Source organism: Patescibacteria group bacterium, assembly GCA_023473585.1.
In the GTDB taxonomy this organism is placed as follows: domain Bacteria; phylum Patescibacteriota; class Microgenomatia; order JAMCYU01; family JAMCYU01; genus JAMCYU01.
In genome coordinates, this window is record JAMCYU010000001.1 from 1 (window position 1) to 115,343 (window position 115,343).

Annotated in this window: 101 protein-coding genes and 1 pseudogene (1 of these 102 running past the window's edge); 7 read left to right on the forward strand and 95 right to left on the reverse strand. The window is 38.5% G+C overall.

Annotated elements, in window-relative coordinates; genetic code table 11:
- Window positions 1–134 precede the first annotated feature (134 nt).
- The 39 genes from ftsA to M1575_00195 all read right to left on the reverse strand — a co-directional run bounded on the left by ftsA (window position 135) and on the right by M1575_00195 (window position 39,333).
- Window positions 135–1,427: a cell division protein FtsA gene (gene ftsA / locus M1575_00005; protein MCL5095108.1), complete on the reverse strand. Its 1,293-nt coding sequence runs from the start codon at window positions 1,425–1,427 to the stop codon at window positions 135–137.
- A 5-nt stretch (window positions 1,428–1,432) separates the two neighbouring features.
- Entirely contained in the window at window positions 1,433–2,140 is a 708-nt protein-coding gene (locus tag M1575_00010) for an FtsQ-type POTRA domain-containing protein (GenBank protein ID MCL5095109.1), read from the reverse strand.
- Complete coding sequence (locus tag M1575_00015; GenBank protein MCL5095110.1) at window positions 2,130–3,260, reverse strand: UDP-N-acetylglucosamine--N-acetylmuramyl-(pentapeptide) pyrophosphoryl-undecaprenol N-acetylglucosamine transferase; 1,131 nt, start codon at window positions 3,258–3,260, stop codon at window positions 2,130–2,132. Before M1575_00015 ends, M1575_00010 begins: the two co-directional genes overlap by 11 nt.
- Window positions 3,233–4,369, reverse strand: a complete 1,137-nt coding sequence (gene ftsW, locus M1575_00020) for a putative lipid II flippase FtsW (protein MCL5095111.1) — start codon at window positions 4,367–4,369, stop codon at window positions 3,233–3,235. Before ftsW ends, M1575_00015 begins: the two co-directional genes overlap by 28 nt.
- Window positions 4,350–5,672 carry a UDP-N-acetylmuramoyl-L-alanine--D-glutamate ligase gene (gene murD, locus M1575_00025; protein MCL5095112.1) on the reverse strand — a complete coding sequence of 441 codons (1,323 nt, stop codon included), beginning with the start codon at window positions 5,670–5,672 and terminating at the stop codon, window positions 4,350–4,352. Before murD ends, ftsW begins: the two co-directional genes overlap by 20 nt.
- A gap of 68 nt (window positions 5,673–5,740) precedes the next feature.
- Entirely contained in the window at window positions 5,741–6,775 is a 1,035-nt protein-coding gene (locus tag M1575_00030; protein ID MCL5095113.1) for a phospho-N-acetylmuramoyl-pentapeptide-transferase, read from the reverse strand.
- Window positions 6,760–7,143 (reverse strand): diacylglycerol kinase family protein, encoded by a 384-nt coding sequence (locus tag M1575_00035; protein ID MCL5095114.1) that lies wholly within the window; start codon window positions 7,141–7,143, stop codon window positions 6,760–6,762. The genes M1575_00030 and M1575_00035 overlap by 16 nt, the downstream gene beginning before the upstream one ends.
- Before the next feature lie 7 nt (window positions 7,144–7,150).
- Window positions 7,151–8,389, reverse strand: coding sequence for a UDP-N-acetylmuramoyl-tripeptide--D-alanyl-D-alanine ligase (locus M1575_00040; GenBank protein MCL5095115.1), 1,239 nt, complete (start codon window positions 8,387–8,389; stop codon window positions 7,151–7,153).
- Window positions 8,390–8,408: 19 nt separating this feature from the next.
- A complete protein-coding gene (locus M1575_00045; protein MCL5095116.1) occupies window positions 8,409–9,443 on the reverse strand; it encodes a D-alanine--D-alanine ligase in 1,035 nt (344 codons plus the stop codon).
- Between the two features lie 17 nt (window positions 9,444–9,460).
- A complete protein-coding gene (locus tag M1575_00050) occupies window positions 9,461–10,708 on the reverse strand; it encodes an NDP-sugar synthase (GenBank protein ID MCL5095117.1) in 1,248 nt (415 codons plus the stop codon).
- A gap of 2 nt (window positions 10,709–10,710) precedes the next feature.
- On the reverse strand, window positions 10,711–12,036 hold the full coding sequence (gene murA / locus M1575_00055; protein MCL5095118.1) for a UDP-N-acetylglucosamine 1-carboxyvinyltransferase: 1,326 nt from the start codon (window positions 12,034–12,036) through the stop codon (window positions 10,711–10,713).
- Window positions 12,037–12,954 (reverse strand): FAD-binding protein, encoded by a 918-nt coding sequence (locus M1575_00060; GenBank protein MCL5095119.1) that lies wholly within the window; start codon window positions 12,952–12,954, stop codon window positions 12,037–12,039. It abuts the gene before it with no gap.
- Window positions 12,951–14,348: a UDP-N-acetylmuramate--L-alanine ligase gene (gene murC / locus M1575_00065; protein ID MCL5095120.1), complete on the reverse strand. Its 1,398-nt coding sequence runs from the start codon at window positions 14,346–14,348 to the stop codon at window positions 12,951–12,953. Before murC ends, M1575_00060 begins: the two co-directional genes overlap by 4 nt.
- On the reverse strand, window positions 14,345–14,974 hold the full coding sequence (gene pgeF / locus M1575_00070; protein ID MCL5095121.1) for a peptidoglycan editing factor PgeF: 630 nt from the start codon (window positions 14,972–14,974) through the stop codon (window positions 14,345–14,347). Before pgeF ends, murC begins: the two co-directional genes overlap by 4 nt.
- The gene (locus M1575_00075) at window positions 14,971–16,167 is read right to left on the reverse strand and encodes a UDP-N-acetylmuramoyl-L-alanyl-D-glutamate--2,6-diaminopimelate ligase (GenBank protein MCL5095122.1); all 1,197 of its coding nucleotides are present in this window, start codon (window positions 16,165–16,167) and stop codon (window positions 14,971–14,973) included. The genes pgeF and M1575_00075 overlap by 4 nt, the downstream gene beginning before the upstream one ends.
- Window positions 16,168–16,225: 58 nt before the next feature.
- The gene (locus tag M1575_00080; protein MCL5095123.1) at window positions 16,226–17,899 is read right to left on the reverse strand and encodes a penicillin-binding protein 2; all 1,674 of its coding nucleotides are present in this window, start codon (window positions 17,897–17,899) and stop codon (window positions 16,226–16,228) included.
- Window positions 17,883–18,182, reverse strand: coding sequence for a hypothetical protein (locus M1575_00085; protein ID MCL5095124.1), 300 nt, complete (start codon window positions 18,180–18,182; stop codon window positions 17,883–17,885). The genes M1575_00080 and M1575_00085 overlap by 17 nt, the downstream gene beginning before the upstream one ends.
- On the reverse strand, window positions 18,175–19,074 hold the full coding sequence (gene rsmH / locus M1575_00090; protein ID MCL5095125.1) for a 16S rRNA (cytosine(1402)-N(4))-methyltransferase RsmH: 900 nt from the start codon (window positions 19,072–19,074) through the stop codon (window positions 18,175–18,177). The genes M1575_00085 and rsmH overlap by 8 nt, the downstream gene beginning before the upstream one ends.
- Before the next feature lie 43 nt (window positions 19,075–19,117).
- The gene (locus M1575_00095) at window positions 19,118–19,513 is read right to left on the reverse strand and encodes a hypothetical protein (protein ID MCL5095126.1); all 396 of its coding nucleotides are present in this window, start codon (window positions 19,511–19,513) and stop codon (window positions 19,118–19,120) included.
- Between the two features lie 164 nt (window positions 19,514–19,677).
- Window positions 19,678–20,145, reverse strand: coding sequence for a hypothetical protein (locus tag M1575_00100; protein ID MCL5095127.1), 468 nt, complete (start codon window positions 20,143–20,145; stop codon window positions 19,678–19,680).
- Between the two features lie 4 nt (window positions 20,146–20,149).
- Window positions 20,150–21,502: a glycine--tRNA ligase gene (locus M1575_00105; GenBank protein MCL5095128.1), complete on the reverse strand. Its 1,353-nt coding sequence runs from the start codon at window positions 21,500–21,502 to the stop codon at window positions 20,150–20,152.
- 14 nt (window positions 21,503–21,516) lie between these two features.
- The gene (recO, locus tag M1575_00110; GenBank protein MCL5095129.1) at window positions 21,517–22,062 is read right to left on the reverse strand and encodes a DNA repair protein RecO; all 546 of its coding nucleotides are present in this window, start codon (window positions 22,060–22,062) and stop codon (window positions 21,517–21,519) included.
- A gap of 13 nt (window positions 22,063–22,075) precedes the next feature.
- Window positions 22,076–24,007 (reverse strand): DUF4012 domain-containing protein, encoded by a 1,932-nt coding sequence (locus tag M1575_00115; protein MCL5095130.1) that lies wholly within the window; start codon window positions 24,005–24,007, stop codon window positions 22,076–22,078.
- A gap of 45 nt (window positions 24,008–24,052) precedes the next feature.
- The gene (locus tag M1575_00120) at window positions 24,053–24,691 is read right to left on the reverse strand and encodes a sugar transferase (protein MCL5095131.1); all 639 of its coding nucleotides are present in this window, start codon (window positions 24,689–24,691) and stop codon (window positions 24,053–24,055) included.
- 6 nt (window positions 24,692–24,697) lie between these two features.
- Entirely contained in the window at window positions 24,698–25,780 is a 1,083-nt protein-coding gene (locus M1575_00125; protein MCL5095132.1) for a sugar phosphate nucleotidyltransferase, read from the reverse strand.
- Window positions 25,777–26,859, reverse strand: a complete 1,083-nt coding sequence (locus M1575_00130) for a glycosyltransferase (protein ID MCL5095133.1) — start codon at window positions 26,857–26,859, stop codon at window positions 25,777–25,779. Before M1575_00130 ends, M1575_00125 begins: the two co-directional genes overlap by 4 nt.
- A gap of 28 nt (window positions 26,860–26,887) precedes the next feature.
- A complete protein-coding gene (locus M1575_00135; protein ID MCL5095134.1) occupies window positions 26,888–27,346 on the reverse strand; it encodes a DUF192 domain-containing protein in 459 nt (152 codons plus the stop codon).
- Window positions 27,343–27,939, reverse strand: coding sequence for a glycosyltransferase family 4 protein (locus tag M1575_00140; GenBank protein ID MCL5095135.1), 597 nt, complete (start codon window positions 27,937–27,939; stop codon window positions 27,343–27,345). The genes M1575_00135 and M1575_00140 overlap by 4 nt, the downstream gene beginning before the upstream one ends.
- A complete protein-coding gene (locus tag M1575_00145) occupies window positions 27,926–28,450 on the reverse strand; it encodes a glycosyltransferase (protein ID MCL5095136.1) in 525 nt (174 codons plus the stop codon). Before M1575_00145 ends, M1575_00140 begins: the two co-directional genes overlap by 14 nt.
- A gap of 12 nt (window positions 28,451–28,462) precedes the next feature.
- A complete protein-coding gene (locus M1575_00150; GenBank protein ID MCL5095137.1) occupies window positions 28,463–29,377 on the reverse strand; it encodes a glycosyltransferase family 2 protein in 915 nt (304 codons plus the stop codon).
- Window positions 29,328–30,488, reverse strand: a complete 1,161-nt coding sequence (locus M1575_00155) for a glycosyltransferase family 4 protein (protein MCL5095138.1) — start codon at window positions 30,486–30,488, stop codon at window positions 29,328–29,330. The genes M1575_00150 and M1575_00155 overlap by 50 nt, the downstream gene beginning before the upstream one ends.
- Window positions 30,485–31,882, reverse strand: coding sequence for a glycosyltransferase family 39 protein (locus tag M1575_00160; protein MCL5095139.1), 1,398 nt, complete (start codon window positions 31,880–31,882; stop codon window positions 30,485–30,487). The genes M1575_00155 and M1575_00160 overlap by 4 nt, the downstream gene beginning before the upstream one ends.
- Window positions 31,879–34,872 carry an O-antigen ligase family protein gene (locus M1575_00165; protein ID MCL5095140.1) on the reverse strand — a complete coding sequence of 998 codons (2,994 nt, stop codon included), beginning with the start codon at window positions 34,870–34,872 and terminating at the stop codon, window positions 31,879–31,881. The genes M1575_00160 and M1575_00165 overlap by 4 nt, the downstream gene beginning before the upstream one ends.
- Window positions 34,847–35,740 (reverse strand): glycosyltransferase family 2 protein, encoded by an 894-nt coding sequence (locus M1575_00170; protein ID MCL5095141.1) that lies wholly within the window; start codon window positions 35,738–35,740, stop codon window positions 34,847–34,849. The genes M1575_00165 and M1575_00170 overlap by 26 nt, the downstream gene beginning before the upstream one ends.
- A gap of 1 nt (window position 35,741) precedes the next feature.
- Window positions 35,742–36,338 (reverse strand): acyltransferase, encoded by a 597-nt coding sequence (locus M1575_00175; GenBank protein MCL5095142.1) that lies wholly within the window; start codon window positions 36,336–36,338, stop codon window positions 35,742–35,744.
- Window positions 36,331–37,485, reverse strand: a complete 1,155-nt coding sequence (locus M1575_00180) for a glycosyltransferase family 4 protein (protein MCL5095143.1) — start codon at window positions 37,483–37,485, stop codon at window positions 36,331–36,333. Before M1575_00180 ends, M1575_00175 begins: the two co-directional genes overlap by 8 nt.
- A gap of 77 nt (window positions 37,486–37,562) precedes the next feature.
- Window positions 37,563–38,114 (reverse strand): hypothetical protein, encoded by a 552-nt coding sequence (locus tag M1575_00185; protein ID MCL5095144.1) that lies wholly within the window; start codon window positions 38,112–38,114, stop codon window positions 37,563–37,565.
- Entirely contained in the window at window positions 38,111–39,109 is a 999-nt protein-coding gene (galE, locus tag M1575_00190) for a UDP-glucose 4-epimerase GalE (GenBank protein MCL5095145.1), read from the reverse strand. The genes M1575_00185 and galE overlap by 4 nt, the downstream gene beginning before the upstream one ends.
- Window positions 39,106–39,333: a hypothetical protein gene (locus tag M1575_00195; protein MCL5095146.1), complete on the reverse strand. Its 228-nt coding sequence runs from the start codon at window positions 39,331–39,333 to the stop codon at window positions 39,106–39,108. The genes galE and M1575_00195 overlap by 4 nt, the downstream gene beginning before the upstream one ends.
- A 25-nt stretch (window positions 39,334–39,358) precedes the next feature.
- On the opposite strand from M1575_00195, the gene M1575_00200 reads away from it, so the two are divergent.
- Window positions 39,359–40,759, forward strand: coding sequence for a DUF2079 domain-containing protein (locus M1575_00200; GenBank protein ID MCL5095147.1), 1,401 nt, complete (start codon window positions 39,359–39,361; stop codon window positions 40,757–40,759).
- Here M1575_00200 and M1575_00205 read toward each other — a convergent pair.
- The 14 genes and pseudogenes from M1575_00205 to rfbH form a co-directional block, all read right to left on the reverse strand.
- Window positions 40,756–41,916: a glycosyltransferase gene (locus tag M1575_00205; protein ID MCL5095148.1), complete on the reverse strand. Its 1,161-nt coding sequence runs from the start codon at window positions 41,914–41,916 to the stop codon at window positions 40,756–40,758. The genes M1575_00200 and M1575_00205 overlap by 4 nt on opposite strands.
- Entirely contained in the window at window positions 41,913–43,364 is a 1,452-nt protein-coding gene (locus M1575_00210; GenBank protein MCL5095149.1) for a B12-binding domain-containing radical SAM protein, read from the reverse strand. Before M1575_00210 ends, M1575_00205 begins: the two co-directional genes overlap by 4 nt.
- Complete coding sequence (locus tag M1575_00215) at window positions 43,348–45,408, reverse strand: hypothetical protein (protein ID MCL5095150.1); 2,061 nt, start codon at window positions 45,406–45,408, stop codon at window positions 43,348–43,350. Before M1575_00215 ends, M1575_00210 begins: the two co-directional genes overlap by 17 nt.
- On the reverse strand, window positions 45,405–45,752 hold the full coding sequence (locus M1575_00220) for a hypothetical protein (GenBank protein MCL5095151.1): 348 nt from the start codon (window positions 45,750–45,752) through the stop codon (window positions 45,405–45,407). Before M1575_00220 ends, M1575_00215 begins: the two co-directional genes overlap by 4 nt.
- Window positions 45,749–49,126 (reverse strand): hypothetical protein, encoded by a 3,378-nt coding sequence (locus M1575_00225; protein MCL5095152.1) that lies wholly within the window; start codon window positions 49,124–49,126, stop codon window positions 45,749–45,751. Before M1575_00225 ends, M1575_00220 begins: the two co-directional genes overlap by 4 nt.
- Window positions 49,119–51,194 (reverse strand): YfhO family protein, encoded by a 2,076-nt coding sequence (locus tag M1575_00230; GenBank protein MCL5095153.1) that lies wholly within the window; start codon window positions 51,192–51,194, stop codon window positions 49,119–49,121. The genes M1575_00225 and M1575_00230 overlap by 8 nt, the downstream gene beginning before the upstream one ends.
- 5 nt (window positions 51,195–51,199) lie before the next feature.
- The gene (locus tag M1575_00235) at window positions 51,200–52,234 is read right to left on the reverse strand and encodes a glycosyltransferase (GenBank protein MCL5095154.1); all 1,035 of its coding nucleotides are present in this window, start codon (window positions 52,232–52,234) and stop codon (window positions 51,200–51,202) included.
- On the reverse strand, window positions 52,231–53,151 hold the full coding sequence (locus tag M1575_00240; GenBank protein MCL5095155.1) for an NAD-dependent epimerase/dehydratase family protein: 921 nt from the start codon (window positions 53,149–53,151) through the stop codon (window positions 52,231–52,233). Before M1575_00240 ends, M1575_00235 begins: the two co-directional genes overlap by 4 nt.
- A gap of 5 nt (window positions 53,152–53,156) precedes the next feature.
- A complete protein-coding gene (locus M1575_00245) occupies window positions 53,157–54,293 on the reverse strand; it encodes a glycosyltransferase (protein ID MCL5095156.1) in 1,137 nt (378 codons plus the stop codon).
- Window positions 54,287–55,450, reverse strand: coding sequence for a glycosyltransferase family 4 protein (locus M1575_00250; protein ID MCL5095157.1), 1,164 nt, complete (start codon window positions 55,448–55,450; stop codon window positions 54,287–54,289). The genes M1575_00245 and M1575_00250 overlap by 7 nt, the downstream gene beginning before the upstream one ends.
- Window positions 55,426–56,103 carry a class I SAM-dependent methyltransferase gene (locus M1575_00255; GenBank protein MCL5095158.1) on the reverse strand — a complete coding sequence of 226 codons (678 nt, stop codon included), beginning with the start codon at window positions 56,101–56,103 and terminating at the stop codon, window positions 55,426–55,428. The genes M1575_00250 and M1575_00255 overlap by 25 nt, the downstream gene beginning before the upstream one ends.
- A pseudogene (locus M1575_00260) lies at window positions 56,075–56,227 on the reverse strand (acyltransferase). The gene M1575_00255 and the pseudogene M1575_00260 overlap by 29 nt, the downstream one beginning before the upstream one ends.
- Window positions 56,228–56,670: 443 nt before the next feature.
- The gene (locus tag M1575_00265) at window positions 56,671–57,699 is read right to left on the reverse strand and encodes a glycosyltransferase family 2 protein (GenBank protein ID MCL5095159.1); all 1,029 of its coding nucleotides are present in this window, start codon (window positions 57,697–57,699) and stop codon (window positions 56,671–56,673) included.
- A complete protein-coding gene (gene rfbH, locus M1575_00270) occupies window positions 57,692–58,939 on the reverse strand; it encodes a lipopolysaccharide biosynthesis protein RfbH (GenBank protein MCL5095160.1) in 1,248 nt (415 codons plus the stop codon). Before rfbH ends, M1575_00265 begins: the two co-directional genes overlap by 8 nt.
- 63 nt (window positions 58,940–59,002) lie before the next feature.
- Here rfbH and M1575_00275 point away from each other — a divergent pair, with 63 nt between their 5' ends.
- Window positions 59,003–60,043: an NAD-dependent epimerase/dehydratase family protein gene (locus M1575_00275; protein MCL5095161.1), complete on the forward strand. Its 1,041-nt coding sequence runs from the start codon at window positions 59,003–59,005 to the stop codon at window positions 60,041–60,043.
- A 6-nt stretch (window positions 60,044–60,049) separates the two neighbouring features.
- On the opposite strand, the gene M1575_00280 is transcribed toward M1575_00275, so the two are convergent.
- The 5 genes from M1575_00280 to M1575_00300 are packed head-to-tail and all read right to left on the reverse strand — an operon-like array spanning window position 60,050 to window position 65,828.
- Window positions 60,050–61,849 (reverse strand): thiamine pyrophosphate-binding protein, encoded by a 1,800-nt coding sequence (locus M1575_00280; GenBank protein ID MCL5095162.1) that lies wholly within the window; start codon window positions 61,847–61,849, stop codon window positions 60,050–60,052.
- A 3-nt stretch (window positions 61,850–61,852) separates the two neighbouring features.
- Window positions 61,853–63,028, reverse strand: coding sequence for a pyridoxal phosphate-dependent aminotransferase (locus M1575_00285; GenBank protein MCL5095163.1), 1,176 nt, complete (start codon window positions 63,026–63,028; stop codon window positions 61,853–61,855).
- Window positions 63,025–64,005 carry an SDR family NAD(P)-dependent oxidoreductase gene (locus M1575_00290; GenBank protein MCL5095164.1) on the reverse strand — a complete coding sequence of 327 codons (981 nt, stop codon included), beginning with the start codon at window positions 64,003–64,005 and terminating at the stop codon, window positions 63,025–63,027. Before M1575_00290 ends, M1575_00285 begins: the two co-directional genes overlap by 4 nt.
- 6 nt (window positions 64,006–64,011) lie before the next feature.
- The gene (locus tag M1575_00295; protein ID MCL5095165.1) at window positions 64,012–64,791 is read right to left on the reverse strand and encodes a sugar phosphate nucleotidyltransferase; all 780 of its coding nucleotides are present in this window, start codon (window positions 64,789–64,791) and stop codon (window positions 64,012–64,014) included.
- The gene (locus tag M1575_00300) at window positions 64,788–65,828 is read right to left on the reverse strand and encodes a glycosyltransferase family 2 protein (protein MCL5095166.1); all 1,041 of its coding nucleotides are present in this window, start codon (window positions 65,826–65,828) and stop codon (window positions 64,788–64,790) included. The genes M1575_00295 and M1575_00300 overlap by 4 nt, the downstream gene beginning before the upstream one ends.
- A gap of 55 nt (window positions 65,829–65,883) precedes the next feature.
- Here M1575_00300 and M1575_00305 point away from each other — a divergent pair, with 55 nt between their 5' ends.
- From M1575_00305 to M1575_00315, 3 genes are read left to right on the forward strand one after another with little or no spacing between them, the layout of a single operon-like run.
- Window positions 65,884–67,041: a glycosyltransferase family 39 protein gene (locus M1575_00305; protein ID MCL5095167.1), complete on the forward strand. Its 1,158-nt coding sequence runs from the start codon at window positions 65,884–65,886 to the stop codon at window positions 67,039–67,041.
- Window positions 67,031–67,861, forward strand: coding sequence for a glycosyltransferase family 2 protein (locus tag M1575_00310; protein ID MCL5095168.1), 831 nt, complete (start codon window positions 67,031–67,033; stop codon window positions 67,859–67,861). Before M1575_00305 ends, M1575_00310 begins: the two co-directional genes overlap by 11 nt.
- 10 nt (window positions 67,862–67,871) lie before the next feature.
- Entirely contained in the window at window positions 67,872–68,786 is a 915-nt protein-coding gene (locus M1575_00315; GenBank protein MCL5095169.1) for an NAD(P)-dependent oxidoreductase, read from the forward strand.
- Here the strand turns inward: M1575_00315 and M1575_00320 are convergent.
- Window positions 68,746–69,603: an SDR family NAD(P)-dependent oxidoreductase gene (locus M1575_00320; GenBank protein ID MCL5095170.1), complete on the reverse strand. Its 858-nt coding sequence runs from the start codon at window positions 69,601–69,603 to the stop codon at window positions 68,746–68,748. The two genes, M1575_00315 and M1575_00320, sit on opposite strands and share 41 nt — an antisense overlap.
- A 1-nt stretch (window position 69,604) precedes the next feature.
- Window positions 69,605–71,104, reverse strand: a complete 1,500-nt coding sequence (locus M1575_00325; protein ID MCL5095171.1) for a B12-binding domain-containing radical SAM protein — start codon at window positions 71,102–71,104, stop codon at window positions 69,605–69,607.
- Window positions 71,105–71,186: 82 nt separating this feature from the next.
- Between M1575_00325 and M1575_00330 the strand changes: the two genes are divergently transcribed.
- A complete protein-coding gene (locus M1575_00330) occupies window positions 71,187–72,968 on the forward strand; it encodes a tetratricopeptide repeat protein (protein ID MCL5095172.1) in 1,782 nt (593 codons plus the stop codon).
- On the opposite strand, the gene M1575_00335 is transcribed toward M1575_00330, so the two are convergent.
- The 30 genes from M1575_00335 to M1575_00480 are packed head-to-tail and all read right to left on the reverse strand — an operon-like array spanning window position 72,969 to window position 109,677.
- The gene (locus tag M1575_00335) at window positions 72,969–73,943 is read right to left on the reverse strand and encodes a glycosyltransferase (protein ID MCL5095173.1); all 975 of its coding nucleotides are present in this window, start codon (window positions 73,941–73,943) and stop codon (window positions 72,969–72,971) included. It lies immediately after the preceding gene.
- Between the two features lie 49 nt (window positions 73,944–73,992).
- Window positions 73,993–74,796, reverse strand: a complete 804-nt coding sequence (locus M1575_00340; GenBank protein ID MCL5095174.1) for a glycosyltransferase — start codon at window positions 74,794–74,796, stop codon at window positions 73,993–73,995.
- A 50-nt stretch (window positions 74,797–74,846) separates the two neighbouring features.
- On the reverse strand, window positions 74,847–76,103 hold the full coding sequence (locus M1575_00345) for an oligosaccharide flippase family protein (protein ID MCL5095175.1): 1,257 nt from the start codon (window positions 76,101–76,103) through the stop codon (window positions 74,847–74,849).
- A 13-nt stretch (window positions 76,104–76,116) separates the two neighbouring features.
- A complete protein-coding gene (locus tag M1575_00350; protein ID MCL5095176.1) occupies window positions 76,117–77,211 on the reverse strand; it encodes a hypothetical protein in 1,095 nt (364 codons plus the stop codon).
- On the reverse strand, window positions 77,208–78,860 hold the full coding sequence (locus tag M1575_00355; protein MCL5095177.1) for a YfhO family protein: 1,653 nt from the start codon (window positions 78,858–78,860) through the stop codon (window positions 77,208–77,210). The genes M1575_00350 and M1575_00355 overlap by 4 nt, the downstream gene beginning before the upstream one ends.
- 21 nt (window positions 78,861–78,881) lie before the next feature.
- Complete coding sequence (locus M1575_00360) at window positions 78,882–79,622, reverse strand: glycosyltransferase family 2 protein (GenBank protein MCL5095178.1); 741 nt, start codon at window positions 79,620–79,622, stop codon at window positions 78,882–78,884.
- A complete protein-coding gene (locus M1575_00365; protein ID MCL5095179.1) occupies window positions 79,609–80,673 on the reverse strand; it encodes a glycosyltransferase family 4 protein in 1,065 nt (354 codons plus the stop codon). The genes M1575_00360 and M1575_00365 overlap by 14 nt, the downstream gene beginning before the upstream one ends.
- Entirely contained in the window at window positions 80,670–81,449 is a 780-nt protein-coding gene (locus tag M1575_00370) for a glycosyltransferase family 2 protein (GenBank protein MCL5095180.1), read from the reverse strand. Before M1575_00370 ends, M1575_00365 begins: the two co-directional genes overlap by 4 nt.
- A gap of 11 nt (window positions 81,450–81,460) precedes the next feature.
- Window positions 81,461–83,068: a glycosyltransferase family 39 protein gene (locus M1575_00375; GenBank protein ID MCL5095181.1), complete on the reverse strand. Its 1,608-nt coding sequence runs from the start codon at window positions 83,066–83,068 to the stop codon at window positions 81,461–81,463.
- On the reverse strand, window positions 83,058–84,695 hold the full coding sequence (locus tag M1575_00380) for a glycosyltransferase family 39 protein (GenBank protein ID MCL5095182.1): 1,638 nt from the start codon (window positions 84,693–84,695) through the stop codon (window positions 83,058–83,060). The genes M1575_00375 and M1575_00380 overlap by 11 nt, the downstream gene beginning before the upstream one ends.
- A complete protein-coding gene (locus M1575_00385) occupies window positions 84,692–86,230 on the reverse strand; it encodes a hypothetical protein (protein ID MCL5095183.1) in 1,539 nt (512 codons plus the stop codon). Before M1575_00385 ends, M1575_00380 begins: the two co-directional genes overlap by 4 nt.
- Window positions 86,223–87,143: a glycosyltransferase family 2 protein gene (locus M1575_00390; protein MCL5095184.1), complete on the reverse strand. Its 921-nt coding sequence runs from the start codon at window positions 87,141–87,143 to the stop codon at window positions 86,223–86,225. Before M1575_00390 ends, M1575_00385 begins: the two co-directional genes overlap by 8 nt.
- On the reverse strand, window positions 87,140–89,437 hold the full coding sequence (locus tag M1575_00395; GenBank protein MCL5095185.1) for a YfhO family protein: 2,298 nt from the start codon (window positions 89,435–89,437) through the stop codon (window positions 87,140–87,142). The genes M1575_00390 and M1575_00395 overlap by 4 nt, the downstream gene beginning before the upstream one ends.
- The gene (locus tag M1575_00400; protein MCL5095186.1) at window positions 89,418–90,473 is read right to left on the reverse strand and encodes a glycosyltransferase family 4 protein; all 1,056 of its coding nucleotides are present in this window, start codon (window positions 90,471–90,473) and stop codon (window positions 89,418–89,420) included. The genes M1575_00395 and M1575_00400 overlap by 20 nt, the downstream gene beginning before the upstream one ends.
- The gene (locus tag M1575_00405; GenBank protein ID MCL5095187.1) at window positions 90,454–91,212 is read right to left on the reverse strand and encodes a glycosyltransferase family 2 protein; all 759 of its coding nucleotides are present in this window, start codon (window positions 91,210–91,212) and stop codon (window positions 90,454–90,456) included. The genes M1575_00400 and M1575_00405 overlap by 20 nt, the downstream gene beginning before the upstream one ends.
- Window positions 91,209–93,143: a hypothetical protein gene (locus M1575_00410; GenBank protein MCL5095188.1), complete on the reverse strand. Its 1,935-nt coding sequence runs from the start codon at window positions 93,141–93,143 to the stop codon at window positions 91,209–91,211. The genes M1575_00405 and M1575_00410 overlap by 4 nt, the downstream gene beginning before the upstream one ends.
- Window positions 93,130–94,059: a glycosyltransferase family 2 protein gene (locus M1575_00415; protein ID MCL5095189.1), complete on the reverse strand. Its 930-nt coding sequence runs from the start codon at window positions 94,057–94,059 to the stop codon at window positions 93,130–93,132. Before M1575_00415 ends, M1575_00410 begins: the two co-directional genes overlap by 14 nt.
- Before the next feature lie 24 nt (window positions 94,060–94,083).
- On the reverse strand, window positions 94,084–94,722 hold the full coding sequence (locus tag M1575_00420; GenBank protein ID MCL5095190.1) for a hypothetical protein: 639 nt from the start codon (window positions 94,720–94,722) through the stop codon (window positions 94,084–94,086).
- 3 nt (window positions 94,723–94,725) lie between these two features.
- The gene (locus M1575_00425; protein MCL5095191.1) at window positions 94,726–95,640 is read right to left on the reverse strand and encodes a glycosyltransferase family 2 protein; all 915 of its coding nucleotides are present in this window, start codon (window positions 95,638–95,640) and stop codon (window positions 94,726–94,728) included.
- On the reverse strand, window positions 95,619–97,070 hold the full coding sequence (locus tag M1575_00430) for an oligosaccharide flippase family protein (GenBank protein MCL5095192.1): 1,452 nt from the start codon (window positions 97,068–97,070) through the stop codon (window positions 95,619–95,621). The genes M1575_00425 and M1575_00430 overlap by 22 nt, the downstream gene beginning before the upstream one ends.
- Before the next feature lie 24 nt (window positions 97,071–97,094).
- A complete protein-coding gene (locus M1575_00435; protein ID MCL5095193.1) occupies window positions 97,095–97,817 on the reverse strand; it encodes a glycosyltransferase in 723 nt (240 codons plus the stop codon).
- Window positions 97,801–99,504 (reverse strand): 6-pyruvoyl-tetrahydropterin synthase-related protein, encoded by a 1,704-nt coding sequence (locus M1575_00440; GenBank protein ID MCL5095194.1) that lies wholly within the window; start codon window positions 99,502–99,504, stop codon window positions 97,801–97,803. Before M1575_00440 ends, M1575_00435 begins: the two co-directional genes overlap by 17 nt.
- Entirely contained in the window at window positions 99,497–101,056 is a 1,560-nt protein-coding gene (locus tag M1575_00445; GenBank protein MCL5095195.1) for a 6-pyruvoyl-tetrahydropterin synthase-related protein, read from the reverse strand. Before M1575_00445 ends, M1575_00440 begins: the two co-directional genes overlap by 8 nt.
- A complete protein-coding gene (locus M1575_00450) occupies window positions 101,031–103,427 on the reverse strand; it encodes a YfhO family protein (protein MCL5095196.1) in 2,397 nt (798 codons plus the stop codon). The genes M1575_00445 and M1575_00450 overlap by 26 nt, the downstream gene beginning before the upstream one ends.
- Before the next feature lie 3 nt (window positions 103,428–103,430).
- Window positions 103,431–104,921: a glycosyltransferase family 39 protein gene (locus M1575_00455; GenBank protein MCL5095197.1), complete on the reverse strand. Its 1,491-nt coding sequence runs from the start codon at window positions 104,919–104,921 to the stop codon at window positions 103,431–103,433.
- A 9-nt stretch (window positions 104,922–104,930) separates the two neighbouring features.
- Window positions 104,931–106,022, reverse strand: coding sequence for a hypothetical protein (locus tag M1575_00460; protein MCL5095198.1), 1,092 nt, complete (start codon window positions 106,020–106,022; stop codon window positions 104,931–104,933).
- On the reverse strand, window positions 106,019–107,200 hold the full coding sequence (locus M1575_00465) for a hypothetical protein (protein MCL5095199.1): 1,182 nt from the start codon (window positions 107,198–107,200) through the stop codon (window positions 106,019–106,021). The genes M1575_00460 and M1575_00465 overlap by 4 nt, the downstream gene beginning before the upstream one ends.
- Window positions 107,193–107,948 carry a glycosyltransferase gene (locus tag M1575_00470; protein ID MCL5095200.1) on the reverse strand — a complete coding sequence of 252 codons (756 nt, stop codon included), beginning with the start codon at window positions 107,946–107,948 and terminating at the stop codon, window positions 107,193–107,195. The genes M1575_00465 and M1575_00470 overlap by 8 nt, the downstream gene beginning before the upstream one ends.
- Before the next feature lie 8 nt (window positions 107,949–107,956).
- The gene (locus M1575_00475) at window positions 107,957–108,748 is read right to left on the reverse strand and encodes an ABC transporter permease (protein ID MCL5095201.1); all 792 of its coding nucleotides are present in this window, start codon (window positions 108,746–108,748) and stop codon (window positions 107,957–107,959) included.
- Window positions 108,745–109,677 carry an ABC transporter ATP-binding protein gene (locus tag M1575_00480; GenBank protein MCL5095202.1) on the reverse strand — a complete coding sequence of 311 codons (933 nt, stop codon included), beginning with the start codon at window positions 109,675–109,677 and terminating at the stop codon, window positions 108,745–108,747. The genes M1575_00475 and M1575_00480 overlap by 4 nt, the downstream gene beginning before the upstream one ends.
- A 197-nt stretch (window positions 109,678–109,874) precedes the next feature.
- Between M1575_00480 and M1575_00485 the strand changes: the two genes are divergently transcribed.
- Complete coding sequence (locus tag M1575_00485; GenBank protein ID MCL5095203.1) at window positions 109,875–110,321, forward strand: Trp family transcriptional regulator; 447 nt, start codon at window positions 109,875–109,877, stop codon at window positions 110,319–110,321.
- Window positions 110,322–110,500: 179 nt separating this feature from the next.
- Here M1575_00485 and M1575_00490 read toward each other — a convergent pair whose 3' ends face one another.
- The 5 genes in view from M1575_00490 to M1575_00510 are tightly spaced (at most 10 nt apart) and all read right to left on the reverse strand, a layout consistent with a single transcriptional unit that may run on beyond the window.
- Entirely contained in the window at window positions 110,501–112,006 is a 1,506-nt protein-coding gene (locus M1575_00490) for a glycosyltransferase family 39 protein (protein MCL5095204.1), read from the reverse strand.
- 3 nt (window positions 112,007–112,009) lie between these two features.
- Window positions 112,010–113,137, reverse strand: coding sequence for a glycosyltransferase family 2 protein (locus M1575_00495; GenBank protein MCL5095205.1), 1,128 nt, complete (start codon window positions 113,135–113,137; stop codon window positions 112,010–112,012).
- The gene (locus M1575_00500) at window positions 113,134–114,090 is read right to left on the reverse strand and encodes an SDR family oxidoreductase (protein MCL5095206.1); all 957 of its coding nucleotides are present in this window, start codon (window positions 114,088–114,090) and stop codon (window positions 113,134–113,136) included. Before M1575_00500 ends, M1575_00495 begins: the two co-directional genes overlap by 4 nt.
- A 10-nt stretch (window positions 114,091–114,100) precedes the next feature.
- A complete protein-coding gene (locus M1575_00505) occupies window positions 114,101–115,054 on the reverse strand; it encodes a GDP-mannose 4,6-dehydratase (GenBank protein ID MCL5095207.1) in 954 nt (317 codons plus the stop codon).
- Window positions 115,051–115,343, reverse strand: partial view of a UDP-glucose/GDP-mannose dehydrogenase family protein gene (locus M1575_00510; protein ID MCL5095208.1) — the final stretch only. It continues 1,000 nt past the right edge of the window; only the last 293 of its 1,293 coding nucleotides appear in the window; its start codon lies off the right edge, out of view — the gene reads right to left on this strand; its stop codon occupies window positions 115,051–115,053. Before M1575_00510 ends, M1575_00505 begins: the two co-directional genes overlap by 4 nt.

Below are 115,343 nucleotides of genomic sequence, written 5' to 3' on the forward strand. Positions count from 1 at the left end.
CATCTTTGGATAATGAAGCTAGAGAAACATAAGACCCGGGAACGATTTTGTAGGCTCGCATATATGAGCCACTATAGCGACCATTCATTAGTTGTCAAACCGTTCTGGATCTATCGGAGCCTAGACACCTGCTATTAAGGCAGAAAGGATTTAATCAGATCCATAACCTTACCCGCCGCGCCTTTAACGGGGATTTTGTCAAAAATTCGCGTCATTGAGCTGAATTTCTTTTCTCCGCCTGTCGAATTTTTCGCACCATAATGTAATAAACCGATGCCGGTCGCAAAAGAAGAGATCATGATTTCGTCCACCAATCCCCGAACACCTGTCGGCACACCGACACGAACGGGCATCGCCAAATTCCGTTTGGCCGCCTCGACGACCCCAATCGTCTGGGCTCCGCCGCCGGCCAAAACAATACCGCCCGGAGTTAAACCCGCAAACCCGCTTTTTTTAATCTCCAAACTCACCATGGTAAAAATTTCGTTTAACCGCGGCTTGATAATTCCCTCAATCAACGTTTTTCTGGAGACACGACGCACATCTTCGGTCAAACCTAAAGAAGAAAGGTCAACTTCGTCTTCTTCTTTCCTTTCCTTATCCTCGACGGTGGTAATTTGTTTCGGTTTCTCTCCTAAAACTAATTTAATTTTTTCGGCTGACTCAAGAGAAACTCTTAAACCAATGGCTAAATCGTTGGTAATGTTTTTGGCGCCAATGGGAATAACTGAAGAATAGGCCAAAGAACCCTCAACGTAAAGACAAATATCCGTTGTCCCGCCACCGATATCAATCATCACAACGCCCAATTCTTTTTCCGTCTCGGTGACGACCGCCTCGGCGGCGGCCAGTCCTGCAAAAACTAAACTCTCAACATTAACTCCCACTTCAGAAACACATTTGGCTAAATTTCTTAAAGCCGTTGAACCGCCGGTAATAAGATGGGTATCAACCTCAAGCCGAACCCCGGTCATGCCAATCGGATCTTTAATGCCCTCTTGCGAATCAACCACAAACCCGCGCGGTAAAACATGAAGAATCTCTCTTGAGGAGGGTAAAGAGACGGCTTTGGCGGCCTCAACAACTCTGTCAATATCTTGAAAGGTGATCTCTTTGTCAGGTTCGGCGACCGCCACCACCCCATGCGAATTTTGTGAAGCAATGTGATTTCCTCCGACCGAAATAAAAGCCGTCGAAACCGAGTAGCCGGCCATTCTTTCTGCCGCCTCGAGACTTTCGGTAATCGCCTGGGTGGCTTCTTCAATATCTACAACCTGTCCCTTACGAAGTCCACGACTGGGAACAGTGGAAACGCCGATCACGTTAACGCCTGATTCGCCTTCCGAAGCTTGAGAAATTGATCCAATCAAGGTCGCTATTTTACTGGTCCCGATATCAATACCAACAATGACTCTGTCTCTAGCCATATTTTTTAAAAAGAAAAAACAGGTTTAGCAAATCTTAAGTCAATTTTTATTGGCCTCTTACCTTCTATTTTAAAACGAGTCAACATCATTTGTAAAGAATCAAGCTTCTCTTGAGTTTCATCTTTTCCGGGAAAAAGAACAGACAAACCTTCGGTTAATTGTAAAAAATAATAATCGGCCTCTTTGGTGATAAAAACAATTTCTTCTTTCCCTTTAAGGAAGGCAAGAATTTTAAAAACAATTTCTTCTTTCCCATCTATCCTACTACCAACCTTGGGGTTTTGCAAACCTAAATTAAGAGTAGGGATCGCTCCTGATTCTTTTCCATGTTCAAAAATCAATCCTTCTTTGTCGATAAAAAAATAACCGTCTTGAGTTTTAACGGCAGCCAAGGCCAAACGCGTTTGAATCTTAACGAAAAGCTTTCCCGGAAATTCTCGGCTGATTTTAACTTCCTCGATTTTTAAGTCCTGGGTTTTTATTTTTCCGGCGATTTCTTCAGGCTTGAGAAGAAAAAAATTTTGTTTTTGGGTTTTTTCTAAGATTTTAATGATTTCAGGATTCGCCTTAACGTTATAATCCGTCGTCACGATAACATTTTTTATCAGGAAAACTTCTGATTTTAAAAGAAAGAAAGAAAGGGCAATTACCAAAGACAGGAAAATTAAAAGGAAAAGAATTTTCCGAAGATATCTCGTTGATCTACGAAGCATGGAAAACCTCTTCAACAACGTCAACTAATTTATCGGCCGCATTAAAATTAATGATTTTTTGAGCGGCGCGAGCATTAATTCTATAATTGTCTAAATTTTTAGAAAATAGTTCTATCGCCTTATAAAAGTTTTCAGTTTTTAAATCTTTCTGGGGAAAAATAACGGCTGTCCCCGCTTTTTCTAATAAACGCGCGTTTTCCAGTTGTTCATTTTGACCGGCCCAGGGAAGAGGAATAAGAATCGCCGGTTTGCCCAAAGCGGCCAATTCCGTCACGATATTGGCTCCGGAACGAGAAATAACCCAATCGGCGCGGTTTAAAACCCAGCCGACATCTTTAACGTCAATATATTTTTTTAAGACATAACGCTTTTGTAAATGGGGCGGCAAAGAAGAAACAAAAGATAAGAGTTTTTCATAATCCTCGTAAGTCTTTGTTTCTCCGCACTGGTGAATAATCTGATATTTTTCCAGAAGTTTGGGTAAAATGGCGATCATGGCCTCGTTAAGAACATGAGCCCCTAAATTGCCGCCCGTGATATAAACAAGCGGCAGTTTTTCGTTAAACAGATTCTGAAAATTATCCGCTGTTGGCGTAAAAATTTCCTTTCTTAGCGGATTTCCGGTATAAACAACCTTTCCCGCCGGCAAACCGGTCGTTGTTTTTTCCCAAGAAAGGCAAATTTTGTCAGCGACCTTAGCAATCAAATCATTGGCTAACCCGGAGACCGCGCTTTGTTCATGAGTCACAATGGGAATTCGTAAAAACCAGCCGGCGAAAGCAACCGGTAAAGCTAAATAGCCGCCGAAAGAAAGGATAAGATTGGGCTTGTATTTTCTTAAATAATAAAAACTTTGGATTAAGCCTAGGGGAATTTTTAAAAGAGAGGAAAGAGTGTAACGCGAAAAATTTCTTTGTAATCTGCCGGTTGTCAGGGAAACAAAATCAATTCCCAATTCTTTAATGACCCGATACTCTGTTGATAAAGTTTTGTCCCCCTCAAGGGCATATTTTCGTCCCAAAAAAATTATCTGCCAGCCGTTTTCCCGCAACTTCGGCAAAACAGAGAGGGCCGGCGTCAGGTGACCTCCGGTTATGATGATTTTTTTTGTGCTAGACATTGTTTGCTTATGTTTAAAAGGATTCCCACACCTGTCAGCGTCACGACTAAATTTGAACCGCCATAAGAAACAAAAGGCAGCGGCACTCCGGTTAAAGGCAAAAGCGCGACCATTGATCCTAGGTTAATAATCGCCTGGGTACTTATCCAAAAAGAAATACCGTAAGCCAAAAGCTGGCCGAAACGATCGGGAGCCAAAAGAGCAATTTTAATCCCCCGCCAAAGAATAAAAACAAAAAGAGCAATGACTAAAATAGCTCCGATAAAACCTATCTCTTCGCCAATAATCGCAAAAATGGAATCGGTCATCGCTTCCGGCAGATACTCAAATTTTTGGCGTGATTTGCCTAAACCCAGACCCCAGAAACCGCCCGAACCAAAAGCCAAAAGAACCTGGCGGATATGATAGGAAGCTCCTAAAGGATCGTTGGCGGGATTAAAAAAAGTGACCAGGCGCCGAAGCCTGTAAGGCGAAACCACCGCCAAAGCCAAAATGCCGCCGAAGATTCCCGGAGCTAAAAGCCCAAAATGCCACCACGGAGCGCCAGACAGAAAATAAAGAATTACTGCCAGAACACAAATAACAATGGCGGTACCTAAATCAGGCTCAGCAATGACTAAACCAACGATCAAAGAACAAAGAGTCACAAAGGCGAAGAGTCTCTCCCGCTCTTTAGAGGAAAACCACGCTGATAAATAAATCACCAGAGCCAGTTTGGCCGCTTCCGCCGGCTGGAGAGTAAAAGCTCTAAAATCAAGCCAGCGATGAGCCCCCAAGGCTTTAAGGCCCAAACCGGGAAGGAAAACAGCCAATAAAAGAATAATCGTTATAAAAATAAGCGGCAAAGCTAAGGAATAAAGCCGGTGATAATCAAAAAAGGAGAAAAAAAACATTAAAGTCAGTCCCAAAAAAAGCCATTGGCTTTGATCTTTAAGATAATGGTATTTATCGCCGAAATCCCGAAAAGCCGAAACCGAAGAAGCTTCAAAAATAAAAACTAATCCCAAAAGGCAGGTTGTAAAAACCGCCAAAAAAAGCGGCAAGTCTATTCTTTTTTTTTGACTGTGCAAAGCCAAAGACATTCTTCTTTTAGATTGAAAAAACAACATGATTAAATTGTTCTCCTCGGTCAAATTCGTTTTTAAACATCCCAAAAGAAGCGCACCCCGGAGATAAGATAACATAATCGCCAGGTTCGGCTGTCATTTTGGCTTGGATGACGGCTTTTTGCAGATCATCAAATTTTCCCAAAATTTTTATTTTCGATTTTTGACGCTTAACTTCTGATAATAATTCATCGGTAGCCGTCCCTTCAAGAAAAATGACGGCCTTAGCTCTTCTACTGATTTCCCCAGCTAATTCCTTAAGATCAAGATTTTTACTTGAACCGCCAGCTAAGAGAATAATCTTTTTATCCTGGTAAGCTTTAAGAGCTTTAATGGTCGCGATTGGAGTCGTGCTGGTGGTATCGTTGACAAAAGTCACTCCTCCAAGCGAACGAATTTCTTCCAATCTAAAGGGAACGCCCGGAAAACCCATCAGGGCTTTCTCTGTTATCCTCTGGTCAATTTCTAAGACTTTCGCCACCTGATAGGCCGCCGCCACGTTTTCTAAATTGTGCTCGCCTTTTAATTTTAATTGAGAAACAAGTGATTTTGGCAGGTCGCTTTTTTTAAAAAACACTCTTTTTGACTTGGCTTCCCGAGCCAGATCAAGACATGTTTTGTTTTCAAAATTTAAAACCAGGAAATCATTTTCCTCTTGATATTTAAAAATGATTTTTTTGTCCTGAAGATATGCTTCCATGTTTTGGTAACGATTTAAGTGGTCGGGGTAAATATTAGTGAGAACGGCCAAGTGGGGGCTGATTTTATCTTCGTCTAAACCCTGAAGCTGCCATGAAGAAAGCTCCAAAACGACTTTGGTTTGAGGAGTCATTTTGTCTAGCAAGGAAAGAGTGGCGACGCCGCGAAGATTGCCTCCAAGCAGTGTTTTGTAACCCGAGGCTTCTAAAATTTTACCGATTAAATGAGTCGTCGTCGTTTTACCTCGTGTTCCGGTCACGCCGATGATGTTTTTCCGATGGGGACAGAGTTTAAAAAACAAGCTTTCGTCCATTTCGACGGGAACGTGGTGTTTTCTAGCGACGGCTAAGGAAGGAGAATCTTTAGAAACATCAGGATTACGAATGACAAGATCAGAATTGATAAAATCTTCTTCCCTGTGTTTGCCTAAGATATAAGTTATCGGTAAATCACGCAAAAGGTCAAGAGAGGTTTTTAATTCTTTGGCGGTTTTAAGATCCGTGACCTTAACTTTAGCCCCTTTTTCGGCAAAAAACCGCGCCACACCAACCCCGCCACCTTGAATTCCCAACCCCATCACTAAAATCCGTTGTCCAGAAAAATTCATAAACATCTTTATTTAGTTTGTTTTACTTATTATACTATTTTAAGAAGCTTCGGAGCAAAAAGAGCTTGTCAGGTCATGGCGGCAAGAAAAAGGCCAAAAACAGCCAAAACGATACCGGCTAACCAAAATCTCATGACCACCGTTGGCTCTTCCCAACCTTTTTCCTGAAACCAAAGATGAATAGGGGCCACGGAAAAAATTTTTTTGCCGAAGAATCTCTTGCTTAAAAGTTGCACAAGCGACGAAGTTACCTCGGCCACAAAGATGCCTCCGATAATAACCAGGGCGATCGGTTTGCCTAAAATAAGACCGATGACGGCCAGAGTGGCACCGAAAGGCAGGGCGCCGGTATCACCTAAAAAAATTCTGGCCGGATGAATATTAAAATACAAAAAGGCAATCAAACTCCCGATCCAAAGAGCAATAAAGATCGCCAGGGGAACGTCCAGGATGCCGGCGGAAATGACCCAGAAAGACGTCAGGCAAATAAGCAAAAGCCCCGAAGCTAAACCGTCAAGTCCGTCGGTGATATTAAAGGCATTGGCAAAAGCGGTGATGACGAAAGCGGCAAAGGGAATGTAAATCCAGTCTAGGGTCAGAAGCCCAAAAAAAGTAATATTAACGATTTTAATCTGTAATTCACTGTAGAGCCAAAAGGCCACGATGCCCGACAAGAGAAGCTCCAGGATTAATTTATGGCGGATTCTTAGTCCGAAAAAATTCTCCGAAGCACCGGGAAACGTTTTTTTAATATCATCAAAAAGACCTAAAAGGCCAAAAGAAAGAAAAGTTAAAAGAAGAATTCTTACCTCCGCCAACAAAGGATAGACCGAAGTGATAGGAACCCAAAAATAGGGCAACATAAAAATCGCGCCAAGAAAAAGCAGCGGCGTTAAAATTAAGGTTAACAAGCCTCCGCCTACCGGTATACCGGCTTTCCGGGCGTGAAGCTTATCAAAAATAGGGGTGAGTTTCCCGAAAATATCGCGAGTTTCCTGCTGTTGTCTTTGAAAACGAATTTTGTATAAAAGATTAATAAAGGGAACAAAAAGAAAACTATTAATAAGAAACGAGAAAATCAGTAAACCTAAAAGGATAGCCATGGAAGCCTTTCTAAGATTTTGGGTCCTAAGATAAGAAGGGCAATAATGGTTGCCCCGATCGCGGTTAAAAGCATCATGCCGGCGGCAACGTCTTTCGCGGTCTTTGCCGACTCCCGCCATTCGGTCGTCACCAAATCGGTGACTGATTCAATGGCCGTATTCATCATTTCCGTAGCCAAACCTATAAACGTCACCAAAACCAAAATCGTCATCTCGATAAAAGAAATCCCAAGAAAAAATCCCGATAAAATCGCCGCCGTGGCCAGAAAAACGTGGATTTTAAAATTTGGCTGGGAGGTTAAAGCGTAAGATAAACCGGCAAAAGCATTTTTAAAAGAAATATGATGTCGCTTCAAAGTTTCTACCATAGAAAAATTATACTCGTTTTTGCAACTCGGAGCAAGAAAGACAAGAATTATAATAATGACAGGAAATAACCTTACAGAAAACGGCTTTTTTTTCTAAAAGAAAAATTATCCTTTCTAAATGTTTCAGCAACGAACCCTTAAGATACCATAAGTCTTCCGGCCGAAGAAGATTTTCCAAGATTTCTGCGACTTCCTGAACGTCTTTGGCCCAAAAAATATGCGACTTTTCCATGCCTGTTTTCTTAGCCGCTTGAGTCGTCAGTTTCTGCAGAGGTCCGACGCCGACGAAAAAATCAATTTTAAGTCCGGCGATAAATTTGCCCAAGTTTTGATGTTCTTCCAAAGCATATTGCCCCAACTCTCCCATTTCCCCCAAGACGGCAATTTTTCTCCCCCGGCAGGGGAGAATCATTAGTGTTTCTAAACCTGCCCTGACCGAGGCCGGATTAGCTCTTAAATGATCATCCAGAATAATTGTTCCCAGCGGTCCTTTTTCTAAGCTTAATCTTCCTGAAAGAGGCTTAATCTCCCCTAGTCCCCTTTTTATTTGCTTCGTGGTTAATCCGTAAATTAAGCCCGCGGCGGCGGTGGCGAGTCCCTCGTGAACGGCATGTTGACCCAAAAGGCCTATCTTAAGGTCTAAATCGGTCACGCCAAATTGTCTGGCGTGAAGCTTAAAAGAAGTTCCCGTCAACCCCGCCTCAATTTCATCAGCCCAAAAGTCACAAGCCTTATCGGTCCCGTACCATAAAACTTTAGCCCTGGTTCTTTCGGCCATTTTTCTTACCAAGACGTCGTCAAAATTAAGAATTGCCCAACCATTAGAAGGCAAAGCTTTAAGCAGTTTTGCCTTCTCTTCCATGATCCCTTCAATCGAACCTAATAATTCCGGTTCGGAATGAACCGGCGAAATGCCGGTCAAAACGGCTATTTGGGGATTAAAAAGAGAAAGGTGTTTATCCATTTCGCCGCGGTGATCAACGCCGCACTCTAAAACCAAAACCTCGTGCCCGGGTCTAAGTTTAAGAAGCGTCATCGGCAGGTTATAGACCGTATCCAAATTAAGATCGGTCTGCAGGGTTTTATACTTCTGACTTAAAACGTAAGTGATGGCTCTTACCGTGTTCGTTTTGCCGAAAGAACCGGTGACAGCGATAATCTTCAGATGAGGAAAAAGTTTTAACCAGTTTTTAGCCAACTGGCGACGAAGAGAGTGAAATGGCTGTTTCCACGAGGTGTTTTCCATTAACGTAATTTTACCACATTTAGCTTTTTTGAAGGGCAAGCTCAATAAGTTTTTCCAGAAGTTTGGGGTATGACATTCGCACCCCCTTGGCTTCCTTGGGCACGATGGAAGCTGAGGTTAAACCGGGAAGGGTATTAATTTCCAAAGCGTAAGGTTTTTGGCCGACGAGGATAAATTCCACCCGCGCCACGCCCCTGGCCCCAATGGTTTTAAAGATCCTGACGGACAGACCCTGAAGCGTTTTTGTCATCTTTGACGAAAGCCTGGCCGGCACAATTTCTTCTGCTTTGCCCTTAATATATTTAGCCTCATAATCAAAAAACTCGTTTTTAGGCAAAATCTCCGCTAAAGGCAAAGCCTGAGGATTGGCGTTGCCCAAAACGGCACAGCTTATTTCCCTCCCCTTAAGATACTCTTCAACTAAGACCGGCTCGGAATAAGCAAAGGCCAAATCTAAAGCTTTCTTCAGTTCTTCCTTGCCATGAACGACTGAGGCTCCGACACTTGAACCCTGATTACAAGGTTTAACAAAAACCGGCGGCTTTTTAAAAAAACGCCAAATTAATTCCGGCGGATCATTTTTTCTGAAAACCAGGTATCGAGGAAAAGGAATTTTTTCAGAAGCCAGAACTTTTCTAAACATAATTTTGTCCATACCCAAAGCGCTAGCCAAAACGCCTGAGCCGGTATAGGGTATATTTAAAAGCTCAAGTAGTCCCTGAATAGTGCCATCTTCCCCGTAAGGACCATGCATGGCCAAAAAAGCGACATCAATTTTTTGTTCGTTAAGAATTGTCTGATTTTGAAGAGGAATTGTTTCCAAAGAAGATTGTTCTTTCTTTTGGTCAGGAAGGCGATGAACAATCGTGTCCAGTTCCAAAAACTTATTTAAAGGTAAAGGTTGCCATCTTTGACCGTCGCGGGAAATAACGACGGGCAAAACTTCAAACTTTTCCTTATTAAGATAAGCCACGACTTCTCTGCCTGTGGCCAAAGAAACGTCATACTCCGGCGTCCGGCCGCCCATCAAAACCGCAACTTTAATCTTTTTCATGAGTTAACTAGAAAAAATTATTTAACTTGTTTATTTTTAAATTCGGTAAAATATTTTGTCCCCGGCAAAACGTCATCAAAAACAAAAGTCCCGGGTCCGACGACGGCGTTTTTCCCGATGATCGTCCCAGGCATGGTTCCGACCCCGATACCGGTATAGACATTCTCGCCCAAAATAACGCCAAAATCGTCAAGTCCCGTCTCAACCTTTTTCCCTTTTATTTTAACTTTAATCACTTGTCTGTCAAAACGCCGGTTGGCCGTCGTAAAATTGTGAGCCAAACGACAACCCTCACCGATAATGGACGAGGCCACGAAACCGCTGCCAAGCGTGGCTCCGGGCAAGAAAACACTATTTTTAATTTCCGAAAAAGCTCCGACCCTGGCGTTTTCTTCCAGGACCGCTCCGTCCCTAATTAAGGAATTGTTGCCCACCAAAACGTTCTTGCCTAAATAAACAGGGCCTTTAATGACGGCATTTTCGTGAATCGTCACGCCGTCCTCAATCTTCATTTTTCCCACCAAAATAACCCCTTTGCCGATTTTGGCCCCCCGACTGATTTGATGGGGCATTTTTTCTAATAAATAATCCTTAACGGCCAAAAGATCCCAAGGATATTTTAAGGAAACCGGTTTCGCTTGCGTTTTGACAACTTTAACTTTTTTAAGTTTCATATATTGATCAAGAGCTGTCTCAAACTGATACTGATCTCTCGGAGTTTTTGCCAAAACAGGCAAGAAATCTTTCGTTAAAAGATAGATCCCGACAACGCAGGTTCGACTAGATTCCTGGCTTTTCGGCGGTTTTTCTATAAGTCTTAAGGCCTGATCGTCTTGAAGATCCAAAACCCCAAACTCCCAAAAATTTTCTTTTTCTTCGGCTAATAAGACGGCATCGGCTTCTCTTTTTTTCTCGATCATCAACTGGCTGAAATTATCAATATCCAAATGATGTGCGTTAAGCAAGAAAAATTCTTCCTGAAGATGATCCCTGGCTTTTAATAGAGCATCCCCCATACCCAGGGGCTTGTCTTGAGTCACGTAAGTTATGGCCACACCGAACTTTTTTCCGTCACCAAAATAATTTTTAATCTGGGGATCGCCGGTTTCAACCAGAATGATTTTTTTGATCGCCAATTTTGCCAAGGCTTCAATGGTCCAAGCCAAAATGGGTTTCCCCATTAAAGGAATCAGACATTTAGGCCTTCCTTCGGAAAGCGGATAAAAACGGGTTGAGGCTCCGGCCGCTAAAATCACGGCTTGCATAATTATTCCCTCCTTTGAATTTTAGCTCCAATTTTTGTCAGACGAGATTCAAAATTTTCGTATCCCCGGTCAATGTGCTCGACCCCTAATAAAATACTTTCACCCCGAGCGACTAAAGCTCCCAAAACAAGCGTGGCTCCGGCCCTTAAATCAGGAATTGACAAAACGGCATTATGAAGCGTCGTTGGTCCCGTTACTTTAATCGCGTGGAAATTTCCCGGCCTGTCGTCTTCCGGATTAAAGTTGTAAAAAGTTTCCCGATTCGGAACCGGAGGATTAAAAAAAGAAATTTTGGCTCCCATTTTAATCAGCTGCTCAACATATTGGAAGCGGCTTTCATAAACCGTTTCGTGAATAATGGCTTCTCCTTCTGCTTGGGTCATTAAAACCGCCCAGGGCGCCTGCCAGTCGGTCATAAACCCCGGATGAGGAGAAGAAACGACATGAGCGCTTTTTAAGGATTTTTGGTAGTAAAATTTTATTCCCTGTTCTTGTGGTTCCCAACCGGCTCCAATTTCGGTCAGTTTCTCAAGAAAGATTTTTAAGTTTTGGGGCGATGTTCCCTTAACCAAGACATGACCGCGGGTCACCAAGGCGGCAATCGCAAAGGTGACGGCTTCGTTGCGATCTGACATGATTTTATAATTTGTTCCCTTGAGTTTCTTAACCCCTTCGATCACAATTTTTCTTGGTTCTGTCCGCCTGATCTTGGCTCCCATCTTGTTTAAGAGGTTAATCAAGTCATCAACTTCAGGTTCGGCGGCCGCATTTTCCAAAATCGTGGTCCCGGCAGCCAAGACAGCGGCGAGAATCACCATTTCCGTTCCGGTATGGGTATTTTTGGCAAACTTAAACGTCTTGCCTTGAAATTTACTGACAACAGCGTGAAAATAACCATCAGTACTCTCATAGGTAATTTTGGCTCCTAATTGACATAAGGCTTCAATTGACCGCTCGATCGGTCTGGCCCCGATCCGGCAACCTCCCGGATTGGGGATTTCCGCTTCGCCAAAACGGGTTAAAAGAGGAACAAGCATCAGAAAAGAGGTCCGCAGTTTGGCGGCAATGTCTAAGGGAATCGGCCGGTTCTTAATTCTGGCCGCCGAAAGAGTGAGGGTATGATCGTTTTTAAGATTAACTTCAACGCCTAAACCCTTGGCCATCTCCAACATCAACGAGAGATCCGCAATGAGGGGGACATTTTCCAGTCTAACTTCCTCATCGGTTAAAAGCGCCGCCGCGATCGCCGGCAAAACCACGTTTTTGGCGCCAGAAATCTCCACCTCGCCCTGAAGAGCAAAACCACCGTTAATGGTGTATTCAGCCATTTAAAATTCCCCTATTTTGACAATTTCTTCTTCTAATTCCAAGTTAAATTTCTCTTTGACTTTTTCCTTAACTTCTTTTATTAAGTTTAACACATCTTTGGCTTTGGCACCACCTAAATTAATCATAAAATTAGCGTGCTGGGGTGAGATCTGCAAGTTTCCAAATTTTTCTCCCTTAAGGCCCGAAGCTTCAATCACAAATCCGGCCGAAGTCGTTAGGTCTGCCGTCCCGATTCTTAAGGCCTGACTTTTTTTAATATTTTTGAAGATACAACCGGCCGAGGCTCCTGTCGGTTGAGTTTTTTGCCGGTGCTCTATGGCCCAACGGGCTTTTTGCCAAAGAAAATCTGTATCTTCTTTTTGAAGTTGAAAAATAACCGAGAGAAGAATTTTTAGGTCGTGGGTTTTTTGGGAAAAGATAAATTGGCTAACGGTTTTATCCTGCCAATGGGCATTGCCGATGACCGCTCCGCCGACCGTCCCCGGCAACCCTAGAAATTCCTCCAAACCCCCAAGACCCTCGTCAATGGCAAAACGGACAAACTGATTAAAAGGCACGCCTGCCTCCACTTCGACCAGAACATCTTTAACGTTAAGTTTTACCCCATTTAAAGACGGGCCGATTTTCCCTCTGACCTTAACAATTTTAATGCCTTTGGTTTTATTTTTGACGACTAAGCCGCGGAAACCCTTATCGCCGATCAGCACATTTGACCCGCCGCCCAAAATCAGAAAAGGCAAACGCAAGTCTTTGGCCGCCTGATAAGCTTTAATTAATTCCTCATTCGTCTTGGCCTCAAAATAATAATCGGCCGGCCCGCCGATTTGGAAGGTGGTGTGCAAGACCAGGCTTTCCTTGACCTTTACTTTACCTAAGCCCAATTTGTCTTCTAATTTTTGCCAAAGATTGTCTGTCATATTTTAGAAATTAAATCATCATAAATTTTATAAACATCTCCCGCTCCCATCGTCAACATGATGTCGCCGGGAAGAAGAATTTTCGCTAAAAAATCACCGGCTTCGTTTAATTTGGCAAAATAATGAACATTTTTTTGGTTTTTTTTAATTTCTAACGCTAAAATTTTACTGCTAATTGTTTTATCAACTTTTTCTCGAGCCGAAGGAAAAATATCCACAATGACAACCTCATCGGCACCGCTAAAAGCCCGGCCAAAAGCCGAAAGAAGAGCTTTGGTTCGTGAGAAAGTGTGCGGCTGAAAAAGACAGATAATTCTTTTACCGGGGAACCAGGCTTTGGCTGCCGCCAGGGTACTTTTAATTTGGGCGGGATGATGAGCGTAATCGTCAAAAAACTTGATCTTCTTTTTTTCAGAGATTAACTCGAATCGTCTTTTGGTGCCGGAAAATCCGGGCAGAATTTCTTTAATTTTTTCCCAGGAAATACCTAAAAAATTGGCGACAATACAGGCCGCAACCGCATTCAAAACATTAAACTGACCGGGAATCTTTAACGTAAATTTACCCAAATCCGTATTTTTATATTTCAAGTTGAAGAAGGTTAGCGACGGACCAAAAGAAAGACGACTGATTTGGTAATCAGCCAAGGTAGAGAATCCGTAGGTTAAAACAGGCTTATGGAAAAAAGGTAAGATTTTTCTAACGTTTTCATCGTCAATGCCGGCCACAAGCAAACCGTCCGGGGGAATTTTTTGGGCAAAAGTCAGAAAGGCTTCCTTAATTTCCGCAAGGTTATCGTAAACATCAGGATGATCAAAATCAATATTGGTCAAAACGGCAATATCCGGCTTGAGCCAAAAAAACCTCGGCGTGGGATCCAAACCCGGGTCGGTCACGTACTCATCAGCCTCAACCACAAAATAGTCTCCCAAACCGGCGTGACCGGGTGTCCCTAAAGAAAAGATATCGCCGCAACCCACGGCAAAGGACGGATCAAGTCCGGCGTAAGTCAAAAGATGGGCAATTATAGCCGCGGTGGTGGTTTTCCCATGATTGCCGGAAACGGCAATGACTTTTTTTTCGGCCGAGATTTCCCCTAAAGCCTGGGCGTGCATCAAAACTTTTAAACCCCGTTTTTTCGCTTCTTGGGCCTCCGGATTAGAACTGCCGCCATGGGCTCCGGTCACGACGACCAAATCAGGCTTCCCCTTCAGGTTTTCTTTGGTAAAACCAACTCGAGGAGTAAGATGATATTTTGCCAAAACTTTATCGGTCGGAAACACCTCATCCACATCCGAGCCGGTGACTTTAGCTCCCATTTCAGAAACAAGAATCGCTAGGGGAGTCATGGCGGCTCCTTTAAGACCGATAAAATGAACGTGTTTAAATTTCATCTTAGGCCAATTACGGCAAAGATCATTTGGTCACGATCTTTCTTTCGGAATGAATAAAAAAGTTTATTTTGACAGGCCGTACAATAGGGCAAGATCTCGATATTTTTCTTCTGAAGACCTGCCGCCGTTAATTGTTGAAGATTAAGCTCTTTTAAGTCTAAATGAAATTGACCGTTAATTTTTTTGACTCCCCTTTTAAATAATTTGGCTCTTTCCGGAGAAATATCATAACAGGAGGCACAAATATGAGGACCGAAAACGGCCAGCGTCTGTTTTGGACGGCCTTTTAATTTTTCTATTTGCCTCACCATTTTTTTACTTATTTCTTTTAAGGTCCCTTGCCAGCCGGCATGAACGGCCGCGATAATTTTTCTTTTCGGTTCGTAAAAAAGAATCGGCAAACAATCGGCGGTCCTAACCGCAATCTTAACTTTTTCTGTCTTGCTTATCAAACCGTCAGCTCCGTTTTTTTTCTGACCCAGATCGCTTTTTTTAACCTGACTGATTTTATTACCGTGAACCTGTTGGGCCAAAACAAGATTTGCAACTTTTGGGTTGTCTTCACTTCGCGTCGTAAAACCATGAAAAAGATCGGTATATTTTGAAAACAATTTCGCGTAAATCATAAGGTTAAAAGCGCCTTCGCCACCGCCTCGTGTTCACTCCACGGATCTTCGGTTTGCCCCCGACATAAACTTTTTTCGTGTCCTTTACCGGTTAAAATAACCAAATCCTCAGGTTTGGCCATCTTGATAGCCTCTCTGATTGCTTCTTGCCGGTTGACGATTTTTCTGATTACCAAAGCTTGTTTTTCGGACCCCAAAACTTTCTTTGCCCCAAATTCTATGTCCGTCATTATCTTCTTGGGGTCTTCGGTCCGATAATCCTCCTCGGTCAGGATCATCACGTCGTCATACCTTGCCGCCGCCTCGCCCATCATTGGTCGCTTACTGGCATCTCTTAGTCCGGCCGAACCAAAAACATGAATCAATCTCCCCTTAACAAGAGGCTTAGTCGTTGCTAAAAGATTCTCCAAAGCGTTGGGTGTGTGGGCAAAATCCACCACCACTCTGAAATCCCGGTTGGTTTCGATAAATTCGAATCTGCCAAAAACACCTTTAAAATCAGCTAGCGTCTGGCGGATTTTTTCATCACTAATGCCTAAAACTTGAGCCGCCGCCATCGCGGCCAGGCAATTTTTTTGATTGTATTCCCCCGGCAGGGGAGTGGTAAATAAAAATTTGGCCGGCGTTATGTCCCCGTTATTAATTCCGTAACTGACAATCTTCGTTGCTTGATACTTGATACCTGATACTAAATACTCGTATGATCCGTCTTCCCGATTGAGAATCGCCCATTTAACGCCCCTAAACAATCTTGCTTTGGCCTTTAAATAGTTCTCATGAGTCTTATGGTAATCCAAGTGTTCATGGGTGACATTGGTCAAGACCCCGATTTGGAAATTGCAGCCGAAAACCCTGTTCTGATTAAGTCCGTGAGACGTCACCTCTAAAACCATATATTTCTCTCCCCTGTCAACGGCCAATCTTAAAAATCTCTGAAGTTTAAAAGAGGAAGGCGTGGTCACATGAAACGGCAGATCATAATCATGTCCGCCGATTTTGGCTCCCACCGAAGAAATCATGGTCACTTGTTTACCTGCCTTCTTAAGAATTTCGTAGATTAGATTGACTGTTGTTGTCTTGCCGTCGGTCCCCGTCACGCCGATAACGATCAAATTTTTGGCCGGATAGCGGAAAAAAATTGTGGCGAGGAGAGCCACAAAAAGGTGGTAGATATTCTTCAGTCCCTGAGGCATGAAGCTAATTATAGCATATTAAAGGTTATGGAAAAAACTTAAGATTTATCCTTCCTCATTATTCCGTAGGTGAAATACCGTAATAGGTAAAAAGCTCTTTTGAGATGTCAAAAAATAAAGGCGCCGCGGTTTCTGAACCCCACGGAGAACTTGTCGGCTCGGTTAAACGAACCAACATCACAAATTTAGGTTTGTCAGCCGGCGCAAAACCGACAAAAGAAGCAATGGTTCTTTTGTCATCGTAATGGCCGGCCACGGGAATTTGCGCGGTTCCGGTTTTGCCGGCGATACGAAAACCTTTAGGCTTAGCCCACTTCGCTTCGCCGTTATCCACAGCCGCCACCATCATTTCCCGTAAAGCTACGGTCGTTTCTTTTTTCAAAACTTGATCTAAAACTTTAGTTTTTATTTCGATCTTTCTGCCTTCTTTATCTTTGATTGAGGCCATAACATGAGGCTCTAAGAGTTTACCGCCATTGGCCAAAGAAGCGACGGCTTGAAGCATTTTAATGGGTGTTAGGGCAATCCCTTGTCCAAAAGAAGCCGTGGCCAAGTCGATTTCTTTCCATTCGCTTTTTGGCCTTAACGGCGATTCTTCCTCTTCTTCAAGATCAATGCCGGTCTTTTCTCCCAATCCAAACTTTTTGAAATAATCAACCATCTTGTCACGGCCAATTTTTCTTCCTAAAAAAACCATACCGGTATTACAGGAGCGTTCGAGAATTTGCGTCACGGTTTCGGCCCCGTGATATTTTTCATTCCAGGTCTTAATCGTGTAATCGCCGACAACCAACGGACCATTATCCTGAAAAATATCGGAAGGCCTAATCAGACCTTCATTAAGGGCTATCGCCATGGTGATCACCTTAAAAGTTGAACCCGGCTCATAAAGATCGGCGACAACCGGATTTTTAAAAAGCTCCGAAGAGAATAAATTATATTTAAAAGGATCATAAGCCGGAAAAGACGCCATCGCCAAAATTCCCCCCGTTTCCGGATCCATGATAACCACACTGCCCTGTTTCGCTCCGTATCTTTTGATGGCTTCATTAAGTTTTTTTTCCGCCACAAATTGGACTGTCCGATCAAGATGCAAGATTAAATCCCGACCGTCTTTAGCTTTTTCCTCACTGACCTCACCCAATAAAATCGGCGCTCCCCTGACGTCTTTTTCCTGACGTAAATTGCCTTCTTTACCACGAAGCTCACGATCATAAAAACCTTCTAAACCAAAATAACCCTTGTCCTTGCCATCGGTGTCACTGCCGACAAAACCCAAAAGATGAGCCGCCATTGAGGCCTCCGAATAAAAACGTCTCGGCTCAAAACTTAGGCCCAGACCGGCAAGTTTAAGATTTTTAATCTCCTCGGCTTTCTCCTGGGAAATTTTATGCCCCAAGGCAACCCAATAAAGATCGGGATTAAGCTTGGCGGAGAGAGAAGCGACCGGAACTTCTAAAACGTCCGCAATTTTTGAGGCAAAGTTGGAATCTTTAATTTTTTTAACTTCGGCAAAAAGGAGATAGGCTTTTTCGTTCGCAACCAACGGAAAACCTTCACCGGTTAGAATTTCCCCACGACTCGCAGGCAATTGTAAAACTTCGTAATATTGTTTTTCTGCCTGGATTTTTAAAGTTTCACCCGAAACAATTTGCCACCAAAACAAACGGCAGACAATTAGAAAAAAGGTTACCAAAAAAAAGAAAAAAAGCAGTTTACTTCGCCGCGACATTTAAATTCTCTAAGGCTACCGGGACTTCGGAAACAAGATAGTAAAGTTTTGGTTTAGTGTATCCCGCTTCAGCCGCTTTTTGCGAAACCGAAACTAAAGAAGAAAAAGAGGCAATTTTTCTCTCAAGAAACTCGTTTTCGTCTCTTAAAATCATAGTCTCATTCTCTGTTTGGCTCAAGGTTAATCCGGCCGTGGTTAAACGATTAGCCACGAAAACTTGTAAAAGCAGTAAAATGACATTTAAGACAAGAATTGTTTTTGTTAGTTTGGCTAGTTTATTCATATTTTTCGGCGATTCTTAATTTGGCACTCCGTGATCTGTGATTTCTTTTTCTTTCCGCATCGGTTGGCTCAATCGGTTTTTTGGTTAAAATTTTTAAAACACCCTGTTCTTCCTCTTCTTTGAAAAAATTTTTGACAATTCTATCTTCCAGAGAGTGAAAAGATAAAACGACTAATCTGCCTCCATTTTCTAAAAGATCTACGGCCTGCGGTAAGGCTCCTTTCAAATTATTAAGCTCGTCATTAACGACCATTCTCAAAGCCTGAAAAACCTTGGTGGCCGGATGAATTCGTTCGAATTTGTCTCTTCCTTTTGCTTTGACAAGAATATCGGCTAATTCATCACAAGTTGTAATCGGTTTTAAGGTACGGGCGCGAGAAACAGCGCGAGCAATTCTCCAAGAATCGTCTTCCTCAGCATATTTTTTAAAAAGTTCATAAAGTTCTCCTTCGGTTAAACCGTTAATTAAATCTTTTGCCGTAACCGAAAGTTGCGGATCCATACGCATGTCTAAAGTCGCCTCAGAATTAAACGAAAAACCGCGTCCTGGGGTTTCCAGTTGATGACTGGAAAGACCTAGGTCAAATAAAATACCGGCGACTTTATTAAAGTGATGTCTTTCAGCGATCTTTTTTAAATGTGCAAAGTTTTCTTTAACAAGGATTAAATTATTGAGACTTTCCCTGTCTAAACTTTTAACTTTTTCCCTAACTTCTTCCAGCGCCTCGGGATCACAATCTATGCCTAAAACAAGACCCTTGTTTCTAAGAATCTCTAGAGCGTGTCCTCCTCCTCCCAGTGTGGCATCGATATATTTCTTGCCTTTTCTTATGTTTAAACCCTTAGTGACTTCAGACAAAAGTACCGGTGTATGATAATTATTCGTTGCCATTTTTTGACTTATCCACGCTCTCGTCTTTTTCTCTTATCTCTTTTTATTTTAAATTCTTAGCGTATTCTTGCCACTTTTGACTATCCCAGATTTCAAAGTGATCGGCCGCGCCGATGATCGTTACTTTTTCTTTATTGACCCCGGCATATTTAGCCATCGTTTCCGGCATCACGAATCTTCCTAAAGTTGTTAAATCAATGATCTGGGCATTGTAGGACATTTTTCTTCTTAAGTTTCGGCTTTCCGGGTCGGAAAAAAAAGGACGCGTCAGCTCCGGCCTAACGACTTCTTCCCAATCTTTTTCCCTAAAACCAAAAATACATTCTTCAAAGCCGATCGTTAAAACAATTCGCTCACCTCTTATTTCATCACGAATTTTTGAAGGCATCGCCAAGCGGTTTTTCCCAATTAATTTTGCCTCGTAAGTTCCTAAAAACATCCTTCTTACTCCCTTTGTGCTACGTTTTATTCCTATTTATTCCATTTTGATACCTTTTTCACGGCTTGTCAAGAGGTAAAAAGAGGAAAAAGGTTATCGAGAAGACCACACTACGAATGGGGTTTTCCGAAGCATTAGCCCACTAACGGGAAATCCTTAAGTTTTCACAGTTGATATTCCTGGGTAAAACCCGTACTCTGACCGGCAATCCTCGTAAACTTTAAGGTTAAGGAAACCTTAGTCACGCCTTCATCATAGACGCAAACATTCTTCGAGCAGGTTCCCAACAAGATCTCTCTTAAGATCGTCGTCTGACCGCTCTTAACCTCAATTTTGCCCAAAACACCTCTGGGTAAGCCTCCTTTGGCCTCATAAGCCAGTTCGTACTCAATGACTGAAACCCCTTCGGGAATTTTGCTGATTTTTAAATTAACGGCTTTTTTATCAAAACGCGGGGCAAGGTCAATTTCCGCTTCTTTTTCCAAATTCTCCGGTAAGGTAAAGCTTTTTTTGGGAGCCGATTGGGGATTAGTTTGAGTAGTCGTAAGGGTCGACCGGACACGTAAAAAAACGAACAAACCGATAAGGATAACAACGATAGGAATAAAAACCAGGACAGCTTTTTTCGTCATTTTTTTACCCCTCCAATTTCTTTAAAAAATATTCTTTTAATAAATCAATTTTCACTCTTTCCTGTTTGGTCGTGTCTCTATCCCTCACCGTCACGGCCTGATCCTTAAGTGTTTCAAAATCGACGGTTACACACCAGGGGGTCCCGATTTCATCCTGAGCAAAATAACGCTTACCGATGTTGCCCCGATCGTCCCAAGCAACATAGAACTGGGTTCGGAGTTCAGAGTAGATATCACGGGCCGCTTTAATCAATTCGGGTTTATTGGCCAAAAGCGGGAAAACGGCAACCTTGTAAGGCGCCAGTTTGGGATTAATTTTTAAAACAACCCGGCCGTTATCCTCATGATAGGCGTCAATTAAAAGAAACAGCGTCGCCCGATCAACTCCGCCCGAAGTTTCGATAACCCAGGGCGTATACTCCTCCCCAGTCGTTTCGTCTTTATAGGTCAGTTTATGGTTACCCAAATCAAAATCGCCCCGGTGATGAATCCCCTCAAACTCACTCCACCCAAACGGCGCTTGGTATTCAATATCCTCGGCTTTTCGGGCGTAATGAGCCCGTTCGTCGGGAGCATGTTCCCGAAAACGCAGGTTTTCTTTTTTAATCCCCAGCGACAAATACCAGTTTAGTCTTTGTTCCTTCCAATAATTAAAAATTTGCTCGCCTTCTTTTTCTTCGGGCTTAATAAAATACTCAAGTTCCATCTGTTCAAATTCCCTGGAACGGAAAGTAAAGTTCCCTGGGGTGATTTCGTTTCTGAAGGCTTTACCGATTTGCGCAATCCCAAAGGGAATTTTAATTCTGGTTGAGGAAACGACGTTTTTAAAATTGACAAAAACGCCCTGGGTAATTTCTCCCCGCAGATAAGCTTTAGTTTTATCAACTACTCCAAAATAAGTTTCGACTAATAAATTAAAATCTCGTGGTTTATATTCTTTTTCTCCTTTGGACAAAATTCTAAGATAATCTCCCTCAAAATCATGTCCCCCACTCGGACAAGGAGTATTACTTGGAATTTTTATATATTCTTTATAAATTATTGCTCCTGGTATCTTATCGACCCTGAACCTTTTATTACATACTTTACACTCTATCATCATGTCTGAGAAATGTTTCGTATGCCCCGATGCTTCCCAAACCTGGGGATTCATAATAATGGCGGCATCCAAACCCACCATGTCATCCCTTTGGTAAACCATGCTCTTCCACCATTCCTTTTTAAGATTATTCTTAAGTTCGACTCCCAAAGGCCCATAGTCCCAAAAGCCGCCAAAACCGCCGTAAATTTCGCTGCCGGGAAAAATAAAACCCCGCCTTTTACAAAGAGCAGTAATTTTTTCCATTAAATCAGACATAAACTAAATATAACTTATTCCCCTATTTTTCTCAAGAGACGCTGGCTTTTGATTTTTCTCTCCAAAAGATTTTCAATAAAGCTTTCAAGATCGAAGCCTTCTAATCTTTTGTCTTTTGCCAAAAAGCCTAAATTCCACAAAAGCCGGCAGCTGAAATCATCTTTCAGATTATCGTCGCCGGCAATTTCTAATTTTTTAAACGCTTCTATTATTAAATTAAAAACTTCCTGATTTTCCTCTCTTTCGGCACAAAGACCATCAACCAATTCACAAAAATAATAAGCGAGGCTGATTTTTTTCAAATCTTTTCTGATTCCTTGAAAGGAATTGACCGTTTCTGCTTCGGTCACAATATCCAGATTTTTACCCGCAGCTAAAAAAAGATTGCTCAGATTAAAAAGTTCCAGATGGGCGGATTTCCGACTGATCGTTTTTCTTATCCCCGGAGCCCGAACGCGAATTTTGCCGTAATGTTTGGTAAATAAAATTAAAATCCGGTCTGCCTCCCCGAAATTTTTTCTGGCAAGAATAACGGCTTGGGTTTTATAAGTACGATCCATTTGGGTGGGCTGGTTATAGGGCGAATTTAAGTTCTTTATCGGTTTTAAGAGGGAATTTATCCTGTTCCTGACCGTTAACAAAGAGTGTGTATTCGTTGGCGTCCGTACCGGGTTGTTTTTGGATGAGAAGTTTTAAATCTTTGCTGTTTTTTTCCACCTTAAAAGGTAATTTATACTTGACAACAACCTGAGCCGTTCCTTGAGGTTTAATCGTTAAAAAGCCTTCAAAATAGGTTTTTCCGTAAGCCTCACTGACTACGGCCTTGTCTTCCGAACCCTTAAGGTCAATAAGTTCACTTCCTTTGGGAACATAAACCCGCAGCCAGTTAAGCATCGGCCCGTTTAAGCATAAACCGCCCCGTTCAAGATTACAACCCGGAGAATTGGCAGCGGGATTTTTGTAGGTGATCGTCACCGTCTTGACGAGGGAACCGTCGCCTTGTTTTTCATATTCCTGCTTAACCGACTGTTGGACAAACATATTTGACTTGGCTCCCCCTAAATTGGCATCGTTAACATAAAGATAGTCACCGTCAAAATCTCTGATTCTCCCGCCTAAATTAAAGGATTCAACGCCTTTTTGAGCCGTTTCGTCGTGCATGTAAACTAAAATATGTTTTTCCTGGATTTCCTGAAGTCCCATTTGGAATAATTTCCCCCAATACTGTCCCGGGGAAACACCCAGGGCTTTTTGCATAATCTGGTAAAGTAAAACGCCCAAGATGTCTTTTCTGTTTTCTCTGGTGTGGCCGACTCTTTGCCCGGCGTATTCTTCAAGCTCGTAAATGACATTGGGACAGCCGTCGCAGCGTTTGTCCGGCTCGACGGTAAAATTGGTATTATAGGCAGGGATCGGACCCAAAATTTTCATGGCCTCGACTAAAACATGGGTATCGACGGTAATGATACCGTCGTAATTTAATTTCCCGTAAATTGACTTATAGATATCCTCAAACTTTTGCATCGAAACGGAAAAATCAGGTTCAAAATTACTGTCTCTTAAGAAAAGTTTTGTGACTTTAAGATTCTCGGCAATTGGCTTTGGCGCGGGAAATTTACCGGGATTTAGGCTGTCAAGTTTATAAATATCGTCAGCGATTTCCGCTTTCATTTTCCCTTTTTCAATCTTGAAAAGAGCGTAGGCCGTAATAAAACCGCCCGTTGGCCGTAATTCTTTATCATTTTGGAAAAGAATTAAATACCTTTTCGCTTCCGGTTCTCCCAAAAGTCCCGGGGCAATTTCCAAAAGCGGCTTTGAAGTAATAAAAAGACTGGTGGTTTCTTTAATTAGACTTTTAAATTTGGCAATTTGGCTTTTAGGTGCAAATTTATTAAGCTTTTCAGGATATCTGTTTTCGTCAATTTCGGCGATTTCCCGATTAATAATTTCCAGTTTTTGGGAAAATTCGCCTAATTTCGGCGTTAACTTATCCATGGTCGCCACCGCCGTTTGAATCCGCTCGTCGGTTGACTTTGAAACAAAAGTCGAACCCCCTTTAAGACCTAAAAGGTCGGTATAGGGCAAAATCGCCTCAATCGCTATTTGTCCCGACTCAACCCCGGCCAAACCGGCCCTAATGAGGTGATCACCATCCCGCCAATAACTTCCCAAAAGGGGGAGATTTTTTGTCCAGGATAAAGCCTGGTATTTATTTTGAGTCAGTAGAAGTTCTGCGTGAGTACTTTTAAGTTTTCCTTTAGCCGCATCAATATCCTGATTTTTCAAAACATCGTAGGTTTCTCTGGCAACTTTGTAGGTCACCAATCCTTGATTGTAAACGGTTCTTAACGGTAAAACGACCGTAAAAAATATTACCAAACCTATAAGGACGAAGACGCCAAGAAAAGAAAATAGCTTCTTTTTAGAAAGTCTCAAGGAAAATCTCCCTTTGGGTTTTATCTTAACTTCGGTTTCTAAATTAATCTGGGGAATATTTTCGTCCATATTTCTATCTTAAAGGGTAAATTTAAAATTGTAAATTGGCAATTTTTAAATCGCCCCTCTTCCTGAAATCATCGCCCAGGGACTTTTAATTAAAATCAAAAGGTCGTCTAAAAGATTGCGTCTGTTCACGTATTCGGCATCCATACAGATTCTTTTGTCGAAATTGACTTCCGACCTGCCGGAAACCTGCCAGGCTCCCGTAATCCCAGGCTTGACGGAAAGAACAATCTTAACCAGTTTTTGCGTTTGGGGATATTTTTTTTGCTGGTCTTCCAGTTCATCAGGATAGTATGGTCTTGGCCCAACCAAACTCATGTCTCCTTTTAAAACATTAATTAATTGTGGGATTTCGTCCAAAGAATGCTTCCTGATAAATTTACCAACTCTGGTCACCCGGGGATCTTCTTTAAGTTTGTAACTTTCTTTCTTATATTGCTCGTAAAGATCTTTAAGTTGCGGATTGGTTCTTAAAAGTTTATGGGCATTAACAATCATGGAGCGGAACTTGTAAAGCTTAAAAAGCTTGCCGTTTTGACCAACCCGTTTGGGTGTGTCAGCCAGTATCGGACCAGGAGAATCCAATTTAATGGCGATAGCCGTCACCAAACAAATGGGGGAAAAAATAAGACCCAAAATAAGGGCGCCTAAAATATCAATCGTTCTTTTTAAAAAATCAAAAGACATATTAAACTAAGTTAAATGACTGTTTTCGGTGCCGGAAATCTCTTCGACTAATTTTTTAATTTTCGGAACCGAATTTTTATGACAGACCAAAACAACGTCATTGGTATTAATCACCAAATGCCCGTCAAGATCAATCGTGGTTACCAGCTGGTTAGTATAGTTATAAACCAAACAGTCCCGGCAGTCTTTTAAAAGCACTTTGCCAGAGGTCACGTTTTGCTCTGTTGAGGTTTGCAGAGCTTCTTTTAAAGCTTCCCAGGCGCCAACATCACTCCATTCTAAATTTTCAGAAATAACAAGGGCGGTTTTGGGATCTAGTTTTTCTAAAATCGCGTTGTCGAAGCTAATTTTTTCGATTTGCGGATAAATTTTATTGAGAATCGTTTTAAATTCCGCTGTTCCCCAGGCAGTTTGAATCAAAGATAGGTCATGAAACATTTTCGGAACCGAATTTTTATATTGATTCCATAAAAATCTCGGGGTGGTGACGAAATAACCCAAATTCCAGGAATGGCGTCCGCTTCTAAAATATTTTTCCGCCAAATCAAGTTCGGGACGGTAGCGAAAACTTTTAAATTTATAAATTTCAACGTCGTCTTCTTTGTCAATTCTTACGCCATGTTCAATCCAGCCTAAATTTTGACTGGCAAAACGGGGCTTTTGGCCAATAAAAATTATCTTTTGGGGATTTTTGATGATTCTTTTTTCCGCTGTTTTTAAGATTTTTCTAAAAAACTCTTCTTTTTTCACCAAGTGATCACTCCAAAGAATAACCATGGGAGTATCGGGTGATTCTTTGGCTAAAATAGCCGTCGCTAAACCGACGGCTGGACCAACATCACGCATTTGGGGTTCACCAATAATATTTTCTCGCGGTAGTTTTGGTAATTGCTGTTGAACTAATTTAATATAGTCGCTGCCGGTAGAAATATAAATGTCTTTCCATCCAAAGTCGGGAAATAAACGGTCAACTGCCAGCTGTAAGGTTGATTTTTCGCCGATGACTTTTTCAAACTGTTTAGGATATGATTTCCGCGATAAGGGCCAAAGCCTTGTTCCTACACCTCCGGCAAAAATAACCGCTTTCATTGACTGACTCCTTCCATAAATTTCTTAAAGTTTTTTTGGAAATTTTCTTTCGAAAATTTTTCCGCTTGTTTTCGACAAACCTCGGGACGGTATTTTTGCTCCGCAAAAACCCTCACGACTTTTTCTAAAGCTTGGGCTTCTTGCGGTGAAAAAAATTCTCCGGTCACGCCCGCAACAACTGTCTCTAAAGCTCCTCCGCCTTGATAGGCAATGACCGGTTTCCCACAAGCCAAAGCTTCGATTGGTACCAAACCAAAATCTTCTTCGCCGGGCAAGATAATTGCCCGACAATTTTGATAGTAAGATAAAAGTTGACTGTCTGTCAAATTTTGGCCTAAAAATTCAATGTTTCCCCTTGCCATTAGTTTTAATTTTTTTTCTTCAACGCCAGATCCGATAATTTTTAAGGGCAAGCCTAATTTATTGAAAGCCTCAATCGCAATGTCTATCCTTTTATAAGGAACTAGTCTTGAAACCACGAGGAAAAATTTTGACTTTTGTTCGTCAGCTGGCGGTTTGAACTTATTGATGTCTGCGGGTGGATAAATCACTTCTGCCTCCCGTCCATAATATTTTTTAAGACGCTTCGCCACGTTCTTTGAAATCACAAGGTAGATATCTGGTCTGGCACTGGCAATTTGATCCCAAATTCTTAGTTTCGTAACTAAAGGTTTCGTTACCATCCTCCATAAAGAATTCTTAAAGTAGTCCTCATACGATTGCCAAAGATACCGTGTCGGCGTTAGACAATAACAAAGATGTTCTGTTTTGGGCGTCGTGATAATACCCTTGGCGGCTTCAGAGGTCACCGAAATCACCAGATCATACTTATTAAAATCAAAGCTTTCAAAAGCCAAAGGCATTAAGGGAGCATAAAACTCGTGGTGTTTTTTGGCAAAGGGAAAATTTTGTAAAAATGAGGGGATAATTTTTGGGAAAACGCTGGCCCACGGCGCCCCTTCAGGATCATAAACAGAAGTATAAAGCGGCGCTTGGGGATAGATCTCGTGTAAAGCTAAAAGAAGTCTTTCGGCCCCGCCAATTTTGTTGACGCGGTCGTAAACTAAGGCAATCTCCATCACCCACTTATTTTAACAGATTTGCAGCTCAAAGAAAAAATTCGACCTTATCCCCAATCTCAATCTTAAGCTTTTTTATCAAACCCTGATTAACCTCTAAAACTTTATCAAAATTTTGTTTCGCCCTAATAATTTGCGGCTTTTCGTCTTTTTTCGGAAAAGACACGTTTTCGGAAAGATCAACCACGATGCCCTCATTAAGAAAGATAAAATCAAGATTAAATCGCATTTTGTCCATCCAAAAAGGATAATTACCGCTTGTTCCAAAAACAAACAACATTCCGGAGTCTTTGGCTAAACTCTCTCTGTCGGACAGTCCATGAGCAATCGCCAGGGGGTCTTTGGCCACTTCAACATAAATCGTTTCCTTCTTGATCATCACTTTTTGCCGCTTATCTTCGGAGATTATTAAAAATTTAAACCCGGCAACAAAGCCCAAAACAAGAGTCAGGAGAAAAAGAAAAATCAACCCTGAATTTTTCATCATAAATTACTTACCTCCTGATAGATTTTAAACGTTTCTCTGGCCAACTTATCCCAGGAATATTTTTTAACCTGCTCTTGCCCTTTTCTGATCATTTCTTCTTTGTTCTGTTGTTTTAAAACATTAGAACAAACCATCTTAAGCTTTTCTGCTATATCCTTGGGGTTCTGGGGATCAAAGTATAAAGCTCCTTCACCGTAGATCTCTCGAAAAACCGGAATATCCGAGCAAACAACTAAGCAGCTGCTGGCCATCGCTTCTAAGCCTGGCAAACCAAAACCCTCCATTAAGGAAGGAAAAACTAGGGCCAAAGCCTTTTGGTAAAGACTCGTTAATTCTTCCCTTTTGGCCGGCCCATAGAAACTCACCGACTCAGTTAATCCCATGACTTCAACTTTCTTCTTGAGCTGTTTGTAAAAATGGTCTTCTCCGCCGACAAGAATTAACTTAATACCCAATACTGAATACTTAATACTGGCGATTGCTTCAAGCAGGCGTTCAAGGTTTTTATGGGGATAGGCATTGCCTACATATAAAAAGTATTTGGTATTTAGTATTTGGTATTTAGTATTTGGTATTATATTAGGCTGCTTCATAAGTTACCGCTATTTTTTCCGAATTGAGATGATAGTGCTTTATAATTTCCCGTTTGGTTGTTTCCGAAACCGTGATGACCTTAACGGCCCGGTGAAGAGCAACCCACATGACCAGTTTATAACCCAACCTTTTAAGTTTATAGAGAAAAAGGGGCAAAGTCGAGGCTTTGCCGGTCTCAAAATGGTCCAGGATTAAATCATGAATGGTGACAATAAACTTTCCCGGATAAAAGATAGGCACGGAGAAATAGGGAAAATGGACAAGGTCCAATTTTTCCCGCCATAAAAGATAGGGCATGACTATTTGTTCTTTCAAGCTATGCCAGCGGATATCAATAATCATTTTTTCAAAGTTAGGTCCGGGAAGTTTAAATTCCTCAAACTCATTCTTGGCAAAGAACAAAAGATAATGGTTTTTTTGGTCAATTTTTGCCAAATTGCTTGTCAGTTCCTGAACGTAACGACCGACACCCGTTTGTTTCCATAATCTGGCATCAATTCCGATTTTCATACTAAAAACTTTCTAATTGTTACTTAGTGCTTTTTTTATTTCAATTCCCACCATCATTAAAAAGTTCAGTAAAGACGGATACTTTTTTAGATAGTGTTTCCGGTAAAAGATTTTCATCGTTTCGTAAAAATATTCTTTTGTTTCTCTTCTTATCTTATTCTCTTCACTGGCTCGGCCGCTTTGTTTTTTAAAATGGGTAATTTTTGCACCTGGATAATAAAAAATTTTAAAGCCGGCCTGTTTTATTCGGTATGACCAATCAAGATCTTCGCCGTACATAAAATAATCCTCGTCCAGAAACCCGACTTTCTCAATAACTTCTCTTCTTAAGAAATAAAAGGCGCCGGAAGGTGAATCAATTTCGTGAGGTTTATCAATCGGTAAGTAACCCAAATGATATTGGCCGAAAAGCCTGGATTTCGGAAAAAGTTTTTCCAGGCCCAAAAAATACGATAAAGAAGCCCACGGCGTGGGAAAACCCCGATGACACGCCGGATCAAGAGAGCCGTCGGGAAATTCCACCCGACAGGTGGCGACACCAATTTGAGGGTTTTCCTCCATAAATTTTAGCATCTTATGGATCGTATCTTTTTCCAAAAGCGTATCCGAATTTAAAAGTAAAATAAATTTTCCTGTTGCTTTTTTAAGACCAAGATTATTGCCTTTGGCAAACCCCAAATTCTTTCCATTTTCGATAATCTGTATTTTCTCGTCTTCAACCTTAATGCTTTCTACTGAATTATCCGTTGAGCCGTTATCCACCACGATAATCTCAACACTCTCTAGTCCTTTAACCGCTGCCTCAACCGATTGTAAGCAGCGAATGACTAAATCTTTGGTATTATAGCTAAGAACGATAATTGAGAGTTTGATCATTTCAACTTTTGAGAAAGTTCTCCAGCTTTTCGGCGATAATTTGCCAGTCATAATTTTCTTCAACCAGTTCTCTGGCTCGTTTAATCATCGCTTCGTATGTCTCCGGATGATTCATAAGATCAATCGTTACCTTGGCTAACTCATCGGTACTGTCACGAACAATCAGAGAATCCTGATCAAAGCCTTCCTGGCCAACGGGCGTCGTCACCACCGGAACACCACTGGCCATGGCCTCCAAAATTTTGTATTTTGTTCCGCCGCCGCTTTTTAAAGGCGCCAAAAGAACCGCGGCTTTTTGGTAGGCTTCTTTAATATCTTTGACCGTTTCGTCAATAAGAATATCTTTTTTTTCTAAACGTTTAAGCCAGGCCGGCGGATTTTGACCGACAATGAGAAGTTGTGCCTCGGGGACTCTTTTTTTAATTTGCGGAAAGATTTCCTTAACCAGCCACTCAACGGCCTGTAAATTTTGAAACCAGGAGAAATTGCCGATAAATAAAACATTTTTAATCCCCAAAGCTCGCTCCCTTAACATTTTAAAGCTTCCGGTGTCAACGCCGTTAGGAATGATTTCAACGTCTCCTCTTTCTGTTTTTTCTTCGATAATTTTTTTATCGGCTGCCGACATGACAGCGATTTTGGTCGCTTTTCGCCACATCCGTTTTTCCCAAATTTCCATTTTAAAAAGATCTATTTGCATCGGCAACCAAAGGATGATTTTTTGCCAAAAGGGCAAATTATCTCTGTATCGCTTATAGGCTAAATATTCGATATTTTGTTCGCTTAAGAATATCGGCAAAGAAAGTTCGGGAATTTTATCCATTAAATAAAAACACTCGCAATAAATGGCCTCTATTCCAAGAAAATAATCGGCTCGTAATTCTTTTGTCTTATAAAGATTCATGATTAAGGGTTTTGTGGAAAATAAGGTTTTGCCCAAAGCTTGAAGCGTCCAGGGTTTATATTGTCTTTTAATTAAATGAATCTCGTCGCAAATTTTTGTCAACTCGTCAAGATATTGTCTTTCGTTATCCTGACGGATATAAGAAACCAGCGTCACCCGATGATTTCGCTTTAGGGCTTGTAGAAGATGGTAGGCTCTTATCTGACCGCCGCTTAAGAGCGGCCATGGCAAAGTCGGCGTCAAAAAAAGAATTCTCATCTAAGTTTTACAATCACAAAACGATCGTTGGTGACAATGGGTGTCCATTTTTTGAGGACGTATTGAGTTTCCAAATCGGGGACATTGGTATTGACATAATAATCTGCTCCCAAAGTTATTTTTTTCTCGATCTCAAAACCCACTGGCCAACCTTGACGATTTGTCTGGTATAAAAAAGCCGTATCGCCCCCGTAGGGAGCAATAACTTTAGCGTCTTTGGGTATTAATTTATCCGTTGCCAAACCGGCCTCAACAATCGCCGGATTATTAATCCAGTAATAACTTCTTATCTCCCGCCAGGAGAGCAGGGTTCCTAAAAGAAAACAGAAAAGCACCATCGTCAAACTGGATAAACGCTGGAAATTGTTATTTTTGCTCAATAAAACCGCCATCCCCTGGCCCAAAAAAATGGCCAGGATCGGTAGCCATAAAATTTGGTAGTAATCATGCTGAACATTGCCGCGGGCAAAAACAAGCGCGTAGAGAACGGTTCCTGCCAAGAGGAACAGATTCGTTTTTTGAGAACCGGTTGATTTAGAGATTAAACCTATAACTAAAAAGACAATCAGCCAATAACCAGAAATAAGCTTGGCCAGTCTTTCTCCCAATAACCAATAAAAATAAGCGCCGGAAAAACGGATATTCCCGTCATTTAAAAGCCAGAAGTTAGCCGGAATCCCTTCCGGGTATTGCCCAATCCAATAACGCCAGAACAAAAACGGCAAAACCGCGAAAAGGGAAAAAAGAAAAAGTTTCAAAAAATAACGGCCGCCGAAGACAGGGTTTCTCAACCAAAAATAAACTAACGGCAAAAGAAGAAAACCGGCAGTAGGTTTCGTCAGAAGAGCTAAACCCGATAAAATAGCGGCGTTAAACCAAGATTTATCAAAAACCCAAAGAGCCCCGATAGCAAAAAAGACCGCCAGCATTTCCGGCAGGATAGCCCGGCTGTAAAAAATGCCGTATGGTAAAAAACAAAAAACAATAAGGGTACAAAAAGCAACCAAGTCTCCGCCTCTTTTTCTGGCAAGACTAAAAAGAAAAAACGCCGTCCCTAATGAGGCCAGGATACTGATTAAACGCAGTGCTATTTCGATCGTCATCCCCGGTATCATTTTCGTCAACTTAAATAATCCCACCCCTAATGTTTGGTAAACAGGAAATTCCACCATCCTGTACCCCAAAAGATTATCTTTCCCCGATTGGATATTGGAGAGGTCATCATAACGAGGCCGAAGAGGGTCAAAACCAAATTTTAAAAAATTTCTCGCCACCGCCGCCGTATCGGCCTGACGCCAAGAATGCCAATCCGCAACCGGACCATTAAGCCGGTAGAGTCTAAAAACAAAAGCTAATAAAATAATGACGAGAAATAAAATCCGTGTTTTTATCATTTAATCGGTACTTGTTTGACCTCACGCACGACTTCCTGAAGTTCACCTTTTTCAAAAACAAAAACGTGAGAATTCGGAGTCTTGTCCAGAAGATCAAGGGCTTGTTCAAGGGAAGGAACCGTTTGAATTTTTAGCGTCTCGTCCCGGAAAGAATGCCAAAGAGCATCATCCAAACCAACCGGGAAAACCCAGGCTCTTCCTTCTCTGATGGGGACGTCAACAAAATAAAAAGTTTTTCCGTAGGTTAAGGTTATATATTTTAATCTTAAACCCGAAAGAAGTTTAAGGCTCATTTCCCCGGCTTTATACCAGTCTTTATTGGTCTTGTTCAATTCGCTAAGATAATAATTCGTCAGCAATCCCATTATCAAGATTAAACTCAAGAGCGCATAAACGATTTTCTTTTTCCTAAAAAACTCATAAATTTTACAAAGGGTCAGACCCAAAATGATGGCCACGCCTGATGAACTTAAATAAGAATAACGTTCGGTAATATTACCCAAACCAAGAAAGGGTAATAAGGAGAGTATTGCCAAACCAAAACTAAAAATTGCCAGCGAGGAAAATCTTACTTTTCTTCTTCCCCACCAAAAGATCATAACCGCCAAAACCATCGAAAGACCGGAAAACAGCAAGAAGATATTCTTATATTGTCTGCCAAAATTGCGCCAGGAATCATAAAACGAAAGAAAGTTCGGACCGGTAAGAATTAATCCAAGATAGCCGAGTAAATTGCCTAAGCTGTTCGCAAAAAATAAATTCAGATTATAATTATAATCGCCAGAGAGACCGTGCGCCCCGGCCCACGATCTTAAAAGCAGATAAGCTGGAAGCAAGAGTAAAAAGGCAATCTGTGATTTAATTCTTTTTTGCCCTAAGGTCAGTTCATACCAAAGAATGATTAGCGGTCCGACAATCGCCCCTTCGTAACTCAAAATGGCCAATAAAAGCAAAAGAAAAGAGAAAAGATAATATCTTTTCTTATTGTTTTGCCTGAATAAACTGAAGAAATACAAGCCGCCAATAATTAAAAGCGCGGCAAAGTCATTGCCTATGGTTGAAATCCAAAAAAGAGACTCGCCATGAGAAGGCATGATTAAAAAGATAAGGGCTGCCAAAGCAGCCAATAATTTATTCCGACTTGATTTAAGAGTAAAAAGATATAAGAAGGCGCTCGTTCCGAAATGAAAAATAAGACTTAGCAAATGATAGCCGAAAGATTTAAGCCAAAAAACAGTAAACGAAATTAAATAAATAATCTTCGGCACCGGCCGATAGAAAAATCCAGCGGCGTTTGTAAAAAACGAGGGAATATCCTTAAAAGTGCTTTGGGCTGCCCACCTAAGCCAGGTGAAATCATCACCGACAAAATAATTATTTAAACTGTGGGCAAAAAAACTAAAGGTTAAAATAAAGAGAATAATTATGGAAAAAAGAGGCGAAAAGAGAATTTTTTTAATTTCGCTCATTAAGGGAATTTTTTCTTCGTAATAGAGTTTTAAACCGCCAAGGGTAATGCCCAAAATAAGCCAAATCGAAAAAGCCACTTTGGAAGCCTCAAAGATATCAATAAGAACGGCGTTGACAGCCAATCCCGTAAAACCGGCCGCAACGCCGATCGCCAAACTCCGAAGAAATGGCTGGGTGATTTTTTTTAAGGCGTATTTGATAAAAATCGCCAAGTTCGCGATCAAAAAAAGAAAAGATAATAAGCCAAAAATCCCGGTTTCTCCCAACATCCTTAGATAATCATTATCGGTGGCCAGATTAATTGAGGAATAACCGGTACCCAAGAGAGGGTTTCTTTTAAAAGCCGCAATCGCCCTGGGCCACTCTCCCTGGATACGAGTCGTTAGGGAAATATCATAAACTAAGGCTTTTTGAATTAAGAAACTTCCCGAAATAGACGCAACCTCACCGGATGTGGTTGCCAGGGGTTGTTTCTTGATAATGGAAACGGTCATCGTCTTGGGAGCCGTTGTGACGGTCGTCGGTAACCCGATATAGCCGCTACCGGCAGGTAAACTTTCCTCCGCCGGACTTTTTTCTGCTTCCGTGATAATCTTTCCGTCTTCAATTTTGTCAACCGTAGCAATTGGTTTACCTGTCTGCAAATCAAAAACCACCTGTTTAACTCTAAAGGTTTTTAAATAACGCTCGCCCACCCCACTGGTTATATTCATAAAAAGAATGCTGACCAAAATAACCGGAATAATTAGGAGTTTTCTTTTCTGCCACCAAAGCATGATGGTCATGGTTATTAAATAAACCATAAAAGAAACTCTTGAGGCGGTAGACAAAAGAAGAAATAAACACAAAAGAACGATGCCTAAAAGACCAATTTTGGCTAATTTTTTCTGGACCCCGAAAATGAGCGCGCTCAAAATAGCAATGACAAAAACCAAATAGGCCGCCAGATCGTAATGTCCGGCAAAAGTGGAAGTAATTCGGGCGCCTTCAGGAAGATAAAGAGGAATTCCCTTGGCAAATTCTTCGTTCATCGTTAAAAAAGCCGGAAAACCAAGCAATTTTTGTCCAAAACCGTAGAATAAAACTCCCAAAACGGTAAAGATCAAAATAAAGAGGTAATGATAAACATCTTTAAGACTTTTAACGGTGGAAAAGGCAATCAGAAAAATGACCATATACTCAATCCGGCGCACCCAGTGAAGGATAGCGACATTGGGGAAAAAATTTGACAATCTGGAAGATAAAAAAACCAGGGAAAAGACAAGGGAAATTCCCCCAATTAACCAGTAAAGAAAAATCGGCAAAGTTAAGGGTGTCTTTAGGCTCAACCTCCCCTTTAAGAGGTTAAGAACCCAAATAAAAACTAAGGCTGTCAAGAAAATATCTTCGAGTCTGATGTAAACCCAGGTATGAGGAACGTCTATTAAGGGTAATTTGGGCCATAAAGGGATAAAAGCCAATAAAAAACCCACGCCAATTTTTAAAAGATGATTGTCAAGCCAATTTATAAGCTTTCGCATAAATTCTTTTTGCTTCCGGGTCTTTAGCGATTATACCAAAAAGAACATATCTTACCAAGGCTCCTGATTTTAAAAGAAACCTTAAAATCGGCATCTGTAAGGGTGATTTGTGTTTTTTAAAAAAATACAAAATCTCTTGAAATTCTTCAGCGATACCCGCTAAATCGTCCCTGGCGGAAGAACCTTTAAGATGAACGACCCCAGCTTGGGGGTTAAAAACGATCTTTATACCAAATTTACTCGCCCTGGCACACCAATCAACCTCCTCCACGTACATAAACATCTTTTCGTCGAAATAACCAACTTTTTCGATCATTTCCCTGGTGGTCAAGAGAAAGGCGCCTGTCACCCAGCCTAAATCCTGTTGGCGAGTATAGAACTTTAGATTATCCATATGATATGGTTTAAGAAACTGATTTAAAAAATCGAGATTATCCAAAAAACTCATCCATAAAAAAACATTAAATAAATTCGGCAGGAATCCTCCTGATGGTTGCAGCGAACCGTCAAGGTTCCTGATCTGACAACCAACAACCCCGACTTCCTGATGATTTTGTAAAAAAGAGAGTTCCGTCTCGATCGCTTTTTCAGAAACTAACGTGTCGCTATTTAAAATAAGAAGATAAGTCCCTTTTGCCTCTCTTAGTCCCTGATTGACAGCTTTGGCAAAACCCAGATTTTTTAGATTTTTTAAAATTTTAACCTGCCCATATCTTTTCTCAACCTCTGCCGCTGTTTTATCTTCCGAGGCATTGTCAACGACAATGATCTCAAAATCTCCGTTTGTCGTTTGATAAATTGAGGCAAGACAATTAAGAAGAAGGTCGCAGGTATTATAACTGGGAATAATAATCGAAAGATCAGCCATATTATTGGAAGAGCCTGGCTCGTCCCAGACGGTATTGGGGATCTTTAAGCTGTCTTTCGGCAATCGGCTTGGCCGGAACACCACCTACCACCGTAAATTCAGGCACGTCTTTGGTTACCACCGCGCCGGCGGCCAAAATCGCTCCCCTGCCCACTTTAACCCCGGGCTGAATCATCACTCTCGGGCCGATAAAAACATAGTCAGCGATGGTCACGGGTGCACTGATCGCTTCAAAATCAGGACTATGGATGTTATGTTTGGCGTTATAAATAAGAACCTGAGAGGCGATATCGACATGATCGCCGATAGAAAGAGGCGCCCGGCCGTCCAAAAAGACATGATCGCCGATGATCGTATCTTCGCCGATGGTCACGCCTTTGGGATCAAAAAAATTCGCCCACATATGAATAATTGAGCCTTTGCCGATTTTCACGCCGGCAAGTTTATAAACCCAACGCCTGACAAAGTGCAACGGCACATGTCCTATCAATCGCAAAATCATAATTTCAAAATCAAGCCAGTAGTTATAAAGCCGGTTGACAATTTTCAGCAAAGCCTGGCTGAAACTTAGTTCTAGACCATTTTTATCTTTAAACATGTTTTTCTCCTACTTGTTTTAAAACATTTAACGTCTCTTTGGCGCATTTTTCCCAGCTGAATTTACTTGCCTGGATTTTCCCTTTTTCAATCAGCACCATTCTTTCATCACTCTCTATCGTTAAGACCTTTTCCAGGCCTTGGATAATGTCTTGGCTATCGTTAGGATCAACCAGAATCCCCGCCTCGCCAACCACTTCCGGAAGACTGGAAGTATTTGAGGTAACAACCGGACAACCATAGTTTAAAGCTTCCAAAACCGGCAAACCGAATCCCTCATAAAGACTGACCAAAACAAAACATTTGGCCTTTTGATAAAGAGCTGGCAGATCCTCATCCGGCACATAATCTAAAAATTTAACCTTCCTTTCGACGCCGAATTTGCGGGGCGCTTCATAAATCTCCCGATAAAGCCAGCCGGGCTTCCCGACGATAACCAGGGTATAGGGATTGGGATTTAAAGAAGAAAAGGCCTCAATTAATTTAACAAAGTTTTTCCTCGGCTGCAGCGTCCCCACCGATAAAATGTAGTCATTTTCTATACCGTATTTCTTTTTTATCTCTTCCATACTTAATACTTGATACTTAATACTTGTTACTTGTGTCAGTCCCGGATACGTCACCACTACTTTATCTTCTGCTATTTGATAATACTTAATTATATCACGCTTCGAAGCTTGCGAGATAGTTAAGACCTTTCTGGCTTTTTTAACCGAATAGGCGGTCCAGTTTTTAAGCTGATAAAGATCGCTTTTTTTAAACATTTCCGGATATTTCAAAAACGAAAGGTCCATGACGGAAACGACTCTGGGAAAGGGACAAAATCGAGGCGCGTAATGAGTGGGTGTAAAAAAAACGTCAATCTTTTCTTTTTCACTTAACTTATTTTTCAAAAGCGCCAAGGGCAAGCCTAATTGCGTCCATAACTTTTTGGGGCCGACGATTTTATATTTCCACCGCTCGGTCTCGTTAGGCAAATCTATCGATGGCTTGTTTTTTAAATATACTTGATAATTAATACTTGATTCTTGATACCTGTCGAATTGTTTTAACAATTCAAAGGCATACCTGCCTACTCCGACCCTGGTTTTGAAATTAGCCTCATTACCATCAACACCAATTAAAAGAGTTTTTGTCTTGTCTTGCATAAATAAATTCTTTTATGAGATTTACTATATTGCTTTAAAGTAATATAGTTTTTAGCCTTATTTTCTACGTTCTTCTCTTAAATTCTCCTCCAGTCTTCCACTTTCCCCGGATAAGTTACTTTTAGTCTTTTCTCTTCAATCCCTAAAATTTGCATGGCATCCCGTTTTGTGCTTTCGGAAATAGAAAAAATAACCGCTGACTCTTTTTTAACCCATTTAAGCTTCCTTTTTTGAGTCGCCACGATTTTTTTAGCGGTTTCCTCTGGATATTTGTAAACGATAAGATCATACAAAATGGTGGCTTTTTTAGCCTTTAATACCGGCGGTTCGGTCCAGTCAGAAGTAATAAAGATGTCAACGTCTCCGATAAACCATTCTATGGGGAAAAGATGCAGTCTGTTCCAGAGAAAAGCCAATAGAGCAAGTGGCAGCCAGAATGTTTTAAGCCGAACATTATTATGCTTGATACTTGATACTGGAAACTTAATACTTTTCCTCAAACTTGAAAAAAACAGAACATACTCATTTTTTTTGTCTATCTTTAACAAGTTCTCCACCAAATTCCCTAAATAAGAAGCGACTCCGGTTTTCTCATACGCCATCTGACTAATATCAATGCCTATTCTCATCTTCTTTTATCGGGTCCATAACCTTTGGGGTGAGTCGAGTGCCATTTCCAGGCTGTTTCCACAATCGTTTGCAAGTCAGAATACTTAGGCTCCCAACCTAATTCTTTTTTGATTTTGGCAGCATCGGCGATCAGTTCCTTGGCATCACCCGGACGCCGACTGCCAAACTTAAGAGGAAAATCTACGCCGCTGACTTTTTTAACGATATTAACCACCTCAATATTGGAAAAGCCTATACCTGGCCCGACATTATAAATATGGCTTGACGAATTTTTCATCAAAGAATCAAGGGCTAGAAGATGAGCCTCACAAAGATCAATAACATGAATATAATCTCTGATGCAGGTTCCGTCTTTCGTTTCATAGTCATTCCCGTAAATCGTAAACTCTCTGTTTTCCAGGGCCGCCTTAACGGCCAGCGGAATAAGATGCGTCTCTTCCTGATGGTCTTCGCCAAATTGTCCGTCCAGACTCGCTCCGGCGGCGTTAAAGTAACGTAGAGAAACAGAACGCAGGTTAAACAATTGATCATACCAGGCAAGGATTTTTTCCACCATTAACTTTGACTCGCCATAAGGATTCGTCGGTTCTTGAGGATCATTCTCGCTAATGGGGATTCTCGTCGGATTGCCATAAACTCCGGCAGAAGAGGAAAAAATTAACCTTAAGACGCCGGATTTAACCATCGCTTCGATGAGATTTAAGGCTCCGTAAGTATTTGTGTAAAAATATTTATAGGGGTTTTGCATTGATTCCTTCATGGAAATAACCCCGGCAAAGTGCATAACGGCATCAAATCTATTTTCAGAAAATAATTTAAACAAACAGTTTTGATCATTAACGTCACCAGTAATGAGTGGAATAGTTGATGGGAGAGTTTTTCGATGTCCTTCTTTAAGATTGTCTAAAACAACAACTTTGTGATTCTTTTCAAATAATTGCCTTACCATTTGACTACCAATATAACCGGCTCCTCCTGTGACTAAAATTTTCATTCTTTTCTCCTTCTTTTAATTTCGACTAATTGTAGGGTAATACTTAAGACGAAAAAAGCCGCGGCGTAGATGACGAATCTTTGAGCGGTAAAAAAAACCCAAAGTGCAAAAAGCGGCATGGCTAAAATTAAAAAAAGCAGGCCCAAACCGGCAGCCAATCGTCCGCTTCTTATAAAGAAAGCCGAAAACAGAAGAATGAGAAAGCCGATATCTTGAATTTTCATGATCCTAACCCTTATTATAGAGGAAATGAGCCGGTTAAACAAAAACGCGACGAAACTGATTATTGTTTGGATTCTTCTCTTGTCTATCCTCTATTCTCTGCTTTCAATTCTACGCCACAATCATTTTCAATCCGGCGGCTTTGATCTGGGCCTCTATGATCAGACTGTTTGGCAATATTCTAAGTTTTTAACTCCCTACAACACGATTAAGGAACGTTTTATCCTGGGAGACCACTTAACCCTGACCTTACCCTTACTTGCTCCCTTGTTCTTTGTCTGGGACGACGTTAGAATTTTGCTTGTCTTCCAGGCTTTTTGGATAAGTTTTTCTACCTTAGCTATCTATAAGCTCTGTTTAAAACGCGGTTTGTCTCCTTTTGCCTCACTTAATTTGAGTTTCATTTATAGTCTTTTTTATGGGATACAGTTTGCCATCTTTTTTGATTTTCATCCTGTAATTATCGGAGTAGGACTGATTGCCTGGTTAGTATATTTTTTAGAAAGCCATCAATCTAAATTGTTTGCAGTCACCCTTGTTCTTCTTCTTTTAACCCAGGAAAATATGGGTCTTGCTCTTACCTCCTTGGGCTTAATTTATCTTTTCCGGCAAAAATATCGGTCTTTAGCTATAACTTTTATTTTTGGCGGTCTTCTTTGGAGTTTATTAGCCACGAAAATCGTCGCTTTCTTTTCCCCTGTCGGCTTTCAGTATACACCGGAATTTGTCTTCAATCCCCTAAAAATTCTAGGCGGTTTTTTTGACTCAGAAGAAAAAAGGCTTGTCTGGATTTATTCTTTTAGCTGGTTTGCTTTTCTTCCGCTGCTTTCTTTGGGTTCATTCCTGGCCGTCTCTTTTGATCTGGCGCAATATTTTGTTACCGGCCAGGAATTTGCCCGCATGTGGAGCCCATACATGCATCACCGGGCGATCTTGGCGCCATATTTAGTTTTGGGAGTTTTAGAAACCATGGAGGTTTTTAAAAGGAAAGGGGTAAATCTTGAGAAAATTTCTGTTTTTTTAGTTATTATTAGCCTGGGCTTACAATATTTTCTCCATTTTCCCCTAAACAAACTGACAAAACCCATTTATTGGCAAGACGAAACATGGATGACGGATAACCAAAAATTATTAAAAAGGATTCCCGATAATGTCAGTCTTGTTGCTCAACAAAATCTTATTCCCCACTTATCTCACCGTAAGGAGATCTATTTAGTCTGGCCAAGACAGCATGAGGGCCAATGGTGGCTTGATTTTGGCGGTAAACCGCGATACTTAGTCGTTGACCTTCATCCGAATCAGTGGCTGACACAATTATTGGAGAGCAATGAAAATTTTGAAGCGGCGGTTAAAAATATGGAAAGTGCCGGCAGATTAACTTTAGTCACCTCGGTCAATAAATCACTCCTTTTCAAAATTAACGATTAATTCTCTTTAACAAATTCTTTGTATTCGCTCTGAAAAACTTTTTCCCATTTATAGTCAGACAATTTATTCTGAAATTTTCTTTTTAAGAAATCTGCGGACAGAATATAATTAGCTACAGATGTCGCGTCTCCTTTTGGGAAAAGAACCAGTTGTCCGCTCTCGATAAATTTTTTGAAAACGTCGTGATATTCTGGAAGATTATAAGCAATAACCGGTTTATTGATAACCATGGCTTCTAAAACGGCAATGGTCATTCCTTCAGCGTAGCTGGGAGATAAGAAAAAATCGCAATTTCTAAAAAGATCGCCCTTTTCTTTGCCTCTTTTATAACCGACAAAAATCATATTCTTTTCTAACTTGCAAGAACCGACCTTGTCTTTCAACGGTTTCTTATGATAAGAGGCTCCGTCACCCATAATCCCTAAAGTGAAATTTTTTCTTCGCCTAACTATTTTTTTCATGATTTCCGCTAAGTCAAAAATTCCTTTGGCCGGGTGGAGTCTGGCCCCAAATAAAGCGTTAAACTTTGGGGTTTTTCCGGAAATTTTTCCACTAAAAATTTCCGGTTCGATGCCATAATAATCATTTGTTTTAATTACTTTTATTCCCCTTTTTTCATAATATTTTTTAAGATAATTAGGAACGACAAAAATGGCATCGGTCTTTTTGAGAAGGAAATTTGAAAATAAAAAAGCAAGATATGGGACGGTTTTTAAGAAAAGACTACCGGGTCTTTCCTGTGGTTTAGGAACGGTATTGTCAACGTTAACATACCAACGTATTTTTTTATTTAACATTTTTATTAAAAAGGGAATAAAGATTAAATCCAAAGTTGATGACAGTGAATAAATAATGTCAACACTTCCTTTGACTTCAAAAATCAAAGGAAGGGCCAGAATATTGACCTTTAAAAAATCTGTGATGGCAGAATAATATTCCTTGCTTTTCCATTTGAAAGAAAAGGTATGGTAAGTAATTTGTTTTACCTGGCTTTGATAAAATCGCTGCGCCTCCGACGAACAAAGAAGAGAAACTGCTAGGTCTCTTTTTTGCCAATACTTTATTCTTAAAATCATAGGAACGCGATTAACGCCCTTTGAATAGCTGGGGTCGCAAACCAATATTCGCAAATGTTTCTTTGGAAAATTCTTTTTCATGATTTTATCAATAAACTCTTAAGACTTTTACTAATTATTCTTTTCATTAAAAAAATATCTGGTAAAACCGTTTTAAAATAAAATTTCATATTTTGTAATAAGGCTGATTTCTCCATCTGATAAATTATCTTAAGATATTTTTTATGATAACGATATTTCGTATTTAAAAATATCCTGTCCTTTAAAAAATCCGGTGGGTCTTTTTTAAAAAAATCAAGAAGATTTAAAGAAGGAAGTTGCACGAATAATTGACTGTATTCAATCTTGTCACTTAACAGTTTGTTTTCTTTTGAGTATTCCCAGATTTTCGTGCCCGGATAGGGTGTTAAAATATAGATATGGGTATTGTCCAAGGGGTATTTTTTCATAAACTCATAGGTTTTTTTAAGATCGGCTAATGTTTCGCCTGGGGTTCCCACAATATACCCACTGCTACTGGTTAAATTATATTTTCGACAAAGAGTTACGGCTCTTTTATTATCGGCAACGGTGACGGAATTTTGCTTTAAATAATTTAAAATTCTTTCGGAGCCACTTTCTAATCCAAAGATTAATCGCTTAACGTTCATTTTTTTTAAAATTAAACAAATTCTTTCATTAATAAGATTCGCCCTGGCATAACCAAAAAAGGTTAGCTTTTTATTTAAGCCATTTTTCTCTATTAATTCCGCCAATTTTTTAACGCGTTCTTCCGGAGCTATAAAAAGGTCATCCCAAAACATAATCCCGTCAATTTCATATTTATTTATCAGGTGTTTTATTTCTTTAAGAACGTATTCCGGTGAATGAAAACGCACTCTTCCCCATTGAACGGGAGAACCGCAAAAGACACAATGATATGGACACCCTCTTGAAGTCATAATCGTCGCCATCCTTCTTACCCCAAAAAGATTTATTTGGTCTTTTAAATAAAATTCTTCCATGGGCACTAGTTCTCTGGCCGGAAATGGTAATTCGTCTATATTTTCTATCAACTCCCTTTTCCCAGTTTTAAATATCTTTGCGTTTTTGAGAAAAATAACGCCTTTTATCTTTTCTATTTTTTTTAAGGGAAACTTGTGATCCTTCTTATAAATCTCGATAAGCTCAAGAAGGGTTTTTTCCCCTTCACCGATAACGCCTAAATCAAAAACGGGGTCAAAAGATTCGGGTGAAGCGGAAATATGAATACCGCCAATAAATAAAAAAGCTTTTACTCTTTTCTTGATTTCTTTTGCGCTCTCTAGAGTTTTTTCAAACATCAAAGTGTCGCTCGTAAAGCCGATAATATCCGCGTTAGCCCTAATTATTTCAGGGATGGGGTTTTCTCCTTCAATAATCTTAACTTTTACCTCTGGTGATTTTTGCTTAATATGGGCAGCAAGAGATAAAAGACCAAAGTGAGGAGATTGAGCCGGAAACTTCCAAAAGTTTACAAGCAACAGCAAAATTTTAGTCTTTTTTTTCATTTCTTTGGCCGGATAAAATGATGAGGGTTACCGCAGATATCAATAATGTCAAAACAGTAATGGCCATGCCAAAAGAAAGATATTTTTGAGATGAATATTCCACGATAATATTTTTGTTTTTGTTTTCGTCAATTTTAAAACTATTAAATCGATCATAAATTTTTTGCGATTTAATCTCTTTTCCATCGATCTTAACTTTCCATTGAGGATCATAATTTTCCGAAAAACCTAAAACTACGGGCTTATTGAAATTTTTAATCGTTACCAAATATTGCGTCGGATTAATCATCCGCCATTCTATAGAGCCATCCTCTTGCGTTAAGTTTTCTAACCAAAAACGGTCGGTAAAATTTTGCGTTTCATAAACAGCGCTTTTTTCAAATGTTTTTACCTTCCGAAAAGAAATAATTTTATCAAGACTTTTTTCCAGTTGGACTCGTGTGACGGAATCGTATTGTCTATCCTTGATAAAAAGCTCTTCCTCACTATCGTACGGCAGAATTACGTATTTTACTCCGGATAAAAAAAGTTCTCTTTCTCCTTCTTTGGTCTTTAATTTATCTACCACCGAAGAAGCGTTTTCTAAATTAAAAAAATAAAGACCGTCAATGGCTGGATGATTATCAGAGTAAAAAGCAAAACGCTGTTTCTGTGGAATCCAAAAGGTTCTAAAAAAACCAGGTTGATCATTAATAAAATTCTTTAAGTCAACATATTCTCGTGGAATGATTTTGGGCTTAAAAGTCCCGTTCAATTCTCCGCTCCAGGCTGGTTTGATTAAAAGCAGCAAGCAGCAAGCCACAAGCAGCAAGAATAAACTTGGTATGTATTTTTTAAATTTTAACCATTCATATATTTTCCAAGTGCTGTATGGAATCAAAACGCTATAGGAAAGAGCCACGAGCGTATAAAATTTAGTCGAGTCCCTAAACATCACCATGCCCGGAAGATAGTTAAACAAACCTAAATAAATCTCACCGAATGGCCAATTACTGCCCTTGGCTAAAAACGCACCCGCCAGTCCCAAAATTACAAAAAATATTATTACCGACTCGCTATCTGATCGAAAAGTCGTTTGTTTCTCTTCGCAGTTTTGAATTTTAACCTGTACTTTTGACTTTTGCTTCGTGACTTTTGACTTATTAACAAAAAGCAAACTACTAAAGGCTAATATTGGTATAAAAAGGAACTCCCATTTCATAAAGTAACTCTTTCCGAAAATATTCTCTGGCCAGTTGGGATGCAAAAGTGAAAGAGTGTTTTCAAGTTTGGCAAAGCTAAAAAAATTCACCGCGTCGCTGCTTGTATGCGCCAAAGACATTGAACCGGCAGGATTTTCAAAATTAAAAAGAAAAGGCAGTAACCAAAAACCGTGGATACCCAAAATAATCAGTCCCGCCATTACTAAGAAAATGATTATTTTTTTGTAATTTTGCAAAAATTGTCCGTAGAAAAAAAGACTGTAAAAAATTAAAAGACCCATCCCCAAATAGGCGATGCGAAAATCCCAGGCGACAAGGAGAGCAAGGATTAAGCCAAAGATAATCGCTTTCTTTGCCGATGCTTTTTCCCAAAAACTAACAAAGACGGCCAGAGTTAACGGGATTAAAAGATAAGCCAAGACAACCGTTAATTGCCCGCCGCCCATAATCATTAAAAAATAGCTGTTAAGAAAAAAGATAAAAGAGGAAAGAAAGAAGAATTTTCTGGGAAAAAGCTTCAGTTGCCCGGCTAAAATTGCCGGGAAAAGAAGTCCGGAGAGAACAATGGGGAAAAACCATAATATCCTTTCTATTGTCGAATAAGAAAAAAATTTCCCTAAAAAACCCAAAGGGACGTTGTAAAAATATACACCCTGAAACAGCAAGGAGTTTCCTCCAAGCCCGGCATTTCTAAATGTCTCCCAAGAAAAGGGTAAATTAAAATATCCCACTATTTGCTCCGGATAAAAAAAACTCCAATCACCGGCCGTAATTAAACCACCAAAAAACCAATTCTTAAAAACAAAGAAAATAACAACCAATAATGCTAAAAACCCCATCATTTTTTTAACTTATTTCTCGCTTCCAAATAAAAATATTGCCACAGACCAAGACAAATAAAAAGAAATTCCCAAACGCTAAAGCGCTCAGCAAAAATCATATTTTTAAAAAGAAAAAACGGCACGGTCAAAATTAAACAAAGTAAGGCAAGGAAAAAGAAAAACTTTTCGCTGATTTTATAAATTACGCCAATTAATATCCAATAAAAAAGCAAAACCAGAAGAGCTTGCGAGTCAACGCTTGGATAAAAAGAAAGGTTAACGATAAGACCGCCAAGGCCCAGGGAAACAGCTAGTAATCGGTATTGACCAAGTTTTTCCTTAATCACTTTAAAAGTCTGTCTCATTTCTTCCTCCTTTTAATTAATTGTAGTAAAGAAATCAAGCTTATTACCAGAAAGGCGACAAGAGAAACAATAATTCCCCACACAAACCATTTTTGAGGTTGGTATTCAATCGTTAATTCCCTGTCTTGGTTACTACTTTCAAGATACCACGCATTAGCATAGCCGTTAACTAAATAATGATTCTTGTCCGTTAAAGATTTTTGACCATCATAGATTTTCCATCCCTGGTCATAGCTTTGAGAAAGAATTAGATAAAAAGGTTCGTTTGTTTTAAGAAGAGAAATTTTGTACTTGACCGGGCTTATTTTCGTGGATTCTAAAATAAGTCCCCCCGATAAATCTTCCTTTTTAATTTTGGACGCAAGAACAAGTTTGGGCAAGTAAACTTTGGTCAATTCAATATTATCAACTAAAACTTTGCCATCTTGAGAATATAAATAAATAAACGCCCCTAAACTTTCCCTGTCGGCTCTTAAAAGAACCTGATAGTTTTCAATTTTATCTAGTTGATCTCTTAAAAGAACAGTATCGGTCGGCAACCAGTCCCCAGCTAATCTGTCAAAGAGATTTTTTCTTTCTTTAATAAGAAGGTTTAATTTTGAATCTTCCTTTAGTTTTTTAAAATTGATTTTTAAAAGATATAATTGATTTGGCTGCCAATCGCTTATTTCCTGAAGACTTATGGAAATTTCTTTTGGCAGATTGAGGTTTTCGTTAAGATTTTCAAAAAGCAGGCTGTTTAACTTATTACTGATTAAATAGTTAGTGTTATAAAATTGCCATTTTTTCGGATCAAGCAAATTAACCGCTTGTCCCAAGTGTACCTTAAAAACGTTTGTTTTGGGTTCAAGTGTAAAGGTTCCCAAATCTTGTTTATTGATCTCTCCAAAAGAACTATTATTAAGGAAAAATTCTTTTTTCCCTTGGGAAAGAAAAAAAGATTGGTTATTACCAAAGTCAAGAGAAGCTTCGTATTGACCGAAAACCGGTGTTTTGATTTCGTATTCTAATTGAGAAAATTGTAAAGTAGGCTGAGAAAATTGTAAAGTAGGCAAAGCATTATTTGGTTTTATTTCTTTTAAGCTTTTAAACGCTTCTCTCCAGGAAGATAATTTTTCTTTATTCCAAAAAGCCGTAGTTTGGCTTAATTTCTCTATTTTTTCCTGATGCCTGTCTAAATATTCAACAACCAGTTCTAAATTGTCACGTTGATTCCCAAAGTCACCCGATAATTCGATCGCCTTATTTATTTTTTGTCCGTATCTTTTAAGATTGTCTTGCCACCACTGATTTTGCACTCCCCATTTTATTATCTCGCTTATTCTTTTCGTGGCGTAAAATAATTCTTTATCAAAAAGTTTCTTCTTATTTTTGACATTAATTTCTTCTTCTTTTTGCTCTTTTAACAAAACAATCTTGTAAAAAAAAGAGCCGGGATTAATTCTTACATAAGGATAGAAAACCTCACCAAGATAATTTTCCTGTCCCAAGAAAAGCCGATAATAATTTCTTCCCTTCATATCGAAAGCGGCGTTTCTTGAAGAGCTTTCTATAATGACGGAATTTGCGTCTTTCAAAAATTGCGTGTTCTTATCTTGGTCATCGCCTTCCTGATAAACCATGACTTCCTGTTTACGACTTAGTTTTGAGGCCGCTAAGAAAAGATTATTTTTGTTTCCTTGAAAATAAACAAGCTGTTTGGGTATGTAAATTGGGGGGGTCTGACAAGATGGTTCTACTTTAGTTAAATTGAAATAATTATTGTTGATTAAATTTTCTCCCGGAAACGGCAACTGTCTTGTCTTCTCTTGCCCGGCTGCGTCTTTTTCCTCAACGACGTAACCGATATTGTAAAGAGAGGAAAAAAGACAAGCCTCTTGAGACGAAAAGCTCTCGGGGCTGGAAGGCAAATTCACGCCGCTGGTATGAATTAACGGTTTTTTAGTAAGCCAGCTTAAGATTGATTGACCGCTATAAAACCAATTTTTATGGACATAACCGTCGTTTAAAGGTAAAGACAAGACTTTATTGTCATCTTTTAACCCGTCAAGTTTATCTCCTAATTGGAAATATTCGTTTGGAAGAGAAATCCCCTTTTGTTGAGAACCGCCACCAAAGGAATATTCCAATTTATAGCCTAAATAAATGGGGTGGAAAATTAAAAGATTGACTATTAATAAACCTATAAAGCCGTATTTCCATTTTTGCGATAAATAATAAGCGCAAATTGTTAAAAAGAAAGAGTAAAAAACAGCGCCGGCGATGATAACCGTTGAGGTGGTTCTAAAGAGCTTAAAAACCGGAATTTTAGTAAGCATTAATCTGTAAACCTCACCAAAAGGAGGATTCGGTCCTTTGGCAATGAAGATAAGAATGACTAAGGGAACTAAAAGAAAAAAAATAATTGTTTTCGCTTTTTTATCTTTAATAAAAATTGTTGTCAAAAGAGCGAACAACCACAAAGAAAAAGTCCAAACAACAAAAATCGGGTTTGATAAAAATTGGCCAAGATTAGACTTCTTATCAATCAAATTAGAATTAAAAAATCTCATCGTGAAAGGAAGTGCGGCCGAATAAAGATCCGCGTTTCCGTCATAAACGGTAACCTCTTTTGAATATTGACCATAAATTCCCTTTGCTCCCAAAGTATCGTTAACGAAAGGAAGAAAAACAAAAGCGTTTAAAAGCAAGGTTAAAATCGATAAAAGAAAAAGTCTTTGAAAAAGTTTTATAACTGAAATTTTTTGAATATAACCATAAGCTAAAACGAGGAAAAAGGCAGCCATACAAAAGGTAATTAAAAGTTTTGCCTGGGGAAGATCGGGAAAAAAAGAAATATTAACAAAAAACGAAAACGGCAAAATATAAAAGGTTTTTTTGGTTTCAAGAAATTTTAAAAGAAAAAAAAGACAAATCGGAAAACCATATAGGGGAAGGGTCCCTACTAAAACGAGAATCGCTGCGGGATTAAGCAGGAAAAACAAAGCGGCAAATAAGGCTAGTTTATTTTGCTCGTATTTTGTTCCCTTAAAAAGGTTTTTATAGAGAAAATAGCAGCAAATAAATCCCAGGATATAAAAACAAACGGTAAAGATTTTAACGCCTAAATAGGCCGGAACACCAAGAGTCTTCAAAAAGAAAAATGGTAATTGCCAAAAAAGAAGCATGTATTTAAAAAAACTGAGGCCGTTATTTTGTTCTTCCCAAAGATACAAAGACCTTAAGAGATTATCTTGAGGTTTAAGAGGAAAAATAAAATCTCCCCCAATATAAAAATTATTATCCCAAATAGACAAAATAAAGACAATTAAGATAATTATCGGAAGAAAATAAAAATAATTATTTTGACAAAATCTGATCGCTTTTTTAATCATGTTTGGAAAGAACAGTTATGAGGCAGAAAATAACTGTCAAGATTGATATTATACCACCAATATAGAAAAATCGCTGCGGCCAATATTCGATTATCAAAACGTAATTTGTCTCGTTCCCAACGTCTTCGGGATTGATTTGCCAACCGTTAGTTTCGCCGCTGGCTAAAAAATGCCTTGAGTCTGCCAAATCTTGATTTTGGCCTTTCGCATTTTGAACTTGTATTTTCCACTCCGGACTGTAATTTTGCGCCAGGAAAAGAGTGTATGGGCAAGTTGCCCCCTGAACATTAACCAGATACCTCGTCGGATTAATCTTTCTAAAAGAAATCTTGGGATCGGAATTCGTTTTTTTTACAAAAACCGGCGGCAAGACGCATTCCGCTTTTACTTTTTTTAAAAGAAAAAATTTATCTTCGAAGATTTTATCCGCCGGAAAAGCAAGATTGCTATCGGCGTAATTGTCAATCGAGTCCTTTTCGTGCAGAAGATAACCGACATTACGAAATTTAAGCCATTGACAGGCTTCTTCTCTTGTCATTTTCTTCAAAAACTCATTCGCTTCAAGAGCGGTTTTGCCGGGAATAACGCTATGGCTATGAATCAAGTGTTTTTTTATGAGCCAATTAATAATTGAGGATCCTCTATAACCCCAGTCTTTATAACTATAACCGTCGTCCAAAGGCACAGAGAGAATCTTTGATTCATCGGCAAGAAAATTTATAAGTTTTGCCATCTGAAAATATTCTTTAGGAATACCTACCCCTTTTTGAAAAGCACTGCCACCGGGGTAGTTATATAATTTATATCCTAAATAGACAAAGTGAAAAACCAGAACATGAATCAAGATAAAGAAATAAAAAAACCTTTTTTGTTTTTTATAAAAAGCATAAAGCGATAAGCTCATTAAGAAAGCGAAAAATAGTGATCCGGCCACAACCACCGTTGACGAAGTTCTGAAAACTTTAAAAAAGGAAACGTTAAAAAGAAAATATTTATAAATTTCGCCGAAAGGAGGATTCGCTCCTTTGGCCAGAAAAAAATAAAAACACGTAAACGCCAGTAAAAGATAAATAATTTTTTTCTTATCCTTATCTTTTTCCAAAAAACAAAACCACAAAATAATAACCCAGATGAAAAAACTCCAAAGAAGAAAATAAGAACTGCTAAGTGTTTGCCCTAATCGCGAAACGTCGTCAACTAAATTTGAATTATAAAACCGCATCGTAAAAGGCAAAGCCGCCGACGGCACATCGGCCATCCCGTTATATACGGTTACGCTTTGCGAGTATTGTTTAAAAACTCCTCTCCCGCCAAAAACGTCATTAATAAATGGGAGTAAAACAAAAGCGTTTAATAAAAAGACGATTATTGTTGCCGGAAAAAGAGTTTTAAAGACTTTCCAAAACGAAAGTTTGTTGAGAATTTTGTAAAGGATGACCAAAAAAAATAAACCGATAGAAAAAGTAATTAAGCTTTTCGCCTGGGGAAGATCCGATAAATAACCAAGATTGAAAAAGATTGTAAATGGCAAAAGAAAAAGAAGATTTTTTCTTTCCAGGTATTTTAAAAGAAAATAGGCGCAGACAGGAAAAGAATACAGGGGATGAAAACCTATCACCACTAAAATTGCCGATGGATTAAGGATAAAGATGATCGCTGTTATTAAAGCAAGGACTTTATCGTCGTATTTTGTTTTCTTAAAGAGAACTCTGTAGGTTAAGTAGGTAAAAATAAATCCAACAACATAAAAAAGGATGATAACGATTTTAATGCCGACATCGGCGGGAATTTTAAATAAGGAAGAAATTAGAAAGGGGACGTGCCAAATTAAAAACATGTATCTAAAAAAACTTAAACCACTATTTTCTTCTTGCCAAAGATAAAGAGCTTTCAGAATATTATTTTGCGGAGCAAGCGGGAAAATTAGATCTCCGCCGATATAAAAATTTCTATCCCAAATTGAAATAATAAAAATAACAAGAAGGATAAGCGGAAGAAAAAAGATATTATTTTTTTTAATTAGCTTTGTGAAGATTTTAAGCCAGTCATCTTTAATGGCAATTTTCATATAAGCTAAAGATTCTCAAAAGTAGGAATTTTTATTTTAATAAACGCGTTAAATTTCCCGCTGCCAAAATAGAGTTTTTTAAGTATTTCCCCATCGGTGATTTTTCTTCTTTTTTGAATCCATCGGCGTTTTTGTAAAATACGTTTAATTTTTTTTACATTCCACCACCAGGCGGCTAGATATTGATAAGCCACTCTCCCCCGGCCGAAAAGAGAAAAAATAACTATTTCTACAACATTAATCACCAAATATATCGGTAAAATCCATATTAAAGTTAAGATTGAATAGTTTTTTAAAAAGTTGGTAATCGTATTTCTTTCTCCTAAATAACGCCTCATGTAGGTCGTCCTGTATTTTTCCTCGCGCCTTATCCCCCCGCTTAATGATCCACCGCTGTAATGGTAAACCACTGCTTGCGGAACACTAATCAATGGAATTTTTAACAAATGAGCTTTCCAGGAAAGATCGATATCGTCACAAAATAAAAAAAGATCCGCGTCAAATTGACCCAACTTCATAAAGGTTTTCTTGGGTAAGAAAATAGCCGTCCCGTCACAATAAAAGGGTGGTTTTGAATTTTGAGGGCAATCCGCATTATAGAGACGGTAAGGAAAACTGAAAATATCCAGACAGATACCGTCAAATAAGAATTCACCGCTGTCGTAGCGTTTTTGCCGGCAAAGAAGAAGAAAGTCTTTTTCTTTAATTTTTCTGGCTTTCTCTAAAAGACTTTGCAGACATTTTTTTTCTAACTTTGTGTCCGGCCCCAGAAAAAACAAATATTCTCCCGTTGCCTCTTTTACCCCCCAATTATTACCCTCGGCATAGCCAATATTTTTCAAGGATTCAATAAGTTTGACTCGTAATTTACCTTGAGATTCTAAAATTATCTTTTTGATTTTTTCTTTTGTCTTGTCTTTTGATAGAGAATCGACGAAAATTACTTCTGTTTGATTATCTGTTTGCTCAATTATTGAACGATAATAACCGTCTAGGAATTTTAAAGAATTATAAGTAACCGTGATGATTGAAGTTTTCATTTACAAAAATAGTTTAGGGTTTTTTTAAGTCCTTCTTTTAAGGAAGTTTTAGCTTCCCAGTCGAGCTTTTTTTTAGCCAGGGAACTATCAAGAGAACTGCGACGCTGCTCTTTAAAAATGGAGGGTAGGTGTTTTTGAGGGAGAATAATCCTCGTCTGCTCGGTTATAAGGTCAAAAATCTCATTAATTGACGTTTCTTTACTCGTCCCGATATTTAAAACCTCATTAATGTTTTTTTCTAAAGCAAGAATATTTGCCGACACAATATCGTCAATAAAAATAAAATCCCTCGTTTGTTTGCCGTCACCGTTTATAAAAACGTTTCCTCCTCTAAAAAATTTTTTACTAAAAATAGCGATAACCCCACCCTCCCCATCAGGATCCTGTCTTGGCCCGTAGATATTGGCATAACGTAAAACAACAAAATTTAAACCGTAATTTTTAAAATAGAAACCAAGATATTTTTCGGCGGTAAGCTTATCAATACCATAGGGAGAAAGAGGTTGTTTCGGTTCATAATCTTCGGGCGTCGGCAAAACTTCTGTTTCTCCATAGACAGCGGAAGAAGAAGCAAAAATAACTTTTTTGAGATTATTCTTAATCCCCGCTTCTAAAAGATTTAAAAAGCCTAAAATATTAATCTCCGCATCCAAAAGAGGATTAAGAATCGATTTTCGAGCGTTAATTTGAGCCGCGTGATGATTTAAAATTTCCGGTTTTTCTTTTACAAAAATCCTTTTAATTTCTTCGGTGTTTCTAATATCTGTCTTATAAAATTTCGCCTTGGGATTAATATTTTCCTTTTTCCCATGCGCTAAATTGTCAATAACGATGACTTTATGACCAAGATCAATATACTTATCAACAAGATGCGAGCCGACAAATCCGGCTCCGCCGGTTATTAATATTTTACTCATTTTTGTTAAACTGCCCTCATAACTTCCAGTTCTTTTTTGACAATTCTGTCCCAGGTAAAATCTTTTAACGAATTATGAAATAAGTTCTTCTTTTTTTCTCGTTTTAAAATAAAATCAGCAATCGCTTTCAGATCTTTTTGCCTGAACAAAACAAGCTGACCGCTTTTTAAATAGTTGTTAAAAACTTCATGATAAATCGGCAAATCATAGGCAAGCACCAACTTATTACAAGCAAAGGCTTCAATGACAGCATGGGGACAACCCTCATCATAACTTAAAAACAAAAAAAAGCCACAATTACGGTAGATGTCCCCTTTTCCCCTGCCGGTTTTATAACCGAAAAATAAGAAATTCTTGTCTAGATTATACTCTTTAATTTTTCCGAAAAAATTATTCTTGGTTTTTTCGTCGCCATCCCCAAGAATCCCGATCGTGAAATTGGGGTTTTTCTGAGTTACAATCCTTGCAACTTCAACTAAATCCATAATCCCCTTAGCAAGATGCAGCCTTCCACAGTACAAAGCGTCAAATTTGGGGGCCTTCTTGTTAATTTTTCCCGTGAAGATCTCCGTTTCTATACCGTAGCCATTGTTTGTTTTGATAACATTTTTCATTCCATTTTTTTGATAATAATTTTTAAGAAAGTCGGTCACGACAAAAATCCCGTCAGCTTTTTTTAACAACCAATCGCCAAGCTTAAAAGCTAAATACGGAATAAGGTTTTTAAGATAGGCTCCCGGTCTTTCCCCTGGTCCAGGCACAATGTTGTCTACCATCACAAACCACTTAATCCGTTTGTCAAGGTTTTTTAAAACCCACGGAACAAATAAAAAGTCGATAACTGAAGACTGTGAATAAACAATATCGTACTTTCCAAACACCTCTTTTATCTTTAAAATAGCCAGAAAATTAACCTTAATTACTTCCCAAATTAAAGAATACGGATTTTTAACTTTGTATTTGAAATCTAGAGAAAGGTAATTTAAACCCCCGAGTTTACTTTTGTAAAAAAATTCCGCGTCTTTTGTCCCGAAAATTGTTATTTGACAATCATGTTTTTGCCAGTATTTTATTTTGATGACAGGAATAACCCTGCTTATTCCGGGGACAAAATTGGTATCGTAAACTAAAATTTTCAGCATATTTTTTTGAATATCTCTAAATATTCGGCGGCGGCATTATTCCAGTTAAATTGACGGGTATGCCGCCTGGTTAAATCTAAATAATCATTGAATTTTTCATTATCCCAGGCCAAAACTTCATCAATTTTTTTCGTGATACTTTCTTCTTTTTGAGGATCAAAAAGCAAATTTTGATTGCCTATGACTTCAGGCAGGGCGCCGGCATTAGAACAAATGGGCAAACAACCACAGGCAGAAGACTCCAGAATCGGCAGACCAAAACCCTCTTCAAAAGAAGGAAAAATAAAAAGCTTCGCAAAAGAATAAAGAACTCTTAATTCTTCTTTGGAAACAAAACCTAAAAACTTAACTTTTTTAGTTAAATTCATTTCTTCAAGATATTCCTTAAGTTTAGCGATTGTAAAATCTGGCAACAACCCGCAAATAATCAACTGATAACCATCAAATTGTTTTATCTCTTTGAAAGCGTTGATTAGGCCAAAAATGTTTTTCCGTTCGTGGTTCGTGGCGTTGGTAAAAATAAACTTTTCATGTATTTGATACTTTTTCACAAGTTCTGAAAAGACGACTTCGTCTTTCTTCGGAAAGAAAAAGTTGTCTCTGCCCGGATAAATGACTTGGATTTTCTTAGGTTCTGCCCGATAAACTTTTTCCAATTGTTTTTTTACAAAAAAAGAGTCGACGACAATACAATCGGCCCTTTTAATAACAAACGGCATAAGAGTTTTCATATACATCACTAAATTCATGTAAATTCTTAACGGGTTGTGAGGATATTTTAAGAAACTTAAATCGTGGATTACGGTTAAAAACTTAACTCCCTTGGGTTTAAAAAGAGGAAGGACAAAACTTGGGCTTAAGAAAATTTTAACCTTATAGTCTTTGATCAATTTTAAAACATATAAATTATCAAAAAAAATATTGACCAGTCTTGTGTCTATTCTCCTTAATAATTTTAGAAAAGAAGAGTCCGCCTTAATATAAGAGGCTATTTTCCCTAATCTTTTGTTGCCGGTCGAAAAAAAATAATATTTGTGCCCTTTGTCTTTTTGAAGAAGCGCCGTAAAAAGTCCGGCAATATAATTTTGGATTCCCGACGGTTTTTCTTCAAACATGCGAAGATTAACACCAATTAGGTCTTTTTGGCAACTGTCCACAATGATCCTCCTATATTGACGTTTCCAAAAACAGGTCTTAAAAAGGAAGGTGCGGGATAAAAAATAATCTCGTCTTTTAAGATTTCAAATCCGGCCTGTTTTAAAAGAAACCTTAGGCTTTCCCGGTTAAATAAATAGAGATGCGTTTTGTCCTGATAACCGAACCATTTATTCCCAAGAATCTTTACGAAAAGAGATGAAATATTGGGAGTTTGTAAAAACAAGAAACCGTCTTTTCTTAAAATCCTTTTTGCCTCAAGAAGAAAATTATAAGGAGATTGTAAATGTTCAATAACATCAATTCCGGTTATCAGATTAAAAATATTATCCTCAAAAGGTAAACCTTTATTAATATCGGCTTTTATTAATTTAGCCTTGGTGCGTTTTGCGGCTTCTTTAATGGCAAATTCCGAGACATCAAGGCCATAGGTTGTAAAGCCGTCTTTATCAAAAAGCGCCAATAAATTACCCAGGGCACAACCCACATCAAGCACTCTGACATTTTGCGGCTCGTAATTTCTAATCTTTTGGCAAATTTTTTCTTTATATAAGTACGAAAGATTGCCCGTCTTATATTCTAAACAGGTAAAATAGTTACTCTCTTTTCCTTTGAAATATTTTTCTTCAAAGCCACTTTTTTTTCGTGAAGTCATAGTGTTTAATGATTTTGGCCGGTTGACCCGCAACCACGCAAAAGGCCGGCACATCATGAGTCACAACGGCATTGGCACCAATAATGGCGTGTTTGCCGATCCTAATATTCCCTAGAATAACGCTATTTACACCGATAAAACAATCGTCTTCGATGATAATTTCGCCCTTATAAACTATCGGCTGGTCAATAACCGGTTTCTTAATATCCTCATATCCATGAGAATGATCCAAAATCGTCACTCTTTCTGACATTAAAACGTTATTGCCTATGCTTATTTTATTGGCGGCAATAATCATTGAATAGGCTCCTATATGAACACGATTGCCGATTGTTAATTTCGGTTTTTCTTTTAAGTCGGTATTCGTTCCCATCCAGCAAAAAAGTCCCAAAGAGACGTCGTCGCCCAGACCGATATTTTCCGGGTGAGTCGTATTAAGAATCGGCCGAATACTTACGCCACTGCCTATTGACTTAAATCGTCTCGTTACAAACCACGTATATAAATTAATCAAAATATTTAAAAAGGGACCGAAAACTTCTTGCGCTTTAGGCATAAATTTCTTCCTTAAAGTTTAATTTTAATTTTTTGGGCAATCATCCTTGATAAGATTTTGCTTTTGTAAAAATCGGTCAACCTTATCAGGATAAATTTAGGCAAAAAAAGACACATTAAAGTATAAAACCAAAAACGAAAATCAATAAGACTCGCTTTTCGATATTTTAGATGATTAATTATTTCCTCAATTAAATCTTCAAATCTTCCGTAATTTCTAATTTGCACAAGTCCCACATAATTTTGAGCTACATAATCTTGGCAAATTTTTCTCACCTTTTCATATTTAGGCTCTGGTAAGGTTTTAGCAAAAACTTCTATCCAGGTTTGAACCGGCGACGGTTCATAAATGGCAGGTTTATGTCGACATTGGCTTTCATAAATTCCTACGGCAACGATATAGTCTTTTAAAAAGACGATTTTATGCTTCTTAAAGATAGAAAAAAAGGGGTAGGCCTGTGAGGTAAAAACATGACTGGAAAAAGGTCTATCCAAATATTTGACCTTAAAAGCTAAGCACGAAACTAAATATGTTGACCTAATAGCTGCCTCGATTAGCTCTCTTTTGTCACTAAGGGAAATAATCGTATCTTTTTTGGTTGAGGGGGGCGGCCAATAACGAACGGGAATTTTTGGATTAGATTCGAATTGATAATAAGGCCTCGTCACGATACCGATATCCTCTCCCAACGAAAATCCGCTGACTATTTTGCTTAAAGCATCTTTAAGCAAAAGATCATCTTGGGCCATCATGATCATGATCTCGCCGCTTAGATGTTTTTTAAAATTATTAAGATTGTCTCCGTAGCCAACATTGACCTTGTTTCGGAAAAACTTAATCCTTTGGTCTTTAAACGACTTAATAACTTCCTCGGTGTTGTCAACGGAACAATCATCATTAACGATGATTTCAAAATTATGATAACTTTGTCCCAAGATGCTTTTGAGAGCTTTTCCAATTGTTTTCTCACCATTATAACTTGGCAAACAAATGCTTAATTTTGGCTTGTTTTCTAAAGAAAAGCTTTGTGTGCTATTCATATTGGCTGATAAATTTGTCGAACTTCTCCAAAAGATAATCGATCATTTCATGGGTAATTCCGGGATAAACCCCAATCCAAAAACCGTCATTGGTAATTTTATCAGAATTTATTAAATCGCCGACAATCCGGTGTTTAGTCTTTAAGTAGGCCGGGTGTCTTAAAAGATTTCCCCCGAAAAGACTTCTGGTCCCGATTTTATTCTCTTCCAAGAAATTGACTATTTCCAAACGGCTAAATGGCGCTTTGTCACGGACAATCAGCATAAAACCAAACCAGCAAGGATCGCTTTCAGGTTCTGCCATCGGCAGAAGAAAATATTTTTGATGTTTTGACAAACCCTTATAAAGTTTAGCAAAATTTTCTTTTCTTATCTTTATAAACTTTGGCAGTTTTTTAAGTTGAGCTAAACCGATCGCCGCCTGAAAATCGGTTAATTTTAGATTGTAGCCAATCTGCGAATAAATATATTTATGGTCATAACCTAAGGGAAGTTTCCCTAATTTCCAGGAAAATCTTTTCCTGCAGGTATTGTCTTTTCCTGTCCCGCACCAACAGTCCCTACCCCAATCACGAAACTGCCTGACGGCTTTATATAATAAGGGGTTGTTGGTGACAACCGCCCCCCCTTCTCCCATCGTGATAATATGAGCCGGGTAAAAACTATAGGTCGAAATATCGCCGAAAGTACCCACCAATTTACCATCATAGGTTGATCCTAAAGCGTCAGCGCAATCTTCGATCAACCAAAGATGATATTTCTTAACTAACGCCATAATCTTTTTTATATTAAAGGGGTTACCTAAAGTGTGAGCCATCATGATCGCTCTAGTTTTTTTGCTGATGGCTTTTTCCACCATTTCCGGCAGCGCATTTTTGGTTTTAAGATCAACATCCACAAAAACCGGAAGACAGCCGTTTTGAATAATCGGATTAACGGTGGTGGGAAAGCTCGTCGCCAGGGTAATAACTTCATCTTTGGGTTTTAAGGTTTTATTACCTAAGCTCTTTTGATTAACCAGAGCGGAAATGGCTAAAAGATTAGCTGAAGAGCCGGAATTGACTAAGGTCACATACTTTATCCCTAAATAATCGGCAAACTTTTTTTCAAATTCTTCGGCAAATCTTCCTTCGGTCCACCAGCCGTCCCTAGCGGCGGCGATGGCATTATTAATCTCCTCTTGGTCATAAACTTTCCCCGAGGCGGGGATGTATGTTTGACCCGGTTTGAATTTTTGCATAGTTTTTAAAAAGATAAGGCGCGCGTTGATTTTGTGTCTATTATACTATAAGATTAGGTCAAGATGAACAAGATCTATCTGGAAGATTTTCGTTTCCTTCTTTCGCAAAAATTACCATGGGAGAACTTACGGAATAAAACTCTTCTTATTACCGGAGCTTCGGGTTTTATTGCCTCCTATCTTATTAAATTTCTGCTTTTTTTAAATAAAGAAATGGGTCTTCATCTTAAGGTTATTGGGATTGTCAGAAATAAAAAGAATGGGGACCAAAAATTTGCTGAATATAAAAAGAGCCAAGATTTGAAAATTCTTGTTCAGGATATTGCTAACCCTCTTAAAATAAAGGAGAAAGTTCATTTTATTATTCATGCCGCCAGCCAGGCCAGCCCCAAATATTATAATCTCGATCCCGTTGGGACTTTAAAAGCTAATGTTTTAGGCACCTATAACCTTTTGGAGTTGGCGAAAAATAACCCTCTTGAGAGTTTTCTTTTCTTAAGTTCTGGTGAAATTTACGGAATGACACCGGCAAAAAAAATAACCAACGAAACCTCCTATGGTTATCTTGACCCCTTGAATATCAGATCTTGTTATGGCGAAAGCAAACGTTTAGGAGAAACGCTGTGCGTTTCCTACTCTCACCAATACCAAATTCCCGCGAAAATTGTCAGGCTTTATCATACTTATGGGCCGGGAGTGAATTTAAATGATGGCAGGGTTTTCGCTGATTTTATCAAAAACATCTTAACTAATGAGAATATTGTTCTTAAAAGCAGCGGCAAAACAACGCGTTCTTTTTCTTATATCGCCGATACTGTTTGTGGATTATTCACAGTGCTTTTCAAAGGAAAAAATCAGGAAGCATATAATCTTGCTAACGAGAATGCCACTGTTTCTATAAAAGAACTGGCCGAAACTTTAATTAAATTATTTCCGCAAAAAAAATTGAAAATGATTTTTGAAAAGAGAGACAAGAAAGAGCTTTATTCTGAAAGTAAAATTACTGATAATAATCCAGATACTAAAAAATTATCTTCGTTAGGTTGGCAGCCGCATTTTTCTTTAAAAGAAGGTTTTAAAAGAACGATTGAAAGTTATAACTAGGTAAGATTACTGAAGTTCTTCCCTGATATGATTTATTTCCTCATCTTCTAAAAAGGGAAACATTTCGTCCATTGGCGCCGATACAAGTTTACCGTCGGTTGTTTTTTTTGAAGAAACGCCCAGAATATCCTGCCACTTTGGACAGACAATTTCGCAAATAACCGTCTTTGGACTTTTAAGGATTAAGGGTATCTTTTTTGATAAATCATCTTCTTTCTCCAGCCTATAAAAGGTAAGACCGTAAGCCTTGGCGATTTTTTCCGTATCCGGAATTAAAACTCCAGATTTGGGCCCCTCGCCGATTAAACGACCGTTAAAAAAGTTCTTCTGCGTCGTCCGGATCGCTAAATAACCATGATTATTGATGACAAAAATTTTAGCCGGTATTTTATGATAGCCAATCGTGGCTAACTCATGAATATTTAATTGCAATGATCCATCTCCGGTAATACAGATAATCTTTGCTCGTTTTTGTGCCGCCCAAACACCTAAAATAGCCGGAAGATTATAACCCATCGTTAAAGTGGCGCCGGGAATAATCATTCGCTGCTCTTTTTTCAATTTTAAGGTTTGCGTACTAATATAGGCCGTCACTCCAGCGTCAGCAATAAAAATATCGCCGGGTTTTGAAGATTTGGCAACTGCCCAAATGGCCTTATACATATTAATTTCTTTAAGTTGTTTATCGGTTTTCGGGATAAAAAGAGAGTATTTGTTTTTTATCTCCTGGCATTTTTTTAACCAAAAACCATGATCATGTTCTTTAATCTTGTCCTTTAAAATCGCCCTACTTAATTTATCAATGAAACATTTGGCGTCAGAAATAATTAACGAATCGATTTTAATGGTTTTCTTCTTGTGTTCCTCGGGGTCAATATCAATCACGATTTTATAAGAAAGCGGTGAGAATTTATCATATTCGTGACCAATAAAAGGAACCGCCAAACGACTCCCCAAAGAAATAATGAGGTCTGAATTTTGGATAATCATATTGGCAGCTCGATCACCCCTGGTTCCTCCGTGCCCCATATAAAACGGGTTATCATACTCTAAAAGGTCAAAACCCATATCGGGGACAACCACCGGGATTCTTAAAAGGGAAATAAGCTTTCGAAATTCCTTAACGGCACCGGAAAGTCTTACCCCGCCGCCGGCAATCATGACCGGTTTTTTAAATTTTTGGAGAAGGCTTATGACTTGCCCTATTTCCTGGTCAGTAGCACAAGGAACCGTCTTTTTAGTTTCATTTTGGTTAAAAGGAAGAAGACCAAGAGGCTCAATTTCTGAAGCGGCAATATCTGACGGGATATCAAGCCATACAGGACCAGGTCTTCCAAACCGAGCTAAAAAATAAGCCTTTTCGATCTGCCATCTTGCATCTTCCGGTTTTTCAATAATCGAAGCGTATTTAGTCAATGTTTTAACAATCGGGATAATATTAACTTCCTGAATTCCAAACTGGCGAAGAGAAGAAACCTCTGAAAATTGAGTCATTTGGGATTTTTTGGCCTGGCTGGACAAGAAAATAACCGGAATTGAATTTTGATAAGCTTCCAAAAGTCCGGTAATCGCATTCGTTGAGCCGGGACCGGAAGTGACCATGACGGCGCCGGGGATATTTTTTGTTTTCGCGTACGCCTCAGCAGCCATGGCCGCCGCTTGCTCGTGATGACAACAGATATAATTGATTTTCTTGTGACAGACAACGGCGTCATTTAAATACATCGCCCCGCCGCCGGCTAAAGTAAAAATATGGCTAATCCCTTTCTTGTAAAGAAAATCAATGATGTAATCAGCAACTCTCATTGTTTAAATTTTAGCAAGGGCGATTTTAATCTTTTTTAGGCCTTCTTTTAAATTCTCAATTGAGGTTGCGTAAGAAATGCGAAGATAACCTTCTCCGTATTTTCCAAAAGCCGTTCCCGGCAAAAGTGCAACTTGAGCCTTGTTAAGAAGATAATCCGCTAGCCAGGCGGAACTTTTTTTGAATTTTTTAATATTCGGAAAAACATAGAAAGCTCCTTCCGGTTGTTGACAGGAAACACCGGGAATATTATTTAAAAGCCGAACGACGATATCTCTTCTTTTCTCAAATTCAAAAACCATTTTTTTTGCTTCTTTTTGTGGACCGGTCAGGGCTTCTAAACCGGCATATTGGGTAAAAGTCGCCGTACAACCAACTAAATGGGTCAATAATGAATCGATTTTGTCTGTAAGAACTGGGGGCATGACTAAATAGCCCAAGCGCCAACCGGTCATCGAATAGGTTTTAGAAAAACCGTCAACGATAATCGTCCTCTCCTTCATCTTCGGCAAACTAAAAATACTTTCATATTCCTTATGGTCATAAAGAAGATGCGAATAGATTTCATCGGTTAGAACCCAGGTTTTGGTTTTTTTTACCAATTCGGCAATCTCCATGAGAATACTTTTGGACATAACGCCGCCGGTCGGATTGCTCGGTGAATTTAAAATAACAAGTTTGGTTTTTTTTGAAAAATGTTTTTTAAAGATTCTCATGTCGAAACCAAAACTGTTCTCCTCCAAAAGAGGGATCGGTTTTCTCATGCCGCCAAAAAAATCGACTAAGGTTTCGTAGGTCGGAAAACCGGGGTTAGGATAAATAATTTCATCACCCTTTTCTATGGTTGCCGCCATGGCAACAAAAATAGCGGTTTTACCGCTGGGGGTGACGGCTATTGAATCGCTGAAAACATTAATTTTTCTTTCTTTAGAAATTTTTTTGGCAAGAGCTTCTCTTAAGGGAGAAATTCCCAACGGAGGATTATACTTAGTTAAACCGTTTTGAAGAGCTTTTATCCCTGCCTGGGTAATATTCTTGGGGGTTGGAAAATCAGGCTGACCAATTTCAAAATGAATTATTTTTTTGCCTTGTTTTTCCAAAACTTCCGCTTTTGCCAAAACCTGATAAGCGCCCTCTGCCCTAAGCAGCTTTATTCTTTCTGTAAATTTAAGAGTTTTCATCTTTTCTCGTCCTTAAGGTGTTTTTGGTACCATAAAAAAGTCTCTTTGATCCCCTCTTTGAAGGCATAATTGGTTCGCCAGCCAAGATTCCTGATTTTTCTGTCATTAAGATGTTGGTAGGGAATTTCGTTTTTTGCGGTATTTAAGATTTTGTAGGGAATTTTAACTTTTAAAATTCCTTCTATTTTTTTAACTAACGCCAAAACCGACAATGTCTCGCTGGAAGAAAAATTAAAAGCTTCACCTTTAATTTTGGCAAAATTTTGTAAAAGAAACAAATAGCCGCAAACGACGTCTTTAACATAAAGATAATCTCTTACATATTTGCCGTTACTTCTTAATTCTAAAGGTTTATTTTTTATCACGGCCGTGCATATTCCGGGAATAATCCTATCAGAATGTAAATCGCCTTCTCCGTAGACATTGCCAAAACGCGTTACGGCTACCGGCAATCCATAAGTTTTATAGTAAGCCAAAGAGATTAGGTCTTCGCAGGATTTAGAAACATCATAAGGATGATCGCCTTTCAGGGCGTCTTCTTCCCAATATTTTCCCTTGATTAATTTTCCATAGGCCTTATCGGAGGAAGCAACGATTATTCCCTTGACAAAAGAAGAGAGTCTTGCGGCTTCTAAAAGATTAATTGTCCCCATGACGTTTGTTTCAAAGGCTTCCCGCGGCTTTTCTAAGGAAGCGGTAACCGTTGAATAGGCGGCTAAATGAAAAACATATTCGGGTTGATATCTTCGGAAAAGTTCGAGAATCTTTTTTTCGTTTCTGATATCCGTCAATTCCAATTTGACTTTATCTTTGAGTTTATTAAGAGAAAAGGTGGAGTTCTTTTTAAGTTCAATATCAACAACAATAACTTTTGCCCCAAGTTCAAGAAGCTTTTCGACTAAATGACCACCGATAAAACCCGTTCCTCCCGTCACTAAAATTGTTTTTCCCAAAAGTCCTGATTTAATCATCTTCATAAAAGATTAGTCTTTCCAAATTTTCCACTTTGGATCTTCTTTCCAAAGACGGTTAAGATCATCCACGTCAGGATAAGTGTCCATCGAGTGCCAGAAACCGTCATGGATAAAAAGCGAAAGCTCTCTTTTGCGGATTAATCTTTTTAGGGCCGGGTGTTCCATTTCCCCTGTTTTTAAGTATCTAAAAAATTCCCTTTTAAAAACCATAAACCCGCCGTTAACCCATTCATGAAGTACCGGCTTCTCAATAAATTTATCAATAATGCCGCTTCGGTTGGTTTTTAAAAGCCCGTATTTGCTTCTGGGGTGAACGCCGATAATTGTCCCGATTTTATTTTTCTTTTGATGAAACTTGACCAATTCATTAAGATCAACGTCGCCGACACCGTCTCCATAAGTCACCATAAAATCTTCGTCTTCTTGAGGGATATAGGGTTTAAGCCTTAAGATTCTTTCTCCGGGCAAAGTATTTTCGCCGGTATCCACAAAGGTGATTTTAAAATCGTCGCCGGTTTTTCCGTCATTTTTGTAAACTCTGGCAAAACCGCTTTTGGTAAAAAGGGTAAAATTGTTGGCAAAATATTTTTGATTCAAAAAATAATCTTTAATGTAGTCGCCTTTGTACCCCAAAGCCAGAATAAAGTCATTGAAGCCGTAATGGGCATAGATTTTCATGATGTGCCAAAGAATCGGCTTACCGCCGACATTAACCATGGGTTTAGGTTTAAATTCCGTTTCTTCTTTTAACCTGTATCCTATTCCCCCGCAAAGAATAATTGTTTTCATTTTAAAAAATATTGTTTACTTAAAAAAGCGTATGTATTATATACCTTTTTAAGATTTTGTGCCCGGTTGATCTTGTTTTTGCCCGCATGTTGAATGGCTCTGATTATTTTCCAAACAAATTTTGGCAGCAATAGGGCCATAATGATAAATAACCAAAATAATAAATTTCTTTTTAATCTTGGCTCGAGTTTGACTAGTCTTTTATCAAATTTAATTAAATTAGAACTATTCGAATATAATTTAATAGCTGGCTGCAAAATAATGAAATTCTTATAAAAATTTAGCTTGAAAGCATTGAGTTCTTTTGGAGAAATAACTTTAAAAACATAATCGGTATAAGTTTCAAACATTAAACGATTCTGTTTGGAGACTTGGTAATGCGTCAGGATGTCACCTTGAGACCAGGTAATAACCATATAATTCTTTGAGCTAAAAAGGGCGCCGTCTTTTTGGGTCGCTTCAAAAATTGCCTTAATCCATGCCGTTTCTCGACAATCAGTCACCTTATTTTCGATTCCTTTACTATTCTTAATGACCAAGCCCGCCACATGTCCGGCGGCGACTTTATTAAAAAAATGAACGATTTTTTCTCCCGAGGAATTCTTGGGAAGAACGATATCTTTTTCAATGGTAATAATACTTTTACGAAGGCCTTTCCCTATAAATTTTCTTTCGATTAAATTCAGGCGAAGAAAACCATAATTTTTTTTATCAATTATTTTTTTTATTTGCTCCAGCGTGTCTTCAAAAAGAATAAAATCGTCATCACCCATCGTAAAAAGGTATTTTCCCCTGGCGTAGGAAAAAACTTTTTGATAATTTAATTCAGCACCAATGTTAATTTTGTTACGGTAATATCTAATTCGCTTATCTTTAAAAGACTTGATCACTTGTTGTGTTTCGTCGGTAGAGGCGTTATCGGAAATAATCAGTTCAAAATCCTTAAAAGTTTGTTTAAGAGTAATGGCAATCGTTGCCTTTAAAAGCTCATAACGGTTGTAGGTAGGAATAACGATAGAAAAAAAAGGTTTTGTCATCCGTTTTGTTTACAAGATAAGTATTTTACACTATAATTAGGCCAAATTAAAGAGTATGACAAAAAAGAAAAAACTACTAATATTTTGCCTAAAATTATTTCTTATTGGTCTTCTTCTTTATAATCTCGGCGCTGTTGTTTCGGAAAATAAAGAGAAATATTTTACTTTTGATTACTGGCAGAGGTTTCCGTCCTTAAAATTTATTTATGAAAATTCGCAATATGTAACGAAAACGCCTATCGGATGGATTCCCGACGAAATAATTTATTCTTATAATGGACCGGCCCTTGTTAAGGGTGGCTCGCCGATTTTAATCGTTCCCGATTCCCCACCACTGGGTAAATATTTAATCGGCCTGTCTGCTTTAATTTTTAATAATGAAAAACTTGTTATTCTTTTCTCCGGCTTTTTAAGCTTCTTTTTTCTTTATCTTCTAGGCAAACAATTATTTAATAATACCATTCTCGCTCTTTTACCCTGTGTTTTTTTAAGCTTTGAAAAACTCATCTTAAATCAGTTTGTTTTTGTTCCTCTTTTAGATATAATTCAGCTTCCGTTTCTTCTTTCCTGTTTTTATTTCTTTAATAAAGGCCTCGCTGGAAAAAAGAAAAAACAACTTCTCTATTTCTCTCTCTCGTCAATTTTATTAGGCTGTTTTATTGCCACTAAATTTTTTGTTAACGGTTTGCCGATTATTGCTTCCTTTTATATCGTTCTTTTATTGCATAAAAAAATTAGACCTCTTGTTTTTTTCACTCTAACTCTTCCCTTAGCCCTATTGGTCTTAATCTTAAGTTATTCAAAAGTTTTTTTAGACGGAGAGGGAATCCGTCGTTTTTTTGGTATTCAAAAATGGATATTCTTATATCATCAAAGCAAGCTTATTTTGCCTTTTTCTATTTGGCCCTTAATTCTTCTTAATAAATGGTATGTTTGGTGGGGAGACAAACCGATACTCTCCGATTCACAGTGGCAGATTACCTGGCCTCTTGTCTTTATTGTCAGCTTGATAACCATTGCGCTTTATTTCTTAAAAAAAATTCCGCAAAAACTGGAGTTTGAAGTTTTAGCCGTCTGGACAATATGTTATGTTTTCTTTTTTAGTTTCGGACAAATAACAACACGTTATTTAATTCTTTATCTACCGATTCTTTATCTGGTTGCGGTTTTTGGCTTAAAAAATCTTTTTTTAAAAGAACAATATGGAAAATAATCCTTTAGTTTCTGTCGTTATTCCCGCAAAAAATTCCGGTACGGTTTTAGAGACCTGTTTTAAATACATCAAAAACCAAACTTACCCCAATATCGAAATAATTGTCGTTGACAGCCATTCGAAAGATAAGACGCAGAAAATTTGCGAACAATATAAAGTAAGGCTTATTCAGTTTGACGACAGTAAAACCAGAGGACATTTTGACGCTACCTATAAAAGAAATTTGGGGGCTAAAGAGGCTAGGGGCTCTTTTGTTTATTATCTAGATGCCGATTTTGAACTGACACCAAACGTTATTGCCGAAGCCGTCGCTATCTGCCAAAAGAGGAATGACGCCGTTATTGTCAAGGAAATTGTCAAAGGACAAGGTTTTTGGACCCGTTGCAAATGGCTGGAGCAAGAAACTTATTGGGGCGATGATAATGTCGAGGCTCCTCGTTTTTTTAAAAAAGAGGTTTGGGATAAATTGGGGGGTCTTGATGAAAATTTGGGCGCCGGCTGTGACGATTGGGACCTATATCAAAGATTTAGACAAAAGGGTTATAAAGTCTTTCGGATAAAAGCACCGCTTTATCATAATGAGGGCAAAATCACTCTTTCTCATTTATGGAAAAAGGCTTTTCTTTACGGCAAAGACGCTTCAAAATTTGTTAAAAAAAACCCGAGAGGCGGCTTAATTTATTTTTTCCCGATAAGGCCTGCCTATTTAAAACACTGGAAAATGTTTGTAAAGTATCCTTTAGAGGGAATTGGCCTTATTTTTATGAGGATTTTTGAATATTTAGGAGGTTTTGCGGGCATTGTCGCTTCGAAAATTTAAAAAGTTATCTATGACAAATTATTGGCAAGGTAAAAAAGTTTTGGTTACCGGAGCTTCCGGTTTTACCGGCGTACGCTTATGTTTAGAACTTCACAAAAAGGGTGCCAGGGTCAGGGCTCTAACCCATAAAGATGTTGACTTAACTAACTACAATCAAACAAAACAAGCCATTACCGACGAAACCATTATTATCCACGCTGCCTGTCTTGATGGCGGAGCCGCTTTCAAAAAAAAGTTTGCCAAGAAAATCTTTTTTGATAATTTAAAGATGACCCAGAATCTTGTCAGGGCTCTTGAGAATAAAAATATTGAGAAATTTGTTTATATAAGCTCCGCCGAAGTTTATGGCAAACCGGCAAAAAAAGGAAAAATCAAAGAAGAAGATTTAAATAATTACCCACCATTTATCCCGGAATATTATTATGCTTGGTCAAAAATTATTAATGAGTCCTTATGTCAAACACTGGAAAATCCTGTCAAGGTTATAATCATAAGACCCGCCAATCTTTATGGGATTGGTGACCGCTACGAACGAGGCAGGCTTGTACCAACGATTCTCGAGAAGATTAAAAGAGGCCAAAGATCGCTTCTTTTAAAAGGCGACGGTCGGCAAGAAAAAACTTTTCTTTATCTTGATGATTATATCAAAAATCTGCTTCAGTTAGTCGAAAAAAGCAAGGGAGGAATTTATAATTTTGCCGGGGAAAAGATTATTAAGATTAAAGACTTTGTTAGAATTTTTAGCAGAATTTCTGGGTTAAAAATAACCTTCAGCGATAAAAACCAAACGCCTCAATCGCCTTTTGTTTTAGACATTACGAAAGCGAAGAAAATTGTTGACTATTGGTATGACTCAACTTACGAAGAAAATATTAAGAATCTCGTTAAGAAAACAAATTCCGCAAAAGCTTCACTAACTCCTTAACGCTTAAGAAAGCAACGTCGGTTAAGTAGTCTTCGTGTGTTTTTTCGCCAGTCTTCGCCCCGATAACTTTTATTTCTGTTTTTTTATCACCAAAAACTTCTATAAAAGCCTTACCCAGATCATCAAGGTGAAATTTTTTGGTAAATTCCAAAGGATAATAAATTTTGGCAGGATTTAAATTATCCTCAAGGCTTTTCTCCACAATAAATTTAGCTGCGTCCGGCAGGGTTATGAAAAACCTGGTCATTTTAGGATCGGTGATTTCGATTTTATTTTGCTTTTTTATTTGTCTTTGCCAAAGATCCAAAACGCTTCCTCGTGAACCAAGAAAATTAGGGCAACGAATATTAATAAATTTTCCTTCAAAAAAATTATTTGTTTCCGAAACCAAATACTCGCCTAAAAGCTTCGAAGCACCATAGCAGTTAACCACTCCTATGGCCTTATCCGATGAAATATTAATAAATCTTGAGACATTTTGAGACTGTTCCAGTAAATTTAAAATCCCAAAGATATTAATTCTTAAAACTTCTCTCGGATATTTTTCTGCCAAGCTAACGTGCTTGATAGCCGCCGTGTGATAAACAAAATCAATCCCCTTTAAAAGGTATTTAACAGATTCCGTGTCGGCAATATTGCCCACTCTCCAAATAACACGCCTGTCATTTATTTCCGCTTCGGCTTCTTTAATCAACCCTTCGTCACGGGAAACTGAAACGATATTTTCCGCTTTTCTTCCCAAAAGCTCTTTAATCAATTGCCTGCCTAAACTTCCAGAACCACCGGTAATCAGAATTTTTTTATTTTTTAAGTTCATTTTATTTCCTAAATTCCCAAAGTTTGGCTAGATACTTTAGTCCCTGAAAGCCCACGTATTTTACCCCGTCAAGAGAATTTAATTGTTTTAAAGTGTTAAAGATAAAACGCGGCGTCCAAATGGACCGGCTATAAAGACTCCTGACCGCCCTTAGTAATTTTTCTTCATTGATCCCCGTTTTAATAATCGGTTCGCGCATATCATACCGCTCCCAGTCTTTGGTTTTAAGTAAGTTATTCTCATCGCAATATTTAAAAAGCGGCGTCCCGGGATACGGAATCACCACGGTTGCCTGCAGGGAATCTGCCAAACCCTGTTGAAAGAAATCATGAGCTAAAGAAATCGTTTTCATAACCTCTTTTTCTTTCTCCCAAGGATAACCAACCATCACCGTTAAATGGGGCATCAGTCCGGCCTCTTTAGCCCATTGAAGAACCTGGCTAATTTGTCCAACTTTTAAGTTTTTATTGATCTTATCAAGAGTCGCCTGTGAAGCCGATTCTAAACCGTAAAGGATAAATCGGAAACCGGCTTTTCCCATTAATTGGTAGTCTTTCTTGCTAAGTCCAGCGTTAAATCTCATATTGCAGTTTATTCTTATTTTTTTAGCATAACCGCGTTTAATCATTCCTTCGCAGAATTCTTTAAGCCATAAACCTACTGGAAAAGTCCCGCTATCGTCCATAATTTCCCTGATTTTATATTTATTGATCAAAAATCCTATCTCGTCAAGAGCTTTTTCTACTTTAACTACCCGCCAATAGGCTCCCGGATAAAGAGTTGTCCACGAACAAAAGGTACACCTGCCCCACCAACAATCTCTGCCAAACATTGTATAGGCCCCCGGAGCTCGATAGAAATTGGAGTTTTTATAAGCGTAAAGTTCCCATTTCGTCAGTTTTCTGTCAATTGTCGGCAAACTATTAAGATCATGATTTAACTGAAACTTTCCCGTATTTTTTATTTCAGATTTCATGTCCAAAGTTTCATTTCTATACCAGATCCCCGGCTCTAATTTTTCTCCTTTTATTAAATGATTAACCAAATTCAGAAGTAAAAAATCATAATCGCCACCGGTCAAAATATAATCTACTTTAGAATTTTCCATCGATTCCTCTGGCAAAGCCGTCACGTGATCCCCAACTAAGATATATCTGGTTTTATTTCTTTTGTCTTTTAAATTATCGATAATCTTCCAATAACGTTTGACAACGGGCGTTTTTGTTTCAAAAAAAACTAAATCTGGTTTTATTTTCTGTAATTCTTTTTCCCATTTTTTATAGCTCCATTTCTCGGCAATCCCGTCTAACCAGTAAATTTCGTGTCCCGCCTTTTTAAGAAGCGTCGCGGCCGAAGCCGGAACGACCGGATAAATACTGTAAGTCGTCAAAAGACTGGGAAACCACTGAAATTGCCGGTTTTGAGAAAGAAGGGGCACTCCTTTTTCTGATTCAAGCGGCGGATAGGCAATAGCAATCTTCATCTTGTTTCTAGGACTCATATAATAACAATTTTATAAAAAATTTGGTATGATAACATAGCGATTAATTCGTTTCACTCATTATATCATAATATCATACCCTATGGCTCTCACTCATTCTCAAAAAAAATATCTCAAGAAAAATCTCAAAAGATTTTCGTTGACTAAAATTGCCGCTGATTTAAATATCTCTCAAAAAGAGATCAGTGATTATTTAAAAAATTCTTTGCCAGAAAATAAGTACCAAAGAATTCTTCACAATAATGAAACGGTTGTCAATAAAAAAATTTCTTGGAAATCTCTTATTTTTTTATTATTTTTAGTTTTGGCTGTCTATTTTAATAGTTTATCCGGCGATTTTCTCTCCGACGATATTGCCGCTATCAGCCATAATCTCACTATCGGTCATTTTTCTCATTTCCTTTTTCCTTATCTGCCCTTCTTTTCTCCGCCCAACTTCTTTGAGTCAATCATTTATCTTCTTTTCGGTCCGACGCCAATTTTTTATCATTTACTCAATGTTTCTTTCCATCTCGGAGCGGTTTTAATCATTTTTATCCTTAGCGATCTTTTGTTTGCTTTTCCAGCCAGTCTTTTTATCGCCAGTCTTTTCGCTGTCCATCCGCTTTTAACGGAATCTGTTACCTGGATTTCCGGAATTCCATATACTCTTTCTTCTTTGTTTCTGCTTTGGTCGCTTCTTAACTATATTGCAGCTAAAAACAGAGTTGTTTATTTTTTCTCTTTTCTTGCTTTCTTTTTAGGATTAGCTTCGAACGAAAAAACGGTTGTTTTTCCTTTTGTTTTATTTTTGTATGAATTTTCTTTTGGAAATTTTAAGAAGCACTGGCCAAAATTGCTTCCTTATTTTGCCTTGTCCTTTTTTTGGGCTTTCTTGTATCTTGGCAGTATCGGACAAAGAGCCTCTATCTTACAGACATCCTTTTACCAAGAACCCGGGATAAATAATCCTTTCCTACAAATTCCTGTCGCCCTCAGCTCTTACTTAAAACTGCTCTTTTTCCCTATAAATTTAAGTTTTTATCACACGGAGCTTAGTTTCTCCCGAAATCAATATTTTTTAATGTTGGGAGTTTTGTTTTTCTTCTTGATAGTTCTTTTTTATGCGTTTTTTAAAAACCGCCGCATATTTTTTGGGCTTTCTTTTTTTCTAATTCTTCTCTCGCCAACCTTAACTCCCCTGAAAATAACCTGGGTGGTTGCAGAAAGATATGTCTATTTGCCTTCATTAGGAATAATTATCCTTATTGGTCTGGCGATCAAAAAAATCGGGGAAATTTTAAAAAGTCAAAACGTTTCTTATTTTCTTTTCTTTCTTCTCCTTGTTCTTTTGTCTTTCCGAACAATCATCCGCAATTTTGATTTTCAAAATCAAGACAATCTTTGGCTGGCAACCGCCAAGACTTCCCCCTCGAGTCCGCAAAATCATAATAACTTAGGCGATCTCTATAGCCGCCGGGGAGAGCTAAACGAAGCCTTATTCCATTTCAAAAAAGCCATTGAACTCCAACCTAATTATGGCGATGCTTATCACAACCTTGCCAACACTCTTAATCAAATGGGGAAAACAGAAGAGGCCATTGCTAATTATCAAAAGGCTTTAACTTTAAATCCCGGTCTTTGGCAGTCATACCAAAACCTGGCCGCAATTTATTTTAATCACGGAAATTTCCAAGAAGCCGCTGTAAACCTGGAAAAAGCCATTAAAATTAATTCTCAAGATTTTAATTTATACACCAATTTAGGGTTCACCTACCTTAAACTTGGCAATAAAGAAAAAGCGGTCAAAAATTTTCAACAGGCTTTAATTCTTAATCCTCAAGACCAAAAAGCACAAGTGGGTCTGGAAGAGTCTTTAAAATAATTATCTTCGGAGCTTTCTGGAGAAAAAACCCTTGATAAACAAAAGACCATAGGTAAAATGGGTCACAAAAATTGAAAGGCCAACCAAAATCCCCAGTTTCAAATTTTTTTCCAAAAGGGAAATCTTAAAAGAAGTTATCAAAAGAAGCAAGAAATAAAAGGACAAGGTCAGCAAATAAAAAGGCCAAAGCGGTCTTAGGATAAAAGAAACAGGTATCCCCCCAATAAGTCCCAAAGCAAAAAGGGTCGGCAGAAGATAACCCAAGCGGAAAGAGGTTTTAGGCAATGTTTTGGCAAAGTATCCTCGATGGACGGCATAGCGGCTGATTTGTTCAAGATGTGCTCTAAAAACCGCGCGCCGATGATGATAAACTAAAATACGAGGGTCATAAATGATTTTTTTGTTTAATTTATAAACCAAATCATAACATAATTTTGTGTCCTCCCCCGGCCAGAAATGGGAATCAAAACCGCCGATTTTCACAAAATCTTCTTTGCGAACTAAGAAATTAACCGTCGGATAGTCATTAACTTCACGCCTTTTACTTACAAGACAACGATATGTCCCTGCTCCACCACTGCCTAACCAACTAGACCAGACATATCCCGAAGCTTTTTGGAATAAATTATCAGAAGGAGGAGTTACAGTCGGACCGCAAAGCCCCGCTATTCCTTTATTATTTTTGAATAACTCCAGGGCATTTTTTAGCCAGTTTTGGTCCGGATAAGAATCATCGTCTAAAAAGGCCAAAATCTCACCCTTGGCTCTTTTCGCTCCCAAATCTCGTTTATCGGCCGGTCCGCTTTTTTTTGCGTCTACTAAAATCGTCGTTTTGGGAAATTTTTCCAAAGACTCTTTATCGACGACAATCAGTAATTCAAAATCTTTTTCTGTTTGAGATAAAATTGCCGGAATTGTCTCTTGACGAAGAAAGTCATTAATTTCTTTAACCGGAATAATAATTGAGGCTTTCATTTTGAGTAAAGCGAAAAAAGTAGCCCTGCCCTAGGCGGGGCGTCTTTTTCTAGCCAATATTGACCCGATAATCTAAATCTTTATCATAGCGCCATTTGCGCTTATTGGAATTATCGTAATAATGAAGAATTTTAAGCCGATAAAAAACCGCCGCCGTATCCCAAAGAGTACTAAAAATTGCCCTTAAAATTGACTGGGAAACAATACTTCCTTCCAGATTCCAGACAAGACGAATGGGCGCCTCAAAAATTCTTTTATAACCCAATCTGTGAGCTACCGCTAAAATCTCAATGTCAAAAGCGTACGTTTTGACGATAAGACGCGGCAAGACATTTTCCAAAACTTCCCTCTTGAAGAATTTTATACCTGCTTGAGTATCACGGACATTTAATCCGAAAAGAATTCTCACCATCATTTGATAAACCCGACTGATAATCTTTCTTTGCCAAGGATAATCTATTTGAGAAGCAGGGTGACGTTTCGAACCAACAATGATGTCTGCGTTGTACCATTCAAAATGTTCCAAAAGCATGGAGAGACCATTAGGATCTAAATCCATGCCTGCGTCAATAAAAGCTACGATGTCTCCTTTGGTTCTGGCCATACCGAATCTGACAGCGTAACCTTTTCCATGATTAGTCTCGTAGCCAACAACCTTGATTTTTTTATCTTCGATTTTTTTAGCCCGGCTAAAGGTTTTATCGTCTTTCCCATCGACAACCACAATAATTTCATAATCATATCTGATTTTTTTAAGAACAGCGTTTATTTTTTTAACGTCTTTAACAATGATTTTTTCTTGGTGATAAGTAGGAATTACGACAGATAAGAAGCGGTGATTAATGTTTTTCATTTCGAAGGTAATATAACAGAAGCGTAAATAATAGTAAAGTCGCTTGATGCTTATGTTCTTTTTGACCACGCGTAATACAACGAGAGAAAGGAAAAGAGCAGAGTTGAAGTTAAAATAAAAATTGAAAGTATTTGCAAGAGTGATTGATGAAAAATAATAATTAAAACAATCTGTAAAATTGCCGCCGTCACGGCCAGTATGGTTGGAAAAATAATTTTTAGGGCTAAAAAGATATTGAGGATAACGACGTTAAGAGTGTATAAAGAAATTCCCACAGCAAAATAAATTACATACGGCTCCATGGAAAGATAGCTTTTACCGAAAAGCATAAGGATCATTAATTTCGGGAAAAAACCAAAGATAATAAACGATCCTCCGATAATGAGACCGATTAATAAGATGCCGAAAAGGGCAACTTCTTTAACATTTTTATTCGCCGCCTGAGCTTCAGAGATGGTGGGGAAAATGACACTGACAACCGGAAGGGCGGCAAAATAAATTATTTTTCCCAGAGTAGAAAGGGCAGCATATAAACCCGCCTCAAGCGGAGGAAGAAAATGGCGTACTAAAATAACATCCGAGGTAATTAACGAAGTGATACTTAAATTGCTGAAAAAAACCGGAAAGAGAAAAGAAAAGATTTCTTTTTTTTCCGGAATGGGTTCTTTTTTTTCTCCGCCAATCAAATCCTTGACTAGGAAAAAAACAAGACCAATAGAAAATAAAGACAGAAGAAAGAAAGGAAAAACCGCTCCGGCTAAACCCCAACCGATATAAAGAAGAAAAATCGTTGCTAATAAGCGAAAAATTCCTTCGGCAATCCCGGTAACTGTTAGGGCGCCAAAACGACCAAGCCCCTGGAGAAAACTTTTTCCCAAGATCGCAAAAACTCCCAAGATAAAAGATAAGGCAACCCAAATAAATAAGAAAGGCGAGGGCAAGTGTAAAAAATTGACGACAATTGGGGTAGCCAAGATCATTATTAAAATAACTAGGGGTAATATAAAAAATAATTTTTTATTTATTTTCCAAAAAAAAGATTCTATGGTTGTTACCCTATTTTGACCCTTAAACGAAGAAACATATTTAGTAATAACTAAGGAAATCGTACTTAAAGGAACGCCCAGTTGATAAATAAGAGAAATTAAACTGTCTAAAATTCCATAATCACTCGGTCCTAAACTGCGGGCGATAACCAAGTGGTATAAATAATTAGTCAGGCTCCCGATAAAACCACCAATGACCATGATAAAACTTCCCGAAATAACCTTGTTTTCTTTAATTAAGGAAAAAACTTTTCTGATCATAATTTATCAGCTTTTAGGAGACGAAATAACCACGAAAAAAAAACATTGTTATCAATATTAGCAACAAAAGACTTAAAGATAAAGAGATTATTTTTACTTTTCCTTCTAACCGACCCAAGATAATCATCAGGGGAAAATTAATCAAAAGGTAGCGCGGTAGAGAAGAAAGGGTCCCCGACAGTGTCGGTGTAAGAAGAACTAACCAGCCGAATAAAAGATAAGATAGGGAAATTTGCTTATAATATCTTAACAATAAATAAACCGCTAGGATAAAAACCACAAATTCAAAAACGGCAATTAAATAATCATAAGATAATTGCGCTGTCGTAAAAATCTTAAGATATCGATATAAGACTTGCGGCAATAAAATAATCTTTTCGCCGCTTCGACCCGCGCCAAACGCCGGTTGGACATGGAAAAACATTAAGGGGTCAGCGTAAGTTCGCCAAAGATAAAACATATAGAAAAGAAGTCCCATGGGGCTTATTAAAATTGCCAGGAATTTAAGAATTGGCTTCTTTTTTTCTTTCCACCATTCATAGAAAAAAACCGGCAGCAAGAATATTCCCACCAATCTGGTAGCACTGGCTAACCCTGCCAGAATCCCCGCCAAGAGCCATTTTTTCTTTGCCAGGTTGTAGATACTGCCTATCGTCAAAAAGAAAAATAAACTTTCCGTATAAACGCCGGCAAAGAAAAAAGAGGTCGGAAAAACCAAAAGAGAAATGATTACCCATTTGGTCACTTTTAAAGAAAACTCTTGCCCTAACAGTTTGTAGAGAATAATAAGACTCCCTAAAAAGGAAAAATGAGAAATAAGAAGAGCGCTTAAAAGATAATTACTCCCCAAAAGATTACCAAAAAATCTTATTAATAAAGGGTAGAGAGGGAAAAAGGCCTGCTCGAATTGAAAATAACCGTTTTGAGCAATGGAAAGATAGTGTTGACCATCCATATTCGCCCACCCCCAAAGTAAGGGATTTTGAAGATAATTTTCCGTTCCCCCCCCTAGAAAACCAAAACGGACAGGAATGACTAACAGACTTAAAGAGGTTATAACAATTAAAAATATTCTCCAGATGAGAAAACTGACGATAACGAATTTCATCGTTTATTTTTTAGCTTAATATCTTTATAGATAAAGGTAAGTAAAATCATCAACCCAATCAGGCTTACCAAATTTGACGTTTTTCTGATTAAAGTTTCGGTAAATTTTGCTTCAAGAGTGAGTTTGTCTTTGGGAATCGGTATCTCCATTACCCCCTCCGAAGACATAACCCTGGTTTGTTCTTTCTGATTGAGCCAAACCTGCCAGCCGGGGTAGTAAGCGATATTGAGCTTAATTAAGCTCTTTTGATTTGCCTCTCCTTCCAAGAAAAGATAATTTGAGGAAGAAATTTCTTTTTCAAGATTGATTTCTTTTTTAGAAAATTCAACCCTTTCTCTTTTGACTTTTACATACTCATGATTAAGAGTCTTGGCTCTGTATTCATCGAATTGATTGGTTGTCTGGAGGTTGTTAATATAAACTTCATCATGATTGTAGACATACTGATTAACGCGCAAATGGTTTTTATTGGTATAGAAAGCCAGAGAGATAAAAAAAATTACCACCAGCCAGACACGCTCTTTTAAGTGCTTGGCCACCAGGGCCGCGCCCAAACTGCCGCTAAAAACAGCCAAACTTAAAAATCTCCAGGGAAAATCAAAGTAACTGTATTTCGTAATTTGTTCCCAGGCCGGTTTGGAAACTGAAATCATCATGATTATGGAAAAAACAAAACAACCGACAGCAAAAAAACCCAACCAGTCGATTTTTTTCTGACGGAACCAGGTTATTAAGCTTAGAATCGCCAAAAGAATCATGGCCAGCCATTGAGCAATGCCTACCTGAAACGACATCTCGTCATTGACCGTTCCCGGAAAGTCAAAACCATAACCCCATTTTGAATAGATTAATTGCTTTAAGGTGACGAAGTGATCCAAAAAATGAGACTGTAATATTTGTGTGGCAACCGTAAACTGTTTTTCAAAAATAGCGGGGATCAGATAATACGAAGAAAGGATTATCCCTAAAAACGACCCGGCAATTATTCCCCCAATAAAGAGTTTGTTATTTTTGGCCTCTTTCCCTTGAAGTAAAACCCAAAAGAAGAGAGGCAAAGCAAAAATAATAAGAACCATTAAGTGAGAGAGAATTACTCCGGCTAGTCCCAAACTTACTAAAATTATTCCCTTCGTTGTTTCTCGTTTTTCCCTGACTTTCCATATCCCCCAAAACACTAAGGGTATAAATATAAAAGCTGTTGCTTCTCCCAACGAAGCTCTGACAAAAATATTGGAAAACCGGTAAGGCGCCCAAAGATAAAGGACCGAACCTAATAATCCCGGAAAAAGCCCCAGCATTTCTTTGAGCCATAAATACATGAAAATTCCAGATAATAAATAACCAATAATAAAAACTCCTTTTATGGCGTCGGTCAGTGACAATCCTACTTTCAGAAGAGGAATCCCGATAAACCATGGGGATTGATAAGAAAAAATGAAGAGCGGATAACCATAACCATTATCAGCCGTCCCGGCCCAACGAGGAGGAACCTGGCCGTCCTTTAAGGCCTGATTAAAATGATAAAGCCTGATAACCTGATGCTCGCCATCATGACTGGTATAAAAACCACTGTGAAATAAAGCTTTCACCCCGAAAAAACCAATTAAAATAACTAAAAGAAGAAAAACGTTTTTTTTTAAAATATTCATCATCAGGTTCGTGATAAAAATTTACTGACTGAAAATTTTATCTTTGCTAAAACCCCATTTATTAAGAGTGAAGCGCAAAAGAACGAAAAGTGTTTGCAGTAAAAACTTTGTCCCTTTGATAAATCTGATTGAGGAGCTTTCAGAAAAATAGCGGACAGGAACGGGAATTTCTCCGACTTTAAACCCCAGGGCAATCGCCGAAGCCATCATTTCCTGGTCAAAAACAAAATCATTGGAAAAACGCTGGTACGGCACTGTTTCTAGAACTTTTCTACTGTAAGCTCTAAAACCGCTGAAATGCTCGGAGAAATTGACGCCAAGAATAATGTTTTCGATAACGCAAAAAAACCTGTTAAGAAAATATTTGGTTAACGGCATGCCTCCCCGGAGAGTTTCTTCCCGCGTGCGAATACGAGACCCGAACATTAAGTCGTATTCACCTTGTAAAATTGGTTCAATAAGAGCTTTGGTTTTAGTTCCATCATACTGATAGTCGGGGTGAAGCATAACGATAACATCGGGATTTTTCTTTAAAGCCTCTCGATAACAGGTTTTCTGATTTCCCCCGTAACCTAGATTTTGCGAATGGACAAAAACTTTAAGCCCTAATTTTTGAGCAATAGCTACGGTTCTATCCACGCTTTTATCGTCAACAACGATAACCTCGCTGATTATCTCTTTCGGTAAATCCCGGTATGTCTTTTCTATGGTCTTTTCGGCATTAAACGCCGGCATGACAATAATGACTTTAGATTTTCTCATAGATTTTTTTATAAATTCGCATCGTTTCTTTTGTTGTTTTTTCCCAACTGAATTTGCTTGCCTGGATTAACCCCTTTTCCACCAAAAGATTTCTTTCTTTAGTATCTTTTACCACTTTTTCTATTGCTTTGGCAAGATTTTCTCTGTCATAGGGATCAACCAAAATGGCCGCCTCACCGCAAATCTCCGGTAGGCTGGATGTTTTGGAGGCAACTACCGGTGTCCCACAGGCCATGGCTTCCAAAACCGGTAAACCAAAACCTTCGTAAATTGAAGGCATGACAAAAACAGTCGCCAAATTATACAAAACCACTAAATCTTCTGTTGGCACAAAACCTAATCTTAAAATCCGAGTGTTGTTTTTGGCCAAGGTTTGGACTTTAACTAAATCCTGATTCCAGACGTTATCTTTATCATAATTATCCGCCGTCAGGGCCTTACCCACCAAAACCAACGGAAAGTCTAGCGTCTTAACCGCCTCGAGCAATCGCGGTAAGTTTTTGTTCCAGGTTACGTCACCCACATAAAGGACAAATTCTTTTGGTAATTTGTATTTTTCTCTAATCCTGTCTAGTAAAAGGGTGTCTTTAATTTGTCTAAATTCAGCCGCCGGAGCAAGATAAACCACATGAACCTTTTCTTTGGGAAAACCAGTCAAACGAACGATGTCTTGTTTTGAGTTTTCCGAATCGGTAATAATCGCTTCGGCTTTCTTTAATAAACATTTCTGAACTCCCCATTTTAATCTGCCTCTTATCCCCGAAGGAAAATACTGGGGAAAAACCAAGGGAGTCAGATCATGAACCGTGACGACGGTTTTTTTTCCTTTAAAAATCGGTAGGCTTAAAAAAAATGGCTCAAAATAAGGATAATGAATTAAATCAACGTCTTGAGGTAATTTTTCTTTGCGAGTAAAAAAAAGATATTGATTTTGCGGAAAGTATGTTTCTAATGACTTTTTCAGGTTTTCTATATAAAAACCAGTCCCTCTGACCCTATGCCATAAAACTCTTTCTTCTTTGAGAGGCGTAATATCAATGGCAATTTTCATTTTTTAAAAAAATAAATTTTAAGATATTTTAGATAGCCGACTGGAAATCTCAGAGCCGAAAAGAAGGAAAAAACAAAACCCTGCCAAGAATCCACAAATCCCTTATGACGAAGATAGGTTAACAAAAACCACCAGGTTGGTTTGATAAAAAGAAATTTAAGGCTCTCGTAAAATTTAGAAACCGCATCTTTTTGTGCAGATTCTTGTTTCAATTCACTGGCCATCAGATCTGTATAGCGATCCCAGCGTCTTAAATATCGACGAAAACTTGTATCGGCCATATGAATCAGGGGATTTTTGAGATAACCTACTTCGCCCTCCACCACGGCTTGCTCATGGACACTTTGACAAGGCAGTTTCCCTTTCCCCTTTCGGAAAAGCCGTAAAGTATAATCCGGATACTGACCACCTTTGGTTAAGAATCTTCCCAAAAACCAATTCTTACGAGGAATCCAATAGCCGTTGGCAGATAATGGATTATTGATCGCTGATCGTATTTCTTCCTTAAGCTCCGGTGTCACCCGCTCGTCAGCATCTAACTGTAAAATCCAATCACCCAAAGCCAAATCAATAGCTTTTTGTTTATTAAGATGAAAGATCGGCGGGTTATCGGCAACAATAACTTTTGCGCCGTATTTCTTGGCAATTTCCACGGTTCTATCCGAGGATCTTCCGTCGACAATAACAATCTCGTCAGCGATATCTTTTATAAGATTAAGGCATGATCCAAGATTTTTTTCCTCATTGTATGTTGCTAACACTACTGACAGTTTCATCTTTCTCCTTTTTACATGCCGGCAATTTTTATGGCTTCGGTGCCGTCAAGATAATAAATGGTTTTAAAGGCTTTTTCTGATAGTTCTCTTTGGGTTCCAACTAAAAGCGTTCTCGGAGGGAATTTCTCATTATCGGCAATCGGTCTAAATTCAAACTTGGCAAATTTATTTCTATGGTCGGCAAAACCTCCGGTAGCGGTTCCACCCTCCCTAAGATATTTTTGAGGATCATATTTAAGGTAAAAAAGGAAAAACATATTGGGTTGTTCAAGTTTCGTGGAAACGATAATCTTGTCGTAATGATCATAAACTTTTTTAACTTCCTCAACGGCCTCTTGATAGCCGTACTGCCAGTATTGAGAGGTTTCAATTGGTAAATGAACGTAGTATTGATGAAAATAATAAAAAATATTAAAAGGAATAAAAAATAAAAACGGCACAATCAATAATTTCTTAAGTAAACCAAGAGAGGGGAATTTTTTTAAAGCTGCCAATAAACCATAGGCAATCATTATTTGGAAAGTCGGTAAAAAAGTTAAGGTCCTTACGGCATGAGGCAATTCTGTCGTCGGGGAAGCAGCGACGGGCGCCATCAAAAACCACCAAAAGATGATTTTCCTCGCCTCCTTTTCCTTAAAAGCTATTTGATAAATCCCTACAAAAAGAAACGGCAGTTCCCATAAATATAAAATTCCTAATCCCGGCGCGTGGTGCCGAGGAATATCACCGTCTAAAAACAACCATTTCAAATCAAAATGTCGTAAGTATCCGTCGATCACAACCAAAGCGTAAGTTAATCTTCGATTATGGATTAAATTGACAAAAGGAAACCCGTTTTTCTGATCATCTTCAATTTTAATGATATCTCTTCTTAAAACCCCTGTTTGGTCAGCCAAAGCGCTTACCCCCTTAAGCCTTAATCTTCCCTCGGGAGAAAGAAGGGTTAATCCCAAGGGAATCGTTATAATCAGTAAGAGCAATCCAAAAGTCATAGCCCATTTTTTGTTTTTGAAAAGATTAATTCTGAAGAAAAAAACCAAACCCATGATCAAAAGTGGCGTAAAAACCCGGGCACTATGATAAGTATAGGGTGCTAAAGCAAAAGAAATGGCTGAAAGCACCCATAATTTTGGCCGAGTTAATCCTTCCAGAAAAAGCCAAACACCGGCAACATTAAAAAACAAAGCGGCATTGGTTTCAAAAGCGACACGCGAAAACTGTAGGTGCCATGGCGAAATGGCTAAAAGCAGGGCGCTTAAAAAAGCCAGGTTTTTATTTTTAAACAATCTCCTGACTAAAAGATAGGTGATAATAACTGTCAATGTCCCTAAAACAACCGAAGGAAATCTGACGGCAAAAGTATTCAAACCAAAAACCGCAACCGAAGGAATAGTTAAATAAATATAAACAGGCGGCTTATAATCGTCAAAAGACCTAAAAACAATAGGCAGGAATTTTCCGTATTCGTCTTTACCGGTCTTTAAAATTGAATAGGCATTGTAACCTAAGGCCGCTTCGTCCCAATCGGGACTTGGAGGAATGACCCCCAATTTATAGACTCTTAGGCTAAAAGCCAAAATTAGTAAAAAAACGATCAGCAGTAATTCTTTAATTTTCATAAACTCTTAAAATAATTTTCCCGTCTGGCAAAAAAATGTCTTTTAAGGGTTTTTTATCTTGAGGCAGATCTTGTGACGAGACGACAGAAAGAGTTTTTTTGTCTCTATCGGTTTGAAGAAGATCCAACCCTCCGAAAACGTATTTGTCAAAACTTTTAACGTTAACAAAGCCGAAAGCATTACGTTCGACAACGGCTGTTTGCCGAAACTTAAGCGGTGAATATTTTTTATAAAAAAGAAAATAAATGTAAGGTCGGCCCAAATTATCCGTAAAGGTAATCCGCTCGTAATTTTCATACTGGCTATTTAGATAACCAATCGCTTCTTTATAACCATACTGCCACTCGCTGGCAAACTCCTTCGGGTAATGAACATAATAATGATGGAGATACCAAAAGAAGTTTAAAACCAAAACTATTCCCAGAATGACCGCTCCCCCTTTCTTTAGAGTCTTGTTTTTACACCACAGGAAAAGTTCCAGCCAACCTATGGCGAGAATAATTTGCCAGGTAGGCAGGGTCTGCAAAATTCGCAAGGCATGAGGTGTCTCCCGAGCCGTCGCGGCCGGAATAAGACCGACCAGCAACCAAAGAAAAATTAATTTCGCCTGTTTTGGATATTTTTTAAGCAAAAAGAACAAACCGGCGATAAAGAAAGGCAAATCGATTAAATAAAGATGACCAACGTCTTGAATAGAAAACTTAGGATTTATATCTCCATGAAGAAATAAAAAGTTTAGATTAAGGTTATCGGTATAATGTCTTAAAAACTCTGTCGTAAACATCCATCTTCGATTGTGGAGAATTCGCGACCACCAACTGTCTTGATCTATGGCTATCCTGGAATTGCTTAACTCTATCGGCTTAAGGTCAGAAAAAATATTCACTTCTCTGAACCTAAGATTAGCCTGAGGAGAAATAAGATGGGGAACAATAGGTAAAAGTAACAGTAAAAAGAAAATGGCAAAGAAGAGACTCTGCTTCCAAAGTTTTTTTCCTTCTTTAAAGAAGAGGAGAACTAGTCCAGCCAAAAAAATAGGCACGAAGGCCCGGGTGCTGTTAAAAGTATAAAAAGTAGCGGCAAAAGGCAACGCCGATAAAAATAAGCTTATTTTCCCCCCGTTTAAACCACGAAGAAAAAGATAGACACCTAAAACGACCAAAAAAAGGCCTAAATTGGCTTCAAAAGCAACTCTGGACATCTGCAGATGCCAGGGAGAAATGGCCATAAAGAAAGAAGTCAGTAAAGCCAGGATCTTTTTATTTTTATTTTTGAAAAACATTTCCTCAACCAAATAATATGACAAAAGTACCGTTAATGTTCCGAAGAAAGCGGAGGGAAATCTGGTAGAGAATTCGTTTAAGCCCCAAATTTTAACCGGGATGACGGCCATATAGGTATAAAGAACAGGCTTAAAGTCACCAAAAGACTCCAAATAATCCAAAGGAAGAAATCGCCCAAATTCGTCTTTACCGGTCGTTCCCAAGCTATAAGCGTTATAACCTTGGGCAACTTCATCCCAAGACAACGCCGGCGGAATTTCCCCAAGTTTGAAAAATCTTAGGATTCCCGCTAAGATAAGTATCAGTAAGAGTAAAATCCGGGGTGAGGTAATTATTTTTTTCATATGGAAAATTTCATTAGCTTTATTCCCTCAAGCTGCCAAACCTCAAGTTCCTGCAACTTGTCTTTTCTAATAAAAAGAGGGGTATCATTATTTTCTCTTTTCACCCGTATATAATCATACTGCCATTTTTTAAACAAATCCATATTTTGTTCGTCATATAAAAATTCGGGGGGAGATTTTTCCCAATACTCATAAAGTTCTTTTTTATATTTCGGGTTAATAAAAAGATAAACATATAAAAACCTGCTTGCGTGCGGAAGACCAGATTGCCAGTAAATCAGCTGCTCGGCCGGTAGAACCATCAATTTGTCACCTGGCTTTGATAAAATCTTAATTGTTTGACCAAAATCATAAAGTCTGGAAAAATTAACATACCAATCTGTTTCCCGATTAGTTTTTCGATAATAGTCGTTAATTAAAAAAGAACCAAAGCGCCAAAAGCCCACGACACAAATTAAAACCAAGACATAAGAGACAAGGTTTTTCCGCATCATTTTTTTACCGACATTGTCATTTGGCAAAGAGAATAGTTGCCATATCGTCAGCCATAAAAAAAGTCCCAGCCATGGAAGCCCATGAAAACCGCCATAGAAGGTTGCCTCGGGATCAGTAATCCTTAAATTCGCTAGTCCCAGAAAAACAAAACCGGCAAAAAGAGTCTTGCGGAGTTCCTTTTTGGTTACGAATAAAAGAAAGAAGGAAAAGAGATAGACGATTGATAGTCCTTTTTGAAAAACTAACCAGTCAGACATTCCCCTTAGCCTCATTATTTCTGCTGGCCTTAAGACTGAATTCAGAATCATTTTCCCTGGACCGCCGACACTGTTGCCTGTCAAGTATATAGATGAAATCGCATTTTTAGTGTTTACCAAATATTCCCGGTAATCAACAAAAAAACCGATCGTGACGAAAAAGATGAGTCCCAAGAAAACCGTAAAAAAGAAAAAATAGCGTTTTTTCTTCGTGATCATGAGTGTCGTCGTTAAGGCCGCCACAACTAAAGGAATAAGCGTAAATTGCAGGAAAATTATTAAAATTGAGCTTAGCGAAATCAAAGACAAATCCAGATGACTGCATAGGGTTTTCTTTTTTATAATTTTAATAAGTAACCCGATTAAAAGAACGAGGGGAAATAAAATTAACGATTCGGACAGAAATAAATTTCCTAATAAAAATTGTTTAACAATTTCGACAGACAGACTAAAAATTAAACCCACGCTTCCAAAGGCTAAAATTAAAATAACGCTCCAAATAAAAGAATAAAAATAAACGAATTCCCGATGGCGTTTTATAAGAAGATAAAGACTATTGGGACGTTGGATTTTTTGCTCCGCCATGCTTATTACCGCCGGAAGGGGCTGCTTATGGGAAAAAATATCGCTGTATAATTTTTCGCCTTTAGTCATGTAGTAACCGGCAACGATATTTTCGTCTTCGTCAACAAAATGAAAATTAAAAATATGAGACTGAAAAGCACGCCAGCTTATGATTGTAAACAAGAAAAAAATAGTTAAGAAAAATACTTTTTTAATCATCGAGAAACAATTCTTTGTCTTTTTTAACAAATAATTTTACTGTTTTTAATCGGTGAACAAGAATCGTCGGCAATTTTCCTATCGCCATCATAAAACCTAACCAAAAAGGCAAATCCAAAGAGATAATTCTTCTTATGAGGTGATACGACAACCAAAGAAAATGGCTTCTTAGCAAATCATAATCTGTAATATTTTTCCAAATAAAGATGAACTGATTACGGTAGGATATGGTTTTTATATAAAATTGGCTGAATTTTTGTTTGATAATTCCCTCTTCATGTCGGTGGATTACCTGGCTTAAAGGCTCGAAAATAATTTTATAACCAGACTTTCGAGCCCGGTAGGAAAGATCAATATCTTCCCAATAAAAGGGGTTATATAAAGAATCAAGTCCGCCGAGTTTTTCCCATAAGTCTTTTCTAAAAGCGCCGCTGCCGCAGGATACCCAAAAGGTCTCTGTTTTATTTACTTCCCCTCTTTTATGAATAAGAAACCCATGGTGCCATTTGGCTAGTCCCCGGCCTCTTTGAATTTCTTTCTCTCCCTCAATACTTATGTCCAAACAGCCAACGGCAAAAACTTGTAAGTCAGTGAAGTGTTGAACCAGCGGCCTAAGGAAGTCGGCTTTAGGCGTAACGTCGGTATTTAGCAAAACCACAATCTCGCCGATTGCTTCTTTAACTCCTCTATTAATCGTTGAAGAAAAACCAAGGTTCTTTTTATTTTCTATAATTTTGACTTTTGAACTGTAATTTTGCTTTTGAATAAACTCCCGGAGGATTGAGCTTTGAAACTGTTCCGAACCATCATCAACAACGATGACTTCGGAAGCTCCCGTTTCTAAAATTAAAGGCAAGTTTTTAACTAAATCGTCAGTTCGGTTGTAATTAGGAATGATAATGGAAACTTTCATAAGAAACTCATGCTAAATTCGATCTCGTGCTTCCCTCGGGGAACGAAAACTCCGCGGAAAGCGTAATTAGTACGATAAATTTTCGTTTCCAAACTATCGATGGTGGCTTTCCAGGCCGGATAATACGGATCCATTAAAACCAAAAAACCGTCTTCTGTATTTTGTGTTTTGATAATTATCTTATTTTCAGAGTATTCCTTTATTTCTGCTTGACAATTATTGCAATTCGACTTTAAATCCGAATCGTTAGTTTCGATTCTCTCCAGGGAAACTATTTTTTTCCGATTAAAATCCTGGGTAAAGATTGACTCAATGGCCTCCTGTTTATTACCAGCCACCTTAATACCATCGGCAAAAAACGTTCTCGGCAAAACATCGGCATTTTCATAAACTCTTGTTTGGCCTTCTTGAAAGACTAATTTAAGTTTTGGTGATTTTTCCTCCTTAAGGCTCAAAATATATTTTACATTAAGTAAATCGGTTAGCTTCGAGTCGTAATCCTGGGGGGTTAATATCCGATTAAAGGACAAAGGTTTAATATCGGCCCTCCCTCGATACCAGGCGCTGGTAAACTCTCCGTAATCACGAAGATATAAAGGATCGTAACCAGCCACGTCTTCTAGTTTGTAAAAGGTCGCAAAATTTGGGGGGAAAATTCTTCTGTCGGTAGTCATAAAGCGAAAAGGTTTAGGTTGATTTTTTAAAAATTTAATTGTTTCCGTTTGGGGAAAAAGCCATTCTTTATCGGTAAAAGGCGTAAATTTCCAGCCAAACCGGAAAAGATCTAAAATCGTCAAGATTAAAATCCCCCCATAAAAGAAATTCCGAACGGGAAAAGAATTGTTTAGTTTCTCTAGACGATATTTTAGTCCGTGATAGACACCAACAAGACAAAGAAAAATTAAGAAAGTCAATGATGGGAAAATTAAATTTCGTTTCGCAATTAATAAATTTTCCAAACTCAGTGCTTTAAACCAGGTGGGGCCGGTTAAAACAAAAAGCCATAAGCTAAAAAGAAGAAGGCCCAAAAAAACAAGAACCGCTCCGGCTTTTTTCCTGTGCTTTAAATTTTTTATCAAAAAATCTAACCCTAAACCGGCCAAAACAGACAAGGAGAAGTCAGTCATAAATAAAAGTCTCGTCGGCTGGCTGGTTGACATTAACGGCAGGCGCCACTGATACGGCAATTTAGCCAAAAAAGTCGGCAGGGCAAAAATTAAGGAAAGAAATGTTATTCCGCCAAAAAATAACGTTTTTTTATCACGACGCCAAAGAATGGCCAAAAGAGCAAAAAACAGAGGAACAACGCCGATATAACTCACAAACTCTCCATAATTCCACTCTCCCCAGTAATTTAGGGTCGCCGGATTACCGAAAAAATCCGGAACCAGAAGCTGGATGAGATTTTGCCAGGGAATAAACCACCCCGGTTGCTGCCAATCAATCTGATCAAGATTGCGGGCGCTTTGACTTATAAATTGTAAAGTAGGAAACCATTGAATAACCGTTATTAAAGAAAAAAACAAAAAACAAAAAGAAAAAAGCAAGAACATTTTTTTTGATCTTCCGTTTTGCCACCATCTAAAGATTAGGTAAAGTAATGAAAAAATGATAACGTAAAAAAAGACCTGTAAATGACCGGCAAAAAACGAAGAAATCAGGCTTAAAAATAAAAGACCGCTCCAAATCACAAGATTTTTGTTTCTTGACTGAAAAATTTTATCTATCGAAAGTAAAATTAGAGGTAACCACAATCCCGTGTGAATAATTGTATTCCATTCCAACCAGGCAATTGAAAATCCGGAGAAAGAAAAGACAATAGCCCCTAAAAAACTTGCCCACTTATCTATTTTTAAATTTCGTAAATATTGATATAAAAAAAGGCCGGCTAAAAAAGGCTGAAGCATGACCATTATTGCCCAACCAAGATTAAAAGGAAAAATTAAGAAGAGAATATTCAGAGGATAAAAGACGGCGCTTTGAAAATTAGCCAAAAGTGGCATTCCGGAAAAATTATACGGATTCCACAATGGAAGATGATTATTTTTCAATTGATCAAAAGACAAGGATCGCCAAACATATTGCTGACGAACAGGGTCGGTTACTAAAAAATTCTTAAAGGGAATACCGCTGGGATAATCCTTAAGATAATAATCTCGCCAAGGATGATACAGACCAACAATCGTATCGGCCGGAAGGGGTAATTTATTCTCAAAGATAACCGGCTTAAAAAAGAAAAGAGAAAGAATAAGAAAAAAAACAATCGGGAAAATTTTAACTAAAAATAATTTCATCCATTCTCCTTAAAAAAACTTCCCTGGAAAAATCCTCGGCCCTTTTTATTCCCTCTTTTGCCATTTTTATTCTTAAATCCTCATCTTGAGCAACAGCCAATGTCTGATCAATTAATTCTTTTTCGTTTTGCCATAAAAAGCCGCTCACCCTGTCATTGACTATTTCTTTCTGTCCGCCGGCATCATAAACCAAGGGCACACAACCGGAAGCCATCGCTTCTACCGTCGAAATCCCAAAATGTTCCATCCCGGCCGGATTGTTTTTTTCATCTTCGTTAAAACCGGCCGCATGCCAATAAATTTTAGCTTGAGAATAGTGTTTTTTAAGATTAGCAAACGGCTCATTGGGAAAAAGTTTAACAGGGAAACCCTTGGCTAATTGTTTAATTTCGTTAAAATAGGCCATGTCTTGCTCAAGCAATCCCCCGATTAAATATAATTCCCAACCTCCAAGAATCTGGTGAAGTTTTTTGAAAAAAATAATCATTTCTTTTTGTTTTTTACCGGCGTCTTTACTGAACCTGCCTACCGAGACAATTAAGTTTTCCTTCTCTTGCGGTTTGAATTGCCCGACATCGACGGGCGGATAAACAACTGAAGAGTTAACACGGTATTCCTGGTCAATATAATTTTTGGTAAAGAAAGAGTTACAGATAATTTTTTGATAGCGACTTAACTTAACTCTGTCCGTTAGACTTTGCGTCTTGATCTTTGTGAAAGGACGTTGGAAATGAAGAATGTTTTTTTTGGCTAGGGTCGTAGGAAGACTACCGTCACTTAGAATAAAAATGAGGTCATATTGAGAAGTCATTCTTAATTTTTGCCATAAATTTAATCTTTTGGAAAAAACATTACGATAAAATTCAGCTTTATCTAAATTTATCGCCAGTCTTTCTTTAATTCTTTCCTTAATTTCTTCTTCGTCCCAAAAAATCCTAACCAGATGATTTTCGCTTAAGTGTTCGGCCAGGGTTAAAACATAACGTTCTCCCCCGCCCAAACTGTCTAAATAAGGATCAAAAATTCCGATCTTCATTTTGCCTTTCCCAAAGACGAACGTAGGTAATAAAAATACTGAATGACTGATAAAGGCTTTCAATAAGACCGACGGTCCCGAGTTTCCATCCTCCTTGTCCCAGGTAATATTTAAGGAATTCTGTTAACATCATCCGGGGAAATCTCCACCAGGTCATTTTGGGATGACCAGCTTTAAACCGTAAGTCTGCTTCTACTTTCGACCACTCGATGGTTTTTTTAAGCATTGAGGAAAGATCACGATGGGTATAATGATTTAAATAACCCTTTAATTCCCCAATTTTACCGCTGATTATCGGACTTTCGTGGAGTTCTCCATACCAACCTTTCAGTTGATCTTTTTTAAAAAATCGTTCAAGTTCTTCGATCTTTGGCCATTCGTGATCACCCAAATAAAAGTTTTTTCTCTTAACCCTGTAGGCCACAAAATTATTATTGGTGTTTTCCGTTTGATCTTTTATGCTTGACGCTAATTCCGGTGTCACCCTTTCGTCTGCATCCAGATATAAAACCCAACGACAAGAAGCTTTAATCATGGCAAAATTACGCTGACCGGCGAAATCTTTAAAAGGATTAAGAAAAACTTGGGCGCCTGTTTTTTTGGCAATTTCTCCGGTTTTATCCGAAGACTCCGCATCCACAACGATTATTTCGCCCGCCAACTGACGGGTAGATTCAATGCAGGCAAAAATATTTTTCTCTTCGTTTTTTGTCAGTATCAGAATAGAAATTCTATTCATAAAAATTTAAGAATTAAAGCCGAATTATTTTCGAAAACGACATTATAAGGAATATAAATATTTTCCCTAAAACCCTCTTCTTCTTTCTTTAAATATAACGTATTTAGATGATATTTGGAAATAAACTCCTTCTGAAAAATTAGCCCGTCTTTCTTTTTTTCCGGATTAAAAAACTCTGAAAGCTCTTTTTCCCTCTGAACATTATTTTTTAAGGTGTTTTCTGCCATCAGTTTATGAGAATAATAGGTATTTCTTTCGGAAACTACGGAAACATACATCGAGAAAAGATTCTCTCCGGTTGGCGGTAAAAGGATAATATCGTCAGGTTTGGTTATTTTTTTAAGAGTTAAAAGACTTTCGGTCGTACTTTTATCCAAGACAAAATAAGTTCTGCTCGCTGCGGTCCTTACGGTCGTTGGAAGGGAAAGTAAAATAATAAAAAGACTCCCAATAACGGTTAAATACTTATCCCTTGAAAAAAAGTGTTTGAGGACAAAAACCGTGAGAATATTGCCGATTATTAAACTGTAATAAAAAAATTGAATCGTATTGCCGACACTGCCTTTTTGAATAAAAAAAAGCGGTAGTATCATCCCCGTTATAAAAGCCGTTAATAAAAAGAGGGAGAATTTCGAAAAGGGAAGTTTTTTTAAAAGATACAAAGGCATGATAAAAAAACCGACGACTCTTATCCCTAAGTTTCCGGCAATAAAAAGAAAAAGTTCGGCAATTCTTAATCTGACAACGGCAAAGAGATTATGGGTTGCCCAATAATATTGTTCTTTGAGAGCCCATTCCGGAACATTCAATCTGTCTTTATTTTCTACCATCGTGTGTAAAAACCAAAACGGTGCATACGTAAGAAATGACGAAGAATCCTTTCCGGACACGGGTAAAAAAACCAAGAGGCCACAAAGCAAGGTAAAAAAATAAACGATTAGAAAATCATGTCTTTTTTTGAAGATGTTAACCATCGCCACTGCCCCTAAACCAATCAAGAGTATTATCCCCGCATAAACTTTAAAAGAAATTAAGAAACCGGCAAGAATTACAAGCGGAATTTCCATTCTTTCTTTTTCGATTAAATATTTATAAAGGCAAAAAATAATAAGGTAGAAAAGACTAAGAGAAAGGATTACCGACGGATTGAGAATACTGCCAAATGTTTGGCTGCTCCAGAAAGTTGATTCACCCCAAAGAAAATTCATCCCCAGCCAAAAGGGCAAAAGATAAGAAAAACTGCCGGCCACATAAGTTAAAATAACCAAAATATCGGCAAAAAAATAGCTTTTAAATAATTTACGGCCCAAAACAAAAGCCGATAATCCCAAAAACAACGAAAAGAAAAACAAAAAATAATTATAATAAAGATTGATTATCGGTATTTGGGTAAAACGATAGATTGTCCCGATAAATAAATGAGTAAAATAATGGTAATTAGTCACAACTTCAGGGGCGAATCCGGGGTGTGTCGGTGGGACATTTTTAGACAATTCGCGACTTAAGCTGATAATCCACATGGAGTCACCAGAATCTTTCATTTTTATTGTCCCGCTGTTTTCGTCATAGCCACAGCCCGGGAAAGAAGAAGATTGGAAAAGGCTAAGAATCATTATCAGCAGTAAGGAAACTATTATGGGCAGTGATTTTAAGTTCTTGAGCAGATATTTTTTCTTAAACAACTCGATAAGAAAAACAATGAAGGCAACCGCAATCATAAAATCTGCTAAAAATTTGATTTTAAAAAGACCGGAAAAAAAATATAAAGCTGAAGAAACCGTTATTCCCATTCCCAAACTTAGGACTAATCTTTCTAATTTCGTCAGATTGATTTTTAAAAAAGAGAGAACAACAAAACCCGGTGAAACGGCAAAGATAATAATTGAAAGGAAGAATAAGACGAATCGCCAAATAGTACTAAATAGTTCCATAAGATTTACCCTTCCCAAGTCTGCCTAAAAAGAAATCAGAGACGGCCCAACGTTCAACGTCGCTCTTGAAATAAAGTCTTATCGATTCTCTAAGAAGAGCTAATTTTGTTCTCAAGGAAGCATGGCGCATCCCGAAAATTAAACGATTTCTGGTCAAATAATAGGTATGCAAGGGTGATCCTGGCTGCCCGCTTGATTGGGCATTTTTATGCCAAACGATTCCCTGGGGTTTATAAAGTATTTTAAAACCCGCTTTCCGGGCTCGAAGACATAAATCGACGTCTTCTAAATACATAAAATATTTTTCGTCAAGAAATCCAATTTCTCCAAAAACCTCCTTTTTAACCAACATGGCGCAGCCGGTCGTAAAAGCTGTTTCCTCAACTTTATCATATTGTCCAATATCAACCTCATCGACCCCCCGATGAGAAGCATAAACATTACGCCAATCAATCAAACCCCCGGCATACCAAATAATCCTGCCAAGTTCAGTCTCTTTATAGCGATGTCGATGGTATTCATAGCCCTTGGCAAAATAAATTTTGGGACCAACGATACCAACGTTTTTATTCTGTTCCATCGCTTTCAATAATTCCGTCATGAGATTTTTATCAACTTGAGTATCATTATTAATAAGCATCACGTAGTCCGCTTCGTTTTCTAGGGCGTGTTTTATCCCGATATTGTTCCCCCCCGCAAACCCCAGATTTTCCTGATTCTCTACCAACTTTATCGCTGATTTTTCCGAATCAATAAATTTTTTAATTCTATCAACCGAATCATCGGTCGAACCGTTATCAACCACAATAACTTTAAGGTTAAATGTTCCCTGTTCCATGTTTTGTATCGATTCCAAACATTCAAGCGTATCTTCTTTTCCATTCCAATTAAGAATAATAACGGCAATTTTTTTCATTTTGGCAAAAACTAAACTTTTGTCTTATTCGTAAATAATTCTAATCCGGGCATTATCAAGAAAAACTTCGTAGCCTAAACTGGAATAAAGCTGAACTCGGTAAAGTCTATTTCCTAAAGCAAAAGAAATCTTTTCTGACCTTACCATATTTCCGGCTTGACCCTCTACCCAAACCTCGCTGTTCCAAACAGGATGATCGTCGTTAACGTTATAAAGTCTGGCGTAAGCTCTCCCGTTAGCGGTCGGAATACGCAAAGCTGCCTCAAAGTTTGCTTCTTTGATCTTGGTATATTTAGAAGTGTCAATATATGTTTCTATTCCGCCGATGTTTACCCAAGAAGTGTTTTTTGTCGAACCGCTGCCTAGGGGAATAAAAATTTCTTTTGTGGCCACAGCCTTATTTTGAGCTTCTTTTTCCGCCGTTGGCAATTTAATTGAGGCCGTGGCCGTTTCAATCGCTTGCAAACAAGCCGGTGAACAATTCATTATTTCTTCGTTTATTATGGCTGAGGGGGTCGGGGTAACCGGGGACTCCGTCACCGTTTCTGTTTTTTCTTCTGGCTCTTTGGTTAAAAACAACTTTATGTCAAGAATAATAAGATTAAAGGCCAGTAAAAAAAGAAGAAGGAATATCCCCATGGTTATAATTTTAGTTTTATTCATAAATTAAAGGCTAAGTTTCCTTTTAATTTTTAACACTAATTTTTTAAAAGGATTTTTTGTTTCCTCAAGGTAACTTTCGCTAAACCAATAATTTAAATCTTTTTTTGTCTTGGCAAATTCGCCCTCCACCTTTTTTAAAAAGTCTTCTTCTTTCGGTTCCCAAAATCCTTGTTTCTCCCAAATCTTAGCAAAGACTATTTCTGCATAAAAAGCCTGTAAAAGGCTCAAAACTAGTCCATGTAAGCCGTCTTTGTAGCCCTTTTGGGCAAAAAAGGTTTTTAAAAAATCTTCAACGGGCCACGTTATGGCGTCCGTCCATTTTAATTTTTTCCCACTTCGTAAAAAAACATCGGTTTCGTTTTCGGTATAAATTTTATCGAGTTTATAAAGAAATTGAGAAACAGAAACGTAATTTAGGTGTGTCAGCGGATTTTTCAAATGACCCGTTGAACCGTTAACCTCAAGAGCTTCATGAATATGCTTTTCGGGAAATCTGCCCCTGCCCTTACGAAAGAGCCGTAGCTGCTCATCCGGCGACCAAAGAGAATGCTGAATCCATTTTCCAAAAATAATATTTTTCCGGGGAATCCAATAACCGTCGACGCTTGATGCTTGATCCTTAACACTTGCTGCTATTTCATCTCTTAATTCCGGAGTAACGCGTTCGTCGGCGTCCAAATTAAGAAGCCAGTCTCCGCTGGCCTTCTCAAAGCCAAAATTTTTATTAATATTGAGCATTAAATTATTCGGTTGGGTATAAATTTTTGCTCCATACGCCTGACCAATTTCCTGTGTTTTATCCGTGGAGTTATTGTCAATTAAGATAATCTCATCTCCTAATTGTCTTACGGATTCAAGACAATCCTTGATGTTTTTTTCCTCGTTATAGGCAGAAATTACGACCGAAAGTTTTGCCATAAAGTTTTCGCCTCCTCAAAAATTCTCCCTTTGGTCAAAATATAAACCGAAACTAAATAAATTATACTCCCCATCAAAAGAACAAAGATTAACCAGGTCATTTTGGTCGTTAAAGCCAATGTCAGATAAAAAAAGACGGCTAAGATCATTGAGGCAACCAAAGATGGCATAATATTGGCAACCAGATGAAAACGAACAAAGCGTTTGACCATAAGAACCGGAATAACGACGGTTAAACCGATCATGGCCGAAGAAACGGCCACCCCATTAAAGCCTAACTTAAAAACCAAAAACGGCCCTAAAAGCCAAGTCAGAACAGTCCAAACAATCATCAGATAAAGGGTTATTTTTATTTTGCCGATCGCATTTAAAACATTGGTTAAGGGCGTGGAGAGGCCGGCAAAAATGCTGGCAATAACGAAAAGGTAAAAAGAGAAAAGTGCCGGTTCCCACTTAAGGTACTTCGGGATGAAAAAGACGAGCGGTTTGATGGCAAAAACAAAAGCCACGCTTAACGGTAGAATCAAAAACGAAAGAAAAAAGATTGATTTATCCAAGGCTTTACCTAAATACTCGGGTTTTTCCTGAAGTCTGGCGTAGGCGGGGAAAGTAACCTTAATGACATTGTCCATAACAAGCCTTAAAGGAAATTCGGCCCATTTTTTCGCCCAGCCGATATAACCTATCTGATTAAAAGGCAAAACTTTCCCTAAAAAAATCGTAAAAAGATCATCCTTAATCAGGGCTAAAATTGAGTTTGCCTGAAAAGGTAAACCGAAAGATAATAGCCTTTTGGCTACCGTTTTGGAAAAACCGATACCTATTTTCCAGGGAGAAAGAACATAAATGGCTGCTAGACCAATAACGCCCCTTGCCAAAACCGCCCAGGTAAAAGAGGTCAGACCAAAACCCTTAACGGCCAAAACAACCACGATGAGGCTAAAGGCGTTGGTTTCGAGAATCTGCGGGATAACCAATTTATTAAAAGCTAATTTCCGCTCGAGAAGAATGGAAGGAATGGTTTTTAAGGAAGACAAAAAGAAAGAGACTACCAGTGCCCGAAAAAGCCAAAGACCAGCCGTGTCTAAATTATAAAAACTTGAAAGCTGCCTTGAAAGGAGTAAGGCTATAATCACGATTGCTCCCACTAAGACCTGTTGAATGGTAAAGGTCGTTTTTAAGTCGTCCTCTGTAACCGCTTCTCTTTTTTGAATTAAGGCTGCCGCCAGACCAATATCAGAAAAATAACCCAGAAAGGAAATGACGGCGGAAACGACAAAAAAGACACCAAAAACCGAAGGCGCCAAGAAAATGGTTAAGAGAAAGGTCGTAAGAAAAGAAATTATCTGTAGAAGAAAAGTCCTTGAGGTTAAAGCCAAAACACCGCCTACAGCCCGTTTTTTCACCTCTTCAAGACCAATTTCATCCATAGTCTAAATTATACCAAAGTAGCCTTACTTTCTCCAAGGACGACTAAAGAAGAGACGAAGAAGACCTTTTAGATCTCCAGAGACTGTTTTGAGGACACGGACGGTTGAACCGGGATTATCGGTCCAAATTACCGGCTCTTCATAAAGCTTGTAACCGGATTTTTCTCCGGTAATTAAAAGCTCGCTGTCGAAAAACCACTCGTTATCTATTATTTTGGGCAAAAGTTCGCTTACGACTCGTCTATTAACAGCCTTAAATCCGCATTGGGCGTCTGAAAAACTGATCTGGAAAAGAAGTTTGACGATGAGATTGTAGCTTCTTGAAAGAATTTCTCTTTTAAGAGTTCTGCCGCTAACCCTTGATTTCGGCAAGAGCCTTGAACCCAAAGCGATATCAAAACCATTCTCAAGGGCCTTGATGATCGCCGGCAGATGACCTAAATTGGTTGAAAGATCTATGTCCATATAACAATAATAATCAGCCCTATAAGATGCCCAGGCTTTTTTAAGAGCCAAACCTCGGCCTTTTTCTTCAAGACGCAAAAAACTTATTCTTGGGTATTTTTGTCCTAAATTCTTACCGATCTCTCGTGTTTTATCTGTCGAGGCATTATCAACAATCATAATCTGGAAGTTTTTTTCACCTAACGGCGCGATAAAATCCTTAATTTTTAAGACATTTTTTTCCAGTTCTTGTTCTTCGTTATAAACCGGCAAAGCGATCAATATTTTAGGACCGTTTTTCATGTTTAGGCAAAAATAATAGCATAATCAGGCTAAAAAAACTAATTACCGACGCAAAATTACCCAAGGTCCTTAATGGTGTATCGTTAAAGACGACCTCAACCAAATGACTCCCTTTGGGAACAGCGACGGTTATCAATTTAAATTTATTGTTGTCGTCAATTTTGGTTTTTTGACCGTCGATTTTAACCTCCCAGCCGGGAAAATTATAGGTGTTAACCGTTAATTTCCCTCCTTCGCCAAAGACTTCATATTTTTTCTCATGAGGTAAAATTTGTTTTTCTTTAACCTGAAGCCTACCATCCGAAACAAAAGAATTTATCGGTATTTCTTCCCTTTTAATATCAACTTGAGTCGTTTGAATATCCGAAAGCACGGTCGCAATTCCCTTTGGGACATATTCAAACGACATTTTGCTTACCCGCCAATTTAACTCTTCTTTTGTCGTGTAGTCTTTATCCGTAACTTCAAGATAACGGGCCGGCCGAAAATAATCCCTATTAAGGAGGACAACAAAGGCAATCAAGAAAGCTAACATTAACCATTTGGTAAAAGGCTGACGAATTTTAGAGACGTAACTTGCCAAACCGCCCGCCAAAAGAGAGGAAAAAAGAGCGGTAAAAACTAAAAACCGCCAGGGAAATTGAACATACCAAAGCGGCTGCAGCTTATCCCAAATGAATTGGGAGTAAAAACTCGCCATGAATAAAGAAAACATAAAACATAAAACATAAAACATAAAAACTTGCCACTCTTTTCTCTTTTTCAAAAAAAGATATAAACCGAAAACGCCTCCCAAGAAACTTAAAAGCAGGTGCAATTTGCCCACCTCAAAGGAGATCCCGTCGTTTAGTCCGTAAATTGACCCTCCATAACCCCAGGGAGAACTTATAAACTGACGTAAATAAACAAAGTGAAGTTTATAAGATGCCAACTCTCCGGTTAAAATCTGATCAACCAGAGTATATTGCCGTTCAAGAAGGGCCGGCAACCAAAAGTAAGCGCTTAAGCCTAAAAATAGCATGAAGGAACAAAGAAAAGACAGGATAATTTTTTTCTTATCCTTCTTTGGTAAAACTAAAAAGCCGGCAAAGGCAAAATAAAATGGCAAAAAGATTAAAGCTATCAGATTGTGGCTTAGAAGCAGTAATGACAAAAAACAACTATTGATAACTAGCCAATTTCTGTTTCTTTCTTTAATTAATTTGAAGGTCGACCATAAAACCGCCGGTAAGAAAACAAAAGCGTAAAATTCTGCCAAGGCTCCCCGAACATAGAGATCAAGCGAATGATACGGCGCATAAAGATAAAAAACCGCCGTAACCAAGCCGCCGCTTTTGCCAAAGAATTCTTTAGCCAGAAGATAACTGAAAAGTCCCGATAAAAGAAACCCCAGTCCCATCACTATCTTTGTGGAGTCAATTAAAGAAATTCCCAGAAGATGGAAAATCTCTCCAAAGTAATAAACAAAGGGCGGATAAAAATTGAAAAAAGGATAACCAAAACCAAAGCCTAATCCGTCAATCCACCTTGGTGGAAATTGACCGGCGGAAAGGGTTTGGTTCAGCTCAAAAAGTCTGGCAATCTGTTCATCGTCATGCATGGGGAAAAATCCCGAATGAAAAAGAGGGAAAACGGCCCAAAAGCTTAAAAACAAAAGAAGAAAAAACGGCAATAATTTTTTAAACATCTTTTAATTTCCTCCTGAAGAGCAAACCCAAAATTAAACCTGTAAAGGTGACGAAACTTAAAATATCGCTTAACTTCCGCAGGGTCGTTTCTTCCCATAAAACTTCAATTTTATGTTTACCCTGGGGAACTGATAGAAAAATCAGCCCGCCTTCATTCTCAAAAAAAATTGCGGTCTTAACTTCGTCGATTTCAGCCAGCCAGCCGGGGAAATAAACGAGATTAACTTTGATTGTTGTTTCTGTCTGGTTTTCTGTCGTAAAAATAATTCTTCGCGAATTTTGCAAAATCAGGTTTATTTGGCCTTGACCAGAAACTAATTCGATCTTTTTTCCCGGATGATTAGCGGGAAAATTTTTTACCCATCGCGGGGTGTATTCTCTTTTTACCGTCGTCGTGTCTTCATTAGTCGTATAAAACTCTTCTGTTCTTAGCTCATATTTTATTTGGTTAAGACGCGGCCATGAGGAAAGAAAAAAGACAACAAGGATTAAAATTCCGACACTCAATTTAGTTTTCGAAGACAGAGTATTAAGCGAAAAAGCGGTTAAAAAACTTAAACAAATGATCGCTAAAGAAAGAAAACGCCAGGGAAACTGAACCAGTTTGGGTAGCGGTATAACCTGCCAAACAACGCTAGATAGCGGCATGGCCAAAAAAATAGAAAGAAGAAAAATTATTAAAAATAATAAAGCTTTTTTGTCTCTTTTCTTTAAAAGAATTAATAAAGAACCTGAAGCCAAAATAAGACTCTCCCAACCCAAAAGAGAGAAATTTTTGCTGTTTAGGAAAAAGTTTTGCCATTGGGAAACCGTTACCTGACTAAAAATGGTGTCTTGTTGATCCCAAAGGGCCGGTACCCAGAAAAAAGCGGAAAGAAGAAAGGCAAGAAGAAAGGAAAGTATCAGACCGGAGGTCTTAAACATTTTTCCCAAAAAACCGTAGAGAAAAATTACCGGTAAAAAAATCAGAGCCAGGGTGTTGTGCGAGGTAATTAAGATTGCGGTAAAAAGGGCGGTCAAAAAAATATTTTTCTTTTCCACCAACCAGAAAATTAACGGTAAAATGGCCAAAGCTACCGCCTCGCCCAACGAACCTCTGGTATAAATGTCGAAAAGATGATAAGGAGCGTAAAGATAAACAAAACTGCCAACCAAAGCCGGCCAAGAAGGAAACAATTTCCTAAGCCAAAGATAACAAAAGATACCCGAGAAAATGAGACTTAGACCAAAGAGTATTTTAATCGACAAAATAAAATTAAATCCCAAAAGATGGATCATTTCTCCCAAATAAAGAGCTCCGGGGTAAAGAAAATTGAAAACAGGGTAACCATACCCGAAGTTTAAACGGCCGGCCCAGCGAACCGGAAATTGGCCATCACGAAGACTACGGTGAAAATCAGACAGCCTAACAATCATCCAACCGCCGTCATCACTCACAAACATCCCTGGCCGAAAAAGTGGTAAAAGCAAAGGAACAGTCAAAACAAAAAGAAGCAAAAACGGCCAAAGGTGAGTTTTGTTTTTTTTAAGATAAGTTTTTATTTTTTCCATAGACATAAACCGCCAGAACGGTCATAAAACCAAAAACCAACGTGATAGTAAAACCGGCCTTCAGCGAATCAGGCTCATAGGCAAACTCAACTTTATGCTCTCCCTTAGGAACAATAATCCCTCTAAAGGAATAATTTGTCCTGTATGTTTTCGTTTGCTTCCCGTCAACTCTGGCATACCATCCGGGATAATAATTATCGGTAAGAACCAAAAGGCCGCTTTTGTCATTGACAGTTTCCATTGACATCTTGTTGGGAGAGGAAACGGTTAATTTAATTTTTCCCCCAGATTCTACGGGTGGCGGATTGATTTCTTCCTCTAAAACAGCGATTTTTTCCTTATAATCCTTCTTTAAAAGTTCATCAATAATCTCCTGATTATTGTTTTTGACGATTATTTTTTCGGCAAAATAGATCCTCGGATAGGCTTTTTTATTCTCATAAATCTTAAATTTCCCGTCCTGCCAAAGAAGTTCATAACGTTCTGGGGGAAATTTCCATAATTCCGGCTCAAAATTTTCTTTGGGGATATCATTTTTGTCTAAAATGTATTTTATGCTCAAGAGATCAAGCATTTTTTCCTTATACTTCCACTCTTCTTTATTGGGATCTAAATTGACATCACTTCTGGGAATAGTTGCCGGAATTTGGCCATTTCTGGCCGAATAAACAAACTCGCCGTATCTTTTCATAAATAAGGAGTCATAACCATCAGAATAATGCAAAGAGTAAACGGTCGGAAAATTAGTCGTCACGTAGGTTGCGGCCTGTCCCCAAAATCTGTCAATGCCTGCCTTTTCTTGCAAATAAGTAAAAACCGGATGTTCGGGGAAAAGATATTCTTTTTTGGCCATGGGCAAATATTTATTGCCAAGATACAAGTATTCCAAAGCGGTAAGGGCAATAAGGCCGTAAAAACAATATCTTCGTAACGCCCCAAATTTGGTCAGAAACAAGAAAAATAAACCGGCGCCAAAGATTACCGAGGAAAAAGCGAGATTTCTGTAAGTCACCTTAGAAATCTTCAGAACATAGACATTAAGAGAATATTTGGAGAGAAAGAAATACGTTATGGTCAAAAGCGCGGTCAACAAGAAAAGGAATAGGGCCGGTTTTAGAGAAATTTTTAAATCTTTATTCTTTATCATTTTGTCTAGGCTTATGGCCGCAACGATAACCAGACAAAATTGAAAAATAAATAAAAATCTGGCCACAACGCCGGTTGAAAGAATGGGAATTTTAAAAATCATGGGAAAATAACCAAGAGGGGTTTGAAGAGAAAAAATCCAGGCCACCAAACCCATGATTAAAAACCACTTGCCTACTCCCAGCTCAATCTTTTTTTTGTACCAAAGGTAAAGCCCCGTAAGGGTAACCATTAAAGGGACGCAACCAAACCAGTGATTAAAGTCGGTGTGTTGGTCTCCCCAATAATTATGGGTAGCCATATTGCCGAAAAAATCTGCCGAAAGCAAGGTTAAAATATTTCTTGGCGGAGCCAGTGATTTTTCATAAAGACTCTCCGAAAAGGTTCCTTCCCTTGCGGAAAATTTATAAATTTCCCAGGTCGGAAAAAGTTGAATGGCGCTTAGACCTAAGGCCAAGATAAAAACAAGGGTTCCAAAAACAAAAAGCGAGGTTTTTTTGGCCCTGTCTTTTTCTAGGGCTACCTTCAGAAGCAAAAAAGAAACGCTGATAAAAAGAACATAGAGACTTGTTTGTGAATAACCTCCCAGAATTGAAAGAGCGGTCGCGATAATGCCGACGAGAAACCATTTTTTCTTCCCTTCGCTCATTTTTTGAAGAGCAAGAAGAATTAAAGGAAGCCATAGGGTTGTATGGCCGATAATCATTTGTTCCATCCAGAAAAGTTCAAAACTCATAAAGGCAAAACCCAAACCTCCTAAAAGAGAACTTTCCTGCCCTAATTTTTGGGAACGAAGAAAAAAATACATAAACAGAACCGAAAGAACGGGCTGAATAAGAACAAGAATTGTCCAGGCAATCTTCGGATTGATGAAAATAAACAAAAGATTAAGGGGGTAAAATGTCCCTGTTTGAACATTGGCGGTTAAGGGGTATCCCGAAAAAGCATAAGGATTCCAAAGCGGTAATTCACCCTTCTTTATTTGAGTTGTATAAAACATTTTCCAGGGATATTGTTGCCGAAGAGAATCGTCGGCAACTTGGGCTTTATTAGGAACCCAAGAAGAGTATTCCTTAAATCCTCCTGAAGAGAAAGGAAAATAGAAAGAAACAAGAAGATCGGAGGGAATCGGAAGAAGGCCTCCAAAAATTACTTTTCTGAAAAAAATCAGGAAAAAAAGAACCAAAAAAACCAGAGGAAATCTTTTTTTAAAGGTTTCAATCATTTTTTAGGGCTTAATTTGATAGACGTAGTTGTATCTATCCGTTGTCCCTTTTTTTGTTTTTAAAATAAGTTCAGCCAGCCAACCCGGTGGTGGTTGATTCTGAAAGAAAATAATATAGGTAGGTTCTGTTTTTGCTTTTTCCATAACCTCCGCCGTCGGTTTGTCCGGTATGGGCCAAATTCCCTTAATAAAGACATTGGTATCGTCAACCAGGTATAATTCTATGGCCGCCGGCAATAAACCAAAAGTCCCTTCGGTAAACACCGCAATTTTCTCTTGCCTGGCTTTCTCCTTAAAAAGGTCAACGCTCTCTTTTATCCCCCAACCCGATGGCCAGTCGTTAAAATACTGATGAGAGTCCGAGCGGGGAATTGGTGCTTCCGTGGGATTAACGAAAAGTTCATAATCCGTCTTTAAAGGAACAATAAACAAAATAACCAGCAAAAAAATGGTCACTATTTTTTTCTTAAGAAGAGTCCCTAAATTAAAAAGGGTCTTGGCGCTTAATAAGAAAAGCGGTAGCGTCATAAAAAATATAAAGCGAGGATAGATAACTTTGCCAAATAAGGCTAAACCGACAAACGGCACCATAAACCAAGAAAAAAGAAGCAGTTTTTCCCTGAAGAATTTCATCGCCAGAAAACTTAGAAAAACAGTCACAACCAATGGCCAACTTAGATAACCAATTATCCAACTCCAAAGGCCCGCCAAATTTCCATAGAAAAAAGTAAACGGATGATTCAACCATTCGGATAATGGGTAAATAAAGGTTGTGTCTTTTTGAGAAACCATGTGAAAAAACGGGGAAAGACGTAAGACCGAATAGATCATCTGGGAAACAAAACAACTTATTAAAACAAGACATAACCACTTACTTAATCTTTTAAGTCTCTCTTTGCAACTGAAATCAAAAAGCAATAAGGAAAAAGGTAAGAGATAGAGAGAGATGAAGCCCGAGGTCTTCGTTAGCATGGTAAAGCCCATCAGGCCACCCAAAAGGAGGGCGATATCTAAACGCAGGTTTTTCATAAGAAGAATCTCCAGAATTAAGGCCCAAAGCATCAACATGGCCAATAATCCATCCATGAGCGCCATTCGATCGTAAACCATCGCAAACGGAGAAATCAGGTATAAAAAGCCGGCAATTATCCCAACCTGCCATTTTTGAAAAATGAGTTTTCCGCCAAAGATTAAACCTAAAATAGACCCCGCTCCGGCCAAAACCGAAATAAATCTGCCGGCCGTGATCGGATCGGAAATTACCCTCATGGCCATCATGGTTAACCAAATAAAAAGAGGTTGCTTGCCGTCAGTTAGAGAAATAAAACGCCAGTTGGCATCATTCTTGGCAATTTGCGCCCAGCGAAGATAAATCGCCTCATCAGTAAAGATCGGGAAATTATTCAGTGACAAAAATCGCGAGAAAAAATAAGCTACAAAAATAACAAAAACGGCAAAAATCTCAATTTTCCTAAGATCCTTAAAAATGGCCATAATCTTTTTTTATTTTGTTTTAACTATTATATTACTAAACTTTTCTTTAACCAAATAAGTCAGGAATAAATAAAGGAAGGGCATTATTAAAAGAAAATATCTGGGCCAAACGGGAATAAAAAATAAAAACACAAAATAAATCACTAACCAAATGACGATTAGAGAAAGGCTATCGCGCTTCCTTTTTAAAAGATGAGAGACCAAATACCAGCTGCCGGCGATAAATAAAATCGGCCAGGTAATTTGCCACTCAGAAATATTGACAACGCCATCCCACCAAGTAGGCCATCGATTTAAAATCATCATGGGAAAGACCATTCCCATTTCCCCTTTAGCCCCCACCGTATAAAAATTCAAAATCCATTTTTGAACTCCCAGAAATTCACGAAAGCTATGGCCTAAGAAAAAATAACGGCCATAGGTTAACAAAAAAACGATTATGGCCAAAGGTAAACTTCGAAGAAAATTAATTAGATTCTTCCTTTTGCTCACAAAAAGATACAGGCCGCAGGTAGCTCCGACTAAAAGACCTGTGGAAACCGTATTTTTTGTTCCGGCCATTAACCCAAAACAAACGGCAAAGAGAAAAAATTTTTCCTTAAGAAGAAAATAAAAAGTCAGAATAAGAAACATTAAATAAAGCGTATCCAAGTAAGGAGCCCGAAGCTGTTTGTAAAAAAGCGGCTCGAAAGAAAAAAAAGTTACGGGCAAAAGACTCCAAAATTTATCTTTTAAAAAAAAGAGGTTCAGTTTGTAAAAGCAAAATAAGACTAAGATGCCGGTTAAAAGCGCAAAAATGTTTTGGTTTTGGAAAATAATAATGGACAAACCGATAAGATATTTCCCAAGCGGCGGCATTTCGGCATTTAAAATACTGGGGTCTTCTCCGTTAACATAAGCCCAGCCCGCATAAGCGTAAAGACCATCGTCACCGATCGATTCCTTTGACTGCGGATCAACCCATTGTGATTTTAGATAGCGATTTTGCCAATAAACCGGATCAAATTTCGTTAAGTATTCCTGCCGATATTCAAAAATCCGGAAAAAGAAATTAAAGATAAGAATAAAAAGCAAAATAAAAAGGCCCAGTTTCTGTTTCATGATTTTCTTTTTGAAAATTTAAGAGAATAAAATCCGGTGATGATCCAGATTAATAAAGAAATCCCTAACGGGATAAGAGTTAACCAAAGAGTTAAGTCAGACACGGGCGGTTGATAATGGCCAAAATAAAGAAAGGGCGCATAGCGCAAAAGTAAACCCAAAGTTAAACCCATCGTCATCATCGTTACGAACCTGCTTTCGGCAATCAGGCTGGCCATGCCGATAACGGTTATAAAATACCAGGGATACGATTCTCTTTGCACGATAACCGGTATTAAAGAAACGAGAAAACCAAAAAGTAGCATTTTGATAAACAAAAACCAATTCACGTTTTTCCTCAGTAAGGCGAGAAAATAAAAAGGGAGAAAACTTACGGAGATAAATTTAATGCCAAAAGAAAGAAAAAGAAAGAAAAAAGAACTTATTTTTTTTCTTAAAATTAATAAATAAAAGGACACCAGGGCAAAAAACAACATTAAAATATCATTATGACTGCTCACTAACGATTCAATGATAATCAGCGGATTAAAGGCAAAAAAAACAAGGGAAAAAAGTTTATCCTGGGGTTTTATCTTTTCCATGATTTTGCTTATAAAGAAAGCGCTGCCCAAATAGCCAAGAGTCATTAAGAGTTTAAAATTAAAAAGAGTTAAGGTAAATTTACCCAGACCCAAAAACGAGGGAATTAAAGAAAGTCCCAGGAAAACCGGTCCGTGATTATAGGTCGTATGGGTCCAACGCATAAAACGAATCCAAGAATCATCGGGAAAATCAAGCGGTCTAAATTGATACGGAGAAAGTCCGTAATGAGTAAAAATTCTTGCCCAAAAAAGATAATTGAAAAGGTCATAAGAAAAGGCAGCGTAGGCAAAAAGTAAAATTCCGGAGAGGAAAATAAGCAAAAACCATATTTTTCTTTCCGTAAATTTATTTTTCCTAACTAAAGATAAAAAGAGGAAATAAAAAAGAATCAACAATAAAATGATGATCAAAAAAATGACTGCGGAAAGCGGACGCTGAAAATACCCAATTTTTATAAAGATGTTTTGTAAGTCACGTGTTATCGGAAAATTGGGAAGAGTCAGATTAAGGTCTACTTGAGTAAACGAATAAAAAAACAAAGCAAAAATAAGAATTAAGTAGCTTATGGCCAGTATGAAATAGCTTTTATTATTCATACAATCCCTGGAGACTCTTCAGGCGAATTTTAAGCAAGTCACAAAAAGCCTGCCACGAATCCTTCAGGGGACTGACTCTTCTTGTCTCGACATAATGCCATTCAACCGGAACTTCTTTGATTTTAAAACCTAATTTCTTGGCGACAAACAGGATCTCGATATCAAAACCCGCCGTCACCATTGAACCGGAGACCAGTTTTTTTTGACCATAGAGTTTAAGACGATTAAAGATTTTCTTGGCGACTTCATTTTTAAAGATCTTAAAACCACATTGTGTATCGGTTATGCCCGACAAACCAAGAATAAGGGTTCTTAAAAACATAAATCCCCTGGCCATAATGATTCTTGAAAGGGGCGCCCCTTCTCTTTCCGTATTTCTTGAACCGATAACAACATCATAGTCTTTTTGAATCAGGGGAAGAAGTTTTTCCAACTCATTAATTGGCGTAGCCTGATCTAAATCGCAAAAGAGAACGTATTGTCCGTTGGCCCCAACCATGCCCGTAATAACGGTCGCCGCTTTCCCCTGATGCTTATTTTTAATCAAAGAAAAACCAAGATGGCTTTTCCTAAATTCTTCAATTAAACTTCTGCTTTCATCTTCCGACCCATCATCAACAATGATGACTTCCCATGAATACGGCTGTTTTTGTAAATAATCAGAAACTTTTCCCAAGGCGCCAAGTCTGATATTTTTTTCTTCGTTATAACAAGGGATAACGACTGATAAAAAGATTTCCTTGTCCATATCTTTTTTTAATTAAGTTTAACTAACCTTCCATGCTCGCGAGCATTTTCAAACATCCAATTAAAAAATAATAATGACAGAACCAAATAAATGATGTTCAAACCAAAGCTTATCATTAAGTTGCCAGTATTTATTGACCCTGTCATAATCACTCTTCGCATTTCTTCAAAAATATAGGTTGAGGGAAGCATCTGCCCGATTTTTTGAGCCCAAGTGGGGATCGAAGAAAGAGGATAATAGATACAAGAAAAGGGAGACACCCAAGCTAACAAAGCCCACGCCAACTCTTGAGCTCCAAAACCAAAACGAACAATTAAGCCATTGATGATAACGCCGAAGGATAAACCGAAGATTAAAAGATTGATAATCAAAAAAGGAAGATAGAGACCATAAAGACCAAAGATATTAAATTTATAAAAAATAAATGCTCCCAAGAGCATAACCAGCATTGTCAATGTTAGTTTAATTAAGCCCAAGATTACGCTGGCTAACAAAAATTCAGCCGTGGTCAGCGGTGTCGAAAAGATATTAATTAAGTTTTGATTCCAGGCCTCATCTAGGAAATTAACCGACATTTCTCTTTGGGAAATTGAGGTGAATTCCCAAAAAATAACTCCTCCTAAAAGAAAAGCGATAATTGAAAAACCAAAGGAGGCATTTTTCTCAAAAAAAGACATCGTCATTCCCCAACTGATCAGTCCTAAAAGCGGCCAGCCCAAAGATCCCTGCCACCTCTCCAGGCTTCTGGGCCAAATATAAAGATGACGGATAACAACGGCCACGATTCTTTTTAAGCTCATGTCATTTTCTCCCGAGTGACTTTTAGAAAAAAATCCTCTAATGTTGGTTTTTCGATCGTAATTTGCGAATATTTAAGCTTCGCTAATGACAATCTTCCCAGGAGCTGGCCTATTTTTTCCTCTTCGATCTCAATAATCGTTTCGTTTCCCTCTAATAAATATTGATAACCGTAATTATCAAGCAATAAATTAACTTTTTCTTGTGTGACTAAAAAAAGCAATCGCACTTTACAGGTTTTTATTTTCTGCGACAAACCAACGGGGGTATCTTCAGCAACGATTTTACCTTTATGTAAGAAAATTACCCGATCACAGATTTCCGTTATTTCCGCCATATTGTGTGAGGTAAAAAGAACGGTCGTTTTATCTTCTCTGACTTTCTTCAAAATAAATTTTCTGGTTAAATCGGCCACATCGGGATCTAAAAAAGCCGTCGGTTCGTCCAGAAGAAGAAGCTTAGGGTTATTAATAAAGGCTTTACACAAATAAAGACTGGTTAACTGACCGGACGACAAATCATTGGTTGTTTTATTCTTCAAATGAAAAATTTTAAATTCCTGTAAAAGTTGATCTGTTTTTGCCTTATAGTCGCTTACCTGATAAAGCCTGGCAAAAGTGTATAAATTCTCACAAACCTTAAGCCGCCAGGGAAGATTAACGTAAGCGGCAGAAAAATTCATGTTTCCTAAAATTTCGACTCTATTTTTCTCAAGCGGCAGATTAAAGATCTTAATCTCTCCGCTGGTTGGCTTGGTTAAACCAAGCAGCATGTCTATCGTCGTGGTTTTTCCGGCACCATTTGGGCCCAACAATCCCAAGATCTCCCCTTCTCTCATCTCAAAAGAAATATTGTTAACAGCCACAAATCCGTCGGTTGGCGAACCGAATCTTTTTATCAGGTTTTTAACTTCTAAAACGGGCTTTTCCACAAATTTAATTGTAGACTATAGATATTCATTTTGCAAAGATAAAACGTCATTACTACCCGTAGGGGAATTGTGTTTTTCCTGGATGGATCGTCCTCCTTTTCTTGCCTCATTTTCTTGACATAAAATAAATATCCCACTATGATAATCTTAATGAATTCTTTTCAATGATTTGAAACATTGAGTGTAAGTCAGAATTTATGAGTCAGGTTTCTAAAAGATTCATTTCTAAAGAAATCGAGGACAGGATGCTAGAGATTTTTTGGCAGTCACTGGCCTCTTGCTCGACAAAGGAAACCGTGGCTTCTTTCCTGGAAGATCTTTTAACTCCCACCGAAAAAATTATGCTATCTAAAAGAGTCTCTATTGCTCTGCTTTTATTGAAAGGTTACGATTACAAATCTATTAATAATATCCTCAAAGTCAGTGCTCCGACTATTTGGACAGTCAGTCTTTGGCTAAAAACAAAAGGCAAGGGCTACCGCATGGTCTTAAAAAGGATAATTCAGAATGAAAAATGGGATAAATTATGGCAAAACGTAGAAAAACAGATTCAAGACATTCTGCCTCCTAGGCCAGGAACGAATTGGGCTGAAGTCAGAAAAAGACAATGGGAGAAACGCCGCCAGCAACAAAAACCCTATTAAATTTCCATATTCATACCTCTTAATACCTCGTTTATATACTGACCGTACACCGTACCTGATCTGAATTCGCTTAAATGATTTGAAACATTTAAGTTGATTCATAAATTATCGTTCTTTTTTTTCATTGTTCTAAAACCATTTTTGATAACGATTTTCTCTTTGTCATCGGCAGGAAAAGCTTATTCGCCTTTGTAATGACCGAGTTTAACGACGCGGACGACGGAGACCTGCCATTCGCCTTCAATTTCAGCCCGGCCGAAACCGGCAATCTCCCAAAGAGAATGACCCAGTGGCTGGCAGGAAGAAACTTCACAGATAACAAGAAGTTGACTCGTGACTGTTTTTCTTTGCGGGTCGACTTCCTGATTCTCGATGGTGACCGGCTTATTCCCCCAGATTTCGAAAAAATAACGATAGGCATGATCCGAATTCTGGCCCGTAATTAAGGCAAAATTAAAGGGTTGACCATTCGTTTTGTCCAGAACAAAGCGGCTGATGGTTTTTGTCTGTAATAATTGACGATTAGGGGTAAACTTAAATGGCCTGCCTTCCCAATTAATCCAAGCTAAGATTCCGACAAAAAGAAGGGCAATTATTTTTACAGGCCGATATTTAAAGTGGAGAAAAAAAGAAGCTGTTTGCCCAACCAGTAAAAATGGCAGGGAAAACATAAAACCAAAATAATAATCATAAATTGGTTTTTTATAAAATCCGAAAAGAAAAACACCGACTGTCAACCAAAGAAAAAGAAGAACTCTCGCTTTATTGTTCTTTTTAAGAAAGAGGTAAAAGAAGATCGGTAAAGTCACCGCCATAACGAAGTAAGTTAACCAAGAACCCGAATTGGGAAAATAAGAAACTAATCTTCCAAAGAGCCGAAAGAGAACATCCCAACTAATAACCAAAAAATTTTGACCGGTAAACCCGGTTTCTCCGGAAGAGAAAATAAATTTAATAACGGTTTGCAGATTAGTAAAGCCATGACGAAGTTCAAAGGCTAAAAAGGGTGAAAAACCCACCAAAAAACCCAAAATCGCCAGAAAATAATATTTTATTTTGGTAAAATTCCGACCATAGATTAAAAAATAAATAAAGGCTACGGGGACGAGAAAAACAAAAAGGTAATGAAGCTGCAAACCAATGCCTAAAACAATCCCTAATAAAAATAAATAAGACCATTTTTGTTTTTCCACAATCAGCCAAAGAAGATAAATAAAGAGAGTCGAGAAAAACGGCACCAAGTTCGGATTCCACGAGGCGCGCGAATAGGCGATAACCAGGGGCGATAAAGTAAAAAGAAGAGCCGCCAAAAGACCAGCCCAAAGATTAAAAAGGTCCTTCCCTACTTTATAGACTAAAAAAATCGTTAAGATGCCAAAGAGGGCCACCATAACGGCAGGCCCCACAGGATCAAGTTTAAAAAGCCACAAAAAGGGCAGCATAAAATAATAGTAAATCGGACCTAAGAAAAATCCTCCCACCGAAGCCGTAGGCCCCAAAAGCGTCAATTTATGATCAACGATCATCCTTTTAACGACCAAAACATCTCTGCCCTCATCGCCCAAAAAGGTTAGATAGTCGGCGATTCGGTAAAGCCGAAGATAGGCCCCCAAGAGAAGAATGGCAAAAACTAATAACGGAAGAAGAAGTTTTTTAAAATTTATATTTCTTGTTCCACGTTCCATGTTTTAATGATTGGTCTTTTTCCAAATGACTCGAGAATAAATAAACCAACTGTAGGGAACAACAAGAAAAATAACGGCTCCGGCCATAAAGATCATTCGATATTGATCGCCGAAAAAATTAGTTCCCAAACCGACAACGATACCTTGAATAATGACGGCTCCTATCGAAGTAAAATTAAACTGAATAAATTTAGCAATGAGAGTTGTAATTTTACTTACTTTTTGATCATTAAAGGTCCAAAAATTATTAAGAGTAAAATTGGAGATAATGGCCATTTCTGCTCCCAGGGAAGCCGCCGGACCGGGTCTTAAACCAAATTTGTAAAAAATTTCCAGCCCTAGGGCGTTAATGACAAAACCAATCGTCCCGACGATAAAAAATTTTAAAAAACCGCTTTCCCAAAGTTCTTTTGTCCTTGCCGTAATCAGATATCTTAAAAGATTCGTAATATATTCCATGGGAGTCAGTTTTGATCGCCCGTAATATCTTTCGGAAAAAGTAATGGGGAATTCGGCGATCTTTGCCCCGTTTTTAAGACTCTTGTGCAGGAAAGCAACTTGAAAAGTATAGCCGCTGACGTTTTGAAGTTCATTTTTGGCTTTTTCAAAAAAATTCTTCTTAATCGCCCGGAAACCGCTTGTCCACTCGTGTATCCAAAAAATACCCAAAAGAGTGCGCACGATTAAATTCCCAGCTCTGCTAAAAATCTTGCGATGAAGTCCCCATCTTTTGGGGATGGAACCACCCTTTACATAGCGACTGCCGACAACGAAATCGGCCCCTTCCTCGATTTTTTTTAAAAACTCGGGGATTTTTTTAGGATCGTGAGAAAGATCAGCGTCCATTTGGACAATAATGTCGGCTCCAAGTTTTTGGATCGCATAATCCATACCAATAACCAAGGCTCTCCCCAACCCGACTTTTTCCTTATTTAAAAGTAAAAAAAGATTGTGATATTTATTTTTTAAATCTTTAATAACCGAAGCCGTTCCGTCGGGAGAAGAGTCGTCAACGACGAGAAGATCAAATTGATAAAAAGGTAATTTTTTAGCTACTTCTTGTATTTCCCTAATCAACTTCTCGATATTACCTTTTTCATTATAAGTGGGAAGAAGAACAACGACTTTCATAGTGATCGAAAATAGGCTATGGTTTGTTTTAATCCTTCTTCAAGACTGACTTTCGGCATCCAACCTAAAATTTGTTTAATCCGCGTAATGTCCGGCTGACGACGGGTTGGGTCATCTTCGGGAAGATCGGTAAATTTAATTTCTGAAGACGATTCGGTTAATTGTTTAATAAACTTGGCAAATTCCAGGATAGTGTGCTCTTCGGGATTCCCTAAATTAAAAACTTCACCCCTGGCTTTTTCGTTTTCCATAAGAATCAGAAAACCCGAAACTAAATCATCCACGTAACAGAAGCTTCGGGTTTGACTGCCGTCGCCGTAAACCGTAATCGGCATCCCCGAAAGCGCCTGAACCGTAAAGTTAGAAACAACCCGGCCGTCGTCTTTGTCCATGCGCGGTCCATAGGTATTGAAAATTCTGACGATTCTGGCATCAAGGTCGTCTTTCCTTACATAAGCCATGACCATGGCTTCGCCAAATCTCTTGCCCTCATCGTAACAGGATCTCACCCCGATCGGATTAACATTCCCCCAATAAGATTCACGCTGCGGATGCTGCTGAGGATTGCCGTAAACTTCACTTGAGGAGGCATATAAAAATTTCGCTCCGTTGGCTTTGGCAATTTCCAAAAGATTAAAGGTTCCTAAAGAATTGGCTAAAAGTGTTTCCGCCGGATATTTTTGGTATTGACCGGGACTGGCCGGCGAAGCCAGATGGTAGATAAATTGAACGCCTGATATTAAAGATTGGGAAGTTTTGTCTAAGGGTTTGGTGACGTCGCCCTCGACCAGATGGAATAAGGGATTATTTATCATGGGTTCTACATTTTTCCGGTTGCCGGTTATAAAATTATCCAAACAAATGACCTCGAGATCTTGAGCAAGAAGAGTTTCGCAAAGATGAGAACCGATAAAACCAGCGCCGCCGGCGATTAAACATTTAACTTTTGACATTTGTAATTTCTTAAACCCTGGCCCGCCAATAATTCAGAAGATCTTCCATGGTTTTTGCAAACGGAATTTCCGGCTTCCAGCCTGTAGCCTGACGAAATTTACTGCAGTCTCCCAAAAGAATAGAAACATCTGACGGTCGCAGCCGGGTTTGATCCTCTTTGACTTTAACCTTAACCTTGCTCATCTTTAAAAGCATATTTAACATATCGCTGACCCTAACCGCTTTTTCCGAACAGATATTATAGACTTCTCCCGGGCTGCCCTTTTTAACCGCTAAAAGATAAGCCCTAACCATGTCCCGAACGTCAGTCCAGTCCCGTTGTGATTCTAAATTGCCGACTTCAATGACGGGTTCTTTTTTCCCTTTTTCAATTTCGGCAATTTGTTTGGCAAAATTACTGGTGACAAAAACCTCGCCTCTTCTTGGACCGGTATGGTTAAAACCTCTGGTTCTTATAATTTTTATACCGTAACTTTGAAAATATTGATAACCCAAATAATCCATAGCCACCTTAGAAACCGCATAAGGAGACTGCGGACGTAGCGGATTCTCTTCCTTGATGGGAATTTCGTCAGGATGCACCAATCCGTACTCTTCCGAGGAACAGGCGATTTGAATGACTGGACTGATTTCCGCCCTCCTTAACGCTTCAAACAAATGAACGCTGCCGACAACATTCATTTCCATTGTCGTCGCCGGTGAAGCCCAGGATGTCTGCACAAACGACTGTGCCGCCAAGTGGAAAACATAATCCGGTTTAACGTTTATAAAAATGGAGTAAAGGCTGTGTGAATCTAAAATATCGGCATCGTAAAGCTTCAGCTTGTATTTGATGTCGTCAATATTATCGGTTTTACTCCGCGGTCTGGTGGTACCAAAAACCTCATAACCCTCCTTAAGAAGAAGTTCTGCCAAATGACTGCCGGCAAAACCTGTAATCCCAGTAATTAAAGCTTTTTTCATCTTCCGACTCCTTTATAAATAAAACCAAGTTTTATAATTTTTTCCGGATCGTAAATATTCCGACCGTCAACAATAATCGGCTGATTCATTAATTTTTTGATTTTAACCAAATCCAATTGTTTAAACTCATTCCATTCTGTCATAATCAAAAGAGCATCCGCACCTTTAACGGTTTCTTCGGGATTTTTACAGTATACCACATTTTTAAGAATTTCCTGGGCCTTAGAAATAGCAACCGGATCAAAGGCGCGAATTTTGACTCCCTTACTTTGAAGAGCCTCGATAACCT

Bases quoted from the DNA above. Each gene is read 5' to 3' on its own strand.
- M1575_00205 (MCL5095148.1), bottom strand. From the start codon at position 41,916: ATGAAAAAGAATTTTCCAAAGAAACATTTGCGAATATTGGTTTGCGAC.
- M1575_00295 (MCL5095165.1), bottom strand. From the start codon at position 64,791: ATGAAAACAATTATTCTTTGCGGGGGAATAGGATACAGGTTAAAAGAA.
- M1575_00320 (MCL5095170.1), bottom strand. From the start codon at position 69,603: ATGAACTTAAAAAATAAAAAAATTCTGATTACCGGTGGTTCTGGAAGT.
- ftsW (MCL5095111.1), bottom strand. From the start codon at position 4,369: ATGTTGTTTTTTCAATCTAAAAGAAGAATGTCTTTGGCTTTGCACAGT.
- M1575_00050 (MCL5095117.1), bottom strand. From the start codon at position 10,708: ATGCAAGCCGTGATTTTAGCGGCCGGAGCCTCAACCCGTTTTTATCCG.
- M1575_00290 (MCL5095164.1), bottom strand. From the start codon at position 64,005: ATGAAGATGATTAAATCAGGACTTTTGGGAAAAACAATTTTAGTGACG.
- M1575_00430 (MCL5095192.1), bottom strand. From the start codon at position 97,070: ATGGATGAAATTGGTCTTGAAGAGGTGAAAAAACGGGCTGTAGGCGGT.
- M1575_00345 (MCL5095175.1), bottom strand. From the start codon at position 76,103: ATGATCAGAAAAGTTTTTTCCTTAATTAAAGAAAACAAGGTTATTTCG.
- M1575_00010 (MCL5095109.1), bottom strand. From the start codon at position 2,140: ATGCTTCGTAGATCAACGAGATATCTTCGGAAAATTCTTTTCCTTTTA.
- M1575_00215 (MCL5095150.1), bottom strand. From the start codon at position 45,408: ATGATGGGGTTTTTAGCATTATTGGTTGTTATTTTCTTTGTTTTTAAG.
- M1575_00130 (MCL5095133.1), bottom strand. From the start codon at position 26,859: ATGGAGATTGCCTTAGTTTACGACCGCGTCAACAAAATTGGCGGGGCC.
- M1575_00425 (MCL5095191.1), bottom strand. From the start codon at position 95,640: ATGGCAAAACTTTCGGTCGTAATTTCTGCCTATAACGAGGAAAAAAAC.
- M1575_00240 (MCL5095155.1), bottom strand. From the start codon at position 53,151: ATGAGTAAAATATTAATAACCGGCGGAGCCGGATTTGTCGGCTCGCAT.
- M1575_00305 (MCL5095167.1), top strand. From the start codon at position 65,884: ATGACAAAAAAGAAAAAACTACTAATATTTTGCCTAAAATTATTTCTT.
- M1575_00230 (MCL5095153.1), bottom strand. From the start codon at position 51,194: ATGAAAATTGCCATTAAAGATGACTGGCTTAAAATCTTCACAAAGCTA.
- M1575_00265 (MCL5095159.1), bottom strand. From the start codon at position 57,699: ATGAATAGCACACAAAGCTTTTCTTTAGAAAACAAGCCAAAATTAAGC.
- M1575_00280 (MCL5095162.1), bottom strand. From the start codon at position 61,849: ATGAGAGTTGCTGATTACATCATTGATTTTCTTTACAAGAAAGGGATT.
- M1575_00440 (MCL5095194.1), bottom strand. From the start codon at position 99,504: ATGTTTAAAAAATTATTGCCGTTTTTTCTTCTTTTGTTTTTAAGCTTT.
- M1575_00360 (MCL5095178.1), bottom strand. From the start codon at position 79,622: ATGAGAAAATCTAAAGTCATTATTGTCATGCCGGCGTTTAATGCCGAA.
- M1575_00195 (MCL5095146.1), bottom strand. From the start codon at position 39,333: ATGAAAATTCAAGATATCGGCTTTCTCATTCTTCTGTTTTCGGCTTTC.
- M1575_00035 (MCL5095114.1), bottom strand. From the start codon at position 7,143: ATGGTAGAAACTTTGAAGCGACATCATATTTCTTTTAAAAATGCTTTT.
- M1575_00435 (MCL5095193.1), bottom strand. From the start codon at position 97,817: ATGAAAAACGGTCCTAAAATATTGATCGCTTTGCCGGTTTATAACGAA.
- murD (MCL5095112.1), bottom strand. From the start codon at position 5,672: ATGAATTTTTCTGGACAACGGATTTTAGTGATGGGGTTGGGAATTCAA.
- M1575_00415 (MCL5095189.1), bottom strand. From the start codon at position 94,059: ATGAAAAAAATTGCCGTTATTATTCTTAATTGGAATGGAAAAGAAGAT.
- M1575_00220 (MCL5095151.1), bottom strand. From the start codon at position 45,752: ATGAGACAGACTTTTAAAGTGATTAAGGAAAAACTTGGTCAATACCGA.
- M1575_00080 (MCL5095123.1), bottom strand. From the start codon at position 17,899: ATGTCGCGGCGAAGTAAACTGCTTTTTTTCTTTTTTTTGGTAACCTTT.
- M1575_00060 (MCL5095119.1), bottom strand. From the start codon at position 12,954: ATGACAGACAATCTTTGGCAAAAATTAGAAGACAAATTGGGCTTAGGT.
- M1575_00385 (MCL5095183.1), bottom strand. From the start codon at position 86,230: ATGATTAAAAAAGTATTTTTCTTAACTATTTTTTTCTTGTTTACAATC.
- M1575_00100 (MCL5095127.1), bottom strand. From the start codon at position 20,145: ATGACGAAAAAAGCTGTCCTGGTTTTTATTCCTATCGTTGTTATCCTT.
- M1575_00450 (MCL5095196.1), bottom strand. From the start codon at position 103,427: ATGATTGAAACCTTTAAAAAAAGATTTCCTCTGGTTTTTTTGGTTCTT.
- M1575_00285 (MCL5095163.1), bottom strand. From the start codon at position 63,028: ATGAAAACTCTTAAATTTACAGAAAGAATAAAGCTGCTTAGGGCAGAG.
- M1575_00455 (MCL5095197.1), bottom strand. From the start codon at position 104,921: ATGGCCATTTTTAAGGATCTTAGGAAAATTGAGATTTTTGCCGTTTTT.
- M1575_00165 (MCL5095140.1), bottom strand. From the start codon at position 34,872: ATGCGAAAGCTTATAAATTGGCTTGACAATCATCTTTTAAAAATTGGC.
- M1575_00075 (MCL5095122.1), bottom strand. From the start codon at position 16,167: ATGCCTCAGGGACTGAAGAATATCTACCACCTTTTTGTGGCTCTCCTC.
- M1575_00085 (MCL5095124.1), bottom strand. From the start codon at position 18,182: ATGAATAAACTAGCCAAACTAACAAAAACAATTCTTGTCTTAAATGTC.
- M1575_00400 (MCL5095186.1), bottom strand. From the start codon at position 90,473: ATGAAGATCGGAATTTTTGATCCTTATTTAGACAGTTTGGGCGGGGGA.
- M1575_00300 (MCL5095166.1), bottom strand. From the start codon at position 65,828: ATGACAAAACCTTTTTTTTCTATCGTTATTCCTACCTACAACCGTTAT.
- M1575_00245 (MCL5095156.1), bottom strand. From the start codon at position 54,293: ATGCTGAAAATTTTAGTTTACGATACCAATTTTGTCCCCGGAATAAGC.
- M1575_00405 (MCL5095187.1), bottom strand. From the start codon at position 91,212: ATGAATAGAATTTCTATTCTGATACTGACAAAAAACGAAGAGAAAAAT.
- M1575_00115 (MCL5095130.1), bottom strand. From the start codon at position 24,007: ATGGACGAAAATATTCCCCAGATTAATTTAGAAACCGAAGTTAAGATA.
- M1575_00445 (MCL5095195.1), bottom strand. From the start codon at position 101,056: ATGGAAAAAATAAAAACTTATCTTAAAAAAAACAAAACTCACCTTTGG.
- M1575_00120 (MCL5095131.1), bottom strand. From the start codon at position 24,691: ATGTCTTTTGATTTTTTAAAAAGAACGATTGATATTTTAGGCGCCCTT.
- M1575_00475 (MCL5095201.1), bottom strand. From the start codon at position 108,748: ATGAGCTTAAAAAGAATCGTGGCCGTTGTTATCCGTCATCTTTATATT.
- recO (MCL5095129.1), bottom strand. From the start codon at position 22,062: ATGGATCGTACTTATAAAACCCAAGCCGTTATTCTTGCCAGAAAAAAT.
- M1575_00140 (MCL5095135.1), bottom strand. From the start codon at position 27,939: ATGAAGCAGCCTAATATAATACCAAATACTAAATACCAAATACTAAAT.
- M1575_00355 (MCL5095177.1), bottom strand. From the start codon at position 78,860: ATGAATATTTTAAAAAAAAACGTTTTTCTTCTTTTAGTTATTTTAATT.
- M1575_00490 (MCL5095204.1), bottom strand. From the start codon at position 112,006: ATGGAACGTGGAACAAGAAATATAAATTTTAAAAAACTTCTTCTTCCG.
- M1575_00460 (MCL5095198.1), bottom strand. From the start codon at position 106,022: ATGAAACAGAAACTGGGCCTTTTTATTTTGCTTTTTATTCTTATCTTT.
- M1575_00160 (MCL5095139.1), bottom strand. From the start codon at position 31,882: ATGATAAAAACACGGATTTTATTTCTCGTCATTATTTTATTAGCTTTT.
- rsmH (MCL5095125.1), bottom strand. From the start codon at position 19,074: ATGGCAACGAATAATTATCATACACCGGTACTTTTGTCTGAAGTCACT.
- M1575_00370 (MCL5095180.1), bottom strand. From the start codon at position 81,449: ATGAAACTGTCAGTAGTGTTAGCAACATACAATGAGGAAAAAAATCTT.
- M1575_00505 (MCL5095207.1), bottom strand. From the start codon at position 115,054: ATGAAAAAAGCTTTAATTACTGGGATTACAGGTTTTGCCGGCAGTCAT.
- M1575_00275 (MCL5095161.1), top strand. From the start codon at position 59,003: ATGAACAAGATCTATCTGGAAGATTTTCGTTTCCTTCTTTCGCAAAAA.
- M1575_00485 (MCL5095203.1), top strand. From the start codon at position 109,875: ATGAGTCAGGTTTCTAAAAGATTCATTTCTAAAGAAATCGAGGACAGG.
- M1575_00095 (MCL5095126.1), bottom strand. From the start codon at position 19,513: ATGTTTTTAGGAACTTACGAGGCAAAATTAATTGGGAAAAACCGCTTG.
- M1575_00180 (MCL5095143.1), bottom strand. From the start codon at position 37,485: ATGCAAGACAAGACAAAAACTCTTTTAATTGGTGTTGATGGTAATGAG.
- M1575_00105 (MCL5095128.1), bottom strand. From the start codon at position 21,502: ATGTCTGATTTAATGGAAAAAATTACTGCTCTTTGTAAAAGGCGGGGT.
- M1575_00040 (MCL5095115.1), bottom strand. From the start codon at position 8,389: ATGGAAAACACCTCGTGGAAACAGCCATTTCACTCTCTTCGTCGCCAG.
- M1575_00310 (MCL5095168.1), top strand. From the start codon at position 67,031: ATGGAAAATAATCCTTTAGTTTCTGTCGTTATTCCCGCAAAAAATTCC.
- M1575_00210 (MCL5095149.1), bottom strand. From the start codon at position 43,364: ATGAAAAAAAAGACTAAAATTTTGCTGTTGCTTGTAAACTTTTGGAAG.
- M1575_00175 (MCL5095142.1), bottom strand. From the start codon at position 36,338: ATGTTTAAAGATAAAAATGGTCTAGAACTAAGTTTCAGCCAGGCTTTG.
- galE (MCL5095145.1), bottom strand. From the start codon at position 39,109: ATGAAAATTTTAGTCACAGGAGGAGCCGGTTATATTGGTAGTCAAATG.
- M1575_00420 (MCL5095190.1), bottom strand. From the start codon at position 94,722: ATGAATAAAACTAAAATTATAACCATGGGGATATTCCTTCTTCTTTTT.
- M1575_00395 (MCL5095185.1), bottom strand. From the start codon at position 89,437: ATGAAATTATTTTTAGTTAAAATTTTCCCGATTGTTTTTTTTCTTATT.
- M1575_00335 (MCL5095173.1), bottom strand. From the start codon at position 73,943: ATGAAAGCCTCAATTATTATTCCGGTTAAAGAAATTAATGACTTTCTT.
- M1575_00150 (MCL5095137.1), bottom strand. From the start codon at position 29,377: ATGACTGGCAAATTATCGCCGAAAAGCTGGAGAACTTTCTCAAAAGTT.
- M1575_00170 (MCL5095141.1), bottom strand. From the start codon at position 35,740: ATGGCTGATCTTTCGATTATTATTCCCAGTTATAATACCTGCGACCTT.
- M1575_00235 (MCL5095154.1), bottom strand. From the start codon at position 52,234: ATGAAAACTTCAATCATCACGGTTACTTATAATTCTTTAAAATTCCTA.
- M1575_00390 (MCL5095184.1), bottom strand. From the start codon at position 87,143: ATGAAAGTTTCCATTATCATTCCTAATTACAACCGAACTGACGATTTA.
- M1575_00145 (MCL5095136.1), bottom strand. From the start codon at position 28,450: ATGAAAATCGGAATTGATGCCAGATTATGGAAACAAACGGGTGTCGGT.
- M1575_00350 (MCL5095176.1), bottom strand. From the start codon at position 77,211: ATGAAATTCGTTATCGTCAGTTTTCTCATCTGGAGAATATTTTTAATT.
- rfbH (MCL5095160.1), bottom strand. From the start codon at position 58,939: ATGCAAAAATTCAAACCGGGTCAAACATACATCCCCGCCTCGGGGAAA.
- murA (MCL5095118.1), bottom strand. From the start codon at position 12,036: ATGGCTGAATACACCATTAACGGTGGTTTTGCTCTTCAGGGCGAGGTG.
- M1575_00185 (MCL5095144.1), bottom strand. From the start codon at position 38,114: ATGAGAATAGGCATTGATATTAGTCAGATGGCGTATGAGAAAACCGGA.
- M1575_00500 (MCL5095206.1), bottom strand. From the start codon at position 114,090: ATGTCAAAAGTTAAATGTTTAATCGCCGGCGGCGCTGGTTTTATCGGT.
- M1575_00330 (MCL5095172.1), top strand. From the start codon at position 71,187: ATGGCTCTCACTCATTCTCAAAAAAAATATCTCAAGAAAAATCTCAAA.
- M1575_00470 (MCL5095200.1), bottom strand. From the start codon at position 107,948: ATGGACAAGGAAATCTTTTTATCAGTCGTTATCCCTTGTTATAACGAA.
- M1575_00495 (MCL5095205.1), bottom strand. From the start codon at position 113,137: ATGAAAGTCGTTGTTCTTCTTCCCACTTATAATGAAAAAGGTAATATC.
- M1575_00465 (MCL5095199.1), bottom strand. From the start codon at position 107,200: ATGAATAATAAAAGCTATTTCATACTGGCCATAAGCTACTTAATTCTT.
- M1575_00135 (MCL5095134.1), bottom strand. From the start codon at position 27,346: ATGATGAAAAATTCAGGGTTGATTTTTCTTTTTCTCCTGACTCTTGTT.
- M1575_00340 (MCL5095174.1), bottom strand. From the start codon at position 74,796: ATGAAAAACATTAATCACCGCTTCTTATCTGTCGTAATTCCTACTTAT.
- M1575_00325 (MCL5095171.1), bottom strand. From the start codon at position 71,104: ATGAGTCCTAGAAACAAGATGAAGATTGCTATTGCCTATCCGCCGCTT.
- M1575_00255 (MCL5095158.1), bottom strand. From the start codon at position 56,103: ATGACTTCACGAAAAAAAAGTGGCTTTGAAGAAAAATATTTCAAAGGA.
- M1575_00225 (MCL5095152.1), bottom strand. From the start codon at position 49,126: ATGATTAAAAAAGCGATCAGATTTTGTCAAAATAATTATTTTTATTTT.
- M1575_00125 (MCL5095132.1), bottom strand. From the start codon at position 25,780: ATGAAAGCGGTTATTTTTGCCGGAGGTGTAGGAACAAGGCTTTGGCCC.
- M1575_00410 (MCL5095188.1), bottom strand. From the start codon at position 93,143: ATGGAACTATTTAGTACTATTTGGCGATTCGTCTTATTCTTCCTTTCA.
- M1575_00315 (MCL5095169.1), top strand. From the start codon at position 67,872: ATGACAAATTATTGGCAAGGTAAAAAAGTTTTGGTTACCGGAGCTTCC.
- M1575_00155 (MCL5095138.1), bottom strand. From the start codon at position 30,488: ATGAGAATTCTTTTTTTGACGCCGACTTTGCCATGGCCGCTCTTAAGC.
- murC (MCL5095120.1), bottom strand. From the start codon at position 14,348: ATGAAATTTAAACACGTTCATTTTATCGGTCTTAAAGGAGCCGCCATG.
- M1575_00045 (MCL5095116.1), bottom strand. From the start codon at position 9,443: ATGAAAAAGATTAAAGTTGCGGTTTTGATGGGCGGCCGGACGCCGGAG.
- M1575_00030 (MCL5095113.1), bottom strand. From the start codon at position 6,775: ATGGCTATCCTTTTAGGTTTACTGATTTTCTCGTTTCTTATTAATAGT.
- ftsA (MCL5095108.1), bottom strand. From the start codon at position 1,427: ATGGCTAGAGACAGAGTCATTGTTGGTATTGATATCGGGACCAGTAAA.
- M1575_00365 (MCL5095179.1), bottom strand. From the start codon at position 80,673: ATGAAAATTGCCATTGATATTACGCCTCTCAAAGAAGAAAGAGTTTTA.
- M1575_00380 (MCL5095182.1), bottom strand. From the start codon at position 84,695: ATGAAAAAAATAATTACCTCACCCCGGATTTTACTCTTACTGATACTT.
- M1575_00375 (MCL5095181.1), bottom strand. From the start codon at position 83,068: ATGAAAATTAAAGAATTACTGCTGATCGTTTTTTTACTAATTTTGGCT.
- pgeF (MCL5095121.1), bottom strand. From the start codon at position 14,974: ATGATTTACGCGAAATTGTTTTCAAAATATACCGATCTTTTTCATGGT.
- M1575_00015 (MCL5095110.1), bottom strand. From the start codon at position 3,260: ATGTCTAGCACAAAAAAAATCATCATAACCGGAGGTCACCTGACGCCG.
- M1575_00200 (MCL5095147.1), top strand. From the start codon at position 39,359: ATGAGCCGGTTAAACAAAAACGCGACGAAACTGATTATTGTTTGGATT.